This window comes from Deinococcus depolymerans (assembly GCF_039522025.1).
Lineage (GTDB): Bacteria > Deinococcota > Deinococci > Deinococcales > Deinococcaceae > Deinococcus > Deinococcus depolymerans.
On the sequence record NZ_BAAADB010000031.1, the window covers coordinates 55,466 to 167,263 of the forward strand.

The 111,798-nt window shown below is 69.3% G+C and carries 99 protein-coding genes and 2 tRNA genes (1 of these 101 running past the window's edge); 41 read left to right on the forward strand and 60 right to left on the reverse strand.

What is annotated here, in order from left to right; all coding sequences use genetic code 11:
* Positions 1 to 1,716 carry the 3' portion of an APC family permease gene (locus tag ABDZ66_RS16325; protein ID WP_343761179.1) on the forward strand. 237 nt of this gene lie to the left of the window's left edge, so 1,716 of the gene's 1,953 nt are visible here — the last part of the coding sequence; its start codon lies off the left edge, out of view; it ends in the stop codon at positions 1,714 to 1,716.
* A 60-nt stretch (positions 1,717 to 1,776) separates the two neighbouring features.
* Here ABDZ66_RS16325 and panB read toward each other — a convergent pair whose 3' ends face one another.
* From panB to ABDZ66_RS16340, 3 genes are all read right to left on the reverse strand, one after another.
* Positions 1,777 to 2,598: a 3-methyl-2-oxobutanoate hydroxymethyltransferase gene (gene panB / locus ABDZ66_RS16330; protein ID WP_343761182.1), complete on the reverse strand. Its 822-nt coding sequence runs from the start codon at positions 2,596 to 2,598 to the stop codon at positions 1,777 to 1,779.
* 196 nt (positions 2,599 to 2,794) lie between these two features.
* Positions 2,795 to 4,039: an MFS transporter gene (locus ABDZ66_RS16335; protein WP_343761185.1), complete on the reverse strand. Its 1,245-nt coding sequence runs from the start codon at positions 4,037 to 4,039 to the stop codon at positions 2,795 to 2,797.
* Positions 4,040 to 4,179: 140 nt separating this feature from the next.
* Positions 4,180 to 4,662: a DUF420 domain-containing protein gene (locus ABDZ66_RS16340; RefSeq protein WP_343761187.1), complete on the reverse strand. Its 483-nt coding sequence runs from the start codon at positions 4,660 to 4,662 to the stop codon at positions 4,180 to 4,182.
* A gap of 147 nt (positions 4,663 to 4,809) precedes the next feature.
* Here ABDZ66_RS16340 and ABDZ66_RS16345 point away from each other — a divergent pair, with 147 nt between their 5' ends.
* The 5 genes from ABDZ66_RS16345 (at position 4,810) to ABDZ66_RS16365 (ending at position 11,730) form a co-directional block, all read left to right on the forward strand.
* Positions 4,810 to 5,829, forward strand: coding sequence for a COX15/CtaA family protein (locus ABDZ66_RS16345; protein ID WP_343761191.1), 1,020 nt, complete (start codon positions 4,810 to 4,812; stop codon positions 5,827 to 5,829).
* Entirely contained in the window at positions 5,826 to 6,761 is a 936-nt protein-coding gene (locus ABDZ66_RS16350; protein WP_343761194.1) for a heme o synthase, read from the forward strand. The genes ABDZ66_RS16345 and ABDZ66_RS16350 overlap by 4 nt, the downstream gene beginning before the upstream one ends.
* Before the next feature lie 474 nt (positions 6,762 to 7,235).
* Positions 7,236 to 8,465 (forward strand): cytochrome c oxidase subunit II, encoded by a 1,230-nt coding sequence (gene coxB, locus ABDZ66_RS16355; RefSeq protein ID WP_343761196.1) that lies wholly within the window; start codon positions 7,236 to 7,238, stop codon positions 8,463 to 8,465.
* Complete coding sequence (locus tag ABDZ66_RS16360) at positions 8,462 to 10,918, forward strand: cbb3-type cytochrome c oxidase subunit I (protein ID WP_343761198.1); 2,457 nt, start codon at positions 8,462 to 8,464, stop codon at positions 10,916 to 10,918. Before coxB ends, ABDZ66_RS16360 begins: the two co-directional genes overlap by 4 nt.
* A 113-nt stretch (positions 10,919 to 11,031) precedes the next feature.
* A complete protein-coding gene (locus ABDZ66_RS16365; RefSeq protein ID WP_343761200.1) occupies positions 11,032 to 11,730 on the forward strand; it encodes an SCO family protein in 699 nt (232 codons plus the stop codon).
* A gap of 319 nt (positions 11,731 to 12,049) precedes the next feature.
* Here the strand turns inward: ABDZ66_RS16365 and ABDZ66_RS16370 are convergent, their stop codons facing one another.
* Positions 12,050 to 12,835 carry a VOC family protein gene (locus ABDZ66_RS16370; RefSeq protein ID WP_343761202.1) on the reverse strand — a complete coding sequence of 262 codons (786 nt, stop codon included), beginning with the start codon at positions 12,833 to 12,835 and terminating at the stop codon, positions 12,050 to 12,052.
* A gap of 115 nt (positions 12,836 to 12,950) precedes the next feature.
* Here ABDZ66_RS16370 and ruvB point away from each other — a divergent pair, with 115 nt between their 5' ends.
* From ruvB to ABDZ66_RS16390, 4 genes are all read left to right on the forward strand, one after another.
* Complete coding sequence (gene ruvB, locus ABDZ66_RS16375) at positions 12,951 to 13,943, forward strand: Holliday junction branch migration DNA helicase RuvB (protein WP_343761204.1); 993 nt, start codon at positions 12,951 to 12,953, stop codon at positions 13,941 to 13,943.
* Between the two features lie 121 nt (positions 13,944 to 14,064).
* Positions 14,065 to 15,300, forward strand: a complete 1,236-nt coding sequence (locus ABDZ66_RS16380) for a NupC/NupG family nucleoside CNT transporter (RefSeq protein ID WP_343761206.1) — start codon at positions 14,065 to 14,067, stop codon at positions 15,298 to 15,300.
* A gap of 20 nt (positions 15,301 to 15,320) precedes the next feature.
* Complete coding sequence (locus ABDZ66_RS16385) at positions 15,321 to 15,680, forward strand: ArsC/Spx/MgsR family protein (protein ID WP_343761208.1); 360 nt, start codon at positions 15,321 to 15,323, stop codon at positions 15,678 to 15,680.
* On the forward strand, positions 15,677 to 16,075 hold the full coding sequence (locus ABDZ66_RS16390; protein ID WP_343761210.1) for a DUF1801 domain-containing protein: 399 nt from the start codon (positions 15,677 to 15,679) through the stop codon (positions 16,073 to 16,075). The genes ABDZ66_RS16385 and ABDZ66_RS16390 overlap by 4 nt, the downstream gene beginning before the upstream one ends.
* Here the strand turns inward: ABDZ66_RS16390 and ABDZ66_RS16395 are convergent.
* From ABDZ66_RS16395 to ABDZ66_RS16440, 10 genes are all read right to left on the reverse strand, one after another.
* Positions 16,072 to 16,614, reverse strand: a complete 543-nt coding sequence (locus tag ABDZ66_RS16395) for a dihydrofolate reductase family protein (protein ID WP_343761212.1) — start codon at positions 16,612 to 16,614, stop codon at positions 16,072 to 16,074. The genes ABDZ66_RS16390 and ABDZ66_RS16395 overlap by 4 nt on opposite strands.
* A 19-nt stretch (positions 16,615 to 16,633) precedes the next feature.
* Positions 16,634 to 18,673, reverse strand: a complete 2,040-nt coding sequence (locus tag ABDZ66_RS16400; RefSeq protein ID WP_343761215.1) for a molybdopterin oxidoreductase family protein — start codon at positions 18,671 to 18,673, stop codon at positions 16,634 to 16,636.
* Between the two features lie 74 nt (positions 18,674 to 18,747).
* Entirely contained in the window at positions 18,748 to 19,413 is a 666-nt protein-coding gene (locus tag ABDZ66_RS16405; RefSeq protein ID WP_343761217.1) for a Type 1 glutamine amidotransferase-like domain-containing protein, read from the reverse strand.
* Complete coding sequence (locus ABDZ66_RS16410) at positions 19,410 to 19,712, reverse strand: hypothetical protein (protein WP_343761220.1); 303 nt, start codon at positions 19,710 to 19,712, stop codon at positions 19,410 to 19,412. The genes ABDZ66_RS16405 and ABDZ66_RS16410 overlap by 4 nt, the downstream gene beginning before the upstream one ends.
* An 18-nt stretch (positions 19,713 to 19,730) precedes the next feature.
* Positions 19,731 to 20,141, reverse strand: a complete 411-nt coding sequence (locus ABDZ66_RS16415) for a VOC family protein (protein ID WP_343761223.1) — start codon at positions 20,139 to 20,141, stop codon at positions 19,731 to 19,733.
* The gene (locus ABDZ66_RS16420; RefSeq protein WP_343761225.1) at positions 20,138 to 20,512 is read right to left on the reverse strand and encodes a VOC family protein; all 375 of its coding nucleotides are present in this window, start codon (positions 20,510 to 20,512) and stop codon (positions 20,138 to 20,140) included. The genes ABDZ66_RS16415 and ABDZ66_RS16420 overlap by 4 nt, the downstream gene beginning before the upstream one ends.
* Positions 20,512 to 20,934 carry a VOC family protein gene (locus ABDZ66_RS16425; RefSeq protein ID WP_343761229.1) on the reverse strand — a complete coding sequence of 141 codons (423 nt, stop codon included), beginning with the start codon at positions 20,932 to 20,934 and terminating at the stop codon, positions 20,512 to 20,514. The genes ABDZ66_RS16420 and ABDZ66_RS16425 overlap by 1 nt, the downstream gene beginning before the upstream one ends.
* A 148-nt stretch (positions 20,935 to 21,082) precedes the next feature.
* Complete coding sequence (locus ABDZ66_RS16430; protein WP_343761232.1) at positions 21,083 to 22,153, reverse strand: M36 family metallopeptidase; 1,071 nt, start codon at positions 22,151 to 22,153, stop codon at positions 21,083 to 21,085.
* Positions 22,154 to 22,204: 51 nt separating this feature from the next.
* The gene (gene dkgB, locus ABDZ66_RS16435) at positions 22,205 to 23,032 is read right to left on the reverse strand and encodes a 2,5-didehydrogluconate reductase DkgB (RefSeq protein ID WP_343761234.1); all 828 of its coding nucleotides are present in this window, start codon (positions 23,030 to 23,032) and stop codon (positions 22,205 to 22,207) included.
* 82 nt (positions 23,033 to 23,114) lie between these two features.
* Complete coding sequence (locus ABDZ66_RS16440; protein ID WP_343761236.1) at positions 23,115 to 23,315, reverse strand: hypothetical protein; 201 nt, start codon at positions 23,313 to 23,315, stop codon at positions 23,115 to 23,117.
* Positions 23,316 to 23,402: 87 nt separating this feature from the next.
* Between ABDZ66_RS16440 and pnp the strand changes: the two genes are divergently transcribed.
* A complete protein-coding gene (gene pnp, locus ABDZ66_RS16445; protein WP_343761238.1) occupies positions 23,403 to 25,568 on the forward strand; it encodes a polyribonucleotide nucleotidyltransferase in 2,166 nt (721 codons plus the stop codon).
* 361 nt (positions 25,569 to 25,929) lie between these two features.
* Here pnp and ABDZ66_RS16450 read toward each other — a convergent pair whose 3' ends face one another.
* Both ABDZ66_RS16450 and ABDZ66_RS16455 read right to left on the reverse strand, forming a co-directional pair.
* Positions 25,930 to 26,169 carry a hypothetical protein gene (locus tag ABDZ66_RS16450; protein ID WP_343761240.1) on the reverse strand — a complete coding sequence of 80 codons (240 nt, stop codon included), beginning with the start codon at positions 26,167 to 26,169 and terminating at the stop codon, positions 25,930 to 25,932.
* Positions 26,170 to 26,216: 47 nt separating this feature from the next.
* Entirely contained in the window at positions 26,217 to 28,583 is a 2,367-nt protein-coding gene (locus tag ABDZ66_RS16455; RefSeq protein ID WP_343761241.1) for a transglycosylase domain-containing protein, read from the reverse strand.
* 231 nt (positions 28,584 to 28,814) lie between these two features.
* Between ABDZ66_RS16455 and ttcA the strand changes: the two genes are divergently transcribed.
* On the forward strand, positions 28,815 to 29,717 hold the full coding sequence (ttcA, locus tag ABDZ66_RS16460) for a tRNA 2-thiocytidine(32) synthetase TtcA (RefSeq protein ID WP_343761243.1): 903 nt from the start codon (positions 28,815 to 28,817) through the stop codon (positions 29,715 to 29,717).
* A 212-nt stretch (positions 29,718 to 29,929) separates the two neighbouring features.
* Here the strand turns inward: ttcA and ABDZ66_RS16465 are convergent, their stop codons facing one another.
* The 3 genes from ABDZ66_RS16465 to ABDZ66_RS16475 all read right to left on the reverse strand — a co-directional run bounded on the left by ABDZ66_RS16465 (position 29,930) and on the right by ABDZ66_RS16475 (position 32,291).
* Positions 29,930 to 30,892, reverse strand: coding sequence for an acetyl-CoA carboxylase carboxyltransferase subunit alpha (locus ABDZ66_RS16465; RefSeq protein ID WP_343761245.1), 963 nt, complete (start codon positions 30,890 to 30,892; stop codon positions 29,930 to 29,932).
* Entirely contained in the window at positions 30,889 to 31,743 is an 855-nt protein-coding gene (gene accD, locus ABDZ66_RS16470; RefSeq protein WP_343761247.1) for an acetyl-CoA carboxylase, carboxyltransferase subunit beta, read from the reverse strand. Before accD ends, ABDZ66_RS16465 begins: the two co-directional genes overlap by 4 nt.
* 101 nt (positions 31,744 to 31,844) lie before the next feature.
* Positions 31,845 to 32,291, reverse strand: coding sequence for a LapA family protein (locus ABDZ66_RS16475; protein WP_343761249.1), 447 nt, complete (start codon positions 32,289 to 32,291; stop codon positions 31,845 to 31,847).
* A 138-nt stretch (positions 32,292 to 32,429) separates the two neighbouring features.
* Between ABDZ66_RS16475 and cutA the strand changes: the two genes are divergently transcribed.
* On the forward strand, positions 32,430 to 32,750 hold the full coding sequence (cutA, locus tag ABDZ66_RS16480) for a divalent-cation tolerance protein CutA (protein WP_343761251.1): 321 nt from the start codon (positions 32,430 to 32,432) through the stop codon (positions 32,748 to 32,750).
* Between the two features lie 213 nt (positions 32,751 to 32,963).
* On the opposite strand, the gene ABDZ66_RS16485 is transcribed toward cutA, so the two are convergent.
* Together ABDZ66_RS16485 and ABDZ66_RS16490 are read right to left on the reverse strand one after the other, a co-directional pair.
* Positions 32,964 to 33,611 carry a hypothetical protein gene (locus tag ABDZ66_RS16485; protein ID WP_343761253.1) on the reverse strand — a complete coding sequence of 216 codons (648 nt, stop codon included), beginning with the start codon at positions 33,609 to 33,611 and terminating at the stop codon, positions 32,964 to 32,966.
* Between the two features lie 368 nt (positions 33,612 to 33,979).
* Positions 33,980 to 34,055, reverse strand: a tRNA-Trp gene (locus ABDZ66_RS16490).
* Positions 34,056 to 34,212: 157 nt separating this feature from the next.
* On the opposite strand from ABDZ66_RS16490, the gene nth reads away from it, so the two are divergent.
* From nth to ABDZ66_RS16505, 3 genes are read left to right on the forward strand one after another with little or no spacing between them, the layout of a single operon-like run.
* Positions 34,213 to 34,887: an endonuclease III gene (gene nth, locus ABDZ66_RS16495; protein ID WP_343761255.1), complete on the forward strand. Its 675-nt coding sequence runs from the start codon at positions 34,213 to 34,215 to the stop codon at positions 34,885 to 34,887.
* A complete protein-coding gene (locus tag ABDZ66_RS16500) occupies positions 34,884 to 36,134 on the forward strand; it encodes an MFS transporter (protein ID WP_343761257.1) in 1,251 nt (416 codons plus the stop codon). Before nth ends, ABDZ66_RS16500 begins: the two co-directional genes overlap by 4 nt.
* A gap of 35 nt (positions 36,135 to 36,169) precedes the next feature.
* Entirely contained in the window at positions 36,170 to 36,892 is a 723-nt protein-coding gene (locus tag ABDZ66_RS16505) for a zinc ribbon domain-containing protein (protein ID WP_343761259.1), read from the forward strand.
* A 97-nt stretch (positions 36,893 to 36,989) separates the two neighbouring features.
* On the opposite strand, the gene ABDZ66_RS16510 is transcribed toward ABDZ66_RS16505, so the two are convergent.
* From ABDZ66_RS16510 to hemC, 3 genes are all read right to left on the reverse strand, one after another.
* Complete coding sequence (locus ABDZ66_RS16510; protein ID WP_343761261.1) at positions 36,990 to 37,955, reverse strand: asparaginase; 966 nt, start codon at positions 37,953 to 37,955, stop codon at positions 36,990 to 36,992.
* An 82-nt stretch (positions 37,956 to 38,037) separates the two neighbouring features.
* The gene (locus ABDZ66_RS16515; RefSeq protein WP_343761263.1) at positions 38,038 to 38,214 is read right to left on the reverse strand and encodes a hypothetical protein; all 177 of its coding nucleotides are present in this window, start codon (positions 38,212 to 38,214) and stop codon (positions 38,038 to 38,040) included.
* 1 nt (position 38,215) lies between these two features.
* Complete coding sequence (gene hemC / locus ABDZ66_RS16520) at positions 38,216 to 39,145, reverse strand: hydroxymethylbilane synthase (RefSeq protein ID WP_343761265.1); 930 nt, start codon at positions 39,143 to 39,145, stop codon at positions 38,216 to 38,218.
* A 180-nt stretch (positions 39,146 to 39,325) separates the two neighbouring features.
* Here hemC and ABDZ66_RS16525 point away from each other — a divergent pair, with 180 nt between their 5' ends.
* Complete coding sequence (locus tag ABDZ66_RS16525; protein WP_343761267.1) at positions 39,326 to 41,155, forward strand: ABC transporter ATP-binding protein; 1,830 nt, start codon at positions 39,326 to 39,328, stop codon at positions 41,153 to 41,155.
* Between the two features lie 61 nt (positions 41,156 to 41,216).
* Entirely contained in the window at positions 41,217 to 43,031 is a 1,815-nt protein-coding gene (locus tag ABDZ66_RS16530; RefSeq protein ID WP_343761269.1) for an ATP-binding cassette domain-containing protein, read from the forward strand.
* A gap of 318 nt (positions 43,032 to 43,349) precedes the next feature.
* Here the strand turns inward: ABDZ66_RS16530 and pyrE are convergent, their stop codons facing one another.
* Complete coding sequence (pyrE, locus tag ABDZ66_RS16535; RefSeq protein ID WP_343761272.1) at positions 43,350 to 43,910, reverse strand: orotate phosphoribosyltransferase; 561 nt, start codon at positions 43,908 to 43,910, stop codon at positions 43,350 to 43,352.
* Between the two features lie 108 nt (positions 43,911 to 44,018).
* Between pyrE and ABDZ66_RS16540 the strand changes: the two genes are divergently transcribed.
* From ABDZ66_RS16540 to ABDZ66_RS16555, 4 genes are all read left to right on the forward strand, one after another.
* The gene (locus ABDZ66_RS16540) at positions 44,019 to 44,222 is read left to right on the forward strand and encodes a helix-turn-helix transcriptional regulator (protein WP_343761274.1); all 204 of its coding nucleotides are present in this window, start codon (positions 44,019 to 44,021) and stop codon (positions 44,220 to 44,222) included.
* 138 nt (positions 44,223 to 44,360) lie between these two features.
* Entirely contained in the window at positions 44,361 to 45,113 is a 753-nt protein-coding gene (locus ABDZ66_RS16545) for a ribonuclease H family protein (RefSeq protein WP_343761276.1), read from the forward strand.
* Between the two features lie 14 nt (positions 45,114 to 45,127).
* Positions 45,128 to 45,652 (forward strand): hypothetical protein, encoded by a 525-nt coding sequence (locus ABDZ66_RS16550; RefSeq protein WP_343761278.1) that lies wholly within the window; start codon positions 45,128 to 45,130, stop codon positions 45,650 to 45,652.
* A gap of 36 nt (positions 45,653 to 45,688) precedes the next feature.
* Complete coding sequence (locus tag ABDZ66_RS16555) at positions 45,689 to 48,151, forward strand: glycoside hydrolase family 31 protein (protein WP_343761281.1); 2,463 nt, start codon at positions 45,689 to 45,691, stop codon at positions 48,149 to 48,151.
* A gap of 133 nt (positions 48,152 to 48,284) precedes the next feature.
* Here the strand turns inward: ABDZ66_RS16555 and ABDZ66_RS16560 are convergent, their stop codons facing one another.
* From ABDZ66_RS16560 to ABDZ66_RS16590, 7 genes are all read right to left on the reverse strand, one after another.
* Positions 48,285 to 48,848 (reverse strand): VUT family protein, encoded by a 564-nt coding sequence (locus tag ABDZ66_RS16560; RefSeq protein WP_343761283.1) that lies wholly within the window; start codon positions 48,846 to 48,848, stop codon positions 48,285 to 48,287.
* A gap of 263 nt (positions 48,849 to 49,111) precedes the next feature.
* Complete coding sequence (locus ABDZ66_RS16565; protein WP_343761285.1) at positions 49,112 to 49,624, reverse strand: hypothetical protein; 513 nt, start codon at positions 49,622 to 49,624, stop codon at positions 49,112 to 49,114.
* A 91-nt stretch (positions 49,625 to 49,715) separates the two neighbouring features.
* On the reverse strand, positions 49,716 to 50,417 hold the full coding sequence (locus ABDZ66_RS16570) for an arginase (RefSeq protein ID WP_343761287.1): 702 nt from the start codon (positions 50,415 to 50,417) through the stop codon (positions 49,716 to 49,718).
* A 90-nt stretch (positions 50,418 to 50,507) separates the two neighbouring features.
* The gene (locus ABDZ66_RS16575) at positions 50,508 to 51,464 is read right to left on the reverse strand and encodes a GNAT family N-acetyltransferase (protein ID WP_343761289.1); all 957 of its coding nucleotides are present in this window, start codon (positions 51,462 to 51,464) and stop codon (positions 50,508 to 50,510) included.
* Positions 51,461 to 52,447, reverse strand: coding sequence for a GNAT family N-acetyltransferase (locus ABDZ66_RS16580; protein WP_343761291.1), 987 nt, complete (start codon positions 52,445 to 52,447; stop codon positions 51,461 to 51,463). Before ABDZ66_RS16580 ends, ABDZ66_RS16575 begins: the two co-directional genes overlap by 4 nt.
* Positions 52,444 to 53,481, reverse strand: a complete 1,038-nt coding sequence (locus ABDZ66_RS16585) for a GNAT family N-acetyltransferase (protein ID WP_343761294.1) — start codon at positions 53,479 to 53,481, stop codon at positions 52,444 to 52,446. Before ABDZ66_RS16585 ends, ABDZ66_RS16580 begins: the two co-directional genes overlap by 4 nt.
* A 77-nt stretch (positions 53,482 to 53,558) precedes the next feature.
* Entirely contained in the window at positions 53,559 to 53,960 is a 402-nt protein-coding gene (locus tag ABDZ66_RS16590) for a hypothetical protein (RefSeq protein ID WP_343761296.1), read from the reverse strand.
* Positions 53,961 to 54,171: 211 nt separating this feature from the next.
* Between ABDZ66_RS16590 and ABDZ66_RS16595 the strand changes: the two genes are divergently transcribed.
* On the forward strand, positions 54,172 to 54,837 hold the full coding sequence (locus tag ABDZ66_RS16595) for a PIG-L deacetylase family protein (protein ID WP_343761298.1): 666 nt from the start codon (positions 54,172 to 54,174) through the stop codon (positions 54,835 to 54,837).
* Positions 54,838 to 55,256: 419 nt separating this feature from the next.
* Here ABDZ66_RS16595 and ABDZ66_RS16600 read toward each other — a convergent pair whose 3' ends face one another.
* Positions 55,257 to 55,553 carry a hypothetical protein gene (locus ABDZ66_RS16600; protein ID WP_343761300.1) on the reverse strand — a complete coding sequence of 99 codons (297 nt, stop codon included), beginning with the start codon at positions 55,551 to 55,553 and terminating at the stop codon, positions 55,257 to 55,259.
* Positions 55,554 to 55,733: 180 nt separating this feature from the next.
* Between ABDZ66_RS16600 and ABDZ66_RS16605 the strand changes: the two genes are divergently transcribed.
* On the forward strand, positions 55,734 to 57,656 hold the full coding sequence (locus tag ABDZ66_RS16605; protein ID WP_343761302.1) for a putative bifunctional diguanylate cyclase/phosphodiesterase: 1,923 nt from the start codon (positions 55,734 to 55,736) through the stop codon (positions 57,654 to 57,656).
* A 212-nt stretch (positions 57,657 to 57,868) separates the two neighbouring features.
* Here ABDZ66_RS16605 and ABDZ66_RS16610 read toward each other — a convergent pair whose 3' ends face one another.
* Positions 57,869 to 58,990, reverse strand: coding sequence for a M20 family metallopeptidase (locus ABDZ66_RS16610; protein WP_343761305.1), 1,122 nt, complete (start codon positions 58,988 to 58,990; stop codon positions 57,869 to 57,871).
* Positions 58,991 to 59,096: 106 nt separating this feature from the next.
* The gene (locus ABDZ66_RS16615) at positions 59,097 to 59,288 is read right to left on the reverse strand and encodes a hypothetical protein (RefSeq protein ID WP_343761307.1); all 192 of its coding nucleotides are present in this window, start codon (positions 59,286 to 59,288) and stop codon (positions 59,097 to 59,099) included.
* 321 nt (positions 59,289 to 59,609) lie between these two features.
* Between ABDZ66_RS16615 and ABDZ66_RS16620 the strand changes: the two genes are divergently transcribed.
* The gene (locus ABDZ66_RS16620; RefSeq protein ID WP_343761309.1) at positions 59,610 to 61,625 is read left to right on the forward strand and encodes a prolyl oligopeptidase family serine peptidase; all 2,016 of its coding nucleotides are present in this window, start codon (positions 59,610 to 59,612) and stop codon (positions 61,623 to 61,625) included.
* A 57-nt stretch (positions 61,626 to 61,682) separates the two neighbouring features.
* Here ABDZ66_RS16620 and ABDZ66_RS16625 read toward each other — a convergent pair whose 3' ends face one another.
* From ABDZ66_RS16625 to ABDZ66_RS16635, 3 genes are all read right to left on the reverse strand, one after another.
* Positions 61,683 to 64,064, reverse strand: a complete 2,382-nt coding sequence (locus ABDZ66_RS16625) for a beta strand repeat-containing protein (RefSeq protein WP_343761311.1) — start codon at positions 64,062 to 64,064, stop codon at positions 61,683 to 61,685.
* A 171-nt stretch (positions 64,065 to 64,235) separates the two neighbouring features.
* Positions 64,236 to 65,132, reverse strand: coding sequence for a hypothetical protein (locus tag ABDZ66_RS16630; protein ID WP_343761313.1), 897 nt, complete (start codon positions 65,130 to 65,132; stop codon positions 64,236 to 64,238).
* A gap of 86 nt (positions 65,133 to 65,218) precedes the next feature.
* The gene (locus ABDZ66_RS16635) at positions 65,219 to 65,422 is read right to left on the reverse strand and encodes a hypothetical protein (protein WP_343761315.1); all 204 of its coding nucleotides are present in this window, start codon (positions 65,420 to 65,422) and stop codon (positions 65,219 to 65,221) included.
* A gap of 100 nt (positions 65,423 to 65,522) precedes the next feature.
* Here ABDZ66_RS16635 and ABDZ66_RS16640 point away from each other — a divergent pair, with 100 nt between their 5' ends.
* The 6 genes from ABDZ66_RS16640 to ABDZ66_RS16665 all read left to right on the forward strand — a co-directional run bounded on the left by ABDZ66_RS16640 (position 65,523) and on the right by ABDZ66_RS16665 (position 71,340).
* Positions 65,523 to 66,467, forward strand: a complete 945-nt coding sequence (locus tag ABDZ66_RS16640; RefSeq protein ID WP_343761317.1) for an ABC transporter substrate-binding protein — start codon at positions 65,523 to 65,525, stop codon at positions 66,465 to 66,467.
* Between the two features lie 559 nt (positions 66,468 to 67,026).
* Complete coding sequence (locus ABDZ66_RS16645; RefSeq protein WP_425544450.1) at positions 67,027 to 67,767, forward strand: RIO1 family regulatory kinase/ATPase domain-containing protein; 741 nt, start codon at positions 67,027 to 67,029, stop codon at positions 67,765 to 67,767.
* A 9-nt stretch (positions 67,768 to 67,776) separates the two neighbouring features.
* Positions 67,777 to 68,178 (forward strand): VOC family protein, encoded by a 402-nt coding sequence (locus ABDZ66_RS16650; protein ID WP_343761319.1) that lies wholly within the window; start codon positions 67,777 to 67,779, stop codon positions 68,176 to 68,178.
* 102 nt (positions 68,179 to 68,280) lie between these two features.
* The gene (locus ABDZ66_RS16655) at positions 68,281 to 69,099 is read left to right on the forward strand and encodes an HpcH/HpaI aldolase/citrate lyase family protein (protein ID WP_343761321.1); all 819 of its coding nucleotides are present in this window, start codon (positions 68,281 to 68,283) and stop codon (positions 69,097 to 69,099) included.
* A gap of 100 nt (positions 69,100 to 69,199) precedes the next feature.
* Positions 69,200 to 70,327, forward strand: a complete 1,128-nt coding sequence (locus ABDZ66_RS16660) for a carbohydrate kinase (RefSeq protein ID WP_343761323.1) — start codon at positions 69,200 to 69,202, stop codon at positions 70,325 to 70,327.
* 74 nt (positions 70,328 to 70,401) lie between these two features.
* The gene (locus ABDZ66_RS16665) at positions 70,402 to 71,340 is read left to right on the forward strand and encodes a pseudouridine-5'-phosphate glycosidase (RefSeq protein ID WP_343761325.1); all 939 of its coding nucleotides are present in this window, start codon (positions 70,402 to 70,404) and stop codon (positions 71,338 to 71,340) included.
* 66 nt (positions 71,341 to 71,406) lie between these two features.
* On the opposite strand, the gene ABDZ66_RS16670 is transcribed toward ABDZ66_RS16665, so the two are convergent.
* A complete protein-coding gene (locus tag ABDZ66_RS16670; protein ID WP_343761327.1) occupies positions 71,407 to 72,735 on the reverse strand; it encodes a dicarboxylate/amino acid:cation symporter in 1,329 nt (442 codons plus the stop codon).
* A 304-nt stretch (positions 72,736 to 73,039) separates the two neighbouring features.
* Here ABDZ66_RS16670 and ABDZ66_RS16675 point away from each other — a divergent pair, with 304 nt between their 5' ends.
* From ABDZ66_RS16675 to ABDZ66_RS16690, 4 genes are all read left to right on the forward strand, one after another.
* On the forward strand, positions 73,040 to 74,659 hold the full coding sequence (locus ABDZ66_RS16675) for an ATP-binding protein (RefSeq protein ID WP_343761329.1): 1,620 nt from the start codon (positions 73,040 to 73,042) through the stop codon (positions 74,657 to 74,659).
* Positions 74,660 to 74,664: 5 nt separating this feature from the next.
* Positions 74,665 to 75,330 carry a response regulator gene (locus ABDZ66_RS16680; protein WP_343761331.1) on the forward strand — a complete coding sequence of 222 codons (666 nt, stop codon included), beginning with the start codon at positions 74,665 to 74,667 and terminating at the stop codon, positions 75,328 to 75,330.
* A 143-nt stretch (positions 75,331 to 75,473) separates the two neighbouring features.
* A complete protein-coding gene (gene lpdA, locus ABDZ66_RS16685) occupies positions 75,474 to 76,880 on the forward strand; it encodes a dihydrolipoyl dehydrogenase (RefSeq protein WP_343761333.1) in 1,407 nt (468 codons plus the stop codon).
* 173 nt (positions 76,881 to 77,053) lie between these two features.
* Positions 77,054 to 77,128, forward strand: a tRNA-Glu gene (locus ABDZ66_RS16690).
* Between the two features lie 174 nt (positions 77,129 to 77,302).
* Here the strand turns inward: ABDZ66_RS16690 and ABDZ66_RS16695 are convergent.
* From ABDZ66_RS16695 to ABDZ66_RS16755, 13 genes are all read right to left on the reverse strand, one after another.
* Complete coding sequence (locus ABDZ66_RS16695; RefSeq protein WP_343761335.1) at positions 77,303 to 78,121, reverse strand: hypothetical protein; 819 nt, start codon at positions 78,119 to 78,121, stop codon at positions 77,303 to 77,305.
* Entirely contained in the window at positions 78,118 to 79,692 is a 1,575-nt protein-coding gene (locus ABDZ66_RS16700; protein ID WP_343761337.1) for an O-antigen ligase family protein, read from the reverse strand. The genes ABDZ66_RS16695 and ABDZ66_RS16700 overlap by 4 nt, the downstream gene beginning before the upstream one ends.
* A 62-nt stretch (positions 79,693 to 79,754) precedes the next feature.
* Positions 79,755 to 80,657 (reverse strand): dTDP-4-dehydrorhamnose reductase family protein, encoded by a 903-nt coding sequence (locus ABDZ66_RS16705; RefSeq protein WP_343761339.1) that lies wholly within the window; start codon positions 80,655 to 80,657, stop codon positions 79,755 to 79,757.
* Positions 80,654 to 81,913, reverse strand: coding sequence for a glycosyltransferase family 4 protein (locus ABDZ66_RS16710; protein ID WP_343761341.1), 1,260 nt, complete (start codon positions 81,911 to 81,913; stop codon positions 80,654 to 80,656). Before ABDZ66_RS16710 ends, ABDZ66_RS16705 begins: the two co-directional genes overlap by 4 nt.
* Before the next feature lie 110 nt (positions 81,914 to 82,023).
* Complete coding sequence (locus ABDZ66_RS16715) at positions 82,024 to 83,835, reverse strand: polysaccharide biosynthesis protein (protein ID WP_343761343.1); 1,812 nt, start codon at positions 83,833 to 83,835, stop codon at positions 82,024 to 82,026.
* A 259-nt stretch (positions 83,836 to 84,094) separates the two neighbouring features.
* Positions 84,095 to 85,651, reverse strand: a complete 1,557-nt coding sequence (locus ABDZ66_RS16720; protein WP_343761345.1) for a sugar transferase — start codon at positions 85,649 to 85,651, stop codon at positions 84,095 to 84,097.
* Positions 85,652 to 85,684: 33 nt separating this feature from the next.
* Positions 85,685 to 86,815 carry a non-hydrolyzing UDP-N-acetylglucosamine 2-epimerase gene (wecB, locus tag ABDZ66_RS16725; protein WP_343761347.1) on the reverse strand — a complete coding sequence of 377 codons (1,131 nt, stop codon included), beginning with the start codon at positions 86,813 to 86,815 and terminating at the stop codon, positions 85,685 to 85,687.
* Complete coding sequence (locus tag ABDZ66_RS16730) at positions 86,812 to 87,846, reverse strand: polysaccharide biosynthesis protein (protein ID WP_343761349.1); 1,035 nt, start codon at positions 87,844 to 87,846, stop codon at positions 86,812 to 86,814. The genes wecB and ABDZ66_RS16730 overlap by 4 nt, the downstream gene beginning before the upstream one ends.
* Positions 87,843 to 88,997 (reverse strand): glycosyltransferase family 4 protein, encoded by a 1,155-nt coding sequence (locus ABDZ66_RS16735; RefSeq protein WP_343761351.1) that lies wholly within the window; start codon positions 88,995 to 88,997, stop codon positions 87,843 to 87,845. Before ABDZ66_RS16735 ends, ABDZ66_RS16730 begins: the two co-directional genes overlap by 4 nt.
* Positions 88,994 to 90,181, reverse strand: a complete 1,188-nt coding sequence (locus ABDZ66_RS16740; RefSeq protein ID WP_343761353.1) for a glycosyltransferase — start codon at positions 90,179 to 90,181, stop codon at positions 88,994 to 88,996. Before ABDZ66_RS16740 ends, ABDZ66_RS16735 begins: the two co-directional genes overlap by 4 nt.
* Positions 90,178 to 91,482 carry a hypothetical protein gene (locus tag ABDZ66_RS16745; protein WP_343761356.1) on the reverse strand — a complete coding sequence of 435 codons (1,305 nt, stop codon included), beginning with the start codon at positions 91,480 to 91,482 and terminating at the stop codon, positions 90,178 to 90,180. The genes ABDZ66_RS16740 and ABDZ66_RS16745 overlap by 4 nt, the downstream gene beginning before the upstream one ends.
* Positions 91,472 to 92,929 (reverse strand): lipopolysaccharide biosynthesis protein, encoded by a 1,458-nt coding sequence (locus tag ABDZ66_RS16750; RefSeq protein ID WP_343761358.1) that lies wholly within the window; start codon positions 92,927 to 92,929, stop codon positions 91,472 to 91,474. Before ABDZ66_RS16750 ends, ABDZ66_RS16745 begins: the two co-directional genes overlap by 11 nt.
* A gap of 31 nt (positions 92,930 to 92,960) precedes the next feature.
* Positions 92,961 to 94,598, reverse strand: a complete 1,638-nt coding sequence (locus ABDZ66_RS16755) for a polysaccharide biosynthesis tyrosine autokinase (RefSeq protein WP_343761360.1) — start codon at positions 94,596 to 94,598, stop codon at positions 92,961 to 92,963.
* 510 nt (positions 94,599 to 95,108) lie between these two features.
* Here ABDZ66_RS16755 and ABDZ66_RS16760 point away from each other — a divergent pair.
* Positions 95,109 to 95,999, forward strand: a complete 891-nt coding sequence (locus ABDZ66_RS16760; protein ID WP_343761364.1) for a transposase — start codon at positions 95,109 to 95,111, stop codon at positions 95,997 to 95,999.
* Here ABDZ66_RS16760 and ABDZ66_RS16765 read toward each other — a convergent pair.
* Positions 95,958 to 96,773 (reverse strand): IS3 family transposase, encoded by an 816-nt coding sequence (locus ABDZ66_RS16765; RefSeq protein WP_343761409.1) that lies wholly within the window; start codon positions 96,771 to 96,773, stop codon positions 95,958 to 95,960. The two genes, ABDZ66_RS16760 and ABDZ66_RS16765, sit on opposite strands and share 42 nt — an antisense overlap.
* 47 nt (positions 96,774 to 96,820) lie before the next feature.
* Positions 96,821 to 97,168 (reverse strand): transposase, encoded by a 348-nt coding sequence (locus tag ABDZ66_RS16770; protein ID WP_343761368.1) that lies wholly within the window; start codon positions 97,166 to 97,168, stop codon positions 96,821 to 96,823.
* Between the two features lie 394 nt (positions 97,169 to 97,562).
* Here ABDZ66_RS16770 and ABDZ66_RS16775 point away from each other — a divergent pair, with 394 nt between their 5' ends.
* The 4 genes from ABDZ66_RS16775 (at position 97,563) to ABDZ66_RS16790 (ending at position 101,453) form a co-directional block, all read left to right on the forward strand.
* Positions 97,563 to 98,621 carry a glucose-1-phosphate thymidylyltransferase gene (locus tag ABDZ66_RS16775; protein WP_343761371.1) on the forward strand — a complete coding sequence of 353 codons (1,059 nt, stop codon included), beginning with the start codon at positions 97,563 to 97,565 and terminating at the stop codon, positions 98,619 to 98,621.
* A gap of 66 nt (positions 98,622 to 98,687) precedes the next feature.
* Positions 98,688 to 99,293, forward strand: a complete 606-nt coding sequence (locus ABDZ66_RS16780; protein ID WP_343761373.1) for a YceD family protein — start codon at positions 98,688 to 98,690, stop codon at positions 99,291 to 99,293.
* Position 99,294: 1 nt separating this feature from the next.
* Complete coding sequence (gene moaC, locus ABDZ66_RS16785; RefSeq protein WP_343761375.1) at positions 99,295 to 99,792, forward strand: cyclic pyranopterin monophosphate synthase MoaC; 498 nt, start codon at positions 99,295 to 99,297, stop codon at positions 99,790 to 99,792.
* Positions 99,793 to 99,854: 62 nt separating this feature from the next.
* Positions 99,855 to 101,453: a polymer-forming cytoskeletal protein gene (locus ABDZ66_RS16790; RefSeq protein ID WP_343761377.1), complete on the forward strand. Its 1,599-nt coding sequence runs from the start codon at positions 99,855 to 99,857 to the stop codon at positions 101,451 to 101,453.
* Positions 101,454 to 101,710: 257 nt separating this feature from the next.
* On the opposite strand, the gene ABDZ66_RS16795 is transcribed toward ABDZ66_RS16790, so the two are convergent.
* The gene (locus ABDZ66_RS16795; protein WP_343761379.1) at positions 101,711 to 102,100 is read right to left on the reverse strand and encodes a helix-turn-helix domain-containing protein; all 390 of its coding nucleotides are present in this window, start codon (positions 102,098 to 102,100) and stop codon (positions 101,711 to 101,713) included.
* A 362-nt stretch (positions 102,101 to 102,462) separates the two neighbouring features.
* Between ABDZ66_RS16795 and ABDZ66_RS16800 the strand changes: the two genes are divergently transcribed.
* Entirely contained in the window at positions 102,463 to 102,714 is a 252-nt protein-coding gene (locus ABDZ66_RS16800; protein WP_343761381.1) for a hypothetical protein, read from the forward strand.
* 186 nt (positions 102,715 to 102,900) lie between these two features.
* Here ABDZ66_RS16800 and ABDZ66_RS16805 read toward each other — a convergent pair whose 3' ends face one another.
* The 5 genes from ABDZ66_RS16805 to tgt all read right to left on the reverse strand — a co-directional run bounded on the left by ABDZ66_RS16805 (position 102,901) and on the right by tgt (position 111,577).
* Positions 102,901 to 104,418, reverse strand: a complete 1,518-nt coding sequence (locus tag ABDZ66_RS16805; protein WP_343761383.1) for a carboxypeptidase M32 — start codon at positions 104,416 to 104,418, stop codon at positions 102,901 to 102,903.
* A 57-nt stretch (positions 104,419 to 104,475) separates the two neighbouring features.
* Complete coding sequence (locus ABDZ66_RS16810) at positions 104,476 to 105,771, reverse strand: bifunctional folylpolyglutamate synthase/dihydrofolate synthase (protein WP_343761385.1); 1,296 nt, start codon at positions 105,769 to 105,771, stop codon at positions 104,476 to 104,478.
* A 208-nt stretch (positions 105,772 to 105,979) separates the two neighbouring features.
* Positions 105,980 to 106,918, reverse strand: coding sequence for a manganese-dependent inorganic pyrophosphatase (locus ABDZ66_RS16815; protein ID WP_343761387.1), 939 nt, complete (start codon positions 106,916 to 106,918; stop codon positions 105,980 to 105,982).
* A gap of 151 nt (positions 106,919 to 107,069) precedes the next feature.
* On the reverse strand, positions 107,070 to 110,060 hold the full coding sequence (locus ABDZ66_RS16820) for an S-layer homology domain-containing protein (RefSeq protein ID WP_343761389.1): 2,991 nt from the start codon (positions 110,058 to 110,060) through the stop codon (positions 107,070 to 107,072).
* Positions 110,061 to 110,380: 320 nt separating this feature from the next.
* Complete coding sequence (tgt, locus tag ABDZ66_RS16825) at positions 110,381 to 111,577, reverse strand: tRNA guanosine(34) transglycosylase Tgt (RefSeq protein ID WP_343761391.1); 1,197 nt, start codon at positions 111,575 to 111,577, stop codon at positions 110,381 to 110,383.
* Positions 111,578 to 111,798: the final 221 nt, after the last annotated feature.

The window sequence follows — 111,798 nt, forward strand, 5'->3', positions numbered from 1 at the left end:
CTGGTGCTGGTGCTGGTCACGCTGTTCGGGGCGCTGCCGATGTACCGCCGCGTCGCGGAGGACAGCCCCCACGGGGACGGGTCGATCAGCATGCTGGAGCGGCTGCTGTCGTACTGGCCGAGCAAGTTCCTGGTGCTGTCCCTGATCGGCTTCGTGGCGACGGGCTTCATCATCACGATCACGCTGTCCGCCGCGGACGCCTCGGCGCACCTGATCGAGAACCCCTTCCTGAAGGCGGCGCTCGAAGGCCACCAGGTGGGCGTGACCCTGCTGCTGCTGACGCTGCTCGGCGCGGTGTTCCTCAAGGGCTTCAAGGAGGCCATCGGGATCGCGGTCGTGCTGGTCGTCGCCTACCTGCTGCTGAGCGCCGTGGTGATCGGCCGGGGCGCGCAGGAGATCCTGGCGCAGCCGGGGCTGGTGCAGCACTGGCTGGGCGCCCTGCAGGCCGGCTTCCCTTCACCGCTGGCCCTGATCGGCGCGGCGCTGCTGGTCTTCCCGAAACTGGCGCTGGGCCTGTCCGGCTTCGAGACCGGCGTGGTCGTCATGCCCCTGATCGAGGGCGACCCGGGGGACACCGAGGAGAAACCCACCGGCCGCATCCGCAACGGGCAGAAGCTGCTGACCACCGCCGCGCTGCTCATGAGTGCCTTCCTGATCGCCAGCAGCCTGGTCACCACCCTGCTGATCCCGGCGGCGTCCTTCCAGCCGGGCGGCGAGGCGAACGGCCGCGCCCTGGCGTTCCTGGCGCACCGGTACCTGGGCGAGTGGTTCGGCACGGCCTACGACGTGTCCACCATCCTGATCCTGTGGTTCGCGGGCGCGTCGGCCATGGCGGGCCTGCTGAACATCGTGCCGCGCTACCTGCCCCGCTACGGCATGGCCCCCGAGTGGACGCGGCTGCACCGTCCGCTGGTCCTGATCTACCTGCTGATCGCGTGCGTGGTGACCGTGGCCTTCCGCGCCAACGTGGACGCCCAGGCCGCCGCGTACGCAACCGGCGTGCTGGCCATGATGACCTCGGCGGCCGTCGCGGTCGCCCTGACCGCCGTCCGGCGGCAGCAGCCGCGCCGCGCCTGGGCGTTCGGGCTGATCAGCGCGATCTTCGTGTACACCAGCGCCGTGACGATCCTCAGCAACCCGCAGGGCCTGCTGATCGCGCTGCTGTTCATCGTGATGATCCTCGCGGTGGGCATCAGTTCCCGCGTGTCGCGGTCCTTCGAGCTGCGGGTCAGTCAGGTGCAGTTCGACGACGCGGCCATCGAGGTCCTGAAGACCCACCCGATCCGGCCGCTGCGCTTCGTGAGTCACCATCCGGGACGCGCCAGCGAGGCCGAGTACAGCAAGCAGGAACTGCGCGTCCGGCAGATGGTGCACCTGCCCGAGGACGAACCGTTCCTGTTCCTGGAGGTCGAGGTGGACGACGCGAGCGAGTTCACGGACGTGGTCGAGGTCACCGGTCTGAACGTGGGTCCGTACTCGGTCCTGAAGGCGCGCGGTTCCAGCATCCCGAACACCATCGCCGCCGTGATGCTGCACCTGCGCAAGCAGGGCGCCCCCCCGCAGGTGTACATGCGCTGGACCGAGGAGAGCCCCCTGCAACTGGCGCTGGACTTCGTGATCGGCGGGCGCGGCGACGTGCCGCCCCTGACCCGCGAGATCCTGCGCCGCGCCGAACCGGACCGTGACCGGCGGCCCATCGTGCACGTCGGCGGCTGACGCGCCCGGTCGTCCGCGGCGCCCCTTCCCGCCCGGCCGGCGAGGTCCGGCGGGTCCGCTTCAGTACAGTTTGCCCAGCACGTCGTCCTTCATGACGAAGGAGTTCTCCTTCGTGGGAAAGTGCCGCCCGCGCACCTCGGCGGCGTAGGCCTCGATCGCCTCGCGGGAGAGGCGGCCGATCTCGGCGTAGCGTTTGGCGATCTTCTTCTCGTCACCCTCGTACACGCCCAGCAGGTCGTGCGTGACGAGCACCTGCCCGTCGCAGCCGACGCCCGCCCCGATCCCGATGGTGGGCACGTGCAGCCGCTCGCTGATCAGGTTCGCCAGCCGCGCCGGAATGGCTTCCAGCACCACGCTGAACGCCCCGGCGGCCTCCAGCGCCACGGCGCCCTCCAGGGTCGCGCGGGCCGTTCCGTCGTCCTTGCCCTGCACGCGCAGGCCGCCCTGGGCGGTCGCGGTCTGCGGCATCAGGCCCACGTGGCCCATCACGGGAATGCCGTTGCGGGTCAGGGTCTGCACGACCTGCAGGATCTCGGGCGTGGCGCCCTCCATCTTGATGGCGTCCGCGCCGGTCTCCTGGATGACCTTGACGGCGCTGCGCATGGCGTCCTGCACGCCGGTATGGTACGTGCCGAACGGCAGGTCCACGACCATGAACGTGCCGGGCGCGCCGCGCCGCACCGCGCGGGCGTGGTGGATCATGTCACCCAGCGTGACCGGCGCGGTGCTGTCGTAGCCCAGCACCACGTTGCCCAGGCTGTCGCCCACCAGGATCAGGTCCACGCCGGCCGCCTCGGCGTGCCGCCCGCCGGGGTAATCGTAGGCGGTAACCATCACCAGTGGCGCGGCGGAGTGCTGCAACTCCGGAATGCTGCGTTTCATGCGGGCAGGGTAGCAGGTCACGCCGCACGCTTCTGGACTGTGCGTTCCCGGGCGATCCGCTCAGACGGATTCCGTTTGTTTCGCCAACCATCCGGAAGTTCACCGGATTGCCGGCTCCACGTCCGGAACCCGCCCAGCTCCCACTCGCTTCGCTCGGATTGAACGGGCTTTGCAACCCATTCAATCGGAGTCCGTATCAGTCCTCGAGGTCCGCGAGGTTCATGGCGCGCAGTTCCGGGGCCAGGGTGGCCGTGACGGCCACGACGATCAGCGTGACCACGCCGCCCACCCAGACGCTGCGGCCCGTGCCGAGCAGGCGGGCGGCGACGCCGCTCTCGAACGCGCCGAGTTCGTTACTGGCCCCGATGAACATGCCGCTGACGGCGTTCACGCGGCCGCGCATGTGATCCGGGGTTTTCAGTTGCAGGGTGGCGCTGCGGATGACCATGCTGATCCCGTCGAACAGCCCGGCAGCGACCAGCGCCGCCACGCTGAGCGCGAAGTTCTGCGACAGGCCGAACACCAGCATGCACACGCCGAAGCCCGCCACGGCCAGCAGCAGGGTGCGCCCGGCACCCACGCCGGGCGGGCGGCGCGTGGCGTACAGCATGACGGCCAGGGCGCCCACGCTGGGCGCGGCGACCAGCACGCCCAGCCCGGTCGGCCCGACCCGCAGGATGTCGCTGGCGAACACCGGCAGCAGCGCGACCGCGCCGCCGAACAGCACGCTGAACAGGTCCAGGGCCATGCTGCCCACCAGCACCTGCCGTCCCAGCACGAAGGCCAGTCCGGCCCTGACGCTGTCCAGGAACGGTTCGCCGGGCGTGAAGGCCGGGCGGGGCTTGGGTTTCACGTACGCCACGCACGCCAGCGAGACGCCCAGCAGCGCGGCCGCGAAGGCGTACGCCCCGGCCGGCCCGACCGAGGCGTACAGCACGCCGCCCAGCGCCGGGCCGATGATCGCGGCGGCCTGCCACGCACTGGACCGCCACGCGCTGGCCCGCAGCAGCAGTTCACGCGGCACGACCTGCGCCTGGAAGGCCGGGAGGGCCGGGTCGGAAAAGCCGCGCGCCACCCCCAGCGTGAAGATCAGGGTCAGCAGCGGCCAGATGCCGTGCTGCGCGGCGTGCGGGGCGTACAGCGTGAACAGGACGGCGCACAGGACCTCGGCGCCGATGGTGGCGAGCAGGATGCGGCGGCGGTCGTTGCGGTCGGCGACCACGCCGCCCAGCAGCGCGAGGCTCAGGGCGGGAATCGCCTCGACCAGTCCCAGGATGCCCAGCGTCAGGGGGTCTTTCGTCAGCTGGTACAGCTGGTACGCGACGGTCAGGGCGACGGCGCGGCCTGCCAGGGTGCTGGTCACGGCGGCGAGCAGCATGGCGCGGAATTCCGGCAGGTGCAGCACGTTGGTGGGCGGGGTGGGGGCGGGCGAGGACTTCACGGCCCGCAGTGTAGGCCCGCCCCGGAACGCGGCCGACCGGCCTTCCGGGGGTGTCCGGCCCAGCGGAACAACAGTAGTGCCCACCACAACAGAGCGGCACCCGGCGCCCGAAGGTTCCAGGTGCCGGAATGCGCCGGGGCCTACGCGCCCTTGATGACCTCGCCGTACCTGTGCAGCACGAGGTAGATGATCCAGCCGGTCACGGCCACGTACAGCCACACCGGCACCGTCCAGCGCACCCAGGCGCGGTGCCTGTTGAAGTACCCGCGCGCCGCCGGAGCGTCGATGTTGCCCAGGTTCCCGGCGGCCCGCAGGCCCTTGACGGCGTTCCACAGGGCACCCACGGCCAGCGGCAGGTTCGCGGCGGCCAGGATGATGTGGCTGATCAGCAGCGCGAAGTACGCCGCGCGCCACTCGCCTGGGCCCGCGTACTTCTTCTCGTAGCCCAGGCCCAGGCGGGTCAGGTACAGCACCAGGAAGATGGTCGCCAGGGACGTGGCGACGATCATGGCGCGCATGTGCGCTTCACGCATGCCGCGCCGGATGAGGTACACGCCCACGCACAGGGCCAGGCCGCTCAGGACGATCGTGATGACCGCCCACTGGTTGATCGTTTCCGCCATATCGGCCCCAGTGTACGGGGGTGGGTGCAGGGCAGGTGTCCGTGCCCGCGCCGGCGGGGGGACAATCGGCCGCCAGGGGGTGCGGGTAGAATGCGAGGCGCTGACCGCCGCCCCGCCAGGGTGCCCTGGCGGCGAGGAAGGTGAAACATGAGTGGAACGCTGACAGTTCCCCGCGCGGCTGCGGGCGCTTGGCTCCCCCGGCTGGCCTGGGCGGCGCTGATCTACAACGTGCTGGTGATCCTGTGGGGCGCGGTCGTGCGCATCACGGGGGCCGGGGCCGGGTGCGGGGACCACTGGCCGCTGTGTAACGGCGTGGTCGTCCCGCAGAGTCCGACGCTGCACACGGTCATCGAGTTCAGTCACCGCCTGACCAGTGGCGCCAGCGGCCTGCTGGCGATCGCGCTGGTCCTGCTGGCGTTCCGGTCCACCGGGCGCGGCCACCCGGCGCGCCTCGGGGCCGCGCTGAGCCTGGGCCTGATCATCCTGGAGGGCCTGGTGGGCGGCGTGCAGGTGCTGCTGGGCCTGACCGCCCAGAGCACCGACCCGGCGCGCGGCTTCGTGCAGGGCGTTCACCTGGCGAACACGTTCCTGCTGCTGGGCGCGCTGCTGCTCACGGCGCTGTGGGCGTCCGGCGCGCCGGGCCTGCGGCTGCGGCGGCAGGGACTGGTGGGCGCCTGGAGTTACGTGGGCCTGGGCCTGCTGCTGGTGCTGGGCATGGCGGGCGCGGTCACGGCGCTGGGCGACCTGCTGTTCCTCCCGGCGGACGGCAGCACGCCCATCGAGACGGTCAAGCGGGACTTCGCGGTGACAGCCAGCGTGATCGAGAACCTGCGGGTCGTGCACCCCATGCTGGCCGTGCTGACCAGCGCGTTCCTGGTGTGGCTGGGCGTGTTCCTGCGCCGCGAGCGGCCGGGCGCCGAGACGAACCGCTGGAGCGCGGCCGTGTGGGCGCTGCTGGGCGCGCAGATGGTGGCGGGCTTCGCGAACGTCGCCCTGAAAGCGCCGGGCTGGATGCAGCTGACACACCTGCTGCTGGCGTGCGCGCTGTGGCTGGCGACAGTTATGCTGGTGTACCGCGCCCTGAGTGCGCTGCGGGTGCAGCCCCGCGCGGCGGACCGGGGCGCCCCGCTGCCGGGACAGGACCGATCAAGGGAAGTGAACGTATGACGACCGAAACCATCCCGGCGAACGCCGGAGCCCCACGGGCCCGCGCCACGTGGCGTGATTACCTCGCGCTGACCAAACCGAAGGTCATCAGCCTGCTGCTGTGGACGACCGTGACGGCCATGTTCATGGCCGAGCGCGGCTGGCCGGGCCTGTGGCTGCTGCTGGTCGTGAGTGTCGCGGGGTACGCCTCGGCCGGGTCGGCGGGCGTGTTCAACATGATCATCGACCGGGACATCGACCTGAAGATGGCCCGCACCGCCCAGCGGCCCACCAGCAGCGGCCTGATCAGCACGCGCAGCGCCGCGCTCTTCGGCGCCACGCTGCAGGTCGCGTCGTTCGTGATGCTGTGGGTGTGGGCCACGCCGCTGGCCGCCTGGATGAGCCTGGCGGGCTTCGTGACGTACGTGGTGGTGTACACGCAACTGCTCAAGCGCAACACCTGGCACAACATCGTGCTGGGCGGCGCGGCCGGCTGCTTCCCGCCGCTGGTGGGCTGGGCGGCCGTGACGGGCGACCTGAACCTGTTCGCGTGGTTCCTGTTCGCGATCATCTTCTTCTGGACGCCCGTGCATTTCTGGGCGCTGGCCCTGATGATCAAGGACGAGTACCGCGAGGTCGGGATTCCCATGCTGCCCGTCGTGCACGGCGACAAACTGACGGTCGCGCAGATCGGCCTGTACGCCATCTACACGGTGGTGCTGTCGGTGATGCCGGTGTTCTTCCGCGAGGTCGGGGCGATCTACTTCGTGGCGGCGGCCGGGCTGGGCGGGTGGCTGCTGGTGCTGTCGTGGCGGCTGTACCGGCACGTGATGGCCGGGAACAAGGTCGAGCGGCGCGTGGCGGTGCCGCTGTACCTGTACTCGATGCTGTACCTGGCGCTGCTGTTCGTGGCGGGCGCCGCCGACCGGATGGTGTTCGCGCACCTGCTCTAACCGCACTGGTGTGTCACTGCACTGATGTGTCACCACACGGGTACGCCCTGCGGGCCCCGCCGGGAGAACGGCGGGGCCCGCCTCCCACGGACTGCCGTCTGTTCCGCCCTCCACCCGCCCACACGCCGGGTTGCCAACGCCACGCCCGACCGTCCGCTGGGCTGCCACGCTGCGGATCCGCTCTCCGGGTCCGTATCATCTCTTCATCATGGGGGGTGCCGGATTGGTCGCCGGGTCCCTCATGCACGGAGCGCGGCGGCTGGGCATGATGACAGGGTTCGGAAGTCCGGGCCGCGCGGCCGCCTGGAAGGTGATCAGGACACTTGCCCGCCGCTCATGGTGTCTCATGGCGGGTATGCCTGACCGGTCGGTAGAATTCTGGGGGTGTCGCCCTCCCGGGCCCGGCGCCCGGGGGCAGGCCGCGTGAGGCGCACAACCCGGCGTGACGCTTTAGACTGCAAGCAGAGGAAAGGAGTGAAGTTGAACACCACCAAACACCGCCACAGCGGCACACGGAGGCGACCCATCACGCGGCCCATCGCGGCGGCGCTGGGCGCCACACTGCTCACCGGCTGTCAGCAGGCCAACCAGTCCCTGTTCATCGGGGACATGTCGTCTGCCTACAACCGCGAAATCTGGTGGATGAGCGTCTGGGCGATTGTCCTGTCGATCATCATCTTCGTCGGCGTGTCCTACGCGCTGTTCTACACCGTGCAGAAGTTCCGCGAGGACAAGCACGACGCGCCCCCCGCGCAGTTCCACGGGAACAACCGCCTGGAGGTCATCCTGGTGGCCGTCCCGGTCGTGATCGTGTTCGGCCTGAGCATCCTGACGGTCCGTTCCATGGCGATCCTGAACCCCACGCCGGAACAGGCCACCAAGATCGACGTGCTGGGCAAGCAGTTCTGGTGGAACTTCGCGTACCCCGAAACGACCAGTGACGCGGGCGGCGTGGTCAGCAACGGCAACGAGCTGATCATCCCCACCAAGCAGCCGGTCGCGCTGACCGTCACCAGCGGTGACGTCATCCACGGCTTCTGGGCACCGAACATCGGCGGTCAGCGCGCCGCGATGCCCAGCGTGAAGAAGACCTGGCAGGTCGACACCGAGCGGACCGGCGCCTACCAGGGCAACTGCTCGCAGCTGTGCGGGGCCAGCCACGCCAACATGCGCTACAAGGTCGTCGCACTCGACCAGGCCCGCTACGACGCGACCCTGGCCGCCATGAAGGCCTACCGCGCCCCCGAACCCGCCCCCGGCAGCGCCGAGGCGCGCGGCTACGCGCTGTTCATGCAGGGCAAGCCCAGCACCCAGGCCGCAGCCTGCGCCGCCTGCCACCGCGTGCAGGGCACCCCCGCCGCCGGCGTGCAGGGCCCCGACCTGAGCTTCTTCGGTACGCGCCGCACCCTGGGTGCCGGCATGTGGGAAGCCATGACCGCCGCGCAGTGGGCGGAACCCAAGGCCGCCGCTGAACTGCACGCCTGGATCAAGCACAGCCCCCGCGTCAAGCCGGGCAGCCTGATGCCCACCTACGACGGCAGCGAGTACCTCAGCAAGGGCCAGAAGGTCAAGGGCGGCACCCTGACCGACGCCGAGATCGACGACATCGCCGCGTACCTGCGCAGCCTGAAACTGCCCGAGGAAGCGGACTACTGGCGCGGCACGCCGGTCATCGGCGCGAACGCCAGCGGAGGCACCCAGTGACCGTTCAGCACGCACCCCTTCAGGAGTCCAGCGCCCGCCCCGGCGTGTGGGCCGTCCTGAAGGACTACATGATGACCACCGATCACAAGAAGATCGGGACGCTCTACATCCTGACCAGCATCATCGGCTTCGCCATCGCGGGCCTGCTGGCCGTGGGCATCCGCCTGCAGCTGGCCGTGCCGGACAACACCTTCCTGGTGGGCAACACCTACAACCAGGTGCTGACCCTGCACGCCGCGCTGATGATCTTCTTCTTCCTGATTCCGATCGGTCTGTTCGGCTTCGGGAACTGGTTCCTGCCGCTGCAGCTCGGCATCCGTGACGTGGCGCTGCCGCGCATCAACACGTTCGCGGTGTGGCTGTTCATCTTCAGTCTGATCCTGGTCATCACGGGCCTCGCCAACGGCGGTGCGCCCGGCGTCGGCTGGACCTTCTACTACCCCCTGAGCGTCGACGCCAACCAGACCGGCGTGGCCGTGCTGATGGTGGCGCTGACCCTGAACGGCATCGCGTCGCTGCTGGGCAGCGCGAACTTCGCGGCGACCATCGTGAACATGCGCGCCCCCGGCATGAGCCTGTGGAAGATGCCGATCTTCGTGTGGAGCATCTTCGCGACCTCCATCCTGCAGCTGATCTCGCTGGGCGGCCTGACCGCCGCCGCGCTCGTCACGTACCTGGAACTGAAGCTGGGCCTGAGCATGTTCAACCCCGGCATCGGCGGCGTGCCCGTCATGTTCCAGCAGTTCTTCTGGTTCTACTCTCACCCGGCCGTGTACGTGATGCTGCTGCCGTACCTGGGCATCGGCGCGGAGATCGCCAGCACCATGGCCCGCAAGCCGCTGTTCGGATACCGCGTGATGGTGTACTCGATCCTGGCGATCGTGCTGGTCAGCCTGCTGGTGTGGGTGCACCACATGTTCGCCGTGGGCCTGCCCGACGCCTGGCAGATCGCGTTCATGATCGCCACGCTGATCGTGGCCGTCCCGACCGGCGTGAAGATCTTCAACCTGATCGGCACCCTGTGGGGCGGGCGGATCGTCATGAAGAGCCCCACGTACTGGCTGGTGGGTTTCATCTTCAACTTCCTGATCGGCGGGATCACCGGCGTCAGCCTGGGCATGATTCCCTTCGATTACCAGGTCACCATGTCGTACTACGTCGTGGCGCACTTCCATAACGTGATGATGTTCGGCACGGCGTTCCTGGCGATGGGCGGCCTGTACTACTGGTGGCCGAAGATGACCGGCCGTTTCATGAGCGAGAAGCTGGGCCTGTGGCACTTCTGGCTGTTCATGGTCGGCTCCTGGATGACCTTCCTGCCGCAGTACATCCTGGGTCTGCTGGGCATGCCGCGCCGCTACTACACGTACCCGGCCGGGAACTTCGCCTGGAGTGAACTGAACCTGATCAGCACGCTCGGCGCGCTCACGCTGCTGGCCGGCGGGATCGTGTGGGTGCTGAACATGCTGCGCTCCTTCCAGAAACCCGCCACGGCCTCCGCCAATCCCTGGGGCGGCTTCACGCTGGAGTGGACGGCAGCCAGCCCGCCCGCCGCGTACAACTTCGCGCACGAGTTCCCCACCAACTTCCCCACCGAGCGTCCCCTGTACGACTGGGAGCAGAGCGGTGAGACCCTGACGCCCGTGGACCCCAAGAGCATTCACCTGCCCGTGGACAGCTGGGGGCCCTTCCTGACGGCCGCGGCGCTGCTGCTGATGGGCTACGGCCTGAGTTTCGGCTGGTTCACCAACTACACGCCGACCGGCGGCCTGAAGCCCTTCTTCGACGCGGCGCCCGGTCACGTGTTCGCGTCCATCGTGCTGTACCTGAGCATCCCGCTGTTCCTGATGGCGATGTTCAAGTGGGCCGGTACGCGCGAGTACGACGTGCCCGTCGCGCACCACCACCTGACCAAGTACGACAACGGCTTCATGGGCATGAGCTGGTTCATCATCAGCGAAGTCGGCCTGTTCGGCGTGCTGATCGCCGGGTACGTGTACCTGCGCGTCATCGGGGCGGCCGAGCCGCCCGCGCTGCGCCCGAACATCTGGCTGGCCGCGCTGAACACCCTGATCCTGGTCACGAGTTCCTTCGTGATTCACCGCGCCGAGCAGGACAACCACCACGGCAAGTACACCCGCTTCCGCCTGGGTCTGTTCATCACGCTGCTGCTGGGCGCACTGTTCATGCTGTTCCAGGTGTACGAGTTCACGCTGTTCGGCGTGGAAAGCGACTGGAAGCAGAACCTGTGGCAGGCGTGCTTCTTCACCATCGTCGGCCTGCACGGTCTGCACATCCTGATCGGCGGGACGGGCGTCGCCCTGCCGTACTACCAGGCCATGACCGGCAAGATGGACAAGTACAACCACGGCTCCATCACCCCCGCCAGCCTGTACTGGCACCTGGTGGACGTCGTGTGGCTGCTGATCGTCGCGATCTTCTACGCCTGGTAAACAGAACCGCAGGCATGAAGGGGACGCTCTGAACGGGCGTCCCCTTCGCGTTGCCCCGCGCCCCCTGCGCTGTGGGACACGTCACCCCGCGCCTCTCCCCTACCCTGCGGGGTATGACGGTGTTCTCGAAGGTGCTGACGGCAGTTCTCCTGGTGGTCGCGGCGGTGCTGGCGGGGCTGCTGCTGTTCCGGCAGGGGCAGCCGCCGGCACTGGGTGGCGAGGCGCTGGACACGCCGCTGGCCCTGCCGGCCCTGGCGCTGGTGGACGACCGGGAGCGCCCGACGACCCTGGCCGCGTCGGACGGGCGGCTGAGGCTGGTGTTCTACGGGTTCGTGCGCTGCCCGGACGTGTGCCCGGCGACCCTGGCCAGCCTGAAGAACACCTTCGCGGCGCTGTCGCCGGAGCAGCGTTCACGGGTGCAGGTGCAGTTCATCACGGTGGACCCGGCCCACGACACGCCGCCGGTGGTGCGGGCGTACCTGGACCGCTTCGATCCGGCCTTCACCGGCCTGACCGGCAGGGCCGCCACGATCGACGAGGCCGCGCGGGTGATGTTCGTGGCGAACGTGGCCCCGCTGCCGGCCGAGGATCACAGCGGGCACATGGGCGGCCATCCGGCAGGGGCGGGCAGCGGCGCGGCGAACGCCGAGGCGGTCGGTGCCGGCGCGGCCGCCGCGGCGCGGATGCACGGGGATCAGTTGAGTGTCGTGGACGGCCGGGGGCGGTTCGTGCGGGTGTACGGGAACGCGGCGGTGGTGGACGGCACGCTGGACCGTGACCTGCCGCGCCTGATCCGCGAGTACGCGAACTGATACCGACTCCGATTGAATGGGCTGCGAAGCCCGCTGGGTCCGAGCGGATGCGACTCGGAGAGCTGCTCCGCAGAGAAGGAGAGAAACGCCCCTCCGGACGTGGAGCTGGCAATCCGGTGGAGTTCCGATCTGTCAACGCCACGTCCATCAGTCCGTTCTGCTTTCACTCGCTCTGCGGCACAGCTGTGCGAGTCCGCTCGGATGGAACGGTTCTCGCAAACCGTTCAACCGGCGTCCGTATCACCGCAGGCCTCGGGGGTCCCGGTGACCGGCGGGGGCCGGGGTGGAGCGGGCGGTCCACCACCCGGGCCGACGCGCGCTACTGCGCGGGCGGGGCCGGCGGCCCGATCACGCTGAACACCGCGCCGTGCGGGTCGGTCAGGACGGCGGTGGTGCCGTGGGGCGATCCGAAGGGGGGCGCGCTGCACTGCCCGCCGTGCAGCGGGGCCAGCGCCGCCGCCTGGTGGGCGTCGTTCACGGCGAAGGAGGGCATCCAGTGCGGGGGCGGGTCGGTGGGCCAGTGGGCGGGGTCCATCTGCAGGATGCCGCCGACGCCCTGCCCGTCCCGTTCGAGCGTCAGGTAGGGCGTGTCGCCCGGGACGGGGGTGGCCTGAGCGCCGAACAGCGCGCCGTAGAAGGTGGCGGCCTGGTCGGCGTTGCGGGTGTTCACTTCCTGCCAGGCGGGGCTGCCGTGTTCGCCGTGCAGGGTGTAGCCGCCGAAGGTCAGGGGCTGCCACAGGCCGAAGGGGGCGCCGGCGGGGTCGGTGGCGACGAGCATGTGTCCGAGGGGGCCGACCTGCATGGGGCCGGCGAGGGTCCGGCCGCCGAGGTGGTGCAGGCGGGCGAGGTCCCGGGTGAGGTCGTCGCTGGCGTAGTAGACGGTCCAGGCGGCGGGCAGGTGCCCGGTGCCGGGGGTGGCGGGGCCGAGACCGGCGACGGGCTGGCCGCGCTGGTGGACCATGTGGTAGTGGCCGTAGTCGGGGCCCATGTCCTGGTAGGTCCAGCCGAACAGGGCGTGGTAGAAGGCCTGCGCCTGCGCGGGGTGGGGGGTGCTGAGGTCGAACCAGATGGGTGTGCCGGCGGGGTGCTGGGGAACACTGGGCATGGGGACCTCCGGGGTGAGTGCATGGTTACACTTTCAGCATAATCCCACAATTAGATTCTGTCAAATTGTGCGGCAGGTATTCCGTTCACAGCGAAGTCGCGCTATGCTGCGGACCATGACCGAACCGCTCGACGCCGCCCTGCGTCCCAAGACCCTGACCGAGTACGTGGGTCAGGAGAAACTCAAGGACAAACTCGGCGTGTACCTGCAGGCCGCGCGGGGCCGCAAGGAAGCGCTGGACCACACCCTGCTGTTCGGGCCGCCCGGACTGGGCAAGACCACCCTGGCGCACATCATCGCGCACGAACTGGGCGTGAACATCCGCGTGACCTCGGGGCCCGCCATCGAGAAACCCGGCGACCTGGCCGCCATCCTCACCAACAGCCTGGAGGAAGGCGACGTGCTGTTCATCGACGAGATCCACCGCCTGGGCCGCGTCGCGGAAGAACACCTCTATCCCGCCATGGAGGACTTCAAGCTGGACATCGTGCTGGGCCAGGGACCGGCGGCGCGCACCATCGAGCTGCCGCTGCCGCGCTTCACGCTGGTCGGCGCGACCACCCGCCCGGGCCTGATCAGCGCGCCCATGCGCAGCCGCTTCGGGATCATCGAGCACCTGGAGTACTACACCCCCGAGGAGATCGCCACCAACCTGATCCGCGACGCGCGCCTGCTGGGCTTCGGCCTGACCGAGGAGGCCGCGCTGGAGGTCGGCGCCCGCTCGCGCGGCACCATGCGCATCGCCAAGCGCCTGCTGCGGCGCGTGCGCGACTACGCCGACGTGGCCGGCGAGGCGACCATCGAACTGGGCCGCTCGCAGGACGCCCTGGACCGCCTGGGCCTGGACAGCGCCGGCCTGGACGACCGCGACAAGAAGTACCTCGAGACCCTGATCCACCGCTTCGCGGGCGGCCCGGTCGGCGTGGACACCCTGGCGACCGCCATCAGCGAGGACGCCCTGACCCTGGAGGACGTGTACGAACCGTACCTGATCCAGCTGGGCTTCATCAAACGCACGCCGCGCGGCCGGGTCGCCACCGCACACGCCTACGACCACCTGGGCCTGCCGGTCAGCGGCGGCGACGACCTGGGGTTCTACACGAACTGATACGGATTCCCTCGGCACACCTGAAACGTGCGAAGCGAGAGCCCGTCAACACCAGCGGTTGGACCGTGCGGCGGGACGCCCGTCCGGGGCGGTCCTCACCTGCCTGCACTACCCTGCAGGGATGCTGGACGTTTTCTGGGGACTGGGAGGGGTGGCCGTACTGATCGGCCTGGGCCTCCTGCTGAGTGTGAACCGCCGCGCCGTGAACTGGCGCACCGTGGGGCTGGCGCTGCTGCTGCAGCTGGCCTTCGGCCTGATCGTGCTGCGCTGGCCGCTGGGCCGCCGCGCCCTGGATGGCGTGTCGGCGGCGGTGCAGGGCGTGGTGGGAAACGCGCAGCAGGGCATCAACTTCGTGTTCGGAAACCTCACGAACGGCACGCTGGACGGCGCGGGGTTCATCTTCGCGTTCGGGGTGCTGCCGATCATCGTGTTCTTCAGCGCCCTGATCGCCGTGCTGTACCACCTGGGCGTCATGCAGGCGGTCGTGCGCTTTCTGGGCGGCGGCCTGAGCCGACTGCTGCAGACCAGCCGCGGCGAGAGCCTGTCGGCCACCGCGAACATCTTCGTGGGGCAGACCGAGGCCCCGCTCGTCGTGCGGCCCTTCATCGACCGCATGACCCGCTCGGAACTGTTCGCGGTGATGGTGGGCGGGCTGGCCAGCGTGGCGGGCAGCGTGCTGGTGGGGTACTCGCTGCTGGGCGTGCGGCTGGACTACCTGATCGCCGCGTCGTTCATGGCCGCGCCGGCCGGGCTGCTGATGGCGAAACTGATCTTCCCGGAAACCGAAGCCACCCAGGACTACAGGGGCGACATCCCCGAGGACCCGGAGGGCCGCCCCGTGAACGTGATCGACGCGGCGGCGCGCGGGGCGAGCAGCGGCCTGGGCCTCGCGCTGAACGTCGGGGCGATGCTGATCGCGTTCATCGGCCTGATCGCGCTGCTGAACGGCCTGATCGGACTGATCGGCGGGCTGGTGGGTGCGCCGGACCTCAGCATCCAGCTGCTGCTGGGTTACCTGTTCGCGCCGCTGGCGTTCCTGATCGGCGTGCCGTGGGAGGCCGCGACCACCGCCGGGAGTTTCATCGGGCAGAAGCTCGTCACGAACGAGTTCGTGGCCTTCGTGGAGTTCGCCAGGACCCTCAAGGCCGGCGGCGTGAGCCCCAAGGTGGAGGCCATCGTGACCTTCGCGCTGTGCGGGTTCGCGAACCTGTCGAGCCTCGCGATCCTGCTGGGCGGCCTGGGCAGCCTGGCCCCCAGCCGCCGGCCGGACATCGCGCAGCTGGGCCTGCGCGCCGTGGCCGCCGGGACGCTCGCGAACCTGCTGAGCGGCACCCTGGCCGGCATGCTGCTCGCCTGACCGGCCACTACACTTGAGGCATGACTGAGTTGCAGGTACAGGTGTTCGGCACGCGCAAGAGCAAGGAAACGCGCGCCGCCGAACGCTTCTTCAAGGAACGCAAGATCAGGATCCATTTCGTGGACCTGAAGGAGCGGCCCATCGCCAAGGGGGAGCTCGGCCGGTTCGTGCAGAAGTTCGGCCTGAACGCCCTGCTGGACCTGAGCGGCAAGGCGTACGAGCGCAGCAACCTCGCGTACCTGCGCACCACCGAGGACGGCGTGATCGCGAAAATCATCGACGACCCGGACCTGCTGCGCCTGCCGCTGGTGCGCGCCGGGAAGCACCTGACGGTCGGCGAGGACATCGAGGGCTGGAAGGCCATGCTGGCCGGATCGTGACCCACCCCGACCCGGTGGGCGAGCGGCTGGCGGCCCTGCCCGGCTGGCGCGGCGACACCCTGCGCCGCGTCCGCGCCCTGATCCGGGCAGCGCTGCCCGGCGTGCAGGAGACCGTGAAGTGGGCCAAGGCGGGCTCGCCCGGCGTACCGGTCTGGGAGCACGCGGGGATCATCTGCACGGGCGAGAGTTACGCGCGGGCCGTGAAACTCACGTTCCCGCGCGGGGCAGCGCTGCCCGACCCGGCCGGGCTGTTCAACGCCAGTCTGGACGGGAAGGTGCGCCGCGCCATCGACCTGCACGAGGGCGACACGCTGGACGGGGCCGCTTTCGGTGACCTGATCCGCGCCGCTGCCGCCGCGAACGAGCAGGCGCAGGCAGCGCGCAAACGCCGTTAGCCGTTCGGCGCGGCAGCCGGGCCGTAGGTGAGCAGCAGGACGCCGGCGCCCAGTGAGCGGGTATCCAGCAGGGTCAGCGGCAGGTTTTCCAGCGTGTCGAAGATGCGCCTGCCGCGCCCCACGACGACCGGGAACACCATCAGGCGCAGTTCATCCACCAGCCCGTGCCTCAGCAGGGTCTGCGCGAGGGTGCCGCTGCCGTACACGAGCAGCGGGCCGCCGGGCTGCGCCTTGAGTGCCTGCACGTCGGCCAGCACGTCCGGCCCCAGCGCGGTGGCATTCCACGCGAGCGGGCCGGGGTGCGAGGTCGCCACGTACTTCGGCAGGGCGTTCATGCGCTCGGCGAACGCGCCCGTCGCGGTCGGCCAGTACGCCGCGAAGCCCTCGTAGGTCGTGCGGCCCAGCAGGAGCGCGCCGCTGGCGAACAGTTCGTCGCGTTTGAACGGCCCGTCGTCCGGGTCGTACGGGGCGCGCCACGGCGAGTGTTCCTCGTACACGCCGTCCAGGGACACGAATTCGGTGACGATCAGTGGGCGCATGTGCGGCCTCCTTTGCGCTCTAGGCGGGTTCGATGCGGATGCGGGTGTTGTGGAAGGTGCTGCCGCCCCCCAGGTCGGTCAGGGTCTGCGCGGTGAGTTCGTTGATGCTGCGGCCGTCCGGGGCGCTCAGGCCCCACCACGTGCCCTCCAGGATGGCCGCGCCGGGCTGCGCGGCGTCCGTGACCTTCACGCGGCGCTGCACGCTGCCGATCTCGCTGGTCAGCGTGGCGAGCGCCCCGTCGGTCACGCCGGACGCCTGCGCGTCACGTGGGTGCAGCAGCAGGTGCGGTTCACCCCCCTCGGCGCGGTTCAGGTTCGCCAGGTTGCCGTACGTGCTGTTCAGGAAGTGATGCGCGGGCGGCGTGAGCAGCCGCACCGGGTACTCGGCGTTCAGGCCCGCCAGGGGTTCGCGGTGGGCGGGCGCGGGACTGAGCTGCACCCGCCCGCTGGGCGTCTCCGCGCCGTGCGCGTACGGCAGGAACCCGTCGGGGAGGTTCAGGCGGACGCTGCCCTCGGCCTTCAACCTCTCCGGCGTGATGCCCGCCACGAGGGGATGGTCGCTGGTCAGCAGTTCCTCCAGCAGGTCGTCCACCGTCCAGTACACGCTGGGTTCGGTGACACCCAGGCGGCGCGCGAGCTGCCCAAACACCCAGGAGTTCGGTTTCGCCTCGCCGGGGGCGTCCAGCGTGGCGGGGTTGTACCCCAGGTAATGATGCCCGTAGCTGGTGTACACGTCGGCGTGCTCGGCGAAGGTCGTGGCGGGCAGCAGGTAGTCGGCCAGCCGCGCCGTCTCGGTCATGGCCTGTTCCAGCACGACGACCAGCAGGTCGTCGCGTTGCAGGCCCGCGCGGACCCGCCCGGCGTCCGGGGCGACCACGGCGGGGTTGCAGTTGTAGATGAACGTCGCGCCGAAGCCCCGTTCCGGGCGCAGGGCAGCGGCGTACTCGTTCATGTTCACGTGCGCCGCGTCCGGGCGGATCAGGTGCGCGGCCCCCAGCCGGGCGCGGTTCAGCCGGAACGCGCCGCTGGTGCTCAGGGTGCAGCCTCCGCCCCGGTGTCTCCAGTCGCCCGTCAGGGCGGGAATCAGGGTCACGGCCCGCAGGTTCGTGCCGCCGTGCTCGTGACGGGTCATGCCGTACCCCACCCGGAAGTACGTGGGGCGCGTCGTGCCGACCGCGCGGGCGAAGGCGCGGATCACGTCCGCGTCCAGCCCGGTCACCTGCGCGGTGCGTTCGGGCGTCCACTCGCGGGCCGCCTCACGCAGTTCCCCGATGCCGGTGGTCGCCTCGGCGATGTACGCCCCGTCGGTCCAGCCGTGCGCGAACAGTTCGTGCATCACGCCCAGGGCCAGCGCGGCGTCCGTGCCGGGAATGATCTTCAGGTGCTCGTCCGCGAAGGCCGCCGTGCGGTTGCGGTACGGGTCCACGCACACGATCCGCGCCCCGGCCTTGCGGGCCGCCGTCAGGTGCGGCGTTAGGTGACTGTTCGTGCTCAGGGAATTGATGCCCCACAGCACGATCAGCCGCGCGTGCGCCACGTCCGCCGGGTCCACCCCGAAGCGGGTGCCGTAGCCCAGGCTCCAGGCCTCGGTGCCCGCCGTGGCGCAGATCGTCTCGTCCAGTTCCGGGGCGCCCAGCGCGCGGAACAGCGCGTGGACGTGCGTGCCCTCCATCAGGCCCATCGTGCCGGCGTAGTTGTAGCGCAGGATGCTGCCCGGCCCGCGCGTATCCAGCAGGGTACGCAGCCGGGCGGCGATGTCGTCCAGCGCCGAATCCCAGGTCACGCGCTCCCAGACCGGCTCGGGTTCGGTCTTGGCATTCACGCGCTTCAGGGGGTACAGCGGCCGGTCCGGGTGGTTCGCACGGGCCGGGTAATGCACGGTCTTGGCGCACGCGAAGCCCCGCGTGACCGGGTGCGCGGCGTCGCCCGTCACCTTCAGCATCCGCTCTGGCCCGCCCGGCGCGTCGCGGCCCACCGTCACCTTCAGGCGGCAGGCGTCCGGGCAGTCCAGCGGGCAGGTGAGCAGCACATCACGCGAAAGGGAGTCGGGCGCGGTCATACCGCGAGAATACGCGCCCCACCCCCGCACGGGGAGGGCCGGTTCAGACGGGCGCGGCCCGAGGGTGGCGGCCGTCACGGGAACGCCCGCCACTCCCCTTCCGAGATGACTTCAGTCAAGCCGTCCACGATCCGCAGGGCACTCTGATCGTCCAGGGCGTAGGCGGGCCCGCCGATCTGCGCGGCCCACGCCTCGGCGTTCGCCATGCGGTTGTCGGGGAAATCCGGGTAGTTCAGGTGCGGGAAGATCGAGACGTCCACGAGGCCCAGCCCCCGGTCGTCGCCGTCCGCCCCGGCCCACGAGACGAACTGCGGGCCGATGCGGGGCGTCAGGGCCATGCTGCCCGCACTGACGCCCACCCAGACGGTGTCCCTCAGCTCGGGGAGCAGGTCGGCCAGTCCGGTCTGCCGCAGCCAGTGGGTCAGGAAGGCCGCGTCGCCGCCGTCCACGAGCAGCACGTCGGCGGCGCGCACCCACGCCTCCCAGCGGTCGCGGGGCCGGTGCGGCAGGGCCAGGAGTTCCAGCAGGCCCACGCTGGCCCAGCCCAGGTCCACCATCGGGGCGGGGCTGCGCCCGGCCACGAAGTTCCACGCGCTGCCGGGCGTGCACCAGGGGTGGCCGTGCTGCGCGGTGGGAATGCACAGCGCGCGGCACTCGGCGGTGGGTCTGCCGAGCATCTCGACGAGCGCGGCGTGGATGCTGGCGTTCGTGACGCCACCGGAGGTCAGCAGCAGGTTCATGCACCCACCGCTGCGGTGCGGGTGACGTCGTACACGCTGAGGACGTTCCCGGACCCGGTGAAGGTCGCCGAGCGGAGCAGGCGGAACTGCACCGGGGGGCGGGCCGTGAACAGCGGTGTGCCGCCGGGCCCGGCCAGCAGCGTGCCCGCGCGCTCCAGCAGCGAGAGCGTATGGTGGCCGAACCTGTCGTCGGCGTGGTCGTCGGGGTGCTGGTACTCGAACAGCGGCGCGAGGGTCCGGCCAGCGTCCTCGTAGCGGCCGTCCAGCGTGACGAAATGACAGACGATCAGTGGGCGCATGCGGGGGCACCTCGAGAGTCAGGGGCGGGCGGTGATCTGCTGCACGGTCCAGCCGTTCCCGTCCGGGTCCTGGAAGGAGAGGAAGCCCACGAAGTTCAGGTCGTCGTCGGGCGTGGCGGGCCGCGGGGCCGGGCCGTCCATGACCCGGATGTCACCTGCGGGAACACCACGGGCGAGCAGTTCGGCGTGCGCGGCGCGCAGGTCGTTCACGACGAGCTGCATGCCCCGGAGGGTGCCGGGCGGCATGGGCCGCAGCGCCGAGCCGATCACCACGCTGCACCCCGACCCGCGCGGCGTGAACTGGATGATGCGCTGACCGCCGCGCACGGTGTCGTGGTCGACGTGAAAGCCCAGCCCGTCGGCGTAGAAGGTGCGGGCGCGGTCCAGGTCCGTGACGGGCACCACGATGACTTCCAGCGTCCAGTTCATGCGGGGAGGTTCACCTGCCAGGACACGCCGTGCGGATCGTTCAGCCACGCGAAGCGGGTGCTGAAGCCGGCGTCGCCGGGGGGCATCAGGTACTCGCCGCCTGCCCCGAGGGCGGCGCACACCCGGTCGAATTCCTCGCGGGAGTCGCAGTCGAGGAACAGCGACGTGGACGGCGTGAACGTGAACGCGTGCGGGAGGGGCGAGTCGGTGACGCGCACGCGCTGCCCGCTCAGGTCCAGCCCGGCCAGCTGCACGCAACCTTCGGGGGTGTCCTGGCGGTGCAGGAGGTGCGCCCCGGGCAGGGTGAGGGACAGGTCCAGGGCGCGGGCAGGCGGCCCCTGGAACATCAGGAAGGGCGTGACGGCGCGCATCAGTCCTGGCCGTTCGTCTGGGATTGCGGGAGGACGTTCATCATCCAGTGGTGCCCGTAGCGGTCGGTGAGCTGCCCGAACGTGCCGCCCCAGAACGAGGGGCTCAGGGGGTGGGTGACCGCGCCGCCCTGCGCGAGGGCATCGAAGACCTGCCGGGCGTGTTCCGGGTCGTGACTGGTCAGCGCCAGGGTCACGCTGTGGGTGCGGCCCACGTCCTCCTGCATGTCCGAGGCGTTCAGGGTCAGGGGGCCGCTGCTGAGGCTGCCGTGCAGGATGTGGTTCTGCATGTGCGCCGGGATCTGCGCGGCGACCGGGGAGTCCGCGACGGTCATCAGTTCGAGGGTGCCGCCCAGGCAGGACTGGTAGAACTCCAGGGCCTCGCGGGCCTGGCCACCAAAGCCGAGGTAGGGGTGCAGGTGCATGGGTGACCTCCCGGCGGGAGGGTTCCCGCCTGAATGTGGCGAATCTGACGATGTGCGCTTAGCTTAAAACAGAACAGCCCACCACTGCAAGTCCCGACAGCGGAACGGGAGAGAGGTCCGCCCCCTCCCCCGCTGCACGGCCCCGCCGCTACTTCAGGATGCCGCGTGCCACGAAGGCCGCCTTCACGGTGGCGGCCGCCTGGGCGCCGTACATGGCCTGCGCGGTGTCCACGGTGTGCTGCGCCGCCGCCGCGAAACTGGTGTCGGGCGCGAACCGGAACTGCGCGTTGATGATGATCCGGTCAGCCCTGCGGACATCCTTCAGGCCCTGGCGGATGTCCCACAGGGCGCGGGACCAGATCTCGCCGTCGGCGTGGACCTCGCCCACCACGGCCTCGGGGTAGTGCTTGTCCGTATCGGTGCGGCGCAGGCAGTGCGGCGTGGCCGTGGTGTAGCTCACGGCGTCCCAGTCGGCAATGCAGGTGATGGGCGCGCGGATGGGCGCACCGTTCGCCCCTGCCACGGCCTCCCCGACTGTCAGCGCCAGGTAGTCCCCGAAGGCCTCGCCGATGCTCCCGGCTTCCAGGCTGCTGCCGAAGCCCGGCACCTGCGCGGCGTGCACGGCGTGCCCGTACTCGTGCACGATCACCTCGCCGTCCTCGGCGTCGTCCACGCCGCCCTTGCCCAGGCGGATGATGTCCGGCTGGTCGTTCTGGTACGAGTTGTCAATCCCGTACTGGCTGACCTTCAGCGCCTGCTGGCGCCTGTTCACGGGCCGCAGCTCACTGCCGAACCCCAGCGACTGGAGGTACTTCTGCGCCTCGGTCACCCAGTAGTACGCCATGACCTGCTCGAAGCCGTCCTGGTCCCGCGTGAAGTTGAACGGTCCGCTGCCGTACACGGGCGTGCCGGTCTCGCTGACGACCTTCGCGTAGTCGCCGCTCAGGTAGCCGCTGCCGTCGAGGTTCGTCAGGGTGACGGGGTAGTACGCGCTGGCGGGCACGGCGGCCGCGCTGTCCTTCGCGTCGGTCAGGGCCTGGTTCCCGGTGGTCTGCACGGGGTTGGGCAGGAACGCCCGGGCGGCCACCGAGGTCAGGCCCGTGGCGGGCTTGCCGGTCCCGCCCTGCGCGCCCAGCCTGCCGCCCGGCGCCTGGCCGCACGCCGCCAGCAGTGAGAGGCTCAGCAGTCCCGTCAGGGCCATCCGGTTCTTGAATTTCATGATGAGGACAGTCTACTCCGCCTCCCCGGTCGGGAGGCGGGACGGGCGCGGTCAGTCCCAGACGGGCCGGGCACTCTCGGGGTTGGCGATCCGGGCGGACTCGCCCTGCTCCAGGCCGGCGATACGCTCCATGTCCTGGGGGGTCAGGCGCAGGGTCAGGGCGCCCAGGTTGCTCTGGAGGTTCTTGCGTTTGGTGCTGGACGGAATCACCGAGTACTCCTGCGCGAGCGCCCAGGCGAGCGCCACCTGCGCGGGCGTGGCGCGGTGCGCGCGGGCGATGTCCTGCATGACCGGGTCGTCCATGACCTTCCCGACCGCCAGCGTCATGTACGACGTCAGGTGAATGCCCTCGCCCCGCGCGAATTCCGCCAGGCGGCGGTTCTGGAGGTACGGGTGGATCTCGACCTGGTTGGTGGCGATGGGCACGTCACCCAGGATGGCGCGCGCCTGTTTCAGGCCCTCGATGTTGAAGTTCGACACGCCGATCTGCCGGGTCAGGCCCTGATCCAGCGCGTCCGCCAGGGCTTTGAGGTACTCCTCGGGTTTCACCGGACCGTTCGGGACGGGCCAGTGGATCAGGGTCAGGTCGACCGCTTCCACGCCCAGTTTCTCCACGCTGTCCTGCAGGCTGGCGACCAGACTGCTGCGGCCGTAGTTGTCGGGCTTGATCTTGGTGGTCAGGAAGAGTTCGTCGCGGTGGAGGCCGCTCTCGGCCAGCACCTCGCCGATCTCAGCCTCGTTGCCGTAGCCCTGCGCAGTGTCGATGGCACGGTAGCCCACGTCCAGCGCGTCGCGCACGGAATCCATCACGACCTGATCCTTCAGGCGGAACGTGCCCAGGCCGAACTTCGGAACGGAACCAAACTTGTCGGTGCTCATATGGCGCACTATCCACCCGCGCGGGCCGGGAACTCAAGGTGTGTGCCGCGTGCATGAAGGGAGGGTGGCTGCCACCCCCCGGTCAACGGGTCCGCAGCTGCCACAGCAGCCGCAGCGCAGACAGCACCCCCCCCACGACACTGACGGCGTCCCGGCGCAGCAGCAGCCCGGCCAGCAGCGCCAGCGGCCCGACCAGCCAGCTGCACAGGCGCACCCACGTCCGCCACGACACCTCGACGCCGAAAGGCACCTCGAACAGCACGTCGGTCAGCCGGTCCCACATGCCGGGCAGTACGCAGCGGCGGGCGGCCGGGTTGCACGGTCCTCCCGCCCCGGTGCTCGCGTGTCCGGGCGGGATAGACTGACCGTTATGATCGGAAAGACTTACAAGACGATGCTGGGTGACCGGGAACTGAGCATCGAGACGGGCAGACTGGCCAAGCTGGTCAGTGGCAGCGTGACCCTGCGCTACGGGGACACCATGCTGCTGGTGACGGCGCAGGCGCGCGAGGAGAAGAGCACGCTGGACTTCCTGCCGCTGACGGTGGAGTTCGAGGAACGTCACTACGCGGTCGGGAAGATTCCCGGCAGCTTCCACCGCCGTGAGGGTCGCCCCGGCGAGAAGGCGATCCTGTCGGCGCGCATCACGGACCGGCAGATCCGCCCGCTGTTCCCCAAGGGCTACCGTCACGAGACGCAGGTGATCATCACGGTCATCAGCGCCGACCAGCAGAACCTGCCGGACGTGCTGGGACCGATCGGGGCGTCGGCGGCCCTGAGCATCAGCGACATTCCCTGGGCGGGGCCGACCGCCTGCGTGCGCGTGGGGCAACTGGACGGGCAGTTCGTGCTGAACCCCACCGCCGATCAGCTGGAGCGCAGCAGCCTGGACCTCGTGGTGGCGGGCACGCGCGAGGCCGTGATGATGGTCGAGGCGGGCGCGCAGGGCGCCAGCGAGGAGGACCTCGTGGCGGCCATCGAGTTCGCGCACGCCGGGATGCAGGGCGTCATCGACCTGATCGAGACGATGCGCGCCGAACTGGGGCAGGAGAAGTTCAACTTCCTGGCCGAGGGTGACCTGAGCACCGATCTGGTGCCCGAGGTGGCCGAGGCCGCCCGCGCCGCCGGGCTGCGCGACGCGCTGCTGACCGTGAAGAAGAAGGACCGCGGGATTCGCACGAAGGCCGTGCGTGACGCCGTGATCGCCGCGCGCGTGCCCGACGCGGACGCCGAGGGCGCCGCCGAGCAGATTGCGGCCCTGAAGGCGGCGTTCGGGAAGGTCGAGAAGCAGGAACTGCGCCGCCTGATCCTGGAAGACGACCTGCGCGCCGACGGCCGCAACAGCCGGACCGTGCGGCCCATCTGGATCGAGGCCCGCCCCCTGCCCCGCGCGCACGGCAGCGCGATCTTCACGCGCGGCGAGACGCAGGTGCTGGGCGTGGCGACGCTGGGCACCGAGCGTGACAACCTGCTGGTGGACGACCTGACCACCGACGAGAACGACAAGTTCCTGCTGCACTACAACTTCCCCCCCTACAGCACGGGCGAGGTCAAGCGCATGGGCGGGCAGTCCCGCCGCGAGATCGGGCACGGGAACCTCGCCAAGCGCGCCATCCGCGCCGTGCTGCCGACCTTCGAGGAGTTCCCGTACGTGATCCGCCTGGTGGGCGAGGTGCTGGAATCGAACGGCAGCTCCTCCATGGCGACCGTGTGCGCCGGAACGCTGGCCCTGATGGACGCCGGCGTACCGATCAAGGCGCCGGTGGCGGGCGTGGCGATGGGCCTCGTGATGGAAGGCGAGAAGTACCGCGTCCTGACCGACATCCTGGGTCTGGAAGACGCGCTGGGCGACATGGACTTCAAGGTCTGCGGCACCGCCGAGGGCGTCACGGCCCTGCAGATGGACATCAAGGTGGGCGGCATCACCCCGCAGGTCATGCGTGAGGCGCTCGCGCAGGCCCGCGAGGGCCGCCTGCACATCCTGGGCAAGATGGCCGAGGTGCTGGCCGCGCCCCGCGCGGAACTCAGCCCCACCGCGCCGCGCATCGTGAGCCTCAAGATCAACCCGGAACTGATCGGGAAGGTCATCGGGCCCGGCGGCAAGCAGATCCGCGAGCTGGAGGCCATGGGCGCGCAGGTGACGGTCGAGGAGGACGGCACCGTGCGCATCTTCAGCGCCGACGGCAGCGCCGCCGAGGCCGTGAAGGTCAAGATCGAGAGCATCACCCGCGAGGCGAAGGTCGGCGAGGAATTCGACGGCACCGTCGTGAAGACCGCGCCGTTCGGGGCGTTCGTGAACCTGTACCCCGGCCAGGACGGCATGCTGCACATCAGCCAGATGAGCGAGGAACGCATCAATGCCGTCGAGGACGTCCTGAACGTCGGTGACAAGCTGCGCGTGAAGATCGCCGGCATCGACGACCGGGGCAAGATCGACCTGATCCGCCCGGAACTCGAAGGCAAGATCGCGCCCCGTGAACCCCGTGCGCCCCGCCCCGGCGGGGACCGTGGCGGCCGCCCGCCCCGCCGCGACTGATACGGACTCCGATTGAATGGGCTGGAAAGCCCGCTGGGTCCGAGCGAAGCGAGTGGGAGCAACACGGGTTCCGGACGTGGAGCCGGCAATCCGGTGAAGTTCCGGATTGTTGGCGAAACAAACGGCAGTCCGTATGAGGGTCACTGCGGTTCATGGTTGAAAGTTGATGGTTGATGGACGGGGGGCTGCGGCTCCCCGTTTCTTCTGTTGCACGCCTCTGCCGTTTCATACGGACTCCGATTGAATGGGCTGCAAAGCCCGTTCAATCCGAGCGAAGCGAGTGGGAGCAAAACGGGTTCCGGACGTGGAGTCGGCAATCCGGTGAAGTTCCGGATTGTAGGCGAAACAAACGGAATCCGTATCAGCGTTTCAGCAGGCGGCCCAGGACCAGCGCCGTGCCGGCCGAACCGGCCAGCAGCACGGCCAGCAGGGCGGAGATGGGCGCGCCCTGGGTCAGCAGCACGCCCAGCAGCGCGAAGGTCAGCAGTTCTCCGGCCACGCCTGCCCAGGAGACGCGCGGCAGGGTGCGGCCCAGCAGGGTCACGCTGCCGAAGGACAGGGCGGCGGCCAGCAACGTGATCAGCCAGTGCAGGAGGCTCATGCCTTCAGTGTAGGCCCGTCCCTCCCGGCCGCGGGGGCGCGTTCCGGTCAGTCGAGCGGAGTGATCTCGTTCACGGGTGCGTCCGGGTCGGCGGGCAGCTCGGGGAGTGGCGCCGGGTCGGGGGTGGCGGCGTCGCCGCCGTCCGGGTCCGGCTCAGCGGGCACCGGGGGCGCTGCAGGCTCCGGCTGCGGCAGCGGTTCGGGTGGGTTCGGGACCGGCACGGTGGGGGTGACCGGCTCGGGGGTGGGTTCGGGCGGCTGCTCGGGCGGCGGGGTGGCCGGAATGGCGTCCACCGGGTCGGGGGCCGGAGCGGGTTCCGGGGTGGCGGGAACGGGGTCAGGCGCGGCCGGTTCCGGGGTGCCGGACGGACGGACGGGCGCGCGACGGCCGAAGAAGCCCCGGTTGCTGCCGCTGCCGTCGCGCGCGACGGGTTCGTTGTCGGCTTCCGTCTCGCGGAAGGCCATGGTCACCTGCCGCACCACGCGGTACGCGATGCCCGGCGGTTCCCTGAACGGCACGGGCGTCTGCCCGGCCAGCGCCCCGGCGACCGCCTGCTGCCAGATGGGCGTGGGAATCTCGCCGCTGAACGCCCAGGAGGGCAGCGACCCGCCCTGCTGCCTGCCGACCCAGACGGCCCCGGCGACGGTGGGGGTCACGCCGGCGAACCACAGGTCCTTGATGTCGTTGGTGGTGCCGGTCTTCCCGCCCACCTGCCAGCCCGGAATCTGCGCGCGGGCCGCGAGGCCCCCCTGGGCGGGCGTCAGGTCGTTCACGACGCCGCGCAGCATGTCCAGGCCCAGCCAGGCGGTCTGGGCGTCCCAGACGCGCCGGGGGGTGGGAGCGGGGCGGGTGTACAGCACCTTGCCGCGTGGGTCCTCGACCCGGCGGACCAGGCTGGGCTCGTAGTACAGGCCGCCGTTGGCGAAGGTGGCGTACGCGGCGGCCATCTGCAACGGGCTGGCTTCCAGCGTGCCGATGGTCAGGGACAGGCCCCCGTCGGCAGGCGGCGTGAGACCCAGGTCCCGCAGTTTCGCCTCGAAGGTGGGCACGCCGAGTTCCTGCCCGATGCGCACCGTGGGCAGGTTCAGGCTGTGGTCCAGCGAGTAGCGCATGGTGACGTACCGGCCGGTCCAGCGGCGGTCGTAGTTCATGGGCTGGTAGTCACCCTGGATCGGGGCGTCGAGGACCGTGTCGCTCTGCTTCCAGCCTTTTTGCAGCGCCAGGGTGTACAGCAGCGGCTTGATGGAACTGCCCACCTGCCGGCGGGCCTGCGTGGCGTTGTTCCAGTCGCTGGGCCGCCCGTCCGTGAGTTTCTGCCCGACCAGCGCCAGGACCTCGCCGCTGTCCGGCCGGACAAGCGCGACGCCCAGCGTCGCCCCGCCGGGCAGGTCCGCGTCGCGGCTGGCCTGCTCGGCGGCGGCCTGCGCGGCGGCGCTCATGCCGGTGTAGATCTTCCCGCCGCCGTACAGGGCCTTGCGGCCGATGACGGGCAGCAGTTCCTTCTCGACGGCCTGCAGGTAGAACTGGTTCGGGTAGCGGCGCACCCCTTCGAGCAGGTTCAGGTTCTCGCCGGGCCGCGAGGGGCGTTCCAGCGTCGCCGAGCGGAGGGTGCCGTCGTCGTTCCAGCCGAGGCGCCATCCGGCCGGGTAGATCGGGGTTTTCCAGGCGGCGTTCGCCTCGGCCTGCGTGATCTTGCCGTCCTCGACCATGCGGGAGAGCAGGTCCTTCATCAGGGGGCGGTACGCCTTGAAGGACCTGTACCGGCGGTTCGGGGCGGGAATGATGGTGGCGAGGTACACGCTCTCAGCGAGGTTCAGTTCGCGGGCGTCCTTGCGGAAGTACGCGTGGGCCGCGCCGCCCGCCCCGATGATGTCGCTGCTGCCCCCGTCTCCCCAGTAGATGACGTTCAGGTACGCGTTCAGGATCTGGTCCTTGTTGAAGTTGCGTTCCAGCTGGTAGGCCAGGACCGCCTCCTTGAACTTGCGTTCCGGGGTGCGGGCGCCCTGCAGGTCGGCGAGCAGGGTGTTCTTCACGACCTGCTGCGTGATGGAGCTGCCGCCCTCGAGGTCGTTCTGCAGCACGCCCTTGACCACCCCGCGCGCGATCCCGATCAGGTCGACGCCGCCGTGCTGGTAGAAGCGGCGGTCCTCGCTGGTCACCACGGCCTTCTGCAGCCACGGGCTGATCTGCGAGGCTTTCAGCAGGTTGCGGTTCACGCTGCCGCCGCTGCTGAGGCTGGGTGACAGGGTGCCCACCAGACTGCCCGCCCGGTCGTACACGCGGGTCTGCCCGCTGTACTCCAGCACGTCGAGGTCCGACACGCTGGGCAGGTCGCGCCCCCACGCGAACCACGCGCTTCCCGCGCCCGCCGCGACCACCAGCACCACGCCACCCAGCACACCCGAGACCTTCATCCGCTTCACTGTACCGGCCGCCAGTGAGGGCGGACCGGGACGCCGTCACGGTCGGCCGGGCCGGGCCGCGCCTGAGAGGGGAAAAGGACCGTCATGCGGGGCAGTATGCCGCCGCGGGCCGCTCCCTCACATCCCCCCAAAGCATGAGCGGACCTTCAGGAGCGCTCGGGCGCGTGCGGCGCAGGGAACACTTGCCCCGCCGCGCAGCAGGTACCATCGGCGGTGCGCACCATGACCCACACTGTTCCTCCCGCCCAGCCTCCAAGCCTCCGCACCGCCGATTCCGACCGCCTGCTGACCCCCATCGTCCGGGCGGCCGGGCAGGCCATCGGTGACTACCGCATGATCGAGGACGGTGACCGCGTGATGGTCTGCCTGTCCGGCGGGAAGGACAGTTACACGCTGCTGGACGTCCTGCTGCACCTGCAGAAGAAGGCGCCCATCGACTTCGAGATCGTCGCCGTGAACCTCGACCAGGGGCAGCCGGGCTTCCCGAAGGACGTCCTGCCCCGCTACCTGACGGAGCTGGGCGTGCGTCACGACCTGCTCACGCAGGACACGTACAGCGTGGTCAAGGAGAAGACCCCGGAGGGCAAGACCACCTGCGCGCTGTGCAGCCGCCTGCGCCGCGGCATCCTGTACGGGCACGCCCGCCGGATCGGCGCGACGAAGATCGCGCTGGGCCACCACCGCGACGACATCCTGGAGACGCTGTTCATGAACCTGTTCTTCGGCGCGCGCCTGAAGGCCATGCCGCCCAAGTTGCAGAGCGACGACGGCACGAACGTCGTGATCCGCCCCCTGGCCTACGTCGCGGAGGCCGACATCATCCGCTACGCGCAGGCCCGAGAGTTCCCGATCATTCCCTGCAACCTGTGCGGCAGCCAGGAGAACCTCCAGCGCAAGGTGGTCGGCGAGATGCTGGAAGGCTGGGAGCGGGAGCACCCGGGCCGCCTGACGAACATCGCCCGCGCCCTGACTCGCGTGACGCCCAGCCACCTGATGGACCGCGACCTGTTCGACTTCGCGTCCCTGAGCGTCACGCCGCCCGAGGGTGACCGGGGCTTCGACCCCGAGGACTACCCGCAGCGCGAGTTCCTGAGCGGCGTGCAGGAACTCGACATGCTCGGCTGATACGGACTCCGATTGAATGCGCTGCAAAGCCCGCTGGGTCCGAGCGAAGCGAGTGGGAGCTGGGCGGGCTGCCAGACGTGGAGCCGGCCATCCGGTGAACTTCCGGATTGTTGGCGAAACAAACGGCAGTCCGTATGAGGTCGCCCCGTTGCCCGGTGTGACAGCGGGGCCGCGCGCCCTTCAGCGCGTGGCCCCGTCCTGTGGTGTGGGCGTCAGGGCGTCTCGGTGTAGGCGCCCAGGCGGCGGAAGCGCGCGGCGCGGCCGGATTTCAGGGTGGCGGGGTCCTGCGCGGCCAGTTCGCGCAGGTGCCGGGTGACGGCCTCGCCGACCGCGTGGGCGGCCTGCTGGGGGTTCAGGTGCGCGCCGCCGGCGGGTTCGGGGATGACTTCCTCGACGATCCCGAGTTCCAGCAGGTCCGGGGCGGTCAGGCGCAGCGCCTCGGCCGCCAGGGGGGCCTTGCTGGCGTCCTTCCAGATGATGCTCGCGGCACCCTCCGGGGAGATCACGGAGTACCACGCGTTCTCCTGGATCAGCACGCGGTTTCCCACGCCGATGGCGAGCGCGCCGCCCGAGCCGCCCTCGCCGATGACGACGTTCACGACCGGCACGCGCAGGTTCAGCATGCGGCGGATGCTCTCGGCGATCGCCCAGCCCTGGCCACGTTCCTCGGCTTCCAGGCCGGGGTAGGCGCCCTGGGTGTCCACGAGCGCCACGACGGGCAGCCCGAACTTGTCCGCGAGGTCCATCAGGCGCACGGCCTTGCGGTAGCCTTCCGGGTTGGCGCTGCCGAAGCGGCGTTTGATCTTGCTTTTCGTGTCGCGGCCCTTCTGCTGCAGCAGCAGCATGACGGGCACGCCCTGCCAGCGGGCGGGACCGCCGATCAGGGCGGGGTCGTCGCCGTAGCGGCGGTCGCCGTGCAGTTCCGTGAACTCGGTGCACAGCTGCTCCACGTAGTCGAGCGCGGTGGGGCGGCCGGGAGCGCGGGCCAGTTGCACGCGCTCCCAGCGGGTCGGGTCGGCCTTCGGGGTGGGGGTGTGGGCGGCGCGCAGGCGGTCCACCTCGGCCCGCAGCGGGGTGATGGCCGCGTCGAGGTTCTGCCCGGTGCGCTGCGCGGTGACTTCCAGATCGTGTACGCGCGCCTCGAGTTCCTTCAGGGTGTCGATGCCGGCGGTCACGCGCTCACCTCCTGTCGGGTCAGGAGGCCCAGCAGGGACGCGAGGTACGCGCGCTGCTCGCGGCGGTCCACGACGGCGTCCACCATGCCGTGCGACAGCAGGAACTCGGCCCGCTGGAAGCCGTCCGGGAGGCTCTGACGGATGGTCTGCTGGATCACGCGCGGCCCCGCGAAGCCGATCAGCGCGCCGGGCTCGGCGAGGATCACGTCGGCGATGGTGGCGAAGCTGGCGGTCACGCCGCCGGTGGTCGGGTCGGTCAGGACACTCACGTACGGCAGGCCCCGCTCGGCGAGCGTTTCGAGGGCGACGGTGGTCTTGGCCATCTGCATCAGGGACAGGGCACTCTCCTGCATGCGGGCGCCGCCGCTGGCGGTCACGATGACCAGCGGCGTGCCCTGCCGGGCGGCGTGCTCGGCGGCGCGGGCGATTTCCTCGCCGACGACGCTGCCCATGCTGCCGCCACTGAACGCGAAGTCCATGACGGCCAGCGTGACCGGTACGTCCAGGATGGTGCCGGTGCCGGTCAGGATCGCGTCGGGCCGGCCGGTCTTCTTCTGGGCGCGGCGCAGGCGCTCGGGGTAACTCTCGGTGTCCTGGAAGTTCAGGGCGTCGGTGGGGTGGACCGCGCCGGACAGCTGCGTGAAGCTGCCCTCGTCGAGCAGGACTGCCACGCGCTGCGCGGCGTCCAGCCGCAGGTGATGCCCACACTTGGGGCACACGAAGGCGTTCGCTTCGAGGTCACGGTTGTACAGCCCCTCCTTGCACTGGGGGCACTGGGTCCAGAGATCGGGCATGTCCGCGCCACCCTGCTGCTGTGGGCGGCGGCGGCGGAAAAATCGGTCAAGCGCCATGTGGTGAGTCCTCCCGGATATGCATCCTTACCCGCGCATTCTAGTGGCCCCCCGCGCGTCCGGTTGCACCGGGTCCAATGCAGCCCGCCCGGCGTGGGCGTTCAGCGCAGCTTGCTTTTCAGGTAATCGTCCATCTGCGCCAGTTGCAGGTTCAGGTCCTGCTGCAGCGCGTCGACCCGGGCGGTCAGGGCGGGGACGTCCGCGCCGGCGCCGCGCGCCGCTTCCAGCGCCCGGAACCGTTCGTCCAGGTACGTCTGCAGCTGCGCGAAGCGGCTGCCTTCCTGCTGGTCGAGGCTGACGCGCAGGGCCTCCATGTCCCGCAGGAGTTTGGCGCTGTCCGCCTGGGCGCGCAGGCCCGTGATTCCCGCCCAGAAGTAGAACACCAGGGTCAGCAGGGTCGCCACGATCAGCAGGATCAGGCCCATCGGCACGCCCCGGTAGGTCGCGAAGCCCAGGCTCAACGTGTGAGGGAACATCAGGGCGTTGGTGTTCAGCATGGCGAAGATTGCCAGGAGTGCCAGCGCGATGATCAGGACGATGGTCCGCATGCCTGCCAGCGTAACACCGGCCCTCTCATGAAGCGGCCCGTCCCGGATTGCGGGAACGTTCACGCTCCGGCCGGAACGCCTGCCCCCCAGCCGGCCCCGGTGGTGCGGTTCCGGCCTGCCAGCGTATGCTGCGCTGGTATGTCACTCGTCGTTCTGGTCACACTTCCCCCCGAGCGGGCGCATGACCTGGCCCGCATCCTCGTTGCCGAGCACCTCGCCGGATGCGTGAACATCGTGCCGGGCCTGCAGAGCGTGTACCGCTGGCACGGCGAGGTCGCCGAGGACCCCGAGAGCCTGCTGCTGATCAAGACCAGCGGCGAGCGTTACCCCGACCTCGAGGCGCGCATCAAGGCGCTGCACCCCTACGAGGTGCCGGAGATCATCGCGCTGCAGTACGACCGCGCCCTGCCGGAATTCCAGAGCTGGCTGCGCGAGGCGCTCAGCACCCCGCAGAGGTAGGAACAGCCGGCGGTGCGGTCATACGGACTCCGATTGAACGGCTTTGTAAGCCATTCAATCCGAGCGAAGCGAGTGGGAGAAAACCGGGTTCCGGACGTGGAGTTGACAGATCGGTGGTGTTCCGATCTGTTAACGAAACAAACGGCAGTCCGTATCAGACAGACGGGGCGGGGACGGGGGCCGCTGCGCCCGTCCCCGCCCCGTCCGGCACGCTCAGCTGAAGTCGGACAGGATGACCTTGGTGCGGTCGTTCAGCTTGAAGGACATGCTGCAGCCGGCCAGACCGTCCTGGTCGGCGCCGATCTCGGCGACCACGCTGGCGGTGTTGTCGCCGCCGCTGGTCAGCGCGCGGATGAAGGCGTCCGTCTCGGCTGCGCCGACCTTCAGGGTGGCGAGGTCGTCGGCGTTCACGCTGTACACCACCGAGGACACGCCGCTGGACCGGCGGGTCAGGTTGAAGGTGGCGTTCACCGTGGCGTTGAAGGTGGCCTTCCCGGCCGCGTCACTGACCTCGACCTTCAGGGTCTTGAGGGTCACCTTGGCTGACTGGGGCGCGTTGCACAGGCCCGAGGCGGTCGCCTCGGTGAACCCGGCCTGGAATTCCAGGGCGTGCGGCCGGATGTCGAACGGCACGTCTTTCGGGTACGCCACGTCTGCGAACGGCGCGCCCTGGGTGGAGTAGGAGACCGTGCCCTTGACGGCGGCGGGCTGCAGCGGTCCGCTGGAGCTGAGGGTCTTGCCGTTCAGCCCGGCGGGGTTCTCGACCGTCTGGGGAGGCACGAACTTACCGACGATCGCGCCGCAGCTGGCGAGGGTGGTGGCGAGGGTAATCAGGGCGGCGGCAGAGACAGTCTTGTGCATGAAAAGCTCCTTGTGAGGAAGGGTGGGGCCGGCGGAGGAAGGACCCGGCAGGACCGGGCGGCAAAGCGCAGACCGTCTCCGGAGGGAGGTCGCCTGTCCGCGGTCTGTTCATTCTAATGACGGACTGTCCCCTTCCATGACGGACATTTCACGCTGGACCTTCACGTCCCGCCCCTGCCCACGCAGAAAGGATTCTGTCATGGGCGCTGCGGTGCGTTTCCCGTCAGGGCCGGGAGCGCAGCGATCGGTCAGGGGCACGCCCGGACCGGCCTGCCGGGCGGACGGAACAGGTGGAGGCCGTGTCCGGCGTGCAGGTCCGCCTCGCCGGAAGGCATGAAAAACCCCCCGCACGTGGCGGGGGGTCTGTGTGGCGGGCCCTGAAGGACTTGAACCTACGACCCTCGGTTTTGGAGACCGATGCTCTACCAACTGAGCTAAGGACCCTTGCTGACGTGCGCAGGGCACGGGCGCATGCAGAGTAGCAGAGCCGCACGGGGTGCGCAAGTCCGGGCGGCGCCGCGACTGGCGGACGCCGCGGACGGTGCGGAGGCGTCTGTTCCGCGCGGACGGCGGGGACGGGGTGGGTGTAGCTTGGGCTGCGATGACCGTCAGACCTTCCAGATCGACTCCGGCGCGCCTCCCGGCAGGCGCGCGGGCGCGGGCGCCGCAGGTGCTGGGCGCGCTGGAGGCGCTGTACCCGGACGCCCGCACGGAACTGGAGTTCCGCACGCCCTTCGAGCTGCTGGTCGCGACGGTCCTGAGCGCGCAGGCGACGGACGTGAGCGTGAACGCCGCGACGCCCGCGCTGTTCGCGGCGTACCCGGACGCGCACGCCATGAGCGCCGCGCAGCCGGAAGAGATCGAGCCGTTCATCCGCCGGATCGGGCTGTACCGGGGCAAGGCGCGGAACCTCGCGGCGCTGGCGCGGCTGCTGGTCGAACGGCACGGGGGCGAGGTGCCGAACGATTTCGGGGCGGTCGTGGCGCTGCCCGGCGCGGGCCGCAAGACCGCGAACGTGGTCCTCAGTAACGCCTTCGGGTACCCGGCCATCGCGGTGGACACGCACGTGGGGCGACTGGCGCGCCGGCTGGGCCTGAGCGTGCAGACCAACCCCGACCGGGTGGAGGCGGACCTGCAGAAGCTCTTCGCGCGTGAGCGGTGGGTGTTCCTGCACCACGCGCTGATCCTGCACGGGCGGCGGGTGTGCGCGGCACGCAACCCGGCGTGCGCGGCGTGCCGCATGGCGGCCTTCTGCCCGAAAGTGGGCGTGGCGTGAACGGGCCGGTTCGCGGGCAGTCGTGGCGGTTCTCGCGGCAGGTGTGGCTGTTCCTGGCGGCGGTGTTCTCGTTCGGGCTGTCGCAGGCGTTCACGGCGCTGTTCCTGAACTTCTACCTGCGGGCGCTGGGGCTGGGCGCCGAGTGGCAGGGCGTCCTGAACGCGCTGCCGGCCGTCACGCTCGCCGCCCTGAGCCTGCCGGCGGTGGCGCTGGCGCGGCGGATCAGCAACGCGCACACCCTGAAGGTCGGCGCGGCCCTGAGCCTCGCGGGGACCGTGCTGCTGGCCGTGGCGGGCGGCGCGGCCCTGGTGATCGCCGGGGCGCTGTTGCAGGGCGCGGGCGCGGCCCTGACGGTCGTGGCGTCGTCGCCGTTCATGGCGAACAACAGCGACGAGCGCAGCCGGGTGACGCTGTTCAGCGTGCAGAACGCCCTGATGACCGGCGCGGGCTTCCTGGGGAACCTGCTGGGCGGACAGGTGCCGCAACTGTACGCCAGCTGGACCGGTGCGCCCGCCGACGGGCTGGGCGCGCTGCGGACGGCGCTGCTGATCGCGGCGGCGTTGCAGGTGGCCGGGCTGGTCCCGGTTCTGGCGCTGAAACCCAGCGGGAAGACCGCCCGTGAGGGCCGCAGCTTCAGCGTGCAGGAGAAGGGCATCATGGCGCGGCTGGTCGCGCCGAACATCCTGGTGGGCCTGGGGGCCGGGGCGACCATTCCGTTCCTGAACGTGTTCATCGAGGGCAAATTCCAGATCAGTTACGCGGGCCTGGGCACCCTGTTCGCCTGGACGAGCCTCGCGACGGCCGCCACGGCGCTGCTGCAGCCGCTGCTGGTGCGCCGCATGGGGCCGCTGCAGGCGGTGCTGGTCGTGCAGGCCAGTTCGTTGCCGTTCCTGGCGGCGCTGGGCTTCGCGCCCAGCCTGTGGCTGGTCACGGCGGCGCTGTTCACGCGCGGCGCCCTGATGAACGCGGCCGGGCCGGTGTACAGCGCGTACGCCATGAGCGCCCTGCCGGAACGCGACCGTCCCATGTACTCGGCCGTGAACGTGATCGCCTGGGACCTCGGGTGGGCGGTCAGCAGCGTCCTGTCGGGCGTGGTGCGCGGCGCGCTGCCGTTCACGCTGGCCTTCAACCTGCTGTTCGCATGGACGCTGCTGATGTACGCCGGGAGCGTGCTGGCCATCTACCTGGGCCTGTACCGCCCGGCCCGCATGAACGCTGCCCTAACCTCCCGCCCGCCCGCCGCGTGAACCTCCCTCACGGTTCGGGGGGTAGACTGCCAGTGATGAGTGACTCCTCCCCCCTTCGCCGCCTGCACCACGTTCAGGAACTTGATCTGAACCTTGATCGCCTGCGCGATGAGGAAAGCAACATTCCTGACGAGCTGCGCGCCGCCCGCGCCGAGCAGGAACGCCTGAACAACGAACTCGAGGACACCGAGATCACCCTCGAGGGCGTCGACAAACGCGTGCGCCAGCAGGAACTCGACCTGGCCGGCACCCGCGAGCAGATCGCCCGCGCCGAGGAGGAACAGGAGAAGAACGCCTTCGACGCCCGCGCGCAGTCCCAGTACGGCAGCCGCATCCAGATGCTCAGCGAACGCGCCGACGAGATGGAAGAGGACCTCGTGCCGCTGCGCGAACGGCAGCGCGAACTGAACGAACGCGCCGCCGACCTGCGCGCCCAGCACCGCGCGCTGCGCCCCACCCTGAACACCCTGGAAGAACAGGACGACGCCCGCGTGCAGGACCTGCGCGCCCAGGGCGAGGCCGACCGCCAGGAACGCGCCCGCCTCGCCGGGGAACTCGACACCCGCACCGTGCGTGAGTACGACATGATCCGCCGCGCCAAGAAGGGCCTGGGCGTCGTGGAGATCAAGGCCGGACGCTGCAGCGGCTGCAACGTCATGCTGCCGGTGAACGTGCAGCAGAAAGCCGCGCTGGGCAAACTGCCCCCCGTGAAGTGCCCGAGCTGCGGCCGCTTCCTGATCCGTCTCGACCTCGCGTAAGCAGGCCAGACAGCGCCCCCACCCCGCCGCGTGGCAGGGTGGGGGTCTGCTTTGAATCCTTGCTGTGGCCCGGCACGCACGGCCCGGCGTACCACCTTCAGAATTCGTCGCGTTCGAACACCGCGCGGATCTGCTCTCGCGTCAGGCCCTGACCCAGCAGGATCAGCAGCAGCAGCCGGGCCTTGTGGGCGTTCAGGAAACTCGCGGGGATCGCGCCTGCTCCCACCAGGGTCGCGCCGCCGCCCGCGTACCCGTACACGGGCAGGACCGGCCCGGCGTGCGTGCGGGTGGCGATGATCACGGGTTTGTCGGTCGCGCGGATCAGGGGCAGCAGTTCGGCCGGGAGGTTCCCGGTCCCCAGGGCCGCGATGACCAGCCCGTCGGCCCGTGCGGCGGCCTCGGCGTAGCCCTCGCCGGTCCAGCCGGCGTAGGCGTACAGGATTTCCACGCGGGCGTTCAGGTGCGCGGGGCGGTACGTGGCGCGGGGTTCGGGCCGCGCGAAGTAGTGCAGGCGGGGCGTGCGGCCCTCACGGTCGATGCGGCCGATGGGGCCGGGGTAGCCGCCGAAGGCGTCCACGGCGGTCGTGTGGATCTTGGTGACGGTCCGCGCGTCGAAGATGTCCCCGCCGATCACCACGAGCGGCCCGCGCTCGCGGCTGCTGGGGTGCAGGGCGACGTGCGCGGCGTCCAGCAGGTTGGCCGGGCCGTCCCAGCTGATCTCCTCGGCGTGGCGCATGCTGCCGGTCAGGACGACCGGGACGGGCACGTTCAGGGTGAGGTGCAGCGCGAACGCCGTTTCCTCCAGGGTGTCGGTGCCGTGCGTGACCACGATGCCGTCGTGGTCCGGGGCGAGCGTCTCGATCAGCGCGGCCAGTTGCCCCATGTGCGCCGGGGTCATGTGCGGGCTGGGCAGACTGAACGGCTGCACGTCGTGCACCTGCACGCCGTCCAGGCCGGGCACGCTGGGTGCCTGCTGCGGCGTCAGGCCGCGCCCGTCGGGGCTGGGGCGGCTGGCGATGGTGCCGCCCGTGTGAATGACCGCGAGTCTGGGAGGGGTGGGCATGCCCGTGATGCTAGAGCAAGCGCGCCCCGCCGCTCCCCGGTCTGTCCGGACGGGCGGCGCGGCGCGGCCTGCGGGAGCCGGGTTAGCGGCGCCGACCGGCCCACACGAACGCCAGCCCGAACACGGCCAGCGTGAGGGGCAACTCGGCCAGCAGGGCGTCCGGGGCCGAGGTGCCCGCCTGGGTGCGCTGCCACAGGCCGATGCCCAGCCACAGCAGCGCGGCGGCCAGGGCGATGACCAGTGGGGGCAGGCGGTTCACCTCAGCTGCGGGCGGCGCTGATGAGCGCCTCGGCACCCTGGGCCAGCATGTCGCTGGCGAGTTCGGCGCCCATGTCGGCGCACTCGCCCGGGTCGCCCTGCGTGGTGGCGCGGATGACCTGCGAGCCGTCCAGGGCGCCCACCCAGCCTTCCAGGGTCAGGATGCCGCCCTTGACGCTGGCGTGCGCGCCGACCGGGGCCATGCAGCCCGCACCCAGGCCCGCGAGGAACTCGCGTTCGGCGGTGATGCGGTCGTCGGTGGTGTGGTCGTGGATGGCGTACGCGACCTCGATGGTCAGGTCGTCGTCCGAGCGGGTCTCCAGGGCCAGGGCGCCCTGGCCGGGGGCGGGCAGCAGGATGTCGGGTTCCACGAACTCGTCGATGCGGTGGCGCATCTCGGTGCGGATCAGGCCGGCCGCCGCCAGGATGATCGCGTCGTACTCGTCCCCGGCGAGCGCGGCGAGGCGCGTGTCGATGTTGCCGCGCAGGTCGATGACCTGCAGGTCCGGGCGGTAGGCGCGCAGGAACGCCTTGCGGCGCACGCTGCTCGTGCCCACGCGGGCGCCCTGCGGGAGGTCCGCGAGGCGTTTCATGCCTTCCTTGCCGATCAGGACGTCACGGGCGTCCACGCGGCGCGGAATGGAACTGACTTCCAGGCCTTCGGGCTGCTCGGTGGGCAGGTCCTTGAGGGAGTGAACGGCGATGTCGATGCGTTTCGACAGCAGCGCGTCCTCGATTTCCTTGACCCAGAAGCCCTTGTCTCCCTTCTGGGCCATGGCCTCCAGGCTGCCGCGGTTGCGGTCACCCTTGGTGCTGATCGTCTGAATGCGGAAGTCCGTATCCGGCCATTCTTCCTTCAGGCGAGCAACCACCCACTGGGTCTGTGCGAGCGCAAGTGTGCTGCCGCGCGTTCCTACCGTCACCATCCGCATAACCCGCGCATTATACGGGCTGCGAGGACCCGGCGCGTCCCGGACCCGACCGGGCGACCCGGACCGCGTCACCCCCGGACCGTTCCGCGCCCGCGGGCACGCGCCCCAGGCGGGTGTGCCCGGTGACCATGCGCCACTCGGCGGATGCGGCGGCGGGTCCGTTCGGCCTAGCCTGTGGGAATGACGGCGCCTGTTCCCTCTTCTTCCCTGCCACCGGACGCCCCCCCATCCGGAAGTCCCGCACAGCGGCCCTCGACGGCGCTGGGCGTGCTCGCCACGTACCTGGGCCCCCTGAAATGGCAGGTGCTGGCGCTGGCGGCGCTGCTGCTGACCGGCACCGCCCTGAACCTGACCCTGCCGCAACTGCTGGCGCGTTTCGTGGACAACGCCCGGCTGGGCGCCGGGGCCGACCCGGCCCTGCTGGCGCGGCTGGCCGGCGTGTACATCGCGCTGGCGGTCGGCGTGCAGTTCATGACGGCCGGCGCGACGTACGTGGGCGCGCGGGTCGGCTGGACCGCCACGAACCGCCTGCGCGCCGACCTGATGGACCACCTGCTGTCGCTGGACATGCGTGAACACAAGGAACGCACGCCGGGCGAGATGATCGAACGCATCGACGGGGACGTGACGGCCCTCAGTAACTTCTTCTCGCAGTTCGCGGTGCGGGTGTTCGGGGCGGCGCTGCTGCTGACCGGCGCGCTGATCATGTTCTTCCGGCAGGACTGGCGCGTGGGCCTGGGCGTCACGACCTTCACGCTGCTCACCCTGTACGTCATGAACCGCGTGCGGAAACTGGGCGTGGAACCCACCCGCCTGGAACGCGAGAGCAGCGCCCGCCTGTTCGGCTTCGTGGAGGAACGCCTGACCGGCCTGGAGGACATCCGCAGCCTGGGTGCCGGCGGCCACCACCTGAACCGCTTCCTGCGCGTGCAGCGCGAGTTCTTCACGCGGTCCATCAATTCCTGGCGGCGGCGCAGCGTGGTGTGGCAGCTCAGCATGCTGCTGTTCGCCATCGGGTACGTCGGGGTGCTGAGTACCGCCATCGGCCTGTACGCCGCCGGGAGCATCACGCTCGGCACGGCGTTCCTGCTGTACCAGTACATGACGCTGGTGGAGGAACCCATCGATCAGCTCACGCAGCAGCTTCAGGACCTCCAGAAGGCCGGGGCGAGCATCGGGCGCGTGTCGGAACTGCTCGCGCTGCGGACCGCCGTCACGGGCGGCAGCGTGCCCCTGAGCGACGGCCCGCTGGCGCTGGACTTCCGGGACGTGTCGTTCACGTACGCGCCCGAGGACCCCGAGGCGCGCGGCGTGCTGAGCGGCGTGACCTTCCACCTGCCCGCCGGGCAGACCGTCGGCCTGCTGGGCCGCACCGGCAGCGGCAAGACCACCCTGACCCGCCTGATCTCCCGCCTGTACGACGCGACCGCCGGCGAGATCACGCTGGGCGGCGTGAACATCACCCACGTGCCCCTCAAGGACCTGCGCCGCCGCGTGGCGGTCGTCACTCAGGACGTGCAGCTGTTCCAGGCGAGCGTGCGCGACAACCTCAGTTTCTTCGACCCGACCGTCACGGACGAGCAGGTCGAGGCGGCCCTGCACGAGGTCGGCCTGGGCCTGTGGCTCTCGCGGCTGGAACAGGGCGTGCGCACCCCGCTGCCCACCGGCAGCCTCTCGGCCGGCGAGGCGCAACTGCTGGCCTTCGCACGCGTCCTGCTGCGCGACCCCAGCGTCATCATCCTCGACGAGCCCAGCAGCCGCCTCGACCCCGCCACCGAGGCCCTGCTGACCGCCGCCATGACCCGCCTGCTGAGCGGCCGCACCGCCATCATCATCGCGCACCGCCTCGACACCGTCGCCCGCGCCGACCGCATCCTGGTCCTCGGCGGCGGCGAGGTCCTCGAAGACGGCCCCCGCGCCGACCTGGCCCGCGACCCGCGCAGCCACTACGCCGCCCTGCTGCGCGCCGGAACGCTGAGCGAGAACGCGCCGGAAGGCGTGCTGGCATGACGGTCTGCACGGCCCTCCCACTGCCCGCCCCCCACGCGCCACGCACCCCCTGGAGTCCCGCATGACCACCTCACCCCTGCCGCCCGCGCCCGCGAAGGAACGCACCTTCGCGCTCTCACGGGAACTGTTCCGCTACAAACCCGCCCTGTTCGCGTTCAACCTGCTCATGTGGGGCATGGTGCACGCCAGCCCCGCCCTGCTGACCCTGGCCGTCAGCGGCGTGTTCCGCCACCTGGAGGAAGCGGACGCCCTGCGGACCGGCGGGCAACCCCTGAACCCCGCCATCGCCGCCGCGTGGGTGGCGCTCGGGTGGTTCGCGTTCGTGCGCCTCAGCCGCTTCGGGATCTTCTACGGCGCGTTCCGCGCGTGGATTCAGCTGTGGTACACGCTGGACGCCCTGGTGCGCCGCAACCTGCTGGGCTACCTGCTCACCGCGCGCCGCAGCCGCCGCCTGCCCGACACGCCCGCCGAGGCCGTCAGCCGCTTCCGCGACGACGTGGACGACGTCGCCGGGTACACGGAAGTCTGGGTGGACGGCGCGGGCTTCGTCGCGTACTCCCTGATCGCCATCACCCTGATGGCCCGCGTGGACCCCCTGATCACGCTGCTGGTGTGCACGCCACTGCTGCTGATGATCGCGTTCGTGCAGCGCCTCTCGCCCACCATCCGCACGTACCGCCGCCGCATGCGCGAGGCGACCGCCCGCGTCACGGACTTCATCGGCGAGACCTTCGGAGCGGTCAGCGCCGTGAAACTCGCCGCGCAGGAAGACCGCATGGTCGGCCACCTGCGTTCCCTGGGCGAAACGCGCCGCCACGCCGCCCTGCGCGACGTCCTGCTGACCGAACTGATCCGCGGCGTGAACACCAACATGGTCAACCTCGCCGTCGGCCTCGTGCTGCTGCTCGGCGCGAACAAGGTCCGGGGCGGCGCGCTCGACGTGGCCGACTTCGTGCTGTTCATCGGCCTGCTCCCCCGCCTGACCGGCTCCATGGGCTTCTTCGGCGACGCCATCGCCCGCCACCGCCGCACCGGCGTCAGCTACGACCGCATGACCCGCCTGCTGCAGGACGCCCCGGACACCACCATCGTCGCCCACCACGACGTGCACCTGAACGCCGACCCGCCCGCCCCCGACCCCGCCCCACCCCACATCCCCCTGCAGGAACTGCGCGTGGAAGGCCTGAACGCCACGCACCCCAGCGGCCTCGGCGTGCGCGACATCAGCTTCAGCGTCCGGCGCGGCGAGTTCATCGTCATCACCGGCCGCATCGGCAGCGGCAAAAGCACCCTGCTGCGCGCCCTGCTCGGCCTGATCCCCACCCAGAGCGGCCACACGTACTGGAACGGCCAGCCCATCGACGACCCCGCCACCTTCCTCGTCCCCCCCCGCAGCGCGTACACCGCCCAGATCCCCAACCTGTTCAGCGACACCCTGCAGGAAAACATCACCAGCGGCAGCCCCGACACCAACCTCAGCCGCGCCGTGAAACTCGCCGTCCTCGAACCCGACCTCGACACCCTCGGCAACGGCCTCACCACCCCCGTCGGCGCACGCGGTGTGAAACTCAGCGGCGGGCAGATCCAGCGCGCCGCCGTCGCCCGCATGCTCGCCCGCGACGCCGACCTCCTCGTCTTCGACGACGTCAGCAGCGCCCTCGACGCCCGCACCGAAGCGCAACTCTGGCAGGGCCTCGCCAGCACCGACGCCACCTGCCTCGTCGTCAGCCACCGCCGCGCCGCCCTCCTGCGCGCCGACCGCATCCTCCTCCTCCAGAACGGCACCCTCACCGACCACGGCACCCTCCCCGAACTCCTCGAACGCAACGAAGAAATGCGCGCCCTCTGGCACGACGACGAGGCAGACGGAGAGTAGGAAGGGCGCCCCCTCAGTCAGCTTCGCTGACAGCTCCCCTCAAGGGGAGCCTTGAAGGCGAACGTCGTCGCCACGAGGCCCGTAACGAGAGCCCCCCCTGCCCCCCTGGGGTACTCGTATGAGCCGCTTGCGGAGGGGGCTGGGGGGTGGGGCAACACGCAGGCGGCAACCCCAAGGAACCTTCATACGGACTCCGATTGAATGGCTTTATAAGCCATTCAATCCGAGCGGATGCGAGTAGGAGAGAAACGGGTTCCGGACGTGGAGTTGACGACCCGGTGCCGTTCCGGGTTGTCAACGAAACAAACGGAATCCGTATCAGATCTCCTGCAAGGGAATGGCCGCCAGCCACGCGGGCACCTCGTCCGGGGCGTACGTGTCGAACACGAGCCGCGTGAGGGACACGAGCGGGTAGCCCTCCAGATCGCCTTCGACGGGGCGGCGGTCGACGATGCAGGCGATGGCGGCGCAGCGTCCTCCGGCGGCTTCGGCGGCGCGGACGGCTTTGAGGACGCTGCCGCCGGTGGTGAGGACGTCTTCGACGGCGATGAAGGGTTCGCCGGGCTTGATGGTGAACGCCTCGCGGATTTTCATGCCGCCGTGGCCGTCTTTCTCGGCGAAGATGGCGCGGGTGCCGTAGTGGCGGGCGGTTTCGTAGGCGAGGACGACGCCGCCCATGGCGGGGCCGATGAGCAGGTCGGCCTGGATGCCTTTCTCCTTGAGGCGCTGGGCGAGGGCCTGCCCGATCTGTTCGGTGAGGTGGGGGTGCTGGAGGACGGTGGTGCTCTGGAGGAATTTGGGGCTGTGGCGACCGGAGGCGAGGAGGAAATGGCCTTCGTGGTACGCGCCGGCCTGCTGGTAGAGATCCAGGACGTTCATGGAGGTCAGTATTTCATCCTGGGTGGCCGGAGCGGTGTCGGTTGGGGGCCGGGTCGCTTGGGGGGCTGGGTTCCATTGCGTGGGGGTGGGGTGGGGGCATGATGGTGCATGGATTCGGTGACTTTTCCGGGGGCGGTGACGGTGGGGGCGCGGCGGCGCCTGCTGGGCATCTCGCTGGTGGCGCTGGCGCGGGAGGCGGGCGTGTCGCCGGAGGTGCTGCGGCGGCTGGAGGCGGGTGAGTACGATCCGCGGAGTCTGCATGTGGTGGCGCGGCGGGTGCTGGCCCGGCGACTGGACATCACGCTGGAGTAGATGGGGGGCGCGTAGGCGTGCTGGCTGATGCGCGGCGTCCGCACGGCGCGCTTGAATGACGCGTGAAGGAAACGCCGGGCGCAGACTGGGCGTTCGCCGTGAAGAATGACAGGCGGGGCGGGTGGGAGGTGGTGCGGCGTGAATCAGGCATTCGTGGATGCCAGCTGGAATGAGGGACCGGACGCCGAGGGGCGACTGGTGGGCGTGGGCGGCTGGGGGCTGGTGCTGATCGTGCCGGGGCAACTGCCGGCCCGGTTTCAGGGGCAGCTGCGCGCGCCGGACAACAATGCCGCCGAGGTGCGCGCGGTGCTGGAGGCCGTGCGGGCCGCGCCGCCCGGCGAGGCGCTGACCGTGCATACGGATAACGAGGCGGTGATCGCGTCGGTCGGGCGCGGGCGGGGGCCGGAGGTCCTGACGGACGCGGCCCGCGAGGTGCTGGAGGAGGTTGCGGCGCGGGGCGTGGGTCTGCGCGTGCGGTACGCGCCGCGCACGCGGCGGCACATGCTCACCGCACACGAGCTGGCGAACGACGCGCGGCGGGGCCTGGGCACGCCGGGCCTCACGGCCACCCGGTCGGACGTGCTGATCGAGCAACGCGCGGCGGGCGACGAAGCCCGCGTGAGCCTGCGCCGCCCTGGGGAGCGCGTGACGGCGCACGTCCCGCTGGACGTGATGTCCGAGGTCCCGCCGAGCGCGCAGGCCCTGCTGGCCGCCGTGGGGCTGGCCCTGCCGGGCGAGGTGCTGGTGGTGCGGCGGGCCAGCCGGGTCGCGCAGGCCCTGTGGCACCGGCCCGAGCGGGCGCTGCGGGCGGGCGCGCAGGCGACGCTGCAACTCGCGCGCCGCGCCGCCGACGAGAACGGCGTGCAGGTCGAATTCCTGGGCGTCGGCTGAAAGTGTTGGAAACAATGTTGGAAGTTGTCACAGAGACCGTTGCGCTGGAGCGCCTCCGGCAAACGGGGGAACTCGCGCATGTCCGTCTGGCCTCCTTGGATCTGGAGCAGGTGATGGGAGACAGCCTGGAAATGAACATCCGCATCACAGATTGCGTCATCGACGTTTTGAGCGGCTTAAACGTGAGTTTTCTCAGCCTCCTCTCCGTGACCCGGTGCCAGTTGACGACCCTGAACTTCCATATGGCCTACCTGTTGGGGGGAGCGGTATTCCGCGACTGCCTCGTCACCGGAGCCGCAAGTTTCGAGATGGGTGGGCACAACGAACCTGGGTGCCCGTTTCACCTTCAGGGCTGCACGTTCGGGGGTTTCGTGAGCTTCTGGGACTGTTGGTTTCCCTCGGATGTCATCATCGAGGACTGCGACTTTCAGTCTGGGAGTAATCTTCTGGGAAACGAAGGAGAGCCGTACCGGGTTCAATTCGACGGGCCGCTCGTCCTGCGAAACGTGAGGGGGGAGCTTCATCTGCCCGGCGGCTGATGTCGGGGGGGCGCAGGCATTACGCTGGGCAGCATCATGAGGTTCTCTTCGTTCGCGGTGGAAAGTGGTGGGGTGGCGGCGGCCGGCGGGCAGGGGTCCGAGGTGCGCGTGTGGGGCGAGTCGGATGTGCTGGTGGTGTCGGCGCCGCTGCCGGGGGTGCTGCGGGTACGGTTGATGCCGGAGGCGCGGGCGAACTCGCTGGGCTTTCCGCGCGTGCCGGTCAAGCAGAGTTTCGCGGTGCGACCGGACCTGCCGGATGGCCTGAGCCTGAACGCGGCGGACCTGGAGGACGAGCTGCTGGTGATCGGGGGTGGGTTGTCGTTCCGGCTGAACCGCGTGTCGGGGGCGTGGCAGGTGCTGACGGGGAGTGGGTCGTCGGCGCGGGTGCTGGTGTCGGCGCCCGTCTGGGGCGGTGAGGCGCCCACGCAGCGGCCGGCGCTGGATGCCGAGCGCTTCAACCTGCGCCGCTCGCGCCTGAGCCTGGACGCCCCGGAGGGCGCGGCGTTCCTGGGGTTCGGGGAGCGGGTGGGGCCGATCGACAAGCGCGGCATGCACCTGACGTTCTGGAACACGGACTGCTTCCCGCACCACACGGAGACGGACCCGCTGTACGTGTCGGTGCCGTTCACGACGGTGCTGCATGAGGGCCGGGCGCACGGGGTGTTCGTGGACGAGCCGTGGCGGATGGAGGTGGACGTGGCGCGCGCGCATCCGCAGGAGGTGCGGTGGGCGTCGGCGGGGCCGGAGCTGGACGTGTACGTGCTGTCCGGGCCGCGTCCGGCGGATGTGTTGCGGCGGTACGCGGACCTGACGGGGTACGCGCCGATGCCGCCGTTGTGGGCGCTGGGGGCCGGTCAGAGCCGCTGGGGGTACCGCACGGCGCAGGACCTGCGGGACGTGATTCAGGGGTACCGGGACCGGGGGCTGCCGCTGGACAGCGTGTACGTGGACATCGATTACATGGATGCGTACAAGGTGTGGACGGTCAGCCGCGCGAACTTCCCGGACCTGCGGGCGTTCGTGCGGGAGGCGGGCGCGCAGGGCGTGAAGCTCGTGCCGATCATCGATCCGGGCGTGAAGGTGGAGGCCGGGTACGACGTGTACGAGGAGGCCGTGCGTGGGGATCATCTGGTCCGCACGGCGCGCGGGGACGTGCTGGTCGGGGAGGTCTGGCCGGACCCGGCGGTGTTCCCGGATTTCACGCGGCCCGAGGTGGTGGGCTGGTGGGCGGGGCGGCACAAGTTCTTCGCGGACCTGGGCATTCAGGGGCAGTGGAACGACATGAACGAACCGGCGTGCTTCAGTCTGCGCCAGCCGCGTGAGACGGAGGGCAAGACGCTGCCGTACGACGCGCGGCACGGGAACCGCTCGCACCTGGAGGTGCATAACGCGTACGCGAACGGCATGAGCGAGGCGAGCCGCGCCGGGTACGCGAAGTTCAGTCCGCAGGTCCGCCCGTGGATTCTCACGCGGGCCGGGTACGCGGGGATTCAGCGGCACGCGACCGTCTGGACCGGGGATAACACGGCCACGTGGTCGCACCTGGCGCTGAGCCTCCCCATGATTCAGGGCCTGGGCCTGAGCGGCATTCCGTTCGCCGGGGCGGACGTGGGCGGGTTTGGCGGGGACACGACCGGGGAACTGCTGGCCCGCTGGTACCAGGCGGCGGTCGGGTACGCGTTCCTGCGCAACCACTCGGCGCTGGGCACGGCGGACCAGGAACCCTGGCGGTTCGGGGACACCTTCACGGACGTGATCCGCGCGGCGCTGAACCTGCGTTACCGGCTGCTGCCGCACCTGTACACGCTGGCGCAGGCGGCGACCCGCACGGCCCTGCCGGTCATGCGGCCACTGGCGCTGCACTGGCCGGCCGACGAGGACGCGGTGCGTGAGGACACGCAGTACCTGCTGGGCGAGGGCCTGATGGTCGCGCCGGTCCTGCGGGCCGGGCACCGCCGCCGGCTGGTGTACCTCCCGGCGGGCCGCTGGGCGGAGGTGTTCAACCTCTCGGAGTTCGGTCCCGTGCACGCGGGCGGGCAGCATGTCGTGGCGAACGCGCCGCTGCACACGCTGCCCATGTATCTGCGGGCCGGCGAGGCCATCCCGGTCACGGAGCCCGCGCCGCACACCACCTCGGCCCGCTGGGAGCGGCTGTCGTGGCTGGTGCACGCGGGCCGCGACGGCTTCATCGGGCAGCTGTTCGAGGACGCCGGGGACGGCCCGGCCGGGGGTCGTCTGACCCGGTTGGTCGGCGAGCGGCAGGGCACGCGGCTCGTCATCCGCCGCGAGGCCGACGGGGACGCCGGGACGTTCGAGCAGCGCGAGGCCCTGCACATCCTGGGTCTGACGCACGTGCGTGAAGTGCAGGGCGCGGCCAGTTTCGCGTACGAGGACGGCGTACTGCGCCTGACCCTCCCGGCCCGCTGGCAGGCCGTGACGCTGAACCTGGACGAGGAAGACGACGACACCGTGCCGACCGACACGCTGCCCATCGACTGATACGGATTCCGTTTGTTTCGTTAACAACCCGGAACAGCACCGGGTTGCCAACTCCACGTCCGGAACCCGCCCAGCTTCCACTCGCATCCGCTCGGATTGAACGGCTTTGTAAGCCATTCAATCGGAGTCGGTGTCAGGTGGCGCGCGCGGCCCGGCGGATGCGGAAGGCGAACAGCGCGGCGATCAGGTACTTGATCACGATGTCCGCGAAGATGATCTGCGCGATCTGCGAGGCGGGCATGTCGCCCCAGAAGGCCAGCAGGTTGAACAGCACGCTGTCCAGCGGGACGCTCACGGCGTTGCTGGCCAGCACCCGCGTCCACCAGCTGCGCTGGATGAGGCGCTGGTACACGGCGGTGTCGGCGAGTTCTCCGGCCAGGATCGCCAGGAAGCTCGCGCCGATGAAACGCCAGGGCGTGCCCGTGATCAGGGCGACGGCGGTGTTCACGATCAGCGCGGCGGCAATGGCGACGTACACGGCGTTCAGGCCGCCGGCGCGGTGAATGCGGTCGCGCAGCGTGAACACCGCCGCGAAGAAGATGGTCCCCACGCTCAGCAGGCCGTACAGCGGCAGCGGAATGAAGGTGTTCAGCGTCAGGTTGGCGAGCAGGATGCTCAGGGCGTACAGCGCGATCAGCCGCAGGGGCAGCGGGACGGGCAGGTTCCGCGCGGGGGTGGGGTTCGCAGGGGTGTTCATAGGCGTGACCTCCGGCCGCAGCGACAGCACAGGTCACGGGCCGCCCCCGAGCTTAGCTCATACGGACTGCCGTTTGTTTCGCCGACAATCCGGAACTTCACCGGATTGCCAGCTCCACGTCCGGAACCCGCTTCTCTCCTTCTCTGCGGGGCAGCTCTCCGAGTCGCATCCGCTCGGACCCAGCGGGCTTTGCAGCCCATTCAATCGGAGTCCGTATCATGCGGGCGTCTGGGCGCCGGGACGCCCGGCGGGGGTGCGGCCGCTCAGCGGCGGCGGCCGAAACGCAGGCGGGACGGCGCGGGTTCCGGCATGCCGGCCGGGGGGGCCACGGTTTCCAGTTCACGCACGGCGCTCTGCAGCCACTCGGGGTACGCGCCGGCTTCCAGCAGTTCGGTGCGGGGAATCCAGTCGGCGGCGCTGACCTGTTCGGGATTCGGGTCGAGAATCCCGGCGCTGTACTCGGTGCCGAAGATCAGGTTCAGGCGGGCGTCCGCGCCGCTGTCCTGCGGGCTGCGCGAGGCGTGCGACCCGACGAGTTTCAGGTCACTGACGACCAGTTTCACCTGCTCGCGAACCACGCGGCGCAGGTTCATCTCGACGAGGTTCAGGCCGCTGCTGCCGCCCAGTAACAGTCCGGGCAGCCCCTGACGGCCGCCGGGCAGCAGGGGCAGGCGCGGCTGGACGATCAGGTAGGCGTCCCGGTTGCGGATCAGGGCGAAGACGCCAACCTGATAGGTGGCGGGCAGGGTCTGTTCATCGGGGTGAATACTGGTCACGTCGTCTCCTGATCGGGCGAGGCCGCAGGTGGGGGATGCGCTGCGGTCGCCTCTGACCGTCATTGTAGGCGTTGGTGCTGCGCGCCGCTTCTCAACATGCCGGAGGCGTGGCCGCCCAGGGGCGGCGCAGGGGGGGCACGATGGGGGTGGCGCGCAGGTCGGCCGCCAGCGAGAGGAAGGCCGGGTCGTGGGCGGGGTTCGTCCAGGCGGGCGACTGCACCAGCAGCAGGCTGGTCACGCGGGCCGGGTCGGGCAGGGCCGCGCCGGGCCGTGCCTGCCGGGTCAGGGTCACGCGGTCCAGCAGCGCGGGGGGCAGCAGGTCGCGGATCTCGCCGCGCGTGCGGTCCAGGTCGTGCCCCTCCGCGACGGGCAGGTCGGCGTGCCAGTCCGGGTACAGCGTGGTCGCCGTGCGGATCAGGCCGCGCGCCAGTCCCAGGCCCGCCCAGTTGCCGGGCCGCACGCGCGTGGGGTCGCCGCTGCGACTGCCCAGGTCGTGGTGCGAGTCCAGGTTCAGCACGTCCAGGCCCGGGAACCGTTCCAGCCACGTCCAGGCGTCCGCGTGGCTGAGCGTCACGAACGCCGGGACGCCCGCGTAGGCGCGCAGGGCCTCCCAGCCGGGGTACAGCGGGAAGTCGCCGTCCAGCGCCGCCCAGTCGTGACCACCGCGCTTCAGGACCCGCACGGTCCAGGCGTCCCGGCGGTCCTCGTCGCGGTCACGGGTGCCCCAGATGGGCGCGTCGAACACCAGTTCACGCGTGCCCGAGAAGGCGTCCCAGTCGATACTCAGCAGCACGGGTCCAGCTTACGCCGATGGCGGATGGCGGATGGTCAACGGCGTGTGCGCGGCGTGCCCGCCCAGGTCAAGCCGACCCACTCCCCTCCTTCACCCGAAGCGGAGCACGTACGACACGCTGGCGGGGTCGCGCACGAAGCCCAGGCGGTCGTTGATGGCGAGCATGGGGGCGTTGTCGCTGGCGTTGTCGGTGCGGATGGTGGTGGCGCCCAGGGTGCGGGCGGCGCGGATCGCGGCGAGTTTCAGGGCGGTGGCGATCCCCTGGCCGCGCCAGGGGCGGGTGACGCCGGTCAGGCCGGTCAGCAGGTCGGGGCTGGCGTCACTGCGGAACAGGGTGGTCTGGCCGATCCACTGCCCGCCGGCCTCGGCGATCAGGTACGCGTCCGGCAGGAGGCCGGGGTCGCCGAGGATGGCGTCCTCGAACACCTCTCGGCTCAGGGGCGTGGCCGGTTCGGAGCGGGGCACGTCCTGGCGCACGTCGCTGATGAGGGCGTGCAGGCGGGCGGCGAGGTCCGGCGTGCCGGCGGCGCGCAGGTCGGTGAGGCTGCGGAGGCGGACGCCTCGCGCCTGCACGCGGGCCTCCAGCCCCACGTACGGGGCGGGGTCGAAGTCCGGGACGTGCAGGGTGGACATGAAGTACCGTTTGCCGCCCGTGAAGCCCCGGCGGGTCAGGAAGCCGGGCGTGACCGGGTGGTCCTCTCGGGCCAGGATGCGCGCGGATTCGGCATTCCGGGTGTGCAGGTCGGCCGCCAGGGTGTCCCAGAGGGCCGCGCCGATCCCGCGTCGCTGCGCGTGCGGCGCGACGGCGAGGTCGAGGTCGTAGCGGTGCGGGTGAAACGCGCCGGGGTTCTGGTGGTATCCGGCGACGCCCGCCACCTCGCCGCCGGCGTGGGCGACGAACACGGCCCAGCCGTGCCCCCAGTCCTGCTGCTCACGCATCTGGCGTCGGTACTCGTCGCCGGTCAGTGGTTCGTGCGGGTTCGCGCCGGTCAGGATCGCGGCGGCGGCGTCCCACCCGTGTTCGGTGATGGGCGTGACGGTGATCATGCGTCCACCTGACCGCGTTGCATCTCGACCCAGGCGACGCGCGGGCGGAAGCCCAGGCGGTCGTTCAGGGCCAGCATGGGGGCGTTGGTGGTGGCGTTCCCGGTCCAGACCTCGCGGGCACCCAGGTCCCGCGCGACGCGCAGCGCGGCGACCTTCAGCGCCAGTGCCAGCCCCTGCCGTCGCCACGCGCGGGTGGTGCCGGTCAGGCCGGTGTTCAGGCGCTGCGGGTCGTTCAGGTCCCGGTGCAGTTCGGACAGGGCCGCGACCTCGCCCGCCGGGGTGACGGCCAGCAGCGTGCCGTGCGGCAGGTGTTCCGGGCGGTCCAGGCGCGTCAGGAAGTCCCCGTAGGTGACCGGGGTCGCGGCGGCGGTGCGGGGCACGTCCTCCCGCGCGGCCAGCCAGCCGGCGTAATACGCGCGGCGGGCGGCGTCCTCGCCCAGTTCAGTACCGAGGTCGGCCAGGGTCACGGCACGCAGCCCGCCGGGCAGGATCGCCCGGTCCGCCCAGGCGTCCGGGTCGAAGTCGGCCATGTCGAGCACATTGTCGAAGAACCGCATGACCTCCCGGAACCCCCGCGCCGTCAGGAAGTGCAGGCCGAGCGGTTCGTCCTCGTACGCCCCGGCCAGGACCTCACGTGCGCCCCGCGCCTCCAGGTGCGCGGTGACGTGCGCCGCGAGCGCCGCGCCGATCCCCTGGCCGCGCGCGCCCGGATGCACGCCGACCTCGGCGTGGTAGCGGTCCGGGTGGTACATCCCGCCGAACTGCAGCGTGGACGCCGCGCCCAGCAGCGCCCCGTCCGGGGTGTGCGCCACCCACTGCGCGACGTGCAGGCCCAGCGGGTGCGACCGCAGCGAGTGCAGGTCGTGCGCCAGCGACTCAGCGGTCTGCGGGTGGCGGGGATTCACGGCGCTCAGCAGGTCCGCCAGGGCGCCCAGGTCGGCGTCCGTGGCGGGGCGCAGCGCGAAGGGTCGCGGGGCGGTCACGCCAGCTCCGGGGGCACGGGCACGGGGCGGCGTTCGCCCGTCACGGGGTCCAGGTGCAGTTCGTAGCGGCTGCGGGTCGGGCCGCGCCGGAAGCCCAACGCGCGGTTCATGCCCAGCATCGCCTTGTTCGGCGGGTCGTTGAACGTGCGGATCTCGCCGCCCCCGGCGGCGGCCAGGGCGCGCATCGCGGCGACCTTCAGGGCCTTCGCCACGCCGCGCCCGCGGTCCTCGCGGCGCACGCCGGTCATGCCGATCACGTAGAAGCCCGCCGGGTTGCTCATCAGGGTGCTGTACCCCACGTACGGGCCGGTTTCCGGGTCGTTCACGTCGGGGCGGACCGCCACGAAGGACAGCTCTTGACTGAAGGTCGGGTCGTCCAGTTCCTGCTTCACCCACGCCTCGAAGGGCCGCCGGGTGAGGGTCTGCCCCATCGGCACGTCCTGAAAGAGGCGCCAGTCGAGTTCCCACAGGCGACGGTTCCGGTCCGCGTCCCCGGCGAGGTCCGCGACGGACCGCAGCTGCACGCCGTCCGCCGCCACGGCCGTCATCAGGTTGTCGAAGGCGCCCAGGTCGGCGTCGGCCGTGTGCAGGCGGGACTCATAGCGGTCCCAGGTGCGCACGTAGCCCCGCGCGGCCAGGAACGCCCGGCCCGGCGCGTCGCGGTCCTGGTCGCTGAGCATCGTGCGGATGTCCTGCGCGCCCCGCTCCCGCAACCGCGCCATCAGTGCGTCGTACAGCGCCGTCCCGATCCCCTGCCCGCGCGCGTCCGGGTGGACGGTCACCCCTCCGAAGTACCGCCACTCCTCGAACGCGAAATCGTCGTGCCCGACGTTCCCGACGCCCACGATCCGCCCGTCCTGTTCGGCCACCAGTTCGTATCGGTACAGCGCCGGGTCGTGCGCCTCGTCCCAGGTGGCCAGCAGCTCCGCCGTGACCGGCCAGTCGGGATCGGCGGCGCTCAGCAGCGCCGCGATCCGGGCGAAATCGTCGGGTTTGCGCGGTTCGCGCAGCGTGAAGGTGGGCAGGTCGGTCATGCGCCCATCATGCGGGCCGCCCGGTCAGGGCCGCATCCGCCAGCACGCCTACGCCGGCCCCGCCACCGAAGTCGCCGCTACCGGGGCCGTTTGAAGAAGCACTTGCTGCTGACGTGGTACGCGCTGCCCGCCACATTCTCATAGGGCACGCAGTCCACGAGTTCCCACCCGGCGCGGCCCAGCGCGTCGAAGGTCAGCAGAAGGTCCCAGCTGACCTGCACCGGCTGACCGATCACCCCGGTCACGAAGGCGTTCAGGGCCTTCAGGTCCGGGGTCAGGGGGCGCCGCTCCTCGAAGGTGCGGGTCAGGGTGGGGGTCATCCAGCGCAGCAGCGCCCGCGTCGGCGGGACCTCCCGCTCACGCGGAGAGGCGGGGTACTCGGTCAGGACGTACAGCCGGGCGTACGTCCACCCAGGCGTGGAGGCGGAGGCAAGAGCAGACAGGGTCAGCAGGGCCAGAGCGAGCAGGGCGCGGCGCATGCAGGCAGCGTATCCGGCGCGTGCCCCGCGCGGTGACGCCTGCACGGGCCTATGCTGGGCGGATGAGCAAGGGACTGAACAGGACTCCGGTTGAATGGCTGGTCCAGGCCATTCAACCCGAGCGGATGCGAGTGGGAGAAGAGCGGGCTCCGGGCGCGGAGTGGGCAGATCGGCGTCCTTCCGATCTGTCAACGCAGCAGACGGAGTCCGCGTGAAACTGCTGCTGATCGTGCCGCACCCGGACGACGAGGTGTACGGCGCGTCGGGAACGCTGATGGGCCACCTGGAGGCCGGGGAGGCCTGCGGGCTGGTGACCCTGACGCGCGGCGAGGCGGGCCGCACGCTGGGGCTGTGCGACACGCCGGAGGAACTGGCGCGGATGCGCGAGGTGGAACTCGCCGCGTGCCTGGGCGTGATCGGCCTGACCACGCCGGAGGCGGTGGCGGGCGGGAGTGTCTTCGAGCATCACCGCTTCCCGGACAAGTACCTCAAGGACGGGCCGCTGGAGGCGCTGGTGGAAGTGGCGAGCGAGGCCATGACCCGCCTGCGGCCTGAGGTGGTCCTGACCTTCCCGCCGAACGGCAGCAACGGGCACCCGGACCACGTGACCACGCACCGCGCCGTGAAGGCCGCGTGGGACGCCCTGCCGGACGGCGAGCGGCCCCGCCTGTGGTACTACGCGTCAGACGTGCCGCCGGAGAACGAGGCGCTGCGGGCCGAGTGGCTCCCGCCGAACGTGCGCCACGACGTGACGCGCTTCGTCGTGCGCAAGTTGCAGGCGATCGCGTGTCACCGCACGCAGGCGCTGAGTACCGTGGATTTCATCCGCAAGTACCCGCAGCGCGTGACCGAGGAGACCTTCCACGAGGTGAGGTGATACGGACTCCGATTGAATGGGCTGCAAAGCCCGCTGGGTCCGAGCGAAGCGAGTGGGAGAGGGGCGGGTTCCGGACGTGGAGCCGGCAATCCGGTGAAGTTCCGGATTGTCGGCGAAACAAACGGCAGTCCGTATGACACCCCGACGGAATGGTTAGCCCAGACCGTTCCACCCGGGCGGACTCGTAGAGCTGCGGAGCAGAGCAGGAAGCGGGAACGGCCTCCCGCGTACCGCTTCCCCCGTCCTGCGCCCCTACAGCCGTTGCGCTGAAGACTGCAGCTGTATGGCCGGGCGGACCTGTCAGGCTCCGCGGGAGAGCGAGTGAATGTGGACGGTCAGGACGGACTGCAACAGCCGCGAAGCCCAGAACGGAGGCATCGGACGTCTGTTGTTCCGATGCCATCATTCGCAGAACGGCTCTATTCCCAGTCGCTGACGGGAATGAAGTCCACGTTCTCGCCGTCGGTGGCGGTGACGCGGTAACTGCGGTCGAAGCGCACGACGAGTTCGCCCCGGTCGAGGTGCCGGGGGCTGACGACGGGTTTGCGGAACAGGTACGTGCCGTCGTCGTCGATGCCGATGTGGGCGCCCTTGGTGAAGCGGAACTCGACGGTCTCGGCGTGCGGGCGGGTGCGGACCCGGACGCGGAACGTCTGCGGGTCGTCCTGTTTCACGTACGGGTTCGCGGGGGGTTTCTTGCCGAACAGGTTGAACATCTGACCCGCAGCATATCGGGTGCGGGGGCATTCGGACTGCGATTGAAGGGGAGGGGTTCCATCCGGGCGGACTCGCAGAGCGGAAGCGGAACGGACTGCCGGGCGTGTGGCAGCGGCGCCAGGCGCTTGATCCGGGCGTCCGTATGAAAACTGTGTGGAACCGGTTCATACACTGCTCCCATGCGTCGCACCGATCTCTCCCCCGTCGCGCCGCTGCCGGAAGCGTGGCGGCAATCCATGCTGCTGGTCCTGCCGGCCCTCGTGCTGTTCACCGGGCTGCTGCAGGTGTTCTCCCGTCACGACGCCTGGGACCGGACCTACGACCTGCCGCTGAACCTGATCCTGCTGGCCCTGCTGACCGGCATCTGGCTGGGCACGGCGCGCCGCTGGACGAGTCAGACCACGCTGGCACTGGCACTGCTGCTCAGCTGCGCCGCGTTCCTGACCGTGAAACTGGCCCTGCTCGCCTGGGTGGTTCACGATCCGGCCGTGCTGGTCTGCGAACTGCTCGAGACCATGGTGTGGCTTCCAACCCTGTTCCTGTGGCGACTGGTGGCGGACACCCCCCGCTCCATGATCCACACCCTGAACGCCCTGCTCGGCAGCGTGGTGTGCCTGAGCATGGTGATTCTGGCCGCGCCGCTGCTGCGCGGCGAGACGCTGCAGCCCGACGTGATCCGGGCGCTGCTGCACCTGAACCTCTCCGCGGCCGTGACACTTCACCTGACGTCACTGTTCATGCGGCGGCACGAGGACCTGGGGCAGCGGCGCGGCGAGCAGAACGCCCTGCGCACCCTGACCGGCACGGACCTGCTGACCGGCCTGCCGGGCCGCACGCGCCTGCAGGAAGACCTGCGGCTCATGACGCAGCCCGGCGCGGGACCGTTCGCGCTGCTGCACGTGGACGTGGACGGCTTCAAGATCGTGAACGCCACGCTGGGCCACCCGGCGGGCGACACGCTGCTGCGCGTACTGAGCCGCGAACTCGAACGGCTCAGCGGACCGCAGGCGCAGGTGTACCGCCTGAGCGGCGACGAGTTCGTGGTGCTGCTGCCCGGCGTGACGCCCGAACAGGCCGACTGGATCGGCCAGGTCCTGCTGCACGAGGCGGCCATCGAACCGAGCGCACAGGTGGGTGTGGAAACCACCCTGAGTATCGGCCTGACCCTGTACCCGCATGATTCCAGCGACCCGGACGAACTGCTGCGGCATGCCGACAGCGCCCTGTTCGCCGTGAAACGCGCCGGACGCCGCCGCCTGCGCCGCTACCATCCCGAGCAGGACGCCCTGACCGAACGCGCGCAGCTGCTGGCGCGGGAACTGGGCGGCGCGCTGTCCCGGCAGGAACTCACGCTGGTGTTCCAGCCGGTCTACCGCCTGTCGGACCACCGGATCGTGAAGGCCGAGGCGCTGCTCCGCTGGACGCACCCCAGCCTGGGCCGCGTATCGCCAGCCGAGTTCATTCCGGTGGCGGAACGCAGCGGCCTGATCACCCCGATCGGCACCTGGGTCCTGAACGAGGCGTGCCGCGCCGCGCTGGCCTGGCCGGACCTGACCATCAGCGTGAACGTCAGCGCCGTGCAACTGTTGCAGTTCGAGTTCCGCGCCACGGTGCAGGCCGCCCTGACCCGCAGCGGCCTGCCGCCGGTCCGCCTGGAACTGGAACTGACGGAAACGGCGGTCCTGTACGAGGACACCCGCACTGCCCGCGCGCTGCACGAACTGCGCGAGATGGGTGTGAAGATCAGCATCGACGACTTCGGGTCCGGGTACTCGAACCTGATGCGGCTGCGGACCCTGCCGATCACCGGGGTCAAACTCGACCGGTCCATCACCGCCGACCTGACCGACCCGGCGGCCGCGCAGTTCGCGCAGGCCCTCACGCTGGCCGTGGCGGGCATCGCCCGGAACCTGGGCGCGGACGTGACCGCCGAGGGCATCGAGACGCCCGCGCACCTCCAGGCGGTCCGGCAGCTGCGCTGTCAGCTGGGCCAGGGGTACGGACTGGCCCTGCCCATGCCCGCCGCGGACCTCACGGAACGCCTGACGCGCCCCATCACCTCCCCCGAGGGGTGGCCGGACCCGGCCCGCCTGATTCACTGATCCCGGTGCCGATCGCACGGACCGCGGTCCGCCTTCGGAGCAAAGGGGATTGTCAGCGAAACAAACGGAGTCCATATGATACGGACTGCCGTTTGTTTCGCCAACAATCCGGAACTTCACCGGATTGCCGGCTCCACGTCCGGAACCCGCCCAGCTCCTCCTCGCTTCGCCCGGATTGAACGGCTTTGCAAGCCATTCAATCGGAGTCCGTATCAGACTTCGCGCAGCAGGCGGGTCAGCAGGCGCACGTGGTCGGACCAGCGGTCCAGGCGCACGTGTTCGTGTGCGGCGTGGGCGCCGTCTCCCGGTGCGCCCAGGCCGTCCAGGGTGGGGATGATCGGCGCGGTGAAATTCCCGTCGCTGCCGCCACCCACGACGGCGCTGGGCAGGTCGAAGCCCAGGTCCAGGGCGATGCCGCGCGCCTGCTCGTAGAGTGCCAGCGTCCCGGGGCTCTGCTCGAAGGGCGGGCGGTTCAGGCCGCCGACGACCTGCACGGTCACGCGCGGGTCGCGGGGCGTCCAGGCGCGCACGGCGGCGGCCACCCGTTCGGCCTCCGCGAGGGTGCTGACGCGCAGGTCGACGTGCAGCGTGCAGTGGGCGGGAATGACGTTCACGGCGCTGCCCCCCTGGATCAGGCCGACGCTGACGGTGGTGCCCTCGGCGGGCCGGGCGAGCGCCTGAAGGTCCAGGATGGCCTGCGCGGCGGCCGTGATGGCACTCGCTCCCTCCTCGGGTTTGTTGCCGGCGTGGCTGGCGACGCCCGTGAAGGTCAGGCAGAAGTCGCCGGTTCCCTTGCGGCCGGTCTTCAGGGCGTGCGTGTCCGCGACGGGCGGCTCGACGACCAGCGCGACCCGCGCGGCGTGCGCGGCCTGCTCGATGTGCACGCGGCTGCTGAGACTGCCGATCTCCTCGTCCGGGGAGAGCAGCACCACGGCGCCCCCGCGCGGCCACTCGCCCCGCAGGGCGCGCAGCGCGTGGAACAGCCCCACGATGCCGGCCTTCATGTCGTACGTGCCGGGGCCGTACAGGCGCTCGCCGTCCACGCGCAGCGGCATGGAATCCAGCGTTCCGTGCGGCCAGACAGTGTCGGCGTGCGTGAGGATCAGCACGGGTTGTTCGCTGCCCGCAGGGTGCACGCCGAAGCGGAAGACGCGGGTGCCGCCCCCCAGGGCGTGCGTCTCGGCGCCCAGGTCGCGGGCCCAGCCCTCCACCACGTCCATGACGCGCTGGATGGCGACCGGATCCCCGGATGGACTCTCGATGCTCGCCAGGGTGTGCAGGTCGGCCTGCATGGCTTTCAGGTCGGGCAGGGTGGATTCGGACATGCCGCCCATGCTACGCCCGGGGCGGCCCGTTCCGGGCTGCGGTGCCCCACCGGCGCGGCTCCCCCCTGTCCGTGGCGGCGCCTGTCAGCGCCGGTCAGGGGGGGGCAGGTGCGCTTCAGCTGAGCAGGGCGACTTCGCGGGCGTCCACTTTCAGGCGGGCGCTGCCCTTGAGGTACAGGTCGTGGAGCGCCTGCTTGCCGAACAGCCGGGCGAGGCGGGTGGCGGTCATCTCGACGGTGCGACCGGCGAATTTCAGGCGAACGATGTCAAAGGTTCCGGGAACCCAGGTGCAGGACAGCTCTTGCATGGCAGACCTCCAGAAGGAAGAGTAAGACGGAGCAGTCGTCCGGGGACGCCGCAGGAGAAAAGGGTCAGGTCCGGCTCGATCAAGAAACGGGTCGGGAGATGGAGTTGGCCGTCAGAGAGCAGCGGTGCCGGTGCCCCGGCACGGGTCTGCTTTCTGGCCTGTTGGGCCGGTACGATCAGAGTAGCCGGAGCATGTATAGGAATGGGAAGGAAAGACACCCTCTGCATTGAGGAAGCCATCATGATTCCGGCCGTTCCTTCCCGGTGGACAGCCGGCAGGCATCGTCCCCCGGCGGGGCCCGCATGTGCTTGACTGAGGGGCATGACCCAACCCACCGCATCATCCGGCGCCGCGCGGCCCGGTCCGGAGTCGCTGCTGTCCCTGGTGTTCCCCTCCGACCCGCAGGTCAGTCCGGACGGCACCCGCGCCGCGTTCGTCCTGACCCGCATCGAGGAGGACGACCCGCACAAGCCTGACGCGGCGTTCGCGAAGCCCCGTTACAAGTCGCAGATCTGGCTGGCGGACGCGCAGGGAACGCGAGTTCTGACGCGCGGTGAGGGCCGCGACGCCACTCCCCGCTGGTCCCCGGACGGGCAGACCCTGGCCTTCACCCGCCGGGTCGGGGAGGGCGCGCAGCTGCACCTGCTGCCCCTCTCGGGCGGCGAGGCGCAGGTCGTGACCCGCTTCCGGAACGGCGTCTCGGACCTGCAGTGGAGCCCGGACGGGCAGTACCTCGCCTTCACGAGCGCCGCCGACGACGAGGACAAACGCGACGAGCGCGGCGAGGCCCGCATCATCACGAAACCCCGCTACCGCTTCAACGGCCGCGACTGGCTGCCCGAAACGCCCGCGCGCCTCTACCGCCTGCACGTCCCCAGCGGCGACCTGCACGAGTGGCACGCGCCGGAGGTCGAGCTGGGCGGCGTGACCTGGCTGCCCGACAGCAGCGGCGTGCTGTTCATCGCCGCGACCGACGAACTGAGCGGCGCGCACTGGCAGCAGGAAGTCTGGCACCTGCCCCTGCACGGCACCCTGCGGCAGGTCACGCGCTGGGCGTCCGCCGTGAACGCCGTCATTCCCCACCCGGACGGGCAGCACTTCGCGCTGGTGGGCCGCCCCGCCGGGCAGGGCAACACCGAGCACACCCACCTGTACCTGCTGCCCCTGACCGGCGACGCCGCCCCCGTCCGGCTGGATGCCGGGCATGACCACCCGGTCGGGAACGGCGTCGGCGGCGACTGCCACGTGGGCGCCATGCCCGAAAAACCCGCATGGCTGGACGACCGCACCCTGCTGTTTTCCGCGACCGTGCGCGGCAGCTGCGGCCTGTTCACCGCCACCCTGGCCGCCGACGGCCAGTCCGGCACCGTGCAGGCCCACACGCACGACCCGCAGGGCGTCATCCCGGCCTTCACCGCGCGCGGCGGCGGCCTCGCCCTGATCCGCGAACGCGCCGACCGCTTCCCCGAGGTGATCCTGAACGGCCAGCCGGTCACGGACCTGCACGCGAACCTCCCCTTCCCGGCCCGCACCCCCGTGCGCGTGCCCTTCCCCACCGAACTCGGCGAGGGCGAGGGCTGGATCATCCTCCCCGACGGCACCCACCCTGTCCCCGCGATCCTCAGCATCCACGGCGGTCCGCACACCGACTACGGGCACGCCTTCACGCACGAATTCCAGCTGTACGCCGCGCGCGGACAGGCAGTGTGCTACAGCAACCCACGCGGCAGTCTCGGCTACGGACAGGCCTGGGTGGACGCCATCCACGGCCGCTGGGGCACCGTCGACGCCGACGACCTCCTCACCTTCTTCGACGCCTGCCTGGACACCCACCCCCGCCTCGACCGCACGCGGACCGCCGTCATGGGCGGCAGTTACGGCGGCTTCATGACCAACTGGCTCACCGCGCACACCACCCGCTTCCACGCCGCCATCACCGACCGCAGCATCTGCAACCTCCTGAGTTTCGGCGGTACCAGCGACATCGGCCTGCGCTTCTGGGACGACGAACTCGGCCTGAACTTCCACCGCCGCGCAGACGCCCTCAAGCTCTGGGACATGAGCCCCCTCCAGTACGTCGAGAACGTGAAGACCCCCACCCTGATCGTCCACTCGGTCCTCGACCACCGCTGCCCCATCGAACAGGCCGAACAGTGGTACGCCGCCCTCACCCTCCACGGCGTCCCCGTGCGCTTCGTGCGCTTCCCCGGCGAGGACCACGAACTCAACCGATCCGGCCGCCCCGACCGCCGCCTCACCCGCCTGACCGAATACCTGAACTGGCTCGACCACTACCTCGTGCCCAGCACCGCACCCGCCGAAACCGTCACCGCCTGACCCCGGCAGCAGAACGGGGCGGAGGTTCGCCGTGAACCTCCGCCCCGCTTCATGCACTTACTGGGAGTTGAACACGTTGTCCGGGTTATTCCCCGACACACTCCCGCCCGGCTGGGCGTACACACCCACCCGCGTGTTGAACACGCCGCCGCCATTCCGGGCCGAATTCCCGGTCACGCTGCCACTCTGAATCGTCAGTTTCCCGTCGTTCCAGAACCCGCCACCGTCCATCCCATCGGCCCGGTTCCCACTGACCGTCGCGCCGGACAGCACGAACGTGGACGTCGGAGAAGTCTGGAACGCTCCGTTCGTCTCCACGCCACCGCCGAACCACGCCGTGTTGTTGCTGATCGTGCCCCCACTGGCGGTCACGCTGGCCCCGGCATACAGGCGGATGCCACCGCCACCACCCTGTCCCTGTGTGCGGCTCGTGACCGTGTTCCCTGTGATGCTGCCACCCGTCATCTCCAACCGCGCCCCCACCAGCACGCCACCCCCACTCTGCACCGCCGTGTTGTTCTGGACGGTCGCGTTCAGGGTCAGTGTGGCGTTGGATGCGTTCGAGCTGAGGAATTGCAGGCCACCGCCGGTCGTGGCGGCGTTGTTCCGGATGATGAGACCGCTACCGAACGTGGCGGTCATAGGGGTGGCGGCGTTCCAGACGCCCATGAAGACGCCGCCGCCCCCGCCAGTGGCTTTGTTGCCTTCGATGGTGGCGCCCGCGAGGTTGATGGTGCGCCCGGCGCTGATGCCGCCGCCGTCCTTCCCGGCGGTGTTGCCGCGCAGGGTGCCGCCGGTGACGGTCAGGCCTGCCGCTTCGGTGCGGACGTTGATGCCGCCGCCCCAGGTGCCTGCCGCATTGTTCTCGATGACGCCGCCGCTGACGGTGACGTTGCCGCGTTCCTCGGTGCTGATCGCGCCACCTTCGAAGTCAGCCCGGTTACTGCTGATGGTGCCGCCCTGCACGTCGATGCTACCCCGCCAGGTTCTCAGGCCCCCGCCGTTGGCTGTGGCGGTGTTCTGCGTGACGGTACCGCCTTTCACTGTGAGTTTCGAGTCTTCACTGACGCTAACGCCGCCGCCGCTCTTGCCGGCATTCCCGCTGATGTTGCCGCCGTCCATGGTGACCTGTGCGTTCTGCACGATGGTCACGCCGCCGCCGGATCCTGTGGCGGTGTTGCCGCTGATCTGGGCCGTGCCGCCGATGCGGTAGGTGCGGCCGGGCCGGATGAAGATGATGCCGCCGCCGCTTTCGGTGGCGGTGTTCTTCTCGATCGTGCCGCCGGTGAGGGTCAGATCACGCCACGTATCGATGCCGCCGCCGTACATGCTGCTGTTCCCGCGGATCGTGCCGCCGCTGATGGTGGATCTGGCGTTCAGCCACAGACCGCCGCCGCCGTTGTCGACCTTGCCGGTCGTCCGGTTGTTCTCGACGGTGCCGCCGGTCATGGTGAAGGTGGGCGTGATGATCGTGGTGCATTCGGCGCCGACGCAACTGGAGGTCACGACGGCCCCACCCCCGTAATGCGTGGCGGTGTTCCCGGAGATACTGGCACTGCCGAGGGTCACGTCACCGAGCATGTACAGGCCGCCGCCCGCACAGCCGGTGGCGTCGGCGCCGGTGGTACCGGTCAGGGGGCGAGTGCAGGCGTTGTCGTTCACGCTGCCGGAGGTGAGGTTCGTGACGCTGCTCACCGCTCCGACAATGCCACCGCCGCTCCAGGTAGCCCTGTTCCCGTCGATGCGTCCGCCCGCGAGGGTCAGAGTGCCCTTGTTGTAGATGCCGCCGCCGAGGCCCTGATCAAAGGTGTCGACGTCGCTGTTCAGTGCGGTCGCCTCGTTCCCGGTGACGTTCGTGCTGCCCTTCAACGTGAGGATCGCGCCTTCCATGTTGTAGATACCGCCCCCCACGTTCGCGTTCCCGCCCGTGATGGTCACGCCGTCGAGCGTGAGGGTGCCTGCGTTACTGAGGACGCCACCGTAGGTCAGGGTGGTGGCCTGCGGCTTTAGGGCGGCCACTTGCAGGCGCGCCCGGGCCGTCGCATTCATCGGTTCTGCCATGGACGCCACGCCCACGCTGGCGGGCAGCACGGCTCCGGTGCCGCCCCTGAGCGTCCCGCCCTGCATGGTGACGGTGGCGCCCTTGGCGATGTCCAGCGCGCGGCCTTTCCCGGCGGCGTCGATGGTCACGCCGGTCGCGATGATCGTCACGTTCTTGTCGATGCTCAGTGGGCTGGCGAGGGTCAGCGTTCCCGTGCCGGTCAGGCGCAGCGTGTCGCCGCTCTTCGCGGCGGCCAGCGTGTCCCGCAGGCTTCCGGCGCCGCTGTCCGCGAGGCTGGTCACGGGCGTGCCGACGGGTTCGGGCGTCCCGCCTCCCCCGCAGGCGGCGAGGGTCAGGGTCAGCAGGATCAGGGCGGGCATCCGGGCGTTCATGGTCATGGTCTTCCCTCCATCCCCCCAGGGCGGCCGGGCGGAGGGAATGGGGCCCGCCCGCGCGCTGAAGGTGACTGGAGTGTCCGAAACGGGCAGTGACCGCACCGTGACCGCCTGGGGTAGGGGCACACAGAAGAAGGGCCGGACGCTGTGGCCCGGCCCTTCTGTCAGTGGGTGTTACTCGTCGTCGCGGCGGTTGTTCCAGCCGCGGTCCGCGCGGGCGCGGGGGCGGTCGGGGGTCGCGTCGGGCGCGGCGCTCTCGCGGGGGCGGAAGCCGCCTTCGCTGGGGCCGCGGTCGTCGCGGGGACGGAAGGTGGGGCGGTCGCCACGGTCGTCACGGGGACGGAAGCCGCCGCGGTCGCCGCCGCCCTGGAAGCCGCCACGGTCGCCGCCGCGGTCGTCACGGGGACGGAAGCCGCCACGGTCGCCGCCCTGGTAGCCGCCACGGTCTTCGCGGGGACGGAAGCCGCCACGGTCGCCGCCGCCCTGGTAGCCGCCGCGGTCTTCGCGGGGACGGAAGCCGCCACGGTCGCCGCCACCCTGGTAGCCGCCGCGGTCTTCGCGGGGACGGAAGCCGCCACGGTCGCCGCCGCCCTGGTAGCCGCCACGGTCTTCGCGGGGACGGAAGCCGCCGCGGTCGCCGCCACCCTGGTAGCCGCCACGGTCTTCGCGGGGGGCGGGGGCGGGGCGCTGCTCGCCGCTGCGCAGGCCACCCTGGCCCTGGGCTTCGCGCATTTCGCGCATCTCGCGGCGCAGGCCGCGGATTTCCTTGGCCTGGGCTTCGAGCATCTCTTTCAGTTCACCGAGGATGCCGAGCAGTTCGTCGGCGTCGATGTACTCTTCTTCTTCACCCTCGGCCCCGTCGGCGCTGATGCCACCTTCGGTTTCGGCTTCCTGAGCGTCCAGCACGGCGTCCTCGTCGGGTTCGCCTTCCAGCTGGGGGATAATGTCGCGCAGTTCTTCTGGCGTCTGCTCACCGGGGCGCAGCTCGTTGTTGTCCGTCATCTGGTTTGCTCCTTTTTCCTGCATCTGGCCCGCCTTGCGGGCGCTGCTCCGGACGGCGGTGTCGGTCACCGTGTGCGGGCGTGCCCCCGAGTGTAGCATCCGCGCCGGGCAGAACCGTTCCGCCGGCGTTCACTGTTCGGGGGCGGGTGCGCCGGTCAGCGGCGCAGCAGGTGCCGCAGCAGCCGGAAGGACGCGGCCCACACGAGCGTGCCGGTCAGCGCGGCGGCCGGCAGGGCCAGCAGCGGGTGCCAGGTCAGGCCCAGCCACAGGGCCAGCAGGCTGAACATGGCCGCGCCGACGGCGATCAGGGTGGCGAGGCGGCGGGCGTTGTCCACGGGTGTCCAGGATTCCAGGTCCATGCGGGCAGCATGGCAGGGTCGGGAAGCGCAGATGCCCCGTTCCTGGCCGCTGGCGGTGGGGGTCACAGACGCGCCGGGCACCGCGCCTATACTCGTCCTCATGAAACGCGCTTTGCTCCTGCTGGGCCTGCTGGCGACCTCCGCGTCCGCGCAGCGCACCGTGACCATCGGCCTGGGGTACAACCCGGACGTGCAGTTCACCCCGTTCTACGTGGCCGACAGGCTCGGGTACTTCGGGGCAGAGGGCCTGAAGGTCACCTACCAGCACGGGTACGTGTCGCAGCTGCTGCCTCTGCTGCTGCAGGGCAAACTGGATTTCGTGGTGGGTGATCCCGAGGACGCCATCTTCGCCCGGAACCAGGGCGCGGACGTGCGGTACGTGATGACCATGTACCAGAAGAACCCGGTCACGGTGTTCAGCCTCTCGCCCCTGACAGGCGCGGCCAGCCTGAAAGGGAAATCGGTGGGCATCCCGGGACCGTTCGGCAGTTCGTACCACGCCATTCAGGCGCTGCTGGACAGCGCGGACCTGACCGAGGGCCGGGACGTGCGCCTGAACTCCATCGGGTTCACGCAGGTGGACGCCGTGCGCGCCGGGCGGGTGGACGCCGCCGTGGGGTACTCGAACAACGACGTGCTGCAACTCGCCCGCACGGGCGGCAAGCGCGTGTACACGCTGGACATCAGCGGCGCGTACCCGATGGTCGGCGTGGGACTCATCGGCACCGGCAAGAGCCTGAGCGGCGACCTGGCGAAGAAGGTCGTGCGGGCCAGTCAGCGCGGCCTGAAATTCACGGTCGCGGACCCCGCCCGCGCGTTCAAGGTGGCGCAGCCGGTGTTCGGCGCGAGCGGCAGCCTGGACGTCCTGAAGGCCAGCACGCCCCTGATGACCGGGCCGTACAGCCGCGCCAACGGCATCGGGTCCATGGACCCCGCCGCGTGGACGAAAGCCGTCGCGGCCCTCGTGAAGCAGGGCAAACTGCCAGCCGGGGCGAAAGCCACTGACTACTACACGAACGCGTTCATCAGCCGGACGCTGAAGTAAGGGCGCGGGGAGTGGGAGGCGGGGTGCGGTCACAGGGCGCCCCGCCTCCTTCTTCTGTTGTGTTGTCAGCTGCGTTGTGGGGCGGGCCGGCGCACCGGCCGGGTGCGCTAGGCGTGATGGCCTAGCCCGCCCGTTGTTCGTGACACGCGCCGCTTTTGCCTGCTACGCTACACCCAATCACCGAAAGGAGGTGCCCGCTATGACCAACATCACTGACGTCCAGACCGCCGCACACGGAGTCTTCGTTCCTGCCCACTGGAGTGATTTTGACGCACCAACACCGGCCACCTCTGCCTTCGGGCTGGCCCCCCTGCACTGACCGACCGGGGCGCCCATGAGCGCCCGCACCCACACCGACTGGCCCCACGACGACCGGCGCCACGACGACTGGCCCCACGACGACTGGCCCGATCACGGATGGACCGACACCGGACCTGACGACGCCTGGGACGAACGCTGGGACACCCCACCGCCCCGACGCCGCCAGAAACGCAGCCCGACCGGCCGCCGTCAGCTGGCACACTTGACCGCCAGCGATCCCGATGACGTGCAGGACGACGTGATCCGCCGCCTGACCGACCGCGGGTACATCACCGGGATTGTCGCGGAACTCAAGAGCGGCAAGGAAGCCACCGCGTACGTCGCCCGTGGCCCGCGCGGCAGCGTCCTCGTGAAGCTCTACCGCGACCTGCAGGCCCGGTCCTTCCAGAACGACCAGTTGTACCGCGAGGGGCAGGTCATCCTCGACGCCCGGGCCGCCAGGGCCATGCAGAAACGCACCCGCCTGGGCCTGGAGATGCTCCAGCAGGACTGGGTCCTGAGCGAGTACGCGCACCTGTGGACCCTCTGGAACGCCGGACTGAACGTCCCGGAACCCCTGGCCGGGCCGCACCCGACCGCCTACGCCGAAACGGTTCCCGCCGTCGTCATGCGCCTGATCGGCACCGAAGACCACATCGCCCCGCGCCTCAGCGACGCCGCACTGACCCCCGCGCAGGCCCGGAGTGCCTGGGAGCAGAGCCTGCAGGGCATGGCCGACCTGCTCCGGCTCGGGTACGCGCACGGCGATTACAGCACCTACAACCTTCTCTGGTGGGAGGACACCGTGACCATCATCGACTTTCCGCAACTCTCGACCCGTCAGAACCCCAACTTCCAGACCCTGCTGGCCCGCGACGCGCAGAGCCTCGCCACCAGCTTCCGCAAACACGGCATTCACGCCGACGGCACGCAGGTCCTGCGGGACGTGCAGCGCCGCGCGCTGGGCCCCGCCCCCGAACCCCGCCTGCTGCTGCCGTAGGCTGCGGCCATGCGGATCCTGGAAACCTGCCTGTACGTGGACGACCTCGACCGGGCCGAGCAGTTCTACACCCAGCTGCTCGGCCTGACCCTGCACAGCCGCGTGCCGGGCCGGCACCTGTTCTACCGCCTGAGCGGCAGCATGCTCCTGATCTTCGACCCGCGCGCCAGTGCCCAGCCGGGCGACGTACCCCCGCACGCCGGACAGCCCGGCGCGCACGCCTGCCTGACCCTCGACCCCACCCAGACGGACGCCTGGGAGGCCCGGCTGCGGGCCGCCGGCCTGACCGTCACCCGTTACGCCTGGGGTGACCGGGGCGAGAGCCTGTACTTTCACGACCCCGCCGGGAACCTGCTGGAACTCGCGCCACCCCGCATCTGGGGACTCGACGCGCCCGGCGTATTACCGTGAACGCATGACCCACACCCTGCCCCGCACGCTGCGCTTCCTCGCGGCCCTCCTGCCACTCCTGCTCGCCACCAGCGCCGCCCGCCCCCGCCACAGGAACCGCGCATGAAGCCCCTGCGCTCCGCGCTGTACGTGCCTGGCGACAAACCCCGCGCCATCGAGAAAGCCCGCACCCTCCGCGCCGACGCCATCATCCTCGACCTCGAAGACGCCGTCGCCCCCGAACACAAAGCCCAGGCCCGCGAACATGTCCGCGACGCCCTGCGCACCCCCTGGCACGTTCCCGTCCTGATCCGCGTCAACGGCCTGAACACCCCCTGGGAACACGACGACCGCGAACTCGCCCTCACCGCAGGCGCAAGCGGCATCGTCCTGCCCAAAGTCGAGGACGCCCGCACCGCCCGCGACCTCAGCCCCGGCCTGCCCCTCTGGGCCATGATCGAAACGCCCCAGGGCGTCCTGAACGCCCCCAGCATCGCCGCCGTGCCCGGCGTCACCGCCCTCCTGGTCGGCACGAACGACCTCGCCCGCGCCCTGCGCACCCAACCCCACCCGGACCGCACGCCCCTCCTGCACGCCCTGGGCAGCGTCGTCCTCGCCGCCCGCGCCCACGGCAAGACCCCCCTCGACGCTGTCTACAACGACATCCGCGACCCCCAAGGCTTCCAGCGCGAATGCCAGCAGGGCCGCGCCCTCGGCTTCACCGGCAAGACCGTCATCCACCCCGACCAGATCGAAGGCGCCAACACCGCCTTCGGCGTCACCGCCCAGGAAGCCCAGGCCGCGCAGGAGCTGATCGCCGCGTGGGAACAGGCCCGCCGCGAAGGAAAAAGCGTCGCCACGCACCGGGGCGCGCTGGTCGAGCAGATGCACGTAGACGAGGCGCAGGAGGTTCTGGCTCTGTGGGGGGTTACGGAGGGGTAGGTGGGCGGCGGGGTTTCCGTGTGCGGTTTCCGTGTGGGCGGCCCCCTTCCAGACATCCACCTTGATTAATCACAGAAAACGCCTTTATTATAGAAAGCAGATGCCCCTGACCGACACCGAATCCGCCCTCCTCGCCCTGATCCGCGAGACGCCCCTGGCAACGCCGGAGGAACTGGCGCGCCGCCTGGGGTCCACACGGGCGTCCGTGAACGTGCATGTGCGCAATCTGGTCCGCAAGGGCGCGCTGCTGGGCCGGGGCTACCTGCTGCCAGCGGAGTCCGGCCCAGGTCGCGTGGTGGTGGTGGGCGGCGCGAACGTGGACGTGAAGGCCCGCACGCTGGCGGCGGCGGTGCCGGGGACGAGCAATCCGGGTGTGACGGCGCAGGCGCCGGGTGGCGTGGCGCGGAACGTCGCGGAGAACCTGGCGCGGCTGGGCGTGCCGGCGTCGCTGGTGAGCGTGGTGGGCCGGGACGCGCTGGGCGACTGGCTGCTGCGGGAGACGGAGGCGGCGGGCGTGGACGTGCGGGCGGTGCTGCGCGCGCCGGACGTGACGACGGGAACGTACACGGCGGTGCTGGACGCGAGTGGGGAGTTGCTGGTGGCGGTGGCGGCGATGGCGGCGGTGGAGGCCCTGACCCCGGCGGCGTTGCAGGAGCGGCGTGGGGTGCTGCGGGGCGCGGCGTGGGTGGTGGCGGACGGGAACCTGCCGGAGGCGTCGCTGGCGCACCTGCTGTCCCTGGCGGCCGAGGCGGGTGCGGCGGTGGTGTTCGAGCCGGTGAGCGTGCCGAAGGCGGCGCGACTGCGTTCGGCGCTGGCGGCGGGGCTGGTGCCGCAGGCGGTGACGCCGAACGTGCCGGAACTGGGCGCCCTGCTGGGCCGGAACGTGCCGGACGAGTCGGGGGCGCTGCGGGCAGCGGCGGCTGAACTGCACGCGCAGGGGGTGCGGCTGGTGTGGGTACGGCGGGGCGCGGCGGGCAGCCTGCTGAGTGGCCCGGAAGGCGTGACGGAACTGCCCGCCCTGCCCGCCGAGGTGCGGGACGTGACCGGCGCGGGCGACGCGATGCTCGCGGCGTTCTTGGCGGCGCTCGCGTCGGGCCTGCCGCCCGCAGAGGCGGCGCGGCATGGTCACGCGGCGGCGGCGATCACCGTCGAGAGTGATCACGCGGTGTCGCCGCTGCTGACGCCCACCTCGATTCAGGTGCGGCTCGGGGTGGGCTCTGAGCTCTGAACGCCCCGCCACCCTGCCCGTTTTTCCTCATCGCCCATAGCTCACGGCTCACAGCCCACCCCCAGAGGTTTCCCATGATTCACGACATCAATCCGACCGTTGCCGCCTACCTGGACATTCACCCCGAAGTCGCCGCCGCGCTGGCGGAGGGGCGCGCGGTGGTGGCGCTGGAGAGCACGATCATCAGTCACGGCATGCCGTTCCCGCAGAACGTGGAGATGGCGCGCGGCGTGGAGGACGTGGTGCGCGCGCACGGCGCGGTGCCCGCGACGATCGCGGTGCTGGGGGGCCGCCTGAAGGTGGGCCTCACGCCCGAGGAACTGCACCTGCTGGCGACCGACAAGGGCGTCGAGAAGATCAGCACCCGCGACCTGCCGGTGACGGTGGCGCTGGGCAGGCACGGCGCGACGACGGTGGCGAGCACCATGCGCGTGGCGGCGCTGGCGGGCATCCGCGTGTTCGCCACGGGCGGCACCGGGGGCGTGCACCGCGGCGCGGAGCGCAGCATGGACGTCAGCGCGGACCTGCTGGAACTGGCGCAGACGGACGTGTGCGTGGTCAGCGCGGGCGTGAAGAGCATCCTGGACATCGGCCTGACGCTGGAGGTCCTCGAGACGCACGGCATTCCGGCCCTGACGCTGGGCAGTGAGGAGTTCCCGGCGTTCTACTCCCGCCAGAGCGGCTTCAGGGCGCCCCTGACGGTCGCCACGCCGGAGGAGGCCGCGCGGGTGCTGAAGGCGAAGTGGGATCTGGGCGTGTCGGGCGGCGTGATGCTCGCCAACCCCATCCCCGAGGACGCCGAGATTCCCGCCAGCGAGATCACCCCGCAGATCGAGCAGGCGCTGCGCGACATGGACGCCCTGGGCCTGAAGGGCAAGGACACCACCCCGTACCTGCTGGGCCGCATGGTGGAAATCACCGGGGGCCGCAGCCTCGCCGCGAACATCGCCCTCGTGCGCCACAACGCGATGGTGGCCGCGCAGGTGGCCGTCGCCTACGCTCAGCTGGGCTGATGGCTCAAGGCTGATGGCAGATGGCACCGCACTGGCCATCTGCCATCTGCCATCTGCGTCCTTCCCTTACGCCGGTTGTGCGTTCCCCAGCTTGCGCCCCTCGCCGTGTTCCTCGGCCTGCACGTCGGCGTTCACGGGTGGGAGCTGCTCGCCGTTGAGGACGCGGGTGAGGCGGTTCATGTCGAGTGCTTTCTCGCTGCGGGCGACGACGAGGGTGGCGACGCCGTTGCCGATGATGTTGGTGATGGCTCGGCCCTCGCTCATGAAGCGGTCGATGCCGAGGATCAGGGCGAGGCCCGCGACGGGGACGGTGCCGAGTGCGGCGAGGGTCCCGGCGAGGACGACGAAGCCGCTGCCGGTGACGCCCGCGGCGCCCTTGCTGGTGAGCAGGAGGATGGCCAGCAGGGCGAGTTCCTGCGCGAAACTCAGGTCGGTGTTGGTGGCCTGGGCGATGAACACGGCGGCCATGGTCAGGTAGATGCTGGTGCCGTCGAGGTTGAAGGAGTACCCGGTGGGGACGACGAGCCCGACGACGCTCTTGTTCGCGCCGGCGTGTTCGAGTTTGGCCATGAGGCGCGGCAGGGCGCTCTCGCTGGAGCTGGTGCCCAGCACGAGCAGCAGTTCTTCCTTGATGTAGCGCAGGAATTTCAGCAGGCTGAATCCGGCGAGTCTGGCGATGACGTTCAGCAGGACGAACACGAACAGGGCGCAGGTGACGTAGAAGGTGCCCATCAGGTACGCGAGCTGCTGGAGGCTGCCGACGCCGTACTTGCCGATGGTGAAGGCCATCGCGCCGAACGCTCCGACGGGGGCGAGTTTCATGATGAAGCCCAGGATCTGGAACACCAGGACGCTGACGGCGTCGATGCCTTTCAGGACGCGCTGCCCGAGGTCACCCATGCGGATCAGGGCGAAGCCGCTCAGGAGCGCGATGAGCAGCACCTGCAGCAGGTCGCCCTCGGTGAAGGCACTGACGAAGGTGGTGGGGATGATGTGCAGCACGAAGTCCGCGACGGTCTGTTCGCCGGCGGCGTCGGTGTACTTGGTGATGGCGCTGGTGTCGAGGGTGGCGGGGTTGATGTTCATGCCGCGCCCGGGGCCGACGAGGTTCACGACGACCAGCCCGATCAGCAGGGCGGCGGTGGTGACGACCTCGAAGTACAGCAGGGCCTTGCCGCCCACCCGGCCGATCTTCCTGGTGTCGCGCATGCTGGCGACGCCGCTGACGACCGTGCAGAAGATGATGGGGCCGATGACGACCTTGATCAGTTTGATGAAGCCGTCCCCGAGGGGCTTGAGCGCTTCGCCGACGGTGGGGAAGAAATGGCCGACGAGCACGCCGATCACGATGGCGGTCAGCACCTGCGCGTAGAGGCTGCGGAACAGTCTGGGCATGGGGGTCCTCCGGTGCGTCACGGGGGACGCGGGTGGGGCGCGCGGGCCGGGGCGCGCCGTGAGATGGGTGGGTGAGCCTGCGCGGGTGCAGGTCGGGGCGGGAGTGTGGTGCCGCCCAGCATGCGTGCGCAGGGGGACGCCTGTCCCCGGCGGGGCGGCGCGCCCCGCCGGGTGGCGGGAGCTGCGGCCCGTCCCAGTGGGCGCCTTGGGGGCATCGGGGTGGGCGGGGGATTCGTACACGCGGTGAACACAAGGGGCGCAGGATGGCTGCAGGGGTGCGGGGCGGGCCTACACTGCGTCCACCGTGCCCTCCCGCCTGCCTGTTCCGTCCCGCGTGCCGCCGCTGGCGCGTGAGGTGGCGCTGCCGCACACGCCCCGCCTGCTGCGGGTCGGGCCGAGGCTGTTCCTGACGACGCTGGGCGCGTTCCTGCTGCTGGGGCTGCCGGTGGCGGGGCTGGTCAGTCAGGGCGTCTACGGCGGCATTCACCGGTCGTTCGCGGAGCGGTCCCTGCGCGAGTCGCGGCTGGTGGCGACGCTCCCGCCGGTCGTGGCGGCCCTGTCGGGGAACGCGGCCGAACGGGCGAACCTGAACGCCCTGATGAACCGTTACCGCGCTCAGCTGGGCGCGGATTACGTGGTGGTCACCGACCGGGACGCGCGGCGCCTGACGCACCCGAACGCGGCGCAGGTGGGGCAGCGCATGCAGGGCGGGGACTTCACGGCGTTCCTGCGGGGCCGGAGCGTCACGGAGACGGTGCAGGGCACGCTGGGCCGCTCGGTGCGGTCGAAGGTGCCCGTCGTGGACGGCGCGGGGCGGGTGCTGGGGCTGGCGAGCGTGGGCTTCCTGCTGCCCCGCCTGCGGGACGTGTTCCTGGACGTGCTGCGCGCGGGCCTCCCCTGGTACCTGCTGGCCCTCCTGTCAGCCCTGGCCCTGGCCCTGGGCGTGGCGCGGCGCGTGAAGACCGAGATGCTGGGTCTGGAACCCGAGCAGATCGCCGGGGGCCTGCGGCAGTACCGGGCGGTCCTGAACACCCTGGAAGAAGGGGTGCTGGTGGCCCGCGCGGGGCAGGTGTTCGTGATGAACCCCCAGGCCCGCGCGCTGCTGGGCACCCCGGACGCCGCGCTGCCGCTGCCGTGGCCGCCGGGCCTCCCGCTGCCCGTACCAGGGGCCGGGCCGGTCACGGCGGAGGTCGCGGGCCGCCCGGTGCTGCTGGCCGCGCAGGAGGCCGGCGAGGGCGCGGTGGTGGTCACGCTGCGGGACTTGGCGCGGGTGCGCGCCCTGGCGGACGAGCTGACGCAGTCGCAGCGTTACGCGGAACTGCTGCGGGCGCAGACGCACGAGTTCACGAACCGCCTGCACACCCTGGCGGGCCTGCTGCACCTGGGCGAGACGCGCGAGGCCCTGGCCCTCATCCACGCGCAGTCGGCGCGGCACGAGGCGCACCTGCAGGCGGTGGGGGCGCTGCGGCACGTGCGGCTCTCGGCGCTGCTGCTGGGCAAGTTCGACCGCGCGGCGGAACGGGGCGTGACCCTCACCCTCGATCCCCTGTCGGCGCTGCCGGGCACGCTGCCGCCCGGCGTGCTGGATCTGCTGGAGCTTGCGGCCGGGAACCTGATCGAGAACGCCCTGGAGGCGGCGAGCGGCACGCCGGACGCCGAGGTGCGGGTGCTGATCGCCACCGACCCGGAAGGCCTGGTGCTGGAGGTCCGTGACACGGGTCCCGGCGTGCCCGCGGCGCTGGCGGGCACCCTGACCGTGCGGGGCGTGAGCAGCAGGGGTATGGGGCGCGGCGTGGGGCTGGCCCTGGTGGCCGACCGGGCGCAGGCGCTCGGCGCGGTCCTCACGCACGACCGGGTGCGGGCGGACGGGCGGGACTGGACGCGCTTCACGCTGGACGTGCCCCTCCCCGAGGCCGAAGAATGAGCGGCGTGTCCTCTTCCCCACCGCTGCGCGTGCTGATCGTCGAGGACGACCCGCAGATCGCGGCGCTGCACTGGCGGCTGCTGGAACGCGCCGGGGGCTTCACGGTCCTCGGGCAGGCGGAGTCGCTGCGGGTGGCGCGGGCCATGCTGCGCACCCTGCACCCGGACCTGCTGCTACTGGACGTGCACCTGCCCGACGGGCGCGGCCTGGACCTGCTGCGCGAGGCGCGCATGGACGGCGCGCGGGTGGACGCGATCCTCGTCACGGCCGCCAGCGACGCGCCCAGCGTGCAGGACGCGCTGCTGCACGGCGCGGCGGACTACCTCGTGAAGCCGGTCACGCCGGGCCGCTTCACGCTGGCCCTGGAGCGCGCCCGGGAACGCGCGGCGCTGTGGGCGCAGGGGGACGTGCGCCAGGGGCACCTGGACGCCCTGTTCGCCCCGCCCGCCGCCCCGGACGCCGCGGGGCTGGACGGCGACACCCTGCGCCGCGTGCGGGTGGCCCTGCGCGACCTGGGCGAGGCGAGCGCCGCCGAGCTCGGCACCCGCGTGGGCCTCAGCCGCGTGACCGCGTGGCGGTACCTGGAACACCTCGTGGTGACCGGCGAGGCCAGCGTGGGCACGGACGCCCGCACCGGGGGCCGCCCCGCGAAACGCTACCGCCGGGCCTGAAGACAGGTGATGGTCGATAGTTGATAGACCGGCTTTCGCCCAGGCTCATGCCGGAGCTTCCATCACCCATCACCCTTCCCTGTCCCTGAGCGGGGAACGTGTCACGCTGGGCGTTTCGGGCGGGTGGTACGCTGCGAAGCGCTATGGATTCTTTCGACGTACTGGTGATTGGTGGCGGCCCCGCGGGTTACGTGGCGGCCATTCGTGCGGCTCAGCTGGGCTTCAAGACGGCCTGCGTGGACGCCTTCGAGCGGAACGGCAAGGCCAGCCTGGGGGGCACCTGCCTGAACGTGGGCTGCATTCCCAGCAAGGCGATGCTGGACAGCAGCGAGAAGTTCGAGGTCATGCAGCATGACTTCGCCGAGCACGGCATCAACGTGCAGGGCGCGTCCCTGGACATCGCGAAGATGCTGGGCCGCAAGAACGGCGTGGTGGACAAACTGACGGGCGGCGTGGCGTTCCTGTTCAAGAAGAACAAGATCACGTCGTTCTTCGGGCTGGGCCGACTGGTCCGCGCGGACGGCGACGGCTGGATCGTGGACGCCGCCGGCACCGAGGTCCGCGCCGCGCGCGTGATCGTCGCGACCGGCAGCAGCCCCCGCGCCCTGCCGCTGGCACCCTTCGGCGGGCACATCGTGGAGAACAGCGGCGCGCTGGAATTCACGGCCGTCCCGGAGAAACTCGGCGTGATCGGCGCGGGCGTCATCGGCCTGGAGCTCGGCAGCGTCTGGCGCCGCCTGGGCGCGCAGGTGACGGTGCTGGAGGCCCTGCCGGGCTTCCTGATGGCCGCCGACGACGCCATCGCTAAGGAGGGCCTCAAGCTCTTCAAGAAGCAGGGCCTGGACTTCCACTTCGGCGTGAACATCACCGCCGTCGAGCAGGACGACAGCGGCGTCAGCGTCACGTACACCGAGCAGGACAGGGAAGTCACCGCGCGCTTCGACAAGCTGATCGTGTCCATCGGCCGCGTGCCCCACACCCAGGGCCTCGGGGCCGACGCGGTGGGCCTGGCGCTCGATGAACGCGGCTTCGTGAAGGTCGACCAGCACTACCGCACCAACCTCCAGAACGTCTTTGCCATCGGCGACGTGATCGGCGGCGCCATGCTCGCCCACAAGGCCGAGGAGGAGGGCGTGGCCCTCGCCGAGATGCTGGCCGGTCAGGCCGGGCACGTGAACTACGACGTGATCCCCTGGGTGATCTACACCAGCCCCGAGATCGCCTGGGCCGGCCTGACCGAGAAGCAGGCAAAAGACAGGGGCCTGAACATCAAGACCGGGCAGTTCCCATTCAGCGCGAACGGCCGCGCCCTCGGCCACGGCGACACGCGCGGCTTCGTGAAGATCATCGCCGACGCCCAGACCGACAAACTCCTGGGCGTGCACATGATCGGCGGCGGCGTCAGCGAACTGATCGGCGAGGTCGTGGCGATCATGGAGTTCGGCGGCAGCAGCGAGGACCTCGCCCGCACCGTCCACGCCCACCCCACCCTGTCCGAGGTCGTCAAGGAAGCCGCACTGGCCACCGACAAACGCGCCCTGCACATGTAAAAACCGCACTCCGGGCGGGGCGTGACCAGCGAGGTCCGCCCCGCCTTTCACGTGCACCGCACATACCCCTTGACGAATTCACGCCAACCCTGTATCTTTCTGTGCGTGCCGGAAACGGCGCCCCTTGAAAGGCAGGAAGCGAAGGCGCAAGCCAACGACAACTGAAGTGGTGTGGCCCCATCGTCTAACGGTTAGGACACTACCCTTTCAAGGTAGCGATACGGGTTCGAATCCCGTTGGGGTCACCACGAACGCTCGCCTCTGCACCCGCAGAGGCGAGCGGTTTTTTAGGGCTCACGGGGGAGGCAAGGCAGGCACCATTCCAAGCCCCCGCCCCGTGGGCCCGGCCGGTCACCACGGTGGTCTTTTCCGCCCGGCGCCAACCACATGGTCCTCCACGTCTGCTACATGCGCCGCTCTGTTCAGCTGCCTCCAGAAGCAGGGCGGCCCTCCGGCGTGAACTGAATCCGGTCCAGGAACAGGTTGCGGTACTGCACCTGACGGCCGGCGAAATTGGTCACCGACAGCTGCACCGGGGCCGTGCTGTTCAGCGGCAGCCGCAGCGAGACGCGACTGCGGACCTCACGGTCCAGCAGCGTCCGGCCCGCCTGGGTCAGGCGGAGCTGGGGGCCAGACCCGTCCACCACCGGCCCGCTGACCGTCAGGAACAGCGTCCCGGCCGTGCAGGGTTCCAGCCGCTGTCCTCGCTGGTCATACACCGCCCCGGTCACGGCGTTCCGGAACTCGACACGCTCGTCGCGCACTAGGGCTGACACGCAGCTCCGGGTGCCGGTGATCGCCAAGCGCTCAATCGTCACAATGCGGTAAAGGGCGTCGGTCTCGTCATTTGGAAATGACAGAATCACGCGGCCGCTGGGCCCCACTGGCACGGTCAGCACCCTGAGTGCGCGGACCGGCGTCTCGGTCTGCTCCTCGTCGTTGCGCACCACCAGCACAGGGGGGCCGCCGTTGCTCGACACGTCACCGTGCGCCTCGATCCGCAGCTGTCCCGGACGGCAGTACTCCAGTTCCAGCGTGCCGGGAATAGCGAAAAACCCGTGGCTGCCGTGCCACTCTCCGGGCAGCGCCGGCGGTTGCGCACTCGTGAAGTTGGTGCGGCCGGCCCGGCACTCGCTCCCCGCCAGCGAGGACGGCAGCGCTGGGTCGTCAGGGAGGTGCAGCACCGCCGCACCCAGCAACACGAGCGTGGCCGCCATGAGTAGCGCCGCGGGCCACTTCACGGCTTCACCATGACCTTCCAGCTGGTGCGGCTCAGAGCACGCGTCCGCCAGGGCGCGCTGCGGCCCGGCCACAGGCGCAGCTGCAGCTCGTAGGGCTGGCCGTCCACACCACCAACCTGACGGCTGCTGGGCAGGGGCCCCAGCAGCCACTGCCACGTGCCGCGCTGGCCAGTCGAGGAGAATGGGCGCACGGCGACCGTCACGCAGCTCTGACGGCACGCGCGCAGCTGCGCGCGGTACAGTCCCGGCGGGACATTGAACTGGGCGGCCGCCGCGTAGGGCTCGTCAGCCCGCCATGAGGTCGGGGAGATCAGGCCGCTCAGGCTGATCTGACGGTGTGGCGTGGACGGCAGGAAATGCGTCCAGACGGGAAACGCCATCAGGAGTAGGAGTGCCGCCCCCCAGCCGGCCGCGGCCGGCCAGCGCGGAGGGTGCCGGGTCAAGGCGCCGCCCGCAGCCACCCAGAACACGGCAGAGAAGAACGGGCCAGGCACCAGCGTGACGTTGTCCGTCAGGTCACCTAGCAGCAGGGCCGCCACCAGCGTCAGGATCAGCGGGGGACTGGCCGAGGCGGCGGCCAGGACAGCCCCCAGCAGCAGGAAGAGCCCGGCCGTGCCCAGCAGCCCGGTTTCCCCCAACGCCTGCACCAGACCATTATGCGCGATTACCCAGGTGTTGTTCACCTGTTCCACGGCGGCCGGGCAGCCCACACCCCGCACTTCCAGCGCCTCGAACCAAGTGCAGCTCTCTCCGGGCGGCGCGATCCGCGGACCGAGCAGCAGCGTGCCGTTGCCCGCCCAGGGCTGCGCCCGGGCGACGCTCAGGGCGTCGTCCCAGATCAGGTCACGTCCAGTCAGGTCCAGGGTCACCAGACGCTCCAGCGGCCGCTGCTCGGCGCTGCTGCCGAGCAGCAGCGCGCCCAGCGCCACGGTGCCCAGCAGCGCGGCGCCCAGCAGGTGCTGGCGCCTGAGGGTGCGCCAGCCCAGCAGCAGCGCGGTGCCCAGCAGAGCCACGGCCAGCGGCCCGCGGCTCCCGCTGAGCAGCGCAGTGAGTACACCCAGCCCGCCCAGCATCAGGCGCCACGGCAGGCCCTGACGCCACGACTCACCCGGCTGCCTGTCCAGGGCCAGCCACAGCCCCAGCGCGCCGGCCAGTCCCAGCGACACTGGCGTGACGTAGGGATGACTCAGCCGAAGCTGCGTGAGGTCCCACCCTTGAAGGGCCAGACCGTTGATCAGCGCCGTCACGTACACCACGAGCAGGCCCCAGCGCAGGGCCCGCAGGGTTGCAGGTTCTCCCAGCCGCGACCCCAGGCACAGCAACCCCACCAGCAGTGTCATGCGCAGCACGGTGGTCCCCAGCGCCAGCAGCGGGCCCGGGCTGAGCAGAGCCGCGAGCAGCTGCGTCCCCACGAACACCCCCACCAAGGCCTGCACCACGCGCGGCAGGCTGCGCCACTGCCGCAGGCCCACGGCCCCGCCCAGAAGCAGCGGGGGCACTACCGGCAGCAGGGCCAGCCACACCAGCCAGCGGCGCGGCGCCGCAATACCCGAATCAGGAGAGACACTCATGCCGCACCATGCTACGGGAGTTGCGCCGGGCACAGTGCGCGCCGCCGGCGGGACCACTCACCTCAGGGGGCCTGCCCCTGCCCGGCCACGATGGGTGAGTAACGTTCGTCCGCGCGCCGCTGCTCAGCCATCTCACCGATCATGGCGGGCCAGGCGGGCGGCTGGTAGTTGAATTCCTGACGGAACCGGCTGGAGTCTAGGCTGCGGTTGATCGCCAGCTGATCATCCGGCTGGATGTCCAGATGCAGCCGGTACGCCTCCCGGATCAGCATCAACAGCTCGTACTTGTCGATCGGTTCACTCGACACCTGATACAGGCCGGACGCCCCGGGATATTCGAGCAGAAGCTTCTCGATGACTCGCGAGAGTTCCAGGGTGGTGAGCCCACTGAAGATCGCCTTCTGGAAGCCCCTGACCTGCCCCTGCTGGGCTAGCACCCATTCAAGCAGGCTGGTCTTGCGGGACAGTTCAGGTCCGATGATCGAGGTGCGTAGGGTCAGGGCGTGACCGTCCGCGACCTCGCCCAGGAACTTGCTGCGGCCGTACAGGTCCTCAGCATCGGGGAAGTCCATTTCCTGGTACATGCCCCTGCGCCCGGAGAAGACGCAGTCGGTGCTGAGGTGCACCAGCCGCGCGCCGCACAGGCGCGTCAGCTCAGTCAGGCGGTGAGGCAGAAGGGCGTTGATCTCCAAGCTGGGAATGCTCTCCTTAGCCGTGTGCCGCTGCTTGACGATGCCCACGGCATTGATGACGGCGTCAGGGCGGAAGTCCGCCATCACTTCCGTCAGGCGGTCACTGGAACGGACGTCAATGCCGGTGTAGGTGCGCTGCGGGTCGAACAGCCCGTAGCTTGCGTAGGCGCTGAAGTCCTGGCGCACAGTGACGCGCACGTCGTGACGGTCGCGCATCTGCCGGTAGAACTGGTGTCCGAACATGCCGTCGCCGCCGAGAATCAAAATTTTCATGCTGTGTGCTCCTTCGTGATGCCACGCGCCGCCACGCTGCCAAGCAGCTCGACCAGCTGCCGTAGCAGGTACTGACGCTCAAAGTTACGCAGAAAGTAGCGTCGGCCGCACTCCCCCATCTCTTCACGTTCGGCCGGGGACAGCCGGATGAATTCACGCACGGCACGCGCGAGTTCATCCGGCCGCTCCGCCGGCACAGTCAGGCCGGCGCCGGCATCACGGGTCACGCGCGCGCCCTCGCCGTTGAGAGCCGCCAGCACCGGGCGCCCACACGCCAGGTAGGACTGCAGCTTGGAGGGAATAGTCGCGCGGAACGCAGGGTTGTCCTTGAGGCTGACCAGCAGCACGTCTGCCAGCGCGAAGAAGCGGGGCATGGTGTCTGCCGGGTGACTGCCGAGCAGCTGCACACAACCCTGCAGGTCCCGGCGCCGGATCTCTTCCTCCAGCCAGGGGCGCTGGCGGCCGTCTCCCAGGATCAGCCAGCGGACCGGCTCGTGCCGCAGTTCAGCCGCGGCCTCCACGAGGGTTTCCAGATCCTGACTGACGCCCAGATTTCCGGCAAACATCAGGTTCATGACACCATCCTGCGGCACGAGGCGCCGTTCCGGCGCGTCGGCTGGCAACTCCACCGGCCGGTAGAATGCCTCGGCACTGTTGGGCAGGTACTCGATCCGCGAGAGGCTGACGCCATGATCCACCAGTGAACGTGAGAAAGCCCTGGACTGAACTAGCAGCAGATCACAGTGACGGTAGATCCAGCTCACCATCCGGCTCACCAGTGCAAGCGCGCGCCGGTTGCGCAGGCTGCCAGTTGCGACCAGACTCTCCGGCCAGAGGTCCTGCACCCAGAACACCACGGGGGTCCGGAAGATCCGGCGCAGCAGTGCGGCCGGAAGCCCCACGGTGACTGGCGAGGGCTCGAACACCAGAATCACATCGGGCCGGCGCAGCAGAAACGGCCCGAACGCAGCGGCGCTCACCGCGAACGACAGGTAATTCAGCAGCAGCCTGCCCCCCCGGCCGTGACCCCGGGCTAGGAGCGGCACGCGGTGAATTCCGATCTTGCCCAACGCGTCCCGGGCAGGCCCACGCGGCGCGTAGCCGGCCTGGAACTGCCCCGAAGGGTAATTTGGGAAGCCAGTCAGCACCTCCACCTGATGTCCCTGTTCGTGTAGGCCCTGCGCGACGTCGTTGATGCGGAACGTCTCCGGCCAGAAGTACTGGCTGAGAATCAACACCTTCAAAACGACGTCCAAAGCTGAAATGTGTGCAACTGGACCATACGCTCAATCTACCCGCACGACGCCCCTGATGTCACAGCGGGGGGAGACCACAGGCGCCCGCACCCGGGCTCTCGCTTCGGCCCCTATCCCAAACTGCCGAACTTGTTTTCTGGAATGAGTCGGGCCAGCGTCTCCCGAATCGCGGCGTGGTCCTGCTGCTCGGCGGCCTGCCGCAGAAGCGCGATGTTCTGTTCTAGCTCAGTCGGGCTCACGCTGGCCAGGCGGGCACTGAAGATTTCCTGGTGGGTGGTGGATTCGGCGCCCTCACTGGTAGTGAGCAGTTCCTCGTACAGCTTCTCGCCGGGCCGCACGCCGCTATAGACGATGTCGACGTGCTGGGCACCCGACAGCTGAATCACATCTTGGGCGAGGTCAGCGATCTTGACTGGCTGGCCCATGTTCAGCACGTACACTTTGCCGTTCTCGGCCAGACCGCCGGCCTGCAACACCAACCGGGCCGCTTCGGGAATGGTCATGAAGTAACGGACCATGTCCGGATGGGTGACCGTGATGGGTCCTCCTGCCCGGATCTGCCGCATGAAGGTGGGCACCACGCTGCCGCGGCTGCCCAGCACATTTCCGAATCGGACGGACACGAACGCCTGATCCGGCGCGGCGCACGCCGCGCCGCCCGAGACGATCATCTCGGCCATGCGTTTGGAGGCACCCATGATGCTCGTGGGGTTCACAGCTTTATCTGTGGAGACGTTAACGAGGCGTTTGACGTGGTACTGCAGGCAGAGCTGTGTGACGTTGTGCGTGCCGGTGACGTTGTTCATGATGGCCTCTGACGGGGCCATTTCCATGAGTGGCACGTGCTTGTGCGCGGCGGCGTGAAACACTACGTCCGGGCGGTAGTCCTGGAAGATTGCATCGAGCCTGCTGCGGTCGCGGACGTCGCAGATCAGCCCGAGGTGCTGGATGTCCGGCAGGGTATGGTTCAGTTCCTGCTGGATGCTGAAGATGCTGTTTTCCCCCCGCCCGACTAGCAGGATCAGCCCCGGCTGGTAGACGCAGATCTGCCGGACAATTTCCGAACCGATGCTGCCGCCGGCGCCGGTAACGAGCACCACCCGGCCTCTGAGGTACCCGGCAATTTCGGCCGTGTTCAGCTGCACGGGGGGTCGGCGCAGCAGGTCCTCAAGGTCAACGTCACGGATCTGGTTGATCGTGACGTTCCCTGACAGGATTTCAAACACACCCGGAATAATGCGGTAGCGCAGTCTGGCCGCTTGTGACAATTCGACTACCCGGCGGATGAAACTGCCTTCGGCGGAGGGGATGGCGATCAGGACTTCTTGGGCGTGCTCCCGCTGAGCCACCTCAACCAGGTTCTCGACCCGCCCGAAGACCGGAAAGCCCATCAGCGACTGCCGCTGCTTGGCGGGTTCGTCGTCGAGGAAGCCGATGGCCTGCAGGCCGGATTCCGGATGCCGCTGAATCTCACGGGCGATCAGCGCGCCGGCCTCGCCGGCCCCGACAATCAAGACCCGCTGCCTGGCGGGCGCCTGCTGCTGACGGATGCGGTCCTGCACCATCCGGAACAGCAGGCGCGCCCCGCCCATCAGCAGGAACCCTAGGGCGCCGGCCAGCAGCGGCACGCTGCGTGCCAGCTGAAGCCAGTCGCGCAGGATGAACCCCAGCGCGAACATGACCAGTGTGGCCGTGGCGGCCGCGCGGGCCAGAGTCAGCAGGTCCGGGACACTGACCCGCTGCCAGAGTTGACGGTGCAGGCGATGCTGACGGATCACAAGGGCCATCACACCCAGGTTCAGCAGTGCGTAAAGCCAGACGGTGCTGGGCGCGCCACCCTGAATCACCGAGGGCGTACGGAAGGTGTAGGCCAGCAGCGCCGCCATAAGCCAAAGGGTGAGGTCAATCACGAACTTGATCAAAGTGGATGTCATAGATCTTTCACTTCCCAGTGGACCCTGAGGGCCCGTCTGTCTGCGCCGGGCGCAGGTCGGGCGGCGCCCTGCGGTCCGTGCAGCGTCCCGTGGCGTCACGGCGGGGGGCAATGGGGGTGACTGGCGACCTCGGCAGTCTGGTCTGTGCCTTCACAGAATCCTAACCTGCGGGCGCGCCCCGTGACGTGCGGGCAATCCAGAGCAAGGACGCCCGTTCCCGCCGCTGCCCGGTGCATGCCCGCAGGCCCTAGTAGGTACCGCGCCCTCCCAGCACGCTGCGTAGGGTAGCGCGGATGATCAGCAGGTCGGTCAGCAGGTCAACGTGACGCAGGTACGTGGCGTCTCGCCGGACCTTCTCATCGTCGCTCAGATCATCCCGCCCGGTCACCTGGGCCAGCCCAGTGATGCCCGGCGGCAGCTGATCCACGCCGGCCGCGGCGCGGCCGTTGAGCACGGGGTGCTGCGTCATGAGCGCCGGTCGGGGACCGACGAAGCTCATCTCGCCGCGCAGCACGTTCAGAAGCTGCGGTAGTTCATCAAGGCTGGTTCTGCGCAGGAAGGCCCCCACGGGCGTGACCGCGCTTATCCCCTGGAGCCGCATGTCCTCCGTGGATAGTTGCGGGGCGTTCAGGCGCATTGTGCGGAACTTGAAGATGGTGTACGGCTGGTGGCCCCGTCCAGCCCGCAACTGCGTGAACAGCACGGGGCCAGGGCTGCTCAGCCGTATGATCAGCGCCGTCAGCAGCAGGACCGGCAACAGCAGCAGCAGCAGCGCACCTGCCAGCGGCCGTTCCAATCCGTGCCGCACGCGTAGGTAGGCCCGCTGCCTAGGCTTCAGCGCCCAGGGGCGCCCGTCGCCCAGGGGTGCCCAATCAGGGGCCAGGTTCGCATGCGCAGCCACGGTGGCCGCCAAGCCCGCCTGCGTAGTGAAGGGCGGGACCCAGCCCGCCTCGCGCAGGCGGCGCGTGTCAATCTGTAGGGAGCCTGTCAAGCGCCGCACCATTCCTTCACGGCGCAGCAGTCGCCCGGCGGCGTGAAGCATCCAGGCCGGGACCGGCCACAGGCGCGGCGGGCGGCCCAGGGCCTGGGCCACACCCCGGATGAGTTCCGGCGTGGACAGGTCGTCGCCGTCGGCCACGAAGAACGTCTTCCCCGCTGTGACGGGTGAATGCAGCGTGAACGCGATCGCGTCGGCCAGGTTCCCCACGTAGACCATGCTTCGGCAGTTGCGCACCGCCGCGAGCGGCAACGGTACTCCGCGCTGGACCGCGGTAATCAGCTGCAGGAAGTTCGCCCTGACACCCGGTCCATAGACCAGCGGCGGGCGCAGCACCGTGACGTCCAGGCCGGTCGTCACGCCCAGGTTTAGCAGGGCCTGCTCGGCTTCCCACTTGGAGACGCCGTAGGGATCGGTCGGGGCGGGCGGGTCCTGCTCTGTCAGGGGCCGCCCGCTCTCCTCGCCATTGACCTTGACTGAGCTCAAGTACACCAGACGCTTCACCCCGGCGGCAGCCGCGGCGCGCGCCAGCGCCAGTGGAGTGTCGGTATTTAGCGCCCGGTAGGCACCCAGAGGATCAGGGTGCGTGTCGTTCATCACGTGAACGCGCGCCGCAAGGTACACCACGTGCGTGACACCGCGCAGCGCGCCGCGCCAGTCAACGTCCCCGGTCAGGTCCCCGAGGGAGTGGTGGCGCACGCCGGGCGGCAGGTGCCGGGCCGAGCGTGCAGCGGCGACCACTTCGTACCCGCGGTCCAGCAGTACCTGACAGAGCGTCCGGCCGACAAACCCGGAGGCACCGACCACCAATACAACAGTTGCGTGAGCTGTCACTGACGTCTACCCCTGATGCCACACATAGCGGTTGACGTAATCGGTGTAGCTCAGGATCAGGCGAAGCACTTTGTCGGAGACATTGGGCATGCTGTAATCGGCAGCCAGCCGTAGCTGGCGCTGCTCACCGCGCGGCTGCTGGTCGAGCACGGCCACCGCCTGCAGGACACGTTCAGGATTCAGGCCAGTCATGATCACGGCCGTTTCCTCCATACCTTCGGGCCGCTCGTGGGTGTCACGCAGAGTCAGGGCCGGGAAGTTCAAGATGGAGGCTTCCTCGCTGATGGTACCGCTGTCGGAGAGCACTGCCCGCGCATGCATCTGCAGGTGCACATAACCGAAGAAACCCAGCGGCTTCATGACCTCCACGAGCGGGTGGAAGCTCAGCCCGGCGGCAGCGATGCGCTTTTGCGTCCGGGGGTGCGCGGAGAAGATGATGCGCTGCCCGTACTGCTGCGCCAGGGCGTTCAGAGTGGCAGCGAGGGCGCCCAGGCGCTCGGGGGCGTCCACGTTCTCTTCTCGGTGCGCGCTGACCACGAAGTACGTGCCGCGCGCCAAGCCCAGCTCGGTTAGGATGGCGGAATGCTCGATCTGCTCGCGGTAGTGGGTCAGCACCTCGAACATGGGGCTGCCGGTCTTGATCACGCGCGCCGGGTCGAAGTTCTCTCTGAGCAGGTTCTCGCGGGCGATATCGCTGTAGGGCAGGTTGATATCGCTGGTGTGGTCCACGATCTTGCGGTTGGTTTCCTCTGGCACCCGCTGGTCGTAGCAGCGGTTGCCTGCCTCCATGTGGAAGATCGGGATTCTGCGGCGCTTGGCCGGAATGGCCGCCAAGCAGCTGTTGGTGTCACCCAGCAGCAGCAGTGCCTCGGGCCGGTGCTCTTCGAGCAGCGGGTCCACCTTGATCAGCACCTGCCCGATAGTCTCCGCGGCGCTGCTGCCGGCCGCGTTCAGGAACGCGTCGGGGCGACGCACCCCGAGTTCCTGAAAGAAGATCTCGTTGAGCTCGTAATCGAAGTTCTGACCCGTGTGGACCAGGACATGATCGGTGTGTTCATCTAGCTGGGCGATCACGCGGGACAGCCGGATGATCTCGGGGCGGGTGCCCACCACGGTCATGACCTTCATGCGTTTCATCGCTGGCCTGCCAGCTGCAGTTCACGCTGGACATCCGGTAGGGAGAGCAGCAGCTCCTCGATCTCGGGCACGGTCAGGCGCCGTGTGTTGTGCGAGGTGTAGTCCTCAAGCGTATTCTCTTCCTGCTGGCCCTCTGTGAAGTACTTAGCGTAGTTGAGGTCGCGGTCATCCATGAACACGCGCAGATAGTCGCCCATGTCCTCGGCTCGCACGAGCTCACCAGCAGTGGTGAGGGTCTCGAAGAGCTTCTCAGCGTGCCGGGTACCGATCACCTCGATAGGCACGTCGGAACGGAAGAGGTTCTTCAGAGCCTGGGCGAGATCCTGCACAGTGCTGGCAGGCGCTTTGCGCACGAAGATGTCCCCCTGGCGGGCATTCTCGAAGGCGAAGAGCACCAAGTCAATGGCGCTGCGCAGCGAGAGCAGGAAACGCGTCATGTCGGGGTCAGTCACGGTGAGCGGCTGGCCCTGCTTGATCTGATTGATGAACAGCGGAATCACGGAGCCGCGCGAGTACATGACGTTGCCATAGCGGACGGAGCTGATCTTGGTGTCGCTGTCGCTCAGTCCGCGCGCGGCGGCCTGCGCGACCTTCTCCATCAGGCCCTTGGTCATGCCCATAGCGTTCACCGGCAGCACGGCCTTGTCGGTGCTCAGGCACACCAGCGACTCAATCTGATGGTTGATGGCGGATTCCACGATGTTGTGCGAACCGACGACGTTGGTCAGTAGCGCCTGCATCGGGAAGAATTCGCAGGAGGGCACCTGCTTGAGCGCGGCGGCGTGGAAGGCAAGGTCCACACCGCGCATGGCCTGATCCACGCTGTCGCGGTCGCGGATATCGCCGATGTAGAACCGCACGCGCTGATCCTTGAGTTTCAGGCGCATCATTTCCTGCTTCAGCTCATCGCGGCTGAAGACACGTATCTCTTTAACATCAGTTTCACGAATAACATCAAGAAATTCATGACCAAAAGAACCGGTTCCGCCGGTGATCAGAACTGTTTTGCCTGCAAAATCCTTAGTGTTCATGCTTGACCTCGCTTGAAGGGTTGGGTGAAAAGGGTCATGTTCTGCTGCCGCACATGCGGCTGCTTCTCTACAGCCTTTGCATAGCTCTGACAACGCGCCGCGGTGGCCTGCCGCTCCTCCGTGGAGCGCCCCACGAGTTCGTCCACAGCGGCAGCAAAGCGTTCTGGCGCCTCCAGTGGCAGCACGTACCCGACGCCCGCGTCTTCTAGGTCACGCCATGGGGTACAGTCGCTGAGAATGACCGGTGTTCCGGCGGACAGCGCCTCTGGAATCACATGTCCGTAATTTTCTCCTCCAGTGGGGAAGAAAAAAGCGCTGTAATGGCCAAACGTGTCTCGGACATCCTCATACGCCAGCACGCCACAATACTTCACCTGAACATGAGACGGCAGACGCCTAATAAGCACCTGACACTGCTCCCAGTAGCTGCTGTCCTCAATGGGTCCGTAGATGTCGAGCGTGACCGGGGAGCGGACCTGCTCCAGGCACTGCAGGGCGTAGTGGAGGTTCTTCTTGGGCGAGATGCGCGACAGGTAGATCAGATCCCGATCGTGTGGCTGCGGCGTCCAGTCCCGGCCGGTTACAAAGGGGTCTGGGGCGAGCATGACGTCGTCGCGTTCGCCCAGCACCTGCTCCAGTTCCTGAGCCTCGTAACTGCTGGAGACCTGCCAGCGTACCCCCCGCAGTAGGCCAAATCGGTCGACCAGCTGCCGATAGAGTCTCTTCTTCCTGCCCTTCAGGACGTATGCGGCCCGCGAGAACTCGCCGCGCGGCGCAAGGATCACGTTCATGTTCAGCTGCCCCAGGCGGCGCAGCAGCAGGAAGATGAAGCTGAGCGGGGAGAAGAAGGAATTCAGGTAGAGCGTGCCCGCGCCAGACAGCCGCGCGTACTGCGCGAGGTCACGCGGCGTGAACTCCTCGTCATTGAGGTAGATCACGTCTGCCCGGCCCGTGCGTACGATCCGGCCGGCCGGCAGATGACTGTACACCGTTCCGTCGATGTCCTTGCGGCGGGTCAGAATCAGGAAGCGCAGCTCGTCACCCAGCAGCTCCGTCAGGTTGGCGATAGTCGTGATCGGCCCGCCGGCCTTACGGCCGGGCAGGTAGTAATCGAGGATAACCAGAACGTCGTAGCTTAGCTGTGGGGTCATAGGACGACAGTCTCCAAGAAACTCAGGATGCGCCGCCCCTGGAAAGCCCAGCTCTTGTGCGTCCGGACGAACTCCTGGGCCTGCCGGGCCTTCATCCGGGCGGCGGGTAGCGCGGCCATCACCCGCTCAATGCCGGCAGCCAGGGCGCGCGGTGATTCGTCACTCAGGACTTCCAAGAACGGCAGGTACTCCTCCGGCAGGCTACGAAAGCGGGTGGAAACCACGGGCAGCCCTGAGGCAAGGTACTCAATGAGCTTCGACGGAAAGACGTACCGGCTGTCCAGCCGCTCGTCACTGCGGTGATTGACCAGAAGGTCCCCGCGTGCATACAGTCCGCGCAGGCCGTCCATATCCAGTAGACCGTGGTACACCACCCGGTCATCAGACGCGGCGGCCGCCTCCACCGCCGCGCGCAGCCCTCCCTGACCGGCGACGTGCAGACGAACGTGTGTGGGCAGCCAAGTCATGGCGTCCAGCAGGACATCAACGCCGTTGTACGTCTCCAGCGCGCCGGCAAAGACGACATCGAAGGTCGTCCCGGAGGTGCGGGGCGCCGGGGCGTACGCCTGCTGCGCCGGGCCCAGCCCGCCTTCGACCACCAGGGTGGGCCGCCCGGGCATGAGTTCACGGCCGATCAGGGCTGTGCCAGTGATTGCCGCGGGCAGTAGGGGCAGGACCCGCGCAGCCCAACGGTATTCCAGCCGCTGCAACGGGCCGTCCGGGACCGTGGCACCAGGCACATCAACGTCGTACACCACGGGAACGTAGGGAAGCCGCAGAAGCCGGGAGAGCAGCAACAGCGGCGCCGAGGTAAAGGTATTGACGTTGTAGCTCATCAGCACCTGCGGTACACCGCGCTGGATCTGCCGCCAGCACTGGATCAGCAGAGCGCAGGCCAGCGACACCTGTTTCAGGTAGGGCACGTTGATGAACGCCACGAGGCGCTGCTCGCGCCGCCCCGGGCCCGGGAGGCGCTGGCCGGACACCCACCAGCGGGGACTTCTGGGAAAGGCGGGCACCGGCTGGAACGCCAGTACCGTGATGTCCGCCCCAGCGCCGTCGAGGCCTGCCAGCAACCCCTGCTGCGCCAGATTGCCGGCGCGCGAGAAGGCAGCCGTACGGTACTCGGGTGTGTCGGGAATGACACTGCCGATAAACAGGATGTGTAGGGGGCGCTGCGTCAAAGGGACCTCCGGCTCGACAGGGTAATGCGTATGCCCTGCCGACTGGTGATCCACATAAAGAAAATCGCAAGGTATGTCCACAGCGCCTCACCGCTCTGCCCGATCTGGTTGTTCGAGGAAAAGTAGAACACGACGATGATGTGAAGCGCCACGAGGTTTAGCGCCCAGACGTCCCGGGCTTCTATGGCGTCACGCCAGGTCGTGTAAAGCATCATACCCAGCAGCAGGCAGAAGATCGGAATGCCCCAGAAGCCCAGATCGGAGGCCAGCCAGAGGTACATGGACGACCAGTAGCGGTCCTTGAGCCACCCGTACTTTTCGATCCGTGCCGGGTACGTCTGTTCCTCTAAACCGCTGAGGCCGGTCAGGGTTTCATACTGCCGCAGCACGAACGGCGAGGTCCCCAAGCCATACAGCGGCACGAACGGTTCACGCAGGGCCAGCCCCATCGCAAAATACCCCTGAGTGATGTAGTTCGACAGACCCACCACCAGCGTCCGCCCGCTCTCGGGAACCCCCTGCAGGAGTAGGTTCTGGGCATCCACCCGCGTGTTTCCGGGCGGAAAGTACCCGGACACGATGGATGACCCGGCCCGCGAATTCATGGTGGCCGAGAAGAAGCTGGTGAACATGCCGACTAGCGCCACCACGATGACTCCGCCAAGCACGACGCGCTTGGCGTTCAGCCGGATCAGGCCGGCAGCCACCGCGGTGAGCAGCAGGATCGGTACCGTGACCGCGTAGTCACCGATGGCCTTGTTGGTGCCCATCGCCACGAAAAGCGCCATGTTCATCACGACCAGCGTCACCGACCAGAACCGTGCCCGGCTACTCAGCTTCGTCCAGTAGAAGACAGCCAGCGGGAAGTACAGGTAGAGCACCGGTCCCAGCAGAATCCGGAGGTACTCGATGACGGCGCCGGCGCCGCTCTCCCGGTAGGTCAGCGAGCGGACATAGGCTTCACCCGGCGAGCGCAGGCCCCCGAGGACATCCGGCACCGGGAAGCCCGTGCGCGCCAGGGAGGTCAGCGGAAAGATCAGTAGATTCACGAGTAGTGAGAGCGTGAAGAGTCGGCGGAAGTTGCCGGCCTGCTGCACAGGCGCTCGGTAGATCGCATGCGCCAACAGGTAACCTCCGGCCAATGCCGCTTGGTACAGCAGCGCGAAGAATAGGATCTCGTTGCTCCCCCTGTTGTAGTACTGCCACGGGCCGAACCGGAACAGCAGCACCGTGAGCAGCAGGTAGACCTCGAAGAAGATCAGGGGCGCCATCAGGGTCAGCAGGGAAGCCTTACGCGTCATGCCGCTCCCCCATTCCGCGTCCACGCCGCACGACCAGCAGCGCGAACCCTGCCACCAGCCCGGCCAGCAGCGCCAGGGCTAGCCAGAGGTTGACTTCACGCACTAGGCTTACCAGTATCAGCCCACCCACCACGCCCAGCCACTGCCAGTCGGGCACGGCCAGCTGCGCCGCGTTGCGGGCGGCCATGACCGTCAGGCTCACGGTAGCGACGCCCAGCCCGGCCAGCAGGACGCCCTGCACGCCCAGCTGGTACGCGACGGTCAGAACCAGGGTGACCTTGACGATCGCCTCGACGATTAGCGCAGCAAAAGCAAACCGCGGCGCCACCATCGCGCGGTTCAGGGTGTTGTGGAGGTACGCCCGCGTGGTCATGAAGACCTGCAGGGCCATCAGCGTGTTGACCAAACTGCCCAGGTAAAACCCGGGGCCGATCCACAGCTGCATGAACCACTCGTTGAGCACGATGAAACCGCCGCCCAGCGCGAGTGACAGCAGTCCGTGCAACCCCAGCAGCCTGCGGTACGCGCTGCGGCTGCCTGCAGCGCCGTCACGCGCAAACACATGGGAGAACCCCGCGAAGTTCGCAGCGCCAAGCGTTTCGATGACGCTCCGGGCCACGTCAGCCGTCCGGCGCATCGTGTTGAACTGTGTGGCGACGTGCGGGCCAAGCAGCGACGCGACCAAGAAGTTGTCGCTCTGGTTACTAACCGCGTACCCCATAGCACCCAAGCCACTGTATGGCATGACCGCCAGGCCTTCGCGCAGGTGCCGCTGACTGGGGAGGCCAAGCAGCACCTGTTGCCGACGGTGGAAGATCACGAAAGCCGCCGCGCCGCCGACAAAGGCCACGAACGCCCGGGCGAACATACCGTAGGCAACCGAACGGACCCCGCCGCCGTGCATCAGGAACCACCAACTAATCAACACGCCCAGCACGCTGCCCAGCACGACGGCGCCCATGGTCACAATCGGCGCCTGCAGGGCGCGGGCTAGGCCGGTGAAGGCATAACTAGCAATGGTCAGCGCTACGGCCCATAAGCCCCAGACAAACGCCGCTTCCAGTTCACTCTCGGCGGCGGGCCCAAGATCAAACGGCTGATACACCAGGTGGGCCGCCAGTGGGCCGACTAGAACAATCGCGGCGGCCAGCACCAACAGGATCACAAGGGTGCTCGAAAACCAGTGGCTCAGGTCCCTGATGTCCTGCTGGGCATGTGCCGCGCTCATTTTCTGGATGGCGTAGTTGGTCAGCCCAAAGTCGAACGCCTGCAGCCACAGCAACAGGTCACCGGACCCCACCCATGCACCGTTGACCTTCGTGCCCACGGTGCGGATCAGCAATGGGGTCACAAACAGCAGCTGTACCGTCAGGACAGCAAAGTTCAGGAGAGTACCCAGAAAGGTGATTCTGGATGCCTGACGAAGCTGGCGGTCACTGACACTCATGGGGGCGCCCGCCGACCATTATTCTGTACGTTCATACTCGTTCCGGCTCCGTGGGGGCACCGTAGGAGTACGAGTAGTTGTAACTGCTCTCCTCACGCGCGTTAGCCTTGTTGATCACGGAACCGATGATCTTGAGTCCGGCCCGCTCAGCGCGCCTGAGAGCGCTCGCCGCGCCGTGAATGTTGGTCTGACCATACTCGACCACCATGATCACGGCGTCAGCGTGACGGCCAAGCACCAGCCCGTCGGCCAGGGCCAGCAAAGGCGCGGTGTCCACGAGGATGACGTCGTAGTGCTGACGCCACAGGTTCAGCGCCTGCATGATGTTCGCTTGGTTGAAGATGCTGAGGCTGTTGGCAATGCCCGGTCCGGCTGGGAGAACGTCCACATTGGGTTCCACCTGCAGCACCTCAATCTCGTGAGGGCGCAACAGAGCTTCGGGCGTGGTGCGCGCACCCCCGGTGGCGCCCAGAGTCTTCCAGTTCCCTACCTCATCATATTTCTTCCAGACGGCGGCTTGAGTACCGCGCCGCAGGTCGGCGTCAATGATCAGGACCCGCTGCCCGCTGGACGCCATGCCATCGGCCAGGGTGGCGGTCACGCTGCTCTTGCCCTCGCCGGGAGCGGTGCTGGTCATCATCACGACCGGGTGGGGGCGCGTGGCGAGCGTGGCCATCAGATTCACGCGCAGGAAACCCACTGCCTCGTAGAGCCCGGCCTGCCGGGCGGCGCGCACGATACCGCGTAGTAGCACGTCACGCTGACGCAGACGGGGCAGCGTCGCCAGGGTCGGCAGGCCCAGGGGCAGCATGTCCTCCTCGGTGCGGATAGTGCGGTCCGACAGGCTAGCCAGCGCGGCGCCAGCCACCCCGAGCAGCAGACCCAGCAAGGCCGCCAGCACGGCGTTGCGTACGGGTTTGGGGGATACCGGCAGGCGCGGCACCTGAGCACTGACAAGCGGGGAGAGCACGCCCACAGCGGAGTTTTCCAAGATGGCTAGCTGCACCCGGCTGTCCTGAATCCGGGCCTGCCGGGCCAGCAGGGACTGACGCTCGGTGGGGGTAAGGGCACGCCCGCTCAGCTGAGCATTGATCTCTTTCAGCTGGGCATCGAAGCCGCTCAGCCCGAGCCGGATGGTGGTCAGGCCACGTCCACGGTCCCAATTGACGAGGGCAGCGCTGGTCAAGTTCGCCAGCACACGGGCCGCCTCAGGGTGACGCGCGCGGGAGCGCACGGTGTAAGTGCCGTTGCCGTTGAAGTCCAGCCTGGAGGTCAGCGTGAGTGTCTTGAGGTTCTGGTCCTGGATCTCACGCCTAATCTGCCGGCCGAGACGCGCTTTTTCCTCCTGGGGAATGGCGCTGTTCTTCTCCAGGGTTTGCAGGACGGGAAGCAGAATCTGTTCGCTCTGCAGGGCCTGAGACATGACGCCTTCCGGAAGCGGCGGGGCATTCACGGTAGCCTGCCCGCTCACGCTATCCGGGGCAGCGGTAGTGTTAGTCGCGAAGAGGGTAGCGGCCGCCTCGTATACCGCTGGTTGCTGACGGCTAAGCACGAAGGCCAGGGTCCCCAGCAGGACCGGGGCCATGAGGACCCAGGGGAGGTACCGCTTCAGCGCTCGCCAGAGAAAGCTGATATCAACTTCCCGGATCTGTGACTCATTCTCTTTCATACCTGCTCCTTCCGTATAAAAACCGTCCGTTTCTCGCCCGGGTAATGGCAGAAAGGGACAGTTCGTCGTTGCTTCCGAAGTTCATGCTGTTCGATGATAATCCCAAACCCTAACCGGCATGCAGTAGAGAGCTGGCCCCGGCGCAGACAGAACGGAATTCATGCGGCGCGCCCGGGTGGGAGCGACCTCAGAGGCTGTCTGGAAAGTCATTGTCGAGCTGTTGCCGGCTGTTCACCAACGAACGCCGCGAGCCTCCGACGGTGGTCTGCTCCCCGGAATCTGGACAGTGTTGAACAAGAGTTTCCACGGGCGAGAGAACAGCGACCAGAACGAAGGCCCAGGAGGCAGGGGCTTGAAATTCCCCGGTCTCATGGTCGTTGATGCGAAGTGACTATGCCTCGCACGCCCAGCCTACCGCACAGCATCATCACCGCGCAGCTGAACCGAATCACCAGCCTCAGCGGTCTCGTTCCCTACAGCCCCCTGCGCAGAAGCGCCATCTCCCAGGAGATGGCGCGGGACTCCTTCGCATCGACGGAAGACCTTCAGCGTCGAGCCAGGAACGCGCCTTCCGGCGCGTTCCTGGCCATCGATTTCGTCATGGTGCCCCACGCCGGACGGACGATGGAAGGCGTGAACTACCACTACAGCGGTCAGGCCCAGACCCGTCTGGGCCATCCGTTCACCTCCGCTGCCCTGGTCAGGTTCGGTGAAGATCCAGTTCCGTTGCTGGAGCGCTTCAAGGTGTCCCAGGTCCTTGAGACGACCTGTTACCCGTACCGCACCGCCACGCAGGAAATGATCCACGTTGTTCAGGATTGCCTCGCGGCGGGCGTCCCCATGGCGGGTCTGCTGCTGGATGGAGAGTTCGGGCGGGACGCGGCCGTGACCTTCAGTCGCGAGCATCAGATTCCGGTCTTGATTCGTGCCAAAGCCAATATGACCGTGCAGTTCGAGGGTGAGTCCCTCACCCTCGGTGCGCTGAGCCGGCAGTTCCCTCCGGAACGCTGTCACCTGTACGCGGAGTTCGGGTGGCGCGTCCGCCGCTTGCCGGTTGCCCGTGAGGTCGGTGGGTTCGATGTCCTGATCGTGTGGCGCAAGGTGCACGGGGAGTGGACACGGTTTTTCCTGTTCAGCACGTTTGGTGGTGACGTCACGGTTCGCTCACTGCTGCGGGCCTGGAAGGCCCGCTGGGGGATCGAGGTGATTCACCGGTTCTTCAAGCAGAACCTGGGGCTGGGACGCTGTCATTGCCGGACGATCCAGGCGCAGGAGAACTGGGTGTGGTGCGTGGTGGAGGCCTTTCACGCGGTGCTACGCGTGCGTCGGGAAGTGATCTGTCAAGGGTTTGGTGGAGCCTCAGTTCGGGATGGGGGCCTGCTCCTCGAAGGCCGTCGGTGACCGATAGCCCAACGACGAGTGGCGACGACGACGGTTATAGAACACCTCAATCCACTCAAACACCTCTGTCCGTGTCTGGGCACGACCCCACTGCGCTTCACCGAGTCCCATCTCCGTCTTCAACGTCGCAAAAAAACTCTCCTGGACAGCATTATCCCAGCATTCTCCTTTCTCGCTCATGCTCTGAACGGCCTGCAACCTATCCAGTGCCTGCTTGTACACCTCGCTCGTGTACTGACTTCCTCGATCCGAGTGATGCAGCAGTCCTCCTGGTGGTTTCCGACACCCTACGGCCATCTCCAACGCCGCTGTGACCAGCGGCGTCTGAAGTCGCTCATTCAGCGCCCAGCCGACAATTTTCCGCGAATACAGGTCCATCACCGTTGCCAGGTACAGCCAGCCCTCATGCGTCGGTAAATACGTGATGTCCGTGACCCACTTCTGGTTTGGGCCGTCCGCAGTGAACTCTCTGGCCAGGATGTTTTCCGCGACTGGGCGGGAGGATTTCACTTTGGTCGTCGTTCGCAACTTCCGCTTTCCACGCGTGACAAGCGCCGCTTGTCGCATGAGTCGCCCGATCCGCTGACGGCTGACCCGCTCGCCCTGCTCATGCAGGTCGGCTTTGATGCGCAACGCCCCGTACGTTCCCCGACTCTCCTCGAAGCTGGTCCTGATTTTCTCCATCAACACGCGATCTCTCGTGATCTTCTCGCTCTCCGGCCTTCCCCGCGAAGCGTAGTACCCGCTGATGCTCACCTCGAGAACCCGGCACATCAGTTCCACTGGGAACTCGTTCTGATGCCGCTCGATGAACCCGAAGATCAGGGCTGCTTCGCGAAAAAGCGGCCAAGCCCCATACGGGTGCTGTTCTGGCCAAGACAGGCCAGCGCTTTTTTCAGGATATCGCGCTCCTGTCGTGCAATTTCCAGTTCCCGTTCCAACTCCTTGAGCCGAGCCTCCTGTGGTGAAAGGGCGGGGACGCCCCGCCCGGTGAAGGCTGGGCGGCCGGCGGCCGTCTGGGTGTCCTGCTGCTGCTTCCACCGGACGACGTAGTGAGGGGGAACGCCAAGGTCACGGGCAATCTGGGCGCAACTCTTTCCGGTCGTGCGGACCAGCCGGACGGCTTCTTGTTTGAACTCAGCGGTGAATTTCTGCTTGGGTACGGACATTCTGTCCTCCAGTGTGGATCACACTGAACTTACCCTCCACCAAACTCTATCCAATTCAACAAGAGGGAAAAACGAAGCGGGCGGCACTGAGAGCACTCAAGACCCACCTGGCTCGCGAGTTGTACCGAACCTTGCAGGCCAGTCACGTGGGAGGCCCCAGCCCCCTCATAGGATCTTTTTGCCTTTTCCCTTACCGGCTTGACATACTAGGTTCGGGTACTGAGCGTCTACCGTCATCGAAAGCGGCGCTTCTCTGTACGGGTCAATCTCGTTGCAGCGGGGTGTACCCGCACTATTGTCAGCATGACGTGACTTTCACGAAAGATCTATTCCTGTGAGTACAACGCTCGGTGCCGACAAGCAGGAATCGAGAGCGAGCTCTAGACTACTGAATATGAAAGCCATCATTCCTGCTGCCGGTCTGGGCACGCGTCTCCGTCCTCTCACGTACACGCGGCCCAAGCCGGTGCTCCGGGTGGCGGGGAAGCCGATCATCGTGCATGCCATCGAGACGTTGCAGGGGGCGGGTATCACGGAGATCGGGGTGGTCGTGTCGGACATCACGCGGGTGGAGATTCAGCATGCCATCCGGGAGATTTCGGGCGTGCAGGTGACACTGATCAATCAGCATGAGCAGTTGGGGTTGGGGCACGCGGTGCTGGTGGCGCGGGAGTGGGTGGGTGAGGATGATTTCTGCGTGTACCTGGGGGATAACCTGTTCGAGTTCGGGGCGCGGCCGTTCGTGGAGCGTTTCGTGGCGGAGCGTCCGGCGGCGCTGATTGCGCTGGTGGAGGTGGAGGATCCGACGGCGTTCGGGGTGGCGGAGCTGGATGGGACGCGCATCACGCGGCTGGTGGAGAAGCCGAAGGTGCCGCCGAGCAACCTGGCGGTGGCGGGGCTGTACTGTTTCACGCCGCAGATCTTCTCGGTGCTGGCGGGCATGCCGCCTTCGGCGCGGGGGGAGTACGAGATCACGGACGGGATCCAGGGGTTGATCGAGGCGGGTGCGGCGGTGCTTGGGCAGTCGGTGGTGGGGTGGTGGAAGGACACGGGTCGCCCGGCGGACCTGCTGGACGCCAACCGGCTGCTGCTGGAGCGGATTGTGCTGGACGTGCAGGGGACGGTGGAGGACTCGCGGATCACGGGGCGGGTGGTGATTCCGGCGTCGGCGCGGGTGACGCGCAGCAAGATCGTGGGGCCGGTGATGCTGGGTGAGGGCGTGGTGATCGAGGACGCGTACATCGGGCCGTTCACCAGCATCGGGCAGGGCAGCGTGGTGCGTGGGGCCGAGGTGGAGCACAGCGTGATCGACGCCGAGGCGCGGATCGAGCAGTTGAGTACGCGGCTGCAGGACTGCCTGATCGGCGTGCGGGCGCAGGTGCGGGGGGGGCGGACGGTGCCGCGCACGCACAAGTTGACGATCAGTGACGCGAGTGTGGTGGAGCTGGCGTGAGCGGTGGGCGGGGCGTTTGGGGGTGACGGCAGGGTTGTGTCAGGAGCGGGGCACTATCATGGGGGCATGACGGATTCACCTCGTATTCACCTGGGTTCCCTGCTGCGCTCCTCGACGGAGGACGCGCACGCCGAAGGCAGCCTTGATCACCTCCAGTATGAGCAGGGGCGCGCGCTGCAGACGCTGCGGTTCGCGGAACCCGCGCCGTTCGAGGTGGATGTCAACGCGCTGGGCAGCAACGAGATGTACCTGCAGGGGACCTTCGAGCCGGTGCTGGTCATGGAGTGCGCCCGTTGCCTGCGGGAGGTGCACGTGCCGCTGGAGGTCTCGCTGGGGACGCTGCTGCGCTATGACCCTGCGGTCGACGCGCCGTACCTGGAGGAGGCCGAGACGGGCGAGGAGGTGCTGGTGTTCGGGGATCCGGACCTGGATCTCAGTGCCTACCTGGCCGAGACGACGCTGCTGAACGCGCCGCTGAGCGTGCTGCACGATGAGGCGTGCCGCGGGCTGTGTCAGGTGTGTGGGCATGACCTGAACGAGGGGCCGTGCGAGCACATGGCGCAGGTGCCGGTCGAGGAGATCGACGATGACCTGGGCACCCCGGAGGGGTCGCTGCACGCCAAGCAGAATCCCTTCGCGGCGCTGGCTGACCTGAAGCTGCCGGAGGAGTGACGTGGGGGCCGGGAACACGCCGGAACTCACGCATTTCCGGGACGGCCTGCCGCGCATGGTGGACGTGACCGGGAAGGCCGCGACGTCCCGTGAGGCGACCGCCGAGGCCTGGGTGCGGCTGCCGGGCGAGGCGCGCGCGGCGCTGGAGGCCGGCACGAACCCGAAGGGGGATCCGCTGGTCGTGGCGAGACTGGCGGGGCTGGCGGGCAGCAAGCGTACGGCAGACCTGGTGACGCTGTGCCATCCGATTCCGGTGACGGGCGCGGACGTGCAGGTGACGCTGGAAGCGGCGGGCGTGCGGGTGCTGGCAACGGTGCGGACGACCGCGCCGACCGGGGTGGAGATGGAGGCCCTGACGGCGGTGACGGTCGCGGCGCTGAACGTGTACGACATGCTCAAGGCGGCGAGCAAGGCCATCGAGATCACGGGTGTGCGCCTGCTGGCCAAGTCTGGCGGGAAGAGCGGGGATTATCAGGCGGGGGCGGGGCAACCGGACTGACGCGGCAGGGATCCGGGCAGGCCGCGGGAACCCGGCCGGTCTGTTCAACGTAGAGGAAGCGTATGGGCGCAGAACGTCACAACCCGGAAGCAAGGTCGGCCGCGCCCGCGTGGCTGGATCTGCTGCACCTGGAGGCGGACGGTGTCCTGACCGACCGCGAGCGTGACGCCCTGCAGGCGCTGGAGCAGCGGCATGGCGCGCAGGTACGCCGGCAGCGTGAACGCCTGGCGTGGGGGGTGGCGGCCCTGATGGCCCCCCCTGCCCCCCTGCCCCGCAGCGTCGCGGCCGACGTGGCCCGCGAGGTGCGGCTGTCGGCCTGCCTGGAGGCGCAGCCCGCGCTGCCCCGCAGTGTGGCGGCGCGGGTCGTGGCGGACATCCGGCTGGCGGGTGAGTTGACGCCGGCCCCGCTGCCCCGCAGCGTGGCGGCGCAGGTCGTGCGGGACGTGCGGCTGCACGAGGCGCTGGCCGGCGCTCCGGCGCTTCCGGTGGGTGTGACGGAACGCGTGGCGGTGCGGGTCGCGGCCCGCGTGACAGCCGAGGCGGCGCCTCGCGTCCCGGCCGAGACGCCGGGTGTCCTCCGGCCCGGGGCGGCGCCCGTTTCCCTGAATGCGGTGGGAGCGCCGCCCCGGCACAATCCGGCGCCGCTGATCCTGGTGGTGTCGCTGCTCGCCTCGCTGACGCTGCTGGGCGTGTCGAGCGCCTGGCCGAACCTCGCGGCGGGGGCGTTGGTCCTGCAGACCCTGCTGGCCCAGGTGTCGCCGGTCGCGGGTGTGGGGCTGGCGCTGCTGCTGGTCACGAGCGCGCTGGTCAGTGCGCGGCCCACGCCGGTCACGCAGCGGCTGGGGGCGGGGGCCTTCGCGCTGAGTGCCGCGCTGACCCTGCCGGCGCTGTACGGCCTGGCCGGGCAGGGCACGGTGACGTTCGGGCAGGACGTGCAGGTCCGGGGCCGGGTGGACGGGAACGTGATCAATGTGGGCGGGAACGTGCACCTGCGGGCGGGGGCGGACGTGCGCGGTGAGGTGATCACCCTGCTGGGTGACGTGTACCGGGTGCCGGAAGCGCGGGTGGCCGGGCGCGTGAACGCCCTGCTGGGGCACGCCCCGGGGGACCGTGAGGCGCTGGAGACCGAGGTGCCCCGTGGGCTGGCGGCCGTGACGGCCTCCGCGTTCAGGCCGGTGCTGGGGTGGTTGGGCAGCGCTGCGTGGCCGCAGGTGTTCGTCACCCTGACGGGGGGGGCGCTGCTGCTGCTGTTCGTGTCGGGGCTCGCGCCGGTCCTGGCACGGCGGCAGCGCCACGCCCCGGTCCGGACGCTGGCGCTGGGCATCCTGGCGCTGGCGGTGCTGGTGGGCCCGGCAGGTGGGCTGGCGCTGGCGGGGCTGCTGGGTCCGGCGCTGGTCGCGCTGGCGCTGACGGCCGTGCTGATCGCGCTGGGTCTGAGTGTCAGTGCGTATGACGTGGGCCGGGCGCTGGCGCTGCGGGCGCGGTTGCCGGTGCCGGACGCGGTCGGGGGCCTGCTGGGGCTGAGTGCGGTGGCGGCGAGCCTGAGCGTGCCGCCGCTGGCCTTCGGGCTGGCGCTGGTGGGCGGGGCGTGGGGGGCAGGAACGCTGCTGCTCGCGCGGGGTCAGGCCGGGGAGACGCTGGACGTCGCGGACGCCGCCTGATACGGACTCCGATTGAACGGGCTGCAAAGGCCATTCAATCCGAGCGAAGCGACTCGGAGAGCTGCTCCGCAGAGTGGGAGCTGGGCGGGTTCTGGACGTGGAGTCGGCAATCCGGTGAAGTTCCGGATTGTCGGCGAAACAAACGGCAGTCCGTATGACCTGGTGGCGGTGACGTCTGCGGCCCGGGGGGCCGGCAGTTGAAGACATGAACACACCGACCGGCGGGAACCGGTCGGTGGTTGCGTTGGCACTGAAGCTCAGTTCAGGATGCGTTTGAGGTGCAGGTAGATCTCGTACCAGTCCTGTTTGTCGCGGGGGCGTTTGCCGCGCAGTTCGATGCGGGACAGGGTGCGGACCCAGTCGGGCGTGATCTGCGGTCCCAGCGTGGGGTCGGCGACGAGGTCGGCGAGTCCCTTGGGCAGCGAGCCTTCGGTGGACGCGCCGTAGAACTCGACCCCTTCGAGCAGGTCGTGGACGGTGATGGCGTACGCGCCGGCCAGGGTCTGGAGGGTTTCCAGGCTGGGGTTGGTGCGGCCGCGTTCGAGGTCGCTGAGGTACGGGACGCTGATCCCGGCGGTCTCGGCGACGTCCTTGAGCCGCAGCCCGCGTTCGCTGCGCAGTTCGCGAAGTCTTTCGTGCAGTTTCATTGTTCACCTCCTTGGCTGCGGCGTGGCCTCACGCTGCGCGCTGGATTTCTCGCAGCGCGGCGGCGCGTGCCGCCTGGGGCGCCTTCCGGGTTCTGGGGCAGGGCAGGTTTGCCTGTGGGCAGAATGGGGCAGCCTTGGTTGGAGTGTAACACCACCCGCCGGTACGGTCAATACAGAATAAAGAGTGCGACTTCTTGCCCATCCTGATACCGACCTGCTAGAATCTGCCAAGATCGTAATCAGGCAGAGGATTCGCCCGCATCCGAACCCGCTCCCGGCGCGGTCCTCCGGTTTTCACCCCCCGAACTTTTCACCCTGCCACCTGACCTCGCCGCCCACCGGGCGGGAAGGAGTGTTCACCCATGCGCGCTCTGGACACCATCGCCGAAAGCATCCGCGTCGGTTACGCCCACCCCACCACCCTGCTGAACACCTTCATCGAGGTCGAGAACGAGGGCGGCCTGAGCGCCGTCCGGCGCATCGAACGGCAGCTGCAGCTCGGGCTGAGCGCCATGCGGGAGCGGCAGCATCCCCACAGCGACCTCGCGCAGAAATGGCTGAGTTCCGCCCGCGCCTACCTGATCACACGCGCCGAACGCCGCCAGGCGAGCTGAACCCACCCCACAGCACTACGGGCTCGGAGCGCTGCTCCGCAGGGTGGGAACAAAGAGAACGGCCGCGCGTGGCGCTGGTCACCCCGAGGTGTCCCGCGTGAAGGGCGCAACCCCCGTTCCGTCCCTGTCACGCCTGCGCGCACCCGGACGGAACGGGGGTTGCCCCCCACGCCAGCGGAACCCGGTTCAGTTCAGTTGGTAGATCTCGCCGTACTTGCGGTGCAGGTACGTGACGTAAGGGTCGGCACTCAGGGCCTGTCCGGTCGCCTGCACGGTCAGTTCGGCCGGTGTGAGGCTGCGACCGTGCTGGTGAACGTGCTCGACCAGCCAGGCCCGCAGCGGGCCGTACTCGGCCGCCGCCACGCCCTGTGCCACGGCCGGGTCACGCTGCGCGGCTTCCAGCAGTTGCACGCTCAGCAGGTTCCCCAGCGTGTACGTCGGGAAGTACCCGATCAGTCCGGCGGACCAGTGAATGTCCTGCAGCACGCCCCGCGCGTCGTCGGGTGGGGTCAGGCCCAGGTACGACTGCATCCTGGCGTTCCAGGCGTCCGGCAGGTCCCGCACGGCGAGGCTGCCTTCCAGCAGCGCCAGTTCCAGTTCGAAGCGCAGCATCACGTGGAAGTTGTACGTGACCTCGTCGGCCTCCACGCGGATCAGGCTGGGATTCACGCGGTTCACGGCGCGGTACAGCGTGGCGGCGTCCAGTCCCTCGGTGACGGCGGGCGCGGCCCGCTGCAGCTGCGGGAAGTACCGCTCCCAGAACGGCAGGCTACGGGCCAGCAGGTTCTCGAACATCCGCGACTGGCTCTCGTGCACGCCCAGGCTGGCCCCGGCCGAGACCGGGGTGCGCGACCAGCGTTCAGCGACGCCCCGCTCGTACATGGCGTGCCCGGTCTCGTGCCAGGTGCCGAACAGGCAGGCGGGCCAGTACGGTTCCACGCGGGTCGTGATGCGGATGTCGCTGCGGCTGAAGTTCGACTGGAACGGGTGGGCGCTCTCGTCCTGCCGCGCGAAGCTGCCCTGCAGTCCGAAGGCCTCGCCGGCCACCTGCCACGCGAAGTCCTTCTGTGCCTGCGGCGGGAACGGCCGGGTCAGCACGCGGTAGTCGGCGGCGTCCCCGGCGGCGCGCAGGCGCTCCAGCAGCGGCAGGGTCCGGTCGCGCAGGTCCGCGAACACCGCCTGCACCTGCGAGGCGCGCATGCCCGGCTCGTAATCGTCGATCAGGGCGTCGTAGGGATGCTCGTCGAAGCCCATCAGGTCCGCCTGACGCCGCGCGAGGGTCATCATGCGCTCCAGGTGCGGCGCGAACGTCCCGAAGTCACTGCGGCTGCGGGCGTCGATCCAGGCGTGATGCGCCTCGTTCTGCGCGCGGGTGCGTTCCTCCACGAAGGAGGTGGGCAGGCGCGTGGCCTTCGCGTGATCGCGGCGGGCGACGCGCACCACCGCCTCGTCGGCCGGGTGCTGCGGCTGCGCGGCCGCCAGGAGGTCGCCCGTGTCGGGCGCCGTGAACAGTTCGTGCGACAGGCCGGCCAGGGTCGCGAGCTGCTGCCCGCGCACCGGGGCGGCCTCCTCGGGCATGAAGGTCTCCTGTTCCCAGGAAAGCAGGTTCGCGGCGGCGTTCAGGTCACTGACCTGCCCCAGCCGGCGCTTGAGGGCCTGCATGGTCGGGTGGGCGGCGGGCGCCGTCGGATCGGGCGTGGTCATGCCCTCTAGCGTAACGTGTGCGGCCCCCGGGAGGGGCAGCTGACGCGGGCAGGGGGACTACTGCCAGCGTTCGCGGCGCTCGCCTGCCCTGCCGAGCAGCAGGGGGCGCACCTCGCCCAGCAGGTAGAGGCTGCCGCACACCAGCGCGAGCGGCGCGGCGCGGCCGGCCAGCACCTCCAGCGCCGCCGCCGGGGTGTCCGTGACTGTCACGGGCAACCCCGCGAACAGTTCCGCGAGGGCCCGCGGGTCCGCGGCGCGGGGACTGAGGACCGCGCGCGTGAGAATCACCTCCGACACGGCCGGCCTCAACGCCGCGACCACCCCGCCGAGGTCCTTGTCACCGGCGGCCCCGAACACCAGCGGCAGCGGCCCCACCTGCAGTTCCTCCAGCGTCGCGGCCAGGGCCTGCGCGCCGTCCGGGTTGTGCGCGCCGTCCAGCAGGACCCGCCCTGCTCCCCAGGGAAGGGTTTCCAGCCGCCCGGGCCAGCGGGTGCCGGCGGCGCCGCGCGTGACGGCCGCGGCAGGAACCCCCAGCCGCAGCGCCGCCAGGGCCGCCAGCGCCGCGTTGCGCGCCCCGTGACGCCCCAGCAGCGGCGTCTGCAGGGTCAGGGGCCCGGCCGGGGTCCGCAGGGTCACCTGCGCCCCCTGCCAGCCCCGCAGCCGGAGGTCCAGCAGGTGGTCGTCCAGTCGCCACAGGTCCGCGCCCGGCGCGTCGAACGCCGGCTGTACCTCCGGCGCGACCCCCACCACGGCCGGACGCCCGGCCCGCAGGATCCCGGCTTTCTCGGTCGCGATGGCCTGCGGCGTGTCCCCCAGGAATTCCGTGTGGTCCAGGCCCACGTTCGTCACCACGCTCAGCGCCGGTTCCAGGGCGTTCGTGGCGTCCAGCCGTCCCCCCAGGCCCACCTCCATCACGGCCACCTGCACGCCCGCCTCCGCGAACAGCAGCGCGCCCAGCGCCGTCACGATCTCGAAGAACGACGCCCCCAGCGCCTCCGCCGCGGGCCGCACGCGGGCCAGGGCGTCGGCCACCACTTCCTCCGGCAGTTCCTGACCGTCCACCACGAACCGCTCGGTGAAGTGCGTCAGGTGCGGACTCGTGAACAGCCCGGTCCGCACGCCCCCGGCTTCCAGCATGGCGGCCAGCGTGGCGGCGGTGGAGCCCTTGCCGTTCGTGCCGCCTACCAGCACGGCGCGGAACGACGCCTGTGGACTTCCCAGCCGCGTCAGGAGTGCCTGCACCCGTCCCAGCCCAGGGTGAACCCCGAACCGCTGCCGCGCGAACAGCCACTCCAGTTGCGCCTGCCACGCCTGCACACCCACGTCCGCACTGCTGTCACGTCCTGCACTCATCCGTCCAGCATAGAGCCATTCTCCGCTTCGCCGCCGTGCCAGTCCGTTCTGCCCGTCCACATTCACCCGCGCTCCTGCGGCGCTTGACAGGTCCGCCCGGCCCGACAGACTGCCCCTTATGGCAAAGGCTCTGGACCGCCCGCAACGGCAGCGGGGAGGGGGCTGGGGAACGCGTCCCCGGACCCCTCCCCCACCGGCCCCGGCCGCTTCAGCCCTGGGCCGCGAAGTACCCTTCGAGCGTCGGCACGATCTGCTTCTTGCGGCTGATCCGCCCCCCGAGGTCCGCGACCGGCCCGTCGACCGTGACCCCGAAGGCCTCGCTCAGCACTTTCCCTTCGGTGGCGCTGAGCACCAGGGTGCGGTTCGTCTCGTTCAGGATGTCCACCACGCTGAGCAGCACGCCCGAGAGGCTGTCCTGCGCCTTCACCTGATCCATCGCCGCGAGCAGCTCGGCCTGCCGGCCGAACACGTACGCCGGGTTGGTCGTCTCGATCACGCCGATCCCCCACTGCTGCGCGGGCTCCCCGAACGGGAACACCTTGTAATCCATGCGCAGCAGCGCCTCGGCCGGCGTGTCTCCCAGGTCGCTCTTGGCGGCGAACATGGCCAGCGCGTACGCCTCCACATCCTCGATGCCCGCGACCGGCGCCAGGAACGCAGCGGCGTCCCGGTCGTCCTGGGTGGTGGTGGGGCTGCGGAAGTGCAGGGTGTCACTCAGGATCGCGCTGAGCATCAGCCGGGCGTCGAGCGGTTCGACGCTCAGGCCTGCCTCGCGGTGCAGTTTCAGCAGGATCGTCCCGGTGCAGCCGACCGGCTCGAAACGCAGGTAGGGGGGCTGCGCGGTGCTCAGGTCGCCCAGCTTGTGGTGATCCACGACGCGCGTCACGTTCAGGTTCGCGAGGTTCGGCGCGGACTGCGCACTCTCGTTGTGATCCACCAGCGCGACCGCCGCGCCGGCCGGCAGTTCCGGCAGCAGCGCCGGGGCGTCCACGCCCGCCTCGCGCAGCACGAACGCCGTCTCGAAATTCAGTTCGCCCAGACGGAACGCCTGCGCGTCCAAGCCCTGGCGGGCAAGCAGGCGCGCGTACACCAGCGCGGCCGTGATGGCGTCGGTATCCGGGTTCAGGTGACCAAAAACAGCAAGCATGTCTTCAGTCTACCCGCTGCGTGTGGCCGCCGCCCGGCTGCGCGGTCCGCACCCCGAACGGTACTGGCCGCCCAGGGCATACAGGAAAGACCCCCGCACGTGGCGGGGGCCTTTCCGTGAATCCCCCGGGGGGGATTCAGGTCTCCTGGGTTTAGAAGGTGACCTTGTAGTTGATCTTGAAGACGGAGCCCTTGGCGTCGGAGGCGCCGGGCACCACGGTGCCGGTACCGCTGCGCATGCGCAGGTTGCCGTAGCCGTAGCCGAAGCTCAGGTCGTAGTAGTTGGCTTCAACGTACACGAGGTCCTGGCTGATGGTGTTGCCGTGGTTGCTGTCGCCGAAGCTGCCGGCGGTGCCAGCGGCGTCTGCAACGGCCACGTAGGGGGTGTAGACGCGGTTCTTGCCCTGGTAACCGGCGTAGTACACGGCCAGCTTGGTGTTGGGGAGCAGGAACTCGTTCAGCTTGACGCCCACGCGGTAGGTGACGTCGCTGGCGGTGTAGTTCTCAGCGGCCGTGTTGGTGTTGCTGCTGTACTGCTTGCTGTAGGCCTTGACGTACCCTTCGAGGCTGGGCTTGAAGGCGACGTTCAGCACGTCGGTCTTCACGTCCAGGGTGCCGTTGACCGTGGTGTAGTCGGCCGGGGTGTCGTTGGTAGCGAAGTTGCTGTTCTCGAAACCGGCGCCCAGGTTCACGTTGGCGATGCCGACCTTGGTGTTGTAGGCGGCGTTGCCGTAGAACACGTTGTTGGTGTAGCCGCTGGTGTTGCCGATCACGCGGTAGCGGGCCTTGAAGCCGAGGGTCAGGTCCAGGTTCTTGACCAGGGCGTTGGCGGCCTTGCCGTCGTGCTTGGCTTCCACGCCGTACTCGCTGTAGCAGGTGGTGCTGTCGCAGCTGTTGTAGTCCAGTTCGGTGGTGTTCAGGCCGAAGCTGTTGCTGCCGGCCGAGGTGCTCTTGCTGAACAGGCCACCGTCGTTGGCGATGCGGGTGTTGCCGTTGGCGACGTTGCGGTAGAAGGCGCCGACGCTGAAGCCCAGGCCGGGAGTCACGTCGCCACGCACGGCGTAGCGCACGCCGCTCTTGCCGTCGAGGGTCGCGTCCAGGGGGGAGGCGGTGCCGGTCAGCATTTCGTAGTAGCCGCCGCGCACGGTGACCAGGTTGAACAGGCTGACCTTAGCGGCCACGCCACGGTCCACGATCGCGGAGGCTTCGCCCGCCGTGTTCATGGGGTTCTTGCCGTAGTCGACGCTGTTGTCCACGTAGCCGCCCAGGGACACGGGGCCGACCGTCGTCTTGGCCTTCACGCCGAAGCCGGTGCGGCCTGCGACGTAGGGGGCGGTGCTGTTGGTGGCCGTGGGGGCGGCCTCCATGATCCCGGCGGTGGCGTCGTAGCCGGCGCTCACGCTGCGGTAGTTCAGGGTGTAGACCTTCACGGGGCCGAGGCTGCCGCTGGTCTTGGCGTAGAAGGCGTTCTGGGTTTCCACGGTGCCGGTGGTACGGCTGGGCGCGATGCGGCTCTGGGCGTACTCGCTGTCGAGCTGCCAGCCGGCGACAGCGCCGTGCAGGTCAGCGCCGAAGGCGGTGACGTCGTTGGGGGTGCCGGCGGGCTGGCCGAAGGCGTCGGCGCCTTCCTGCATCACGTGCACGCCTGCCTTGAGGGTGCCGGCCGGGGTGATCTCGGCGCGCACGCCGCGGTAGTACAGGTTGTCGCCGTTGGCGCCGCCGCGGCTGCCGTAGACGGTGTTGATCATGGGCTTGAACGCGCCGAGGACGGGCAGGGTGCTGCCGTCGATCTTGACGTTGAAGCCGTCGCCGCGGCCCACGGCGTCGTTGTCGCCGATGTAGTCAGCGAACTTGAAGGTCAGGCCCTTGCCGAAGGTGACCGTGACGGGCGCGTTGCCGACCGTGAAGGCGGCGGTGGCGTTCTTGAAGTAGAAGAACAGGGGGCGGTAGGTCACGCCGTCCTGCGTCACTTCGGGGTAGCGGGCGTCAGCGGCGGGCAGACCGGCGCGGATGCCGAAGCTCACGTCGACGGTGTTGACGTTCAGGCCGCCGTTGCCCTTGACGTAGGCGCCGGTCACGTCGCTCTTGGCGGTGTCGAACTTGCCGCTGTTGCCGAAGCTGATGCCGAAGCTGATGGTGGTGCTGCCCTCGGTCTTGACGGCCTTGTTGGGCAGGTTACCGGCGTTGGAGAAGCCGTAGAAGTTCTCGGCGCCGGCCAGCACGATGGCCTTGCTGCCGGAGAAGTCGCCGTAGTCGACGGCGCTGTCGACCGTGGTGGTGCTGCCGTCGTCACCGGTGCTCAGCACGGTGCCGGGGAGCAGGCGGTCGATGTCCATGTCGCGGGTCGCGCGGCCCACGAAGTACGTGGCGGACAGGGTGGGCTTGATGCTGAAGGCGTACTTCTCGAGCTGGGCGACGCGGTTGTCGAGGCTGGTGACCTTGGTCTCGACGACGCCGACGCGGCCGGAGAGGTTGTCGTAGTCGGCGCGGGCGACGAGGTCGGCCTGGGCGGCTTCGACGGCGCTGACGCGGTCCTGGAGGTTCAGGATGTCCTGGTTCAGGAGGACGGTCAGGTCGTTCAGGGCGGCGATGGAGCTGGCGTTGTCGTCGACGTCGGCACGCAGGGTGTCGTAGTCGTCGGCGCGGGCGGTCAGCTCTTCGATCTGGCTGGTGAGGCCGGCGAGGGCTTCGGGGTCGCCGCTCTGCAGGGCGAGGGCTTCGACGCGCTCTTCGAGGCGGGCGAAGTCGTCGCGGCTGACGGCGTTCTCTTCGAGGTCGCTGACGCGCACGCCCAGGGCGGCGAGGTCGGCGGCGAGTTCCTGGATCGCGTTCTGCAGCGCGGTCAGGGTCTCGGGGTCGATGCTGTCACCGGCCACGGCGCCGCTCTTCATGTCTTCGAGCAGGCGGGCGATGATGACGGCCGCTTCGTAGCGGGTCAGGTTCTGCGTGCCGCGGTAGGTGCCGTCGGGGTAGCCGAGGATGATGCCTTTACCGACGAGTTTGTCGATGGCGTCCTTGGCCCAGTGACCGGCGGGAACGTCGGTCAGTGCGGGCACCTGGGGTGCGCTGGCGGGAGCGGCCGTCTGTGCGGCGGCGACGCCGAAGGACAGCGCGGCGGTGAGAACGAGCAGGCTTTTCTTCATATGAACCCCCAAAAGGTCGTCGCGCGTCGGAGGGACGTTCCGGCTCTGAAGATGACGTTGGGGCGAGTTGCCGGGTTTCCTCTCCCGGAGTGGTTCGCCGTTCGGTGTCTCTTTCGCGCAACCTGACGTTTCCTTCCTGTCGGATGAAAACTGTCAGATCAGGCGGATGATACAAGCATGAAAGAGAGTGGGTCAACCCTGAGAGGGGCGTAAAAGCGTGTTTTTACGCGAGAATGCCTATTTCTGATCAAGTCATGAAGGCAAACCGGCCCTGTCGGGCCGTCACCGGGCGCCGAGCCGGGTAACGGCCCTGTCATGGTTCAGGGTGTATCAGCGCCGGTCGGCGGGGTGTGATCCTCCCGGCTGGTTGCACCGCGTCCCGTTTCGAGGGCCTGCTGAAACCAGGCTGGAATCTGCTCCTTGAAGTACCGCCGCGCCCAGCCCTGCGCCCACATGTGGAACTCACCCTGGGCAATGGCGGCGCGGGCACGTTCCACGAGGCGGTGCAGGTAGCGCAGGTTATGCAGCGAGAGCATGCGGGGTGCCAGCATCTCCTCGGCTTTCACGAGGTGTGCCAGGTACGCGCGGGTGTAGTGCCGGCAGGCGTAGCAGTCGCAGTCCGGGTCCATGGGTTCCAGCTGGCGGCGCGGGGCGCTGGAGTTCATGTTCAGGCGGCCGTCGTCGGTCAGGGCGTACCCGAAACGGCCCGTGCGGGTCGGGTACACGCAGTCGAACATGTCTACCCCCAGGGCGATGCCGGCCACGAGGTCCTCCGGGTGACCGACGCCCATCAGGTAACGGGGCCTGTCCTCCGGGAGACGCTCGGCGGTGAAGGCCACAGCCGGGTACATGGCGTCCTTGGGTTCACCCACGGCCAGCCCCCCGATCGCGAAACCCGGGGTGTTGTACGGCAGGGTCAGGTCGAGGCTCTGCTGCCGCAAATCCGGGTGAATGCCGCCCTGCACGATCGCGAACAGCGCCTGATGGCTGTTGGTCTTGGCCTGCAGGCTGCGGGCCAGCCAGCGTTCCGTGCGCTCCAGGCTGCGCTGGATGTACTCCCGCTCGGCAGGATAGGGGGGGCACTCGTCGAAGGCCATGATCACGTCGGCTCCCAGGGCCTGCTGCACCTCGATGCTGCGTTCCGGCGTGAGGTCCACCAGACTGCCGTCCAGGTGACTCTTGAAGGTCACGCCCTGCTCGGTGATCTTGCGCATGTGCCCAAGACTCATGACCTGGAACCCCCCGGAATCGGTCAGGAAGGGGCCAGGGTAGGCCGTGAAGCCCGGCAGACCCCCATGGGCCTCGACGAGCGCCTCACCGGGGCGCAGCATCAGGTGGTAGGTGTTGCCGAGGATCATCTGCGACCCGATGTCGAGCAGTTCCTGCGGGCTGATGCCCTTGACGGTGCCCTGCGTCCCGACAGGCATGAACATGGGGGTGGTCACCGCGCCGCGCGGCGTGTGAAACCGGGCGACACGCGCGCGGCCGTCACGGTGCTGGATGTCGAACTCGAACATACCCGGCATTCTGCCCCATTCCACGGGGGTGAAACGTCCACCGGCAGCTCCTCCTCTTCTGTCTCTTCTGCTGTGCCGTACCTGCCGATTGGCATGTTCGGTGGGCGGTTGGCGGTGCCCCGGGGTGGGCACAGGAAAACGCCCCCACCGGTGAGGGTGGGGGCGGGTGTGGAGCGGGAGACGAGATTCGAACTCGCGACATCTACCTTGGCAAGGTAGTG

Coding starts and splice junctions, on each gene's coding strand:
- ABDZ66_RS16665 (WP_343761325.1), top strand. CDS start 70,402: ATGATTCACGACATCAATCCGACCGTTGCCGCCTACCTGGACATTCAC.
- tgt (WP_343761391.1), bottom strand. CDS start 111,577: ATGTTCGAGTTCGACATCCAGCACCGTGACGGCCGCGCGCGTGTCGCC.
- ruvB (WP_343761204.1), top strand. CDS start 12,951: ATGACCGAACCGCTCGACGCCGCCCTGCGTCCCAAGACCCTGACCGAG.
- ABDZ66_RS16455 (WP_343761241.1), bottom strand. CDS start 28,583: ATGAAGGTCTCGGGTGTGCTGGGTGGCGTGGTGCTGGTGGTCGCGGCG.
- ABDZ66_RS16650 (WP_343761319.1), top strand. CDS start 67,777: ATGCGGATCCTGGAAACCTGCCTGTACGTGGACGACCTCGACCGGGCC.
- ABDZ66_RS16550 (WP_343761278.1), top strand. CDS start 45,128: ATGTTGGAAGTTGTCACAGAGACCGTTGCGCTGGAGCGCCTCCGGCAA.
- ABDZ66_RS16820 (WP_343761389.1), bottom strand. CDS start 110,060: ATGAAGAAAAGCCTGCTCGTTCTCACCGCCGCGCTGTCCTTCGGCGTC.
- pnp (WP_343761238.1), top strand. CDS start 23,403: ATGATCGGAAAGACTTACAAGACGATGCTGGGTGACCGGGAACTGAGC.
- ABDZ66_RS16345 (WP_343761191.1), top strand. CDS start 4,810: ATGAGTGGAACGCTGACAGTTCCCCGCGCGGCTGCGGGCGCTTGGCTC.
- ABDZ66_RS16660 (WP_343761323.1), top strand. CDS start 69,200: ATGCCCCTGACCGACACCGAATCCGCCCTCCTCGCCCTGATCCGCGAG.
- ABDZ66_RS16770 (WP_343761368.1), bottom strand. CDS start 97,168: ATGTCCGTACCCAAGCAGAAATTCACCGCTGAGTTCAAACAAGAAGCC.
- ABDZ66_RS16705 (WP_343761339.1), bottom strand. CDS start 80,657: ATGAAAATTTTGATTCTCGGCGGCGACGGCATGTTCGGACACCAGTTC.
- ABDZ66_RS16525 (WP_343761267.1), top strand. CDS start 39,326: ATGACGGCGCCTGTTCCCTCTTCTTCCCTGCCACCGGACGCCCCCCCA.
- ABDZ66_RS16380 (WP_343761206.1), top strand. CDS start 14,065: ATGCTGGACGTTTTCTGGGGACTGGGAGGGGTGGCCGTACTGATCGGC.
- wecB (WP_343761347.1), bottom strand. CDS start 86,815: ATGAAACGCATGAAGGTCATGACCGTGGTGGGCACCCGCCCCGAGATC.
- hemC (WP_343761265.1), bottom strand. CDS start 39,145: ATGCGGATGGTGACGGTAGGAACGCGCGGCAGCACACTTGCGCTCGCA.
- ABDZ66_RS16620 (WP_343761309.1), top strand. CDS start 59,610: ATGACCCAACCCACCGCATCATCCGGCGCCGCGCGGCCCGGTCCGGAG.
- ABDZ66_RS16795 (WP_343761379.1), bottom strand. CDS start 102,100: ATGAAACTGCACGAAAGACTTCGCGAACTGCGCAGCGAACGCGGGCTG.
- ABDZ66_RS16450 (WP_343761240.1), bottom strand. CDS start 26,169: ATGAGCCTCCTGCACTGGCTGATCACGTTGCTGGCCGCCGCCCTGTCC.
- ABDZ66_RS16790 (WP_343761377.1), top strand. CDS start 99,855: ATGGGCGCAGAACGTCACAACCCGGAAGCAAGGTCGGCCGCGCCCGCG.
- ABDZ66_RS16640 (WP_343761317.1), top strand. CDS start 65,523: ATGAAACGCGCTTTGCTCCTGCTGGGCCTGCTGGCGACCTCCGCGTCC.
- ABDZ66_RS16670 (WP_343761327.1), bottom strand. CDS start 72,735: ATGCCCAGACTGTTCCGCAGCCTCTACGCGCAGGTGCTGACCGCCATC.
- ABDZ66_RS16415 (WP_343761223.1), bottom strand. CDS start 20,141: ATGAACTGGACGCTGGAAGTCATCGTGGTGCCCGTCACGGACCTGGAC.
- ABDZ66_RS16625 (WP_343761311.1), bottom strand. CDS start 64,064: ATGACCATGAACGCCCGGATGCCCGCCCTGATCCTGCTGACCCTGACC.
- ABDZ66_RS16350 (WP_343761194.1), top strand. CDS start 5,826: ATGACGACCGAAACCATCCCGGCGAACGCCGGAGCCCCACGGGCCCGC.
- ttcA (WP_343761243.1), top strand. CDS start 28,815: ATGACCCACACTGTTCCTCCCGCCCAGCCTCCAAGCCTCCGCACCGCC.
- ABDZ66_RS16700 (WP_343761337.1), bottom strand. CDS start 79,692: ATGAGTGTCTCTCCTGATTCGGGTATTGCGGCGCCGCGCCGCTGGCTG.
- ABDZ66_RS16735 (WP_343761351.1), bottom strand. CDS start 88,997: ATGACCCCACAGCTAAGCTACGACGTTCTGGTTATCCTCGATTACTAC.
- ABDZ66_RS16505 (WP_343761259.1), top strand. CDS start 36,170: ATGAGTGACTCCTCCCCCCTTCGCCGCCTGCACCACGTTCAGGAACTT.
- ABDZ66_RS16590 (WP_343761296.1), bottom strand. CDS start 53,960: ATGCGCCGCGCCCTGCTCGCTCTGGCCCTGCTGACCCTGTCTGCTCTT.
- ABDZ66_RS16555 (WP_343761281.1), top strand. CDS start 45,689: ATGAGGTTCTCTTCGTTCGCGGTGGAAAGTGGTGGGGTGGCGGCGGCC.
- ABDZ66_RS16395 (WP_343761212.1), bottom strand. CDS start 16,614: ATGCGCCCACTGATCGTCACCGAATTCGTGTCCCTGGACGGCGTGTAC.
- ABDZ66_RS16775 (WP_343761371.1), top strand. CDS start 97,563: ATGAAAGCCATCATTCCTGCTGCCGGTCTGGGCACGCGTCTCCGTCCT.
- ABDZ66_RS16610 (WP_343761305.1), bottom strand. CDS start 58,990: ATGGGCGGCATGTCCGAATCCACCCTGCCCGACCTGAAAGCCATGCAG.
- pyrE (WP_343761272.1), bottom strand. CDS start 43,910: ATGAACGTCCTGGATCTCTACCAGCAGGCCGGCGCGTACCACGAAGGC.
- ABDZ66_RS16815 (WP_343761387.1), bottom strand. CDS start 106,918: ATGCTTGCTGTTTTTGGTCACCTGAACCCGGATACCGACGCCATCACG.
- ABDZ66_RS16810 (WP_343761385.1), bottom strand. CDS start 105,771: ATGAGTGCAGGACGTGACAGCAGTGCGGACGTGGGTGTGCAGGCGTGG.
- ABDZ66_RS16410 (WP_343761220.1), bottom strand. CDS start 19,712: ATGCGCCCACTGATCGTCTGTCATTTCGTCACGCTGGACGGCCGCTAC.
- ABDZ66_RS16510 (WP_343761261.1), bottom strand. CDS start 37,955: ATGCCCACCCCTCCCAGACTCGCGGTCATTCACACGGGCGGCACCATC.
- lpdA (WP_343761333.1), top strand. CDS start 75,474: ATGGATTCTTTCGACGTACTGGTGATTGGTGGCGGCCCCGCGGGTTAC.
- ABDZ66_RS16420 (WP_343761225.1), bottom strand. CDS start 20,512: ATGCGCGCCGTCACGCCCTTCCTGATGTTCCAGGGGCCGCCTGCCCGC.
- ABDZ66_RS16750 (WP_343761358.1), bottom strand. CDS start 92,929: ATGAGTGTCAGTGACCGCCAGCTTCGTCAGGCATCCAGAATCACCTTT.
- ABDZ66_RS16745 (WP_343761356.1), bottom strand. CDS start 91,482: ATGACGCGTAAGGCTTCCCTGCTGACCCTGATGGCGCCCCTGATCTTC.
- ABDZ66_RS16340 (WP_343761187.1), bottom strand. CDS start 4,662: ATGGCGGAAACGATCAACCAGTGGGCGGTCATCACGATCGTCCTGAGC.
- ABDZ66_RS16405 (WP_343761217.1), bottom strand. CDS start 19,413: ATGAACCTGCTGCTGACCTCCGGTGGCGTCACGAACGCCAGCATCCAC.
- ABDZ66_RS16585 (WP_343761294.1), bottom strand. CDS start 53,481: ATGACCGACCTGCCCACCTTCACGCTGCGCGAACCGCGCAAACCCGAC.
- ABDZ66_RS16605 (WP_343761302.1), top strand. CDS start 55,734: ATGCGTCGCACCGATCTCTCCCCCGTCGCGCCGCTGCCGGAAGCGTGG.
- ABDZ66_RS16800 (WP_343761381.1), top strand. CDS start 102,463: ATGCGCGCTCTGGACACCATCGCCGAAAGCATCCGCGTCGGTTACGCC.
- ABDZ66_RS16615 (WP_343761307.1), bottom strand. CDS start 59,288: ATGCAAGAGCTGTCCTGCACCTGGGTTCCCGGAACCTTTGACATCGTT.
- ABDZ66_RS16635 (WP_343761315.1), bottom strand. CDS start 65,422: ATGGACCTGGAATCCTGGACACCCGTGGACAACGCCCGCCGCCTCGCC.
- ABDZ66_RS16540 (WP_343761274.1), top strand. CDS start 44,019: ATGGATTCGGTGACTTTTCCGGGGGCGGTGACGGTGGGGGCGCGGCGG.
- ABDZ66_RS16560 (WP_343761283.1), bottom strand. CDS start 48,848: ATGAACACCCCTGCGAACCCCACCCCCGCGCGGAACCTGCCCGTCCCG.
- ABDZ66_RS16430 (WP_343761232.1), bottom strand. CDS start 22,153: ATGAAATTCAAGAACCGGATGGCCCTGACGGGACTGCTGAGCCTCTCA.
- ABDZ66_RS16575 (WP_343761289.1), bottom strand. CDS start 51,464: ATGATCACCGTCACGCCCATCACCGAACACGGGTGGGACGCCGCCGCC.
- ABDZ66_RS16425 (WP_343761229.1), bottom strand. CDS start 20,934: ATGCACCTGCACCCCTACCTCGGCTTTGGTGGCCAGGCCCGCGAGGCC.
- ABDZ66_RS16760 (WP_343761364.1), top strand. CDS start 95,109: ATGGCGCGGGACTCCTTCGCATCGACGGAAGACCTTCAGCGTCGAGCC.
- cutA (WP_343761251.1), top strand. CDS start 32,430: ATGTCACTCGTCGTTCTGGTCACACTTCCCCCCGAGCGGGCGCATGAC.
- ABDZ66_RS16385 (WP_343761208.1), top strand. CDS start 15,321: ATGACTGAGTTGCAGGTACAGGTGTTCGGCACGCGCAAGAGCAAGGAA.
- nth (WP_343761255.1), top strand. CDS start 34,213: ATGACCGTCAGACCTTCCAGATCGACTCCGGCGCGCCTCCCGGCAGGC.
- ABDZ66_RS16765 (WP_343761409.1), bottom strand. CDS start 96,773: ATGTGCCGGGTTCTCGAGGTGAGCATCAGCGGGTACTACGCTTCGCGG.
- accD (WP_343761247.1), bottom strand. CDS start 31,743: ATGGCGCTTGACCGATTTTTCCGCCGCCGCCGCCCACAGCAGCAGGGT.
- ABDZ66_RS16485 (WP_343761253.1), bottom strand. CDS start 33,611: ATGCACAAGACTGTCTCTGCCGCCGCCCTGATTACCCTCGCCACCACC.
- ABDZ66_RS16780 (WP_343761373.1), top strand. CDS start 98,688: ATGACGGATTCACCTCGTATTCACCTGGGTTCCCTGCTGCGCTCCTCG.
- ABDZ66_RS16440 (WP_343761236.1), bottom strand. CDS start 23,315: ATGTGGGACCGGCTGACCGACGTGCTGTTCGAGGTGCCTTTCGGCGTC.
- ABDZ66_RS16530 (WP_343761269.1), top strand. CDS start 41,217: ATGACCACCTCACCCCTGCCGCCCGCGCCCGCGAAGGAACGCACCTTC.
- ABDZ66_RS16655 (WP_343761321.1), top strand. CDS start 68,281: ATGAAGCCCCTGCGCTCCGCGCTGTACGTGCCTGGCGACAAACCCCGC.
- ABDZ66_RS16400 (WP_343761215.1), bottom strand. CDS start 18,673: ATGACCGCGCCCGACTCCCTTTCGCGTGATGTGCTGCTCACCTGCCCG.
- dkgB (WP_343761234.1), bottom strand. CDS start 23,032: ATGAGCACCGACAAGTTTGGTTCCGTTCCGAAGTTCGGCCTGGGCACG.
- ABDZ66_RS16475 (WP_343761249.1), bottom strand. CDS start 32,291: ATGCGGACCATCGTCCTGATCATCGCGCTGGCACTCCTGGCAATCTTC.
- ABDZ66_RS16730 (WP_343761349.1), bottom strand. CDS start 87,846: ATGAACACTAAGGATTTTGCAGGCAAAACAGTTCTGATCACCGGCGGA.
- ABDZ66_RS16755 (WP_343761360.1), bottom strand. CDS start 94,598: ATGAAAGAGAATGAGTCACAGATCCGGGAAGTTGATATCAGCTTTCTC.
- panB (WP_343761182.1), bottom strand. CDS start 2,598: ATGAAACGCAGCATTCCGGAGTTGCAGCACTCCGCCGCGCCACTGGTG.
- ABDZ66_RS16600 (WP_343761300.1), bottom strand. CDS start 55,553: ATGTTCAACCTGTTCGGCAAGAAACCCCCCGCGAACCCGTACGTGAAA.
- ABDZ66_RS16805 (WP_343761383.1), bottom strand. CDS start 104,418: ATGACCACGCCCGATCCGACGGCGCCCGCCGCCCACCCGACCATGCAG.
- ABDZ66_RS16365 (WP_343761200.1), top strand. CDS start 11,032: ATGACGGTGTTCTCGAAGGTGCTGACGGCAGTTCTCCTGGTGGTCGCG.
- ABDZ66_RS16370 (WP_343761202.1), bottom strand. CDS start 12,835: ATGCCCAGTGTTCCCCAGCACCCCGCCGGCACACCCATCTGGTTCGAC.